The 115,343-nt window shown below is 47.5% G+C and carries 93 protein-coding genes (1 of these 93 running past the window's edge); 24 read left to right on the forward strand and 69 right to left on the reverse strand.

Features of this window, described 5'->3' with window-relative positions; all coding sequences use genetic code 11:
- The 3 genes from P2W84_RS10495 to P2W84_RS10505 form a co-directional block, all read right to left on the reverse strand.
- On the reverse strand, window positions 1-730 hold a 730-nt coding region (locus P2W84_RS10495; RefSeq protein ID WP_276090089.1), incomplete at its 3' end, for a cytochrome c biogenesis protein CcdA.
- 14 nt (window positions 731-744) lie between these two features.
- The gene (locus tag P2W84_RS10500) at window positions 745-1,191 is read right to left on the reverse strand and encodes a protein-disulfide reductase DsbD domain-containing protein (protein ID WP_276090090.1); all 447 of its coding nucleotides are present in this window, start codon (window positions 1,189-1,191) and stop codon (window positions 745-747) included.
- A 35-nt stretch (window positions 1,192-1,226) separates the two neighbouring features.
- Entirely contained in the window at window positions 1,227-2,273 is a 1,047-nt protein-coding gene (locus tag P2W84_RS10505) for a PLP-dependent cysteine synthase family protein (protein ID WP_276090091.1), read from the reverse strand.
- Window positions 2,274-2,438: 165 nt separating this feature from the next.
- Here P2W84_RS10505 and P2W84_RS10510 point away from each other — a divergent pair, with 165 nt between their 5' ends.
- Entirely contained in the window at window positions 2,439-2,897 is a 459-nt protein-coding gene (locus tag P2W84_RS10510; RefSeq protein WP_276090092.1) for an Lrp/AsnC family transcriptional regulator, read from the forward strand.
- A 52-nt stretch (window positions 2,898-2,949) separates the two neighbouring features.
- Here the strand turns inward: P2W84_RS10510 and P2W84_RS10515 are convergent, their stop codons facing one another.
- The 4 genes from P2W84_RS10515 to P2W84_RS10530 form a co-directional block, all read right to left on the reverse strand.
- Window positions 2,950-4,359: an efflux transporter outer membrane subunit gene (locus P2W84_RS10515; protein WP_276090093.1), complete on the reverse strand. Its 1,410-nt coding sequence runs from the start codon at window positions 4,357-4,359 to the stop codon at window positions 2,950-2,952.
- The gene (locus tag P2W84_RS10520; protein WP_276090094.1) at window positions 4,346-7,537 is read right to left on the reverse strand and encodes an efflux RND transporter permease subunit; all 3,192 of its coding nucleotides are present in this window, start codon (window positions 7,535-7,537) and stop codon (window positions 4,346-4,348) included. Before P2W84_RS10520 ends, P2W84_RS10515 begins: the two co-directional genes overlap by 14 nt.
- Window positions 7,538-7,555: 18 nt before the next feature.
- Window positions 7,556-8,755: an efflux RND transporter periplasmic adaptor subunit gene (locus P2W84_RS10525; RefSeq protein WP_276090095.1), complete on the reverse strand. Its 1,200-nt coding sequence runs from the start codon at window positions 8,753-8,755 to the stop codon at window positions 7,556-7,558.
- Window positions 8,756-8,868: 113 nt separating this feature from the next.
- Window positions 8,869-9,468, reverse strand: a complete 600-nt coding sequence (locus P2W84_RS10530; RefSeq protein WP_276090096.1) for a TetR/AcrR family transcriptional regulator — start codon at window positions 9,466-9,468, stop codon at window positions 8,869-8,871.
- Between the two features lie 163 nt (window positions 9,469-9,631).
- Here P2W84_RS10530 and P2W84_RS10535 point away from each other — a divergent pair, with 163 nt between their 5' ends.
- The 3 genes from P2W84_RS10535 (at window position 9,632) to P2W84_RS10545 (ending at window position 12,490) form a co-directional block, all read left to right on the forward strand.
- The gene (locus P2W84_RS10535) at window positions 9,632-10,660 is read left to right on the forward strand and encodes a LacI family DNA-binding transcriptional regulator (RefSeq protein ID WP_276090097.1); all 1,029 of its coding nucleotides are present in this window, start codon (window positions 9,632-9,634) and stop codon (window positions 10,658-10,660) included.
- 121 nt (window positions 10,661-10,781) lie between these two features.
- Complete coding sequence (locus P2W84_RS10540; RefSeq protein ID WP_276090098.1) at window positions 10,782-11,777, forward strand: sugar kinase; 996 nt, start codon at window positions 10,782-10,784, stop codon at window positions 11,775-11,777.
- 47 nt (window positions 11,778-11,824) lie between these two features.
- Window positions 11,825-12,490 carry a bifunctional 4-hydroxy-2-oxoglutarate aldolase/2-dehydro-3-deoxy-phosphogluconate aldolase gene (locus P2W84_RS10545; protein ID WP_276090099.1) on the forward strand — a complete coding sequence of 222 codons (666 nt, stop codon included), beginning with the start codon at window positions 11,825-11,827 and terminating at the stop codon, window positions 12,488-12,490.
- Here the strand turns inward: P2W84_RS10545 and P2W84_RS10550 are convergent.
- The 22 genes from P2W84_RS10550 to P2W84_RS10655 all read right to left on the reverse strand — a co-directional run bounded on the left by P2W84_RS10550 (window position 12,460) and on the right by P2W84_RS10655 (window position 46,817).
- Window positions 12,460-12,798, reverse strand: a complete 339-nt coding sequence (locus tag P2W84_RS10550) for a helix-turn-helix transcriptional regulator (RefSeq protein WP_276090100.1) — start codon at window positions 12,796-12,798, stop codon at window positions 12,460-12,462. The two genes, P2W84_RS10545 and P2W84_RS10550, sit on opposite strands and share 31 nt — an antisense overlap.
- 134 nt (window positions 12,799-12,932) lie before the next feature.
- Window positions 12,933-14,648 carry a GMC family oxidoreductase gene (locus tag P2W84_RS10555; RefSeq protein WP_276090101.1) on the reverse strand — a complete coding sequence of 572 codons (1,716 nt, stop codon included), beginning with the start codon at window positions 14,646-14,648 and terminating at the stop codon, window positions 12,933-12,935.
- Window positions 14,649-14,656: 8 nt separating this feature from the next.
- Entirely contained in the window at window positions 14,657-15,154 is a 498-nt protein-coding gene (locus P2W84_RS10560) for a gluconate 2-dehydrogenase subunit 3 family protein (RefSeq protein ID WP_276090102.1), read from the reverse strand.
- A 41-nt stretch (window positions 15,155-15,195) separates the two neighbouring features.
- Window positions 15,196-17,193 (reverse strand): alpha-galactosidase, encoded by a 1,998-nt coding sequence (locus P2W84_RS10565; RefSeq protein ID WP_276090103.1) that lies wholly within the window; start codon window positions 17,191-17,193, stop codon window positions 15,196-15,198.
- 271 nt (window positions 17,194-17,464) lie between these two features.
- Window positions 17,465-19,090 carry an NADP-dependent glyceraldehyde-3-phosphate dehydrogenase gene (locus P2W84_RS10570; RefSeq protein ID WP_276090104.1) on the reverse strand — a complete coding sequence of 542 codons (1,626 nt, stop codon included), beginning with the start codon at window positions 19,088-19,090 and terminating at the stop codon, window positions 17,465-17,467.
- A gap of 43 nt (window positions 19,091-19,133) precedes the next feature.
- Window positions 19,134-20,507 carry an MFS transporter gene (locus P2W84_RS10575; RefSeq protein ID WP_276090105.1) on the reverse strand — a complete coding sequence of 458 codons (1,374 nt, stop codon included), beginning with the start codon at window positions 20,505-20,507 and terminating at the stop codon, window positions 19,134-19,136.
- 24 nt (window positions 20,508-20,531) lie between these two features.
- On the reverse strand, window positions 20,532-22,016 hold the full coding sequence (locus P2W84_RS10580) for a tagaturonate reductase (RefSeq protein WP_276090106.1): 1,485 nt from the start codon (window positions 22,014-22,016) through the stop codon (window positions 20,532-20,534).
- Between the two features lie 243 nt (window positions 22,017-22,259).
- Entirely contained in the window at window positions 22,260-23,132 is an 873-nt protein-coding gene (gene cysM / locus P2W84_RS10585; protein WP_276090107.1) for a cysteine synthase CysM, read from the reverse strand.
- Between the two features lie 36 nt (window positions 23,133-23,168).
- Window positions 23,169-23,978: a serine acetyltransferase gene (locus P2W84_RS10590; protein WP_276090108.1), complete on the reverse strand. Its 810-nt coding sequence runs from the start codon at window positions 23,976-23,978 to the stop codon at window positions 23,169-23,171.
- Between the two features lie 101 nt (window positions 23,979-24,079).
- Window positions 24,080-24,499, reverse strand: a complete 420-nt coding sequence (locus P2W84_RS10595) for a DUF3037 domain-containing protein (RefSeq protein ID WP_276090109.1) — start codon at window positions 24,497-24,499, stop codon at window positions 24,080-24,082.
- Window positions 24,447-25,247, reverse strand: a complete 801-nt coding sequence (locus P2W84_RS10600; RefSeq protein WP_276090110.1) for a HipA family kinase — start codon at window positions 25,245-25,247, stop codon at window positions 24,447-24,449. The genes P2W84_RS10595 and P2W84_RS10600 overlap by 53 nt, the downstream gene beginning before the upstream one ends.
- Window positions 25,248-25,402: 155 nt before the next feature.
- Window positions 25,403-27,256: a family 20 glycosylhydrolase gene (locus P2W84_RS10605; protein ID WP_276090111.1), complete on the reverse strand. Its 1,854-nt coding sequence runs from the start codon at window positions 27,254-27,256 to the stop codon at window positions 25,403-25,405.
- A gap of 93 nt (window positions 27,257-27,349) precedes the next feature.
- Window positions 27,350-27,868: an isopentenyl-diphosphate Delta-isomerase gene (gene idi, locus P2W84_RS10610; protein WP_276090112.1), complete on the reverse strand. Its 519-nt coding sequence runs from the start codon at window positions 27,866-27,868 to the stop codon at window positions 27,350-27,352.
- Between the two features lie 150 nt (window positions 27,869-28,018).
- On the reverse strand, window positions 28,019-30,394 hold the full coding sequence (locus tag P2W84_RS10615) for a glycoside hydrolase family 95 protein (RefSeq protein ID WP_276090113.1): 2,376 nt from the start codon (window positions 30,392-30,394) through the stop codon (window positions 28,019-28,021).
- Between the two features lie 173 nt (window positions 30,395-30,567).
- Complete coding sequence (locus P2W84_RS10620) at window positions 30,568-33,255, reverse strand: PQQ-dependent sugar dehydrogenase (protein ID WP_276090114.1); 2,688 nt, start codon at window positions 33,253-33,255, stop codon at window positions 30,568-30,570.
- Between the two features lie 3 nt (window positions 33,256-33,258).
- Entirely contained in the window at window positions 33,259-34,158 is a 900-nt protein-coding gene (locus P2W84_RS10625) for a sugar phosphate isomerase/epimerase (RefSeq protein ID WP_276090115.1), read from the reverse strand.
- Between the two features lie 92 nt (window positions 34,159-34,250).
- On the reverse strand, window positions 34,251-36,008 hold the full coding sequence (locus P2W84_RS10630) for a hypothetical protein (RefSeq protein ID WP_276090116.1): 1,758 nt from the start codon (window positions 36,006-36,008) through the stop codon (window positions 34,251-34,253).
- Window positions 36,005-37,786, reverse strand: coding sequence for a hypothetical protein (locus tag P2W84_RS10635; protein ID WP_276090117.1), 1,782 nt, complete (start codon window positions 37,784-37,786; stop codon window positions 36,005-36,007). Before P2W84_RS10635 ends, P2W84_RS10630 begins: the two co-directional genes overlap by 4 nt.
- Window positions 37,783-39,540 carry an alpha-L-rhamnosidase C-terminal domain-containing protein gene (locus P2W84_RS10640; RefSeq protein ID WP_276090118.1) on the reverse strand — a complete coding sequence of 586 codons (1,758 nt, stop codon included), beginning with the start codon at window positions 39,538-39,540 and terminating at the stop codon, window positions 37,783-37,785. Before P2W84_RS10640 ends, P2W84_RS10635 begins: the two co-directional genes overlap by 4 nt.
- 25 nt (window positions 39,541-39,565) lie before the next feature.
- Complete coding sequence (locus P2W84_RS10645) at window positions 39,566-42,802, reverse strand: glycosyl hydrolase (RefSeq protein ID WP_276090119.1); 3,237 nt, start codon at window positions 42,800-42,802, stop codon at window positions 39,566-39,568.
- Between the two features lie 85 nt (window positions 42,803-42,887).
- Window positions 42,888-45,401: a beta-L-arabinofuranosidase domain-containing protein gene (locus P2W84_RS10650; RefSeq protein WP_276090120.1), complete on the reverse strand. Its 2,514-nt coding sequence runs from the start codon at window positions 45,399-45,401 to the stop codon at window positions 42,888-42,890.
- A 39-nt stretch (window positions 45,402-45,440) separates the two neighbouring features.
- On the reverse strand, window positions 45,441-46,817 hold the full coding sequence (locus tag P2W84_RS10655) for a Gfo/Idh/MocA family oxidoreductase (RefSeq protein ID WP_276090121.1): 1,377 nt from the start codon (window positions 46,815-46,817) through the stop codon (window positions 45,441-45,443).
- Window positions 46,818-47,021: 204 nt separating this feature from the next.
- On the opposite strand from P2W84_RS10655, the gene P2W84_RS10660 reads away from it, so the two are divergent.
- Both P2W84_RS10660 and P2W84_RS10665 read left to right on the forward strand, forming a co-directional pair.
- Window positions 47,022-47,654: a hypothetical protein gene (locus tag P2W84_RS10660; RefSeq protein ID WP_276090122.1), complete on the forward strand. Its 633-nt coding sequence runs from the start codon at window positions 47,022-47,024 to the stop codon at window positions 47,652-47,654.
- 11 nt (window positions 47,655-47,665) lie between these two features.
- On the forward strand, window positions 47,666-48,466 hold the full coding sequence (locus P2W84_RS10665) for a DUF3307 domain-containing protein (protein WP_276090123.1): 801 nt from the start codon (window positions 47,666-47,668) through the stop codon (window positions 48,464-48,466).
- 17 nt (window positions 48,467-48,483) lie between these two features.
- On the opposite strand, the gene P2W84_RS10670 is transcribed toward P2W84_RS10665, so the two are convergent.
- From P2W84_RS10670 to P2W84_RS10680, 3 genes are read right to left on the reverse strand one after another with little or no spacing between them, the layout of a single operon-like run.
- Window positions 48,484-49,842 (reverse strand): PhoPQ-activated protein PqaA family protein, encoded by a 1,359-nt coding sequence (locus P2W84_RS10670; RefSeq protein ID WP_276090124.1) that lies wholly within the window; start codon window positions 49,840-49,842, stop codon window positions 48,484-48,486.
- 8 nt (window positions 49,843-49,850) lie between these two features.
- Window positions 49,851-50,777, reverse strand: a complete 927-nt coding sequence (locus tag P2W84_RS10675) for an alpha/beta hydrolase (RefSeq protein WP_276090125.1) — start codon at window positions 50,775-50,777, stop codon at window positions 49,851-49,853.
- Window positions 50,778-50,819: 42 nt separating this feature from the next.
- Entirely contained in the window at window positions 50,820-51,953 is a 1,134-nt protein-coding gene (locus P2W84_RS10680; RefSeq protein WP_276090126.1) for an AI-2E family transporter, read from the reverse strand.
- Between the two features lie 90 nt (window positions 51,954-52,043).
- Here P2W84_RS10680 and mnmE point away from each other — a divergent pair, with 90 nt between their 5' ends.
- Window positions 52,044-53,414 carry a tRNA uridine-5-carboxymethylaminomethyl(34) synthesis GTPase MnmE gene (gene mnmE / locus P2W84_RS10685; RefSeq protein ID WP_276090691.1) on the forward strand — a complete coding sequence of 457 codons (1,371 nt, stop codon included), beginning with the start codon at window positions 52,044-52,046 and terminating at the stop codon, window positions 53,412-53,414.
- 15 nt (window positions 53,415-53,429) lie between these two features.
- Here mnmE and P2W84_RS10690 read toward each other — a convergent pair whose 3' ends face one another.
- Genes P2W84_RS10690 through argS form a run of 3 tightly spaced genes read right to left on the reverse strand, consistent with a single transcriptional unit; the run spans window position 53,430 to window position 56,509 of the window.
- Window positions 53,430-53,819, reverse strand: coding sequence for an OsmC family protein (locus P2W84_RS10690; protein ID WP_276090127.1), 390 nt, complete (start codon window positions 53,817-53,819; stop codon window positions 53,430-53,432).
- Entirely contained in the window at window positions 53,806-54,705 is a 900-nt protein-coding gene (locus P2W84_RS10695; protein ID WP_276090128.1) for a pirin family protein, read from the reverse strand. The genes P2W84_RS10690 and P2W84_RS10695 overlap by 14 nt, the downstream gene beginning before the upstream one ends.
- A 37-nt stretch (window positions 54,706-54,742) precedes the next feature.
- Window positions 54,743-56,509 (reverse strand): arginine--tRNA ligase, encoded by a 1,767-nt coding sequence (argS, locus tag P2W84_RS10700; RefSeq protein WP_276090129.1) that lies wholly within the window; start codon window positions 56,507-56,509, stop codon window positions 54,743-54,745.
- A gap of 60 nt (window positions 56,510-56,569) precedes the next feature.
- On the opposite strand from argS, the gene P2W84_RS10705 reads away from it, so the two are divergent.
- From P2W84_RS10705 to P2W84_RS10715, 3 genes are all read left to right on the forward strand, one after another.
- On the forward strand, window positions 56,570-58,012 hold the full coding sequence (locus P2W84_RS10705) for an arginine deiminase family protein (protein ID WP_276090130.1): 1,443 nt from the start codon (window positions 56,570-56,572) through the stop codon (window positions 58,010-58,012).
- 22 nt (window positions 58,013-58,034) lie between these two features.
- The gene (locus P2W84_RS10710) at window positions 58,035-58,946 is read left to right on the forward strand and encodes an arginine deiminase-related protein (RefSeq protein ID WP_276090131.1); all 912 of its coding nucleotides are present in this window, start codon (window positions 58,035-58,037) and stop codon (window positions 58,944-58,946) included.
- Between the two features lie 94 nt (window positions 58,947-59,040).
- Entirely contained in the window at window positions 59,041-60,432 is a 1,392-nt protein-coding gene (locus P2W84_RS10715) for an arginine decarboxylase (protein ID WP_276090132.1), read from the forward strand.
- Between the two features lie 162 nt (window positions 60,433-60,594).
- Here P2W84_RS10715 and P2W84_RS10720 read toward each other — a convergent pair whose 3' ends face one another.
- Window positions 60,595-61,029 carry an Hsp20/alpha crystallin family protein gene (locus P2W84_RS10720; RefSeq protein ID WP_276090133.1) on the reverse strand — a complete coding sequence of 145 codons (435 nt, stop codon included), beginning with the start codon at window positions 61,027-61,029 and terminating at the stop codon, window positions 60,595-60,597.
- Window positions 61,030-61,104: 75 nt separating this feature from the next.
- Between P2W84_RS10720 and P2W84_RS10725 the strand changes: the two genes are divergently transcribed.
- Window positions 61,105-61,596 (forward strand): thioesterase family protein, encoded by a 492-nt coding sequence (locus P2W84_RS10725; protein ID WP_346348959.1) that lies wholly within the window; start codon window positions 61,105-61,107, stop codon window positions 61,594-61,596.
- Window positions 61,597-61,644: 48 nt separating this feature from the next.
- Here the strand turns inward: P2W84_RS10725 and P2W84_RS10730 are convergent, their stop codons facing one another.
- The gene (locus P2W84_RS10730; protein WP_276090134.1) at window positions 61,645-63,042 is read right to left on the reverse strand and encodes an FAD-linked oxidase C-terminal domain-containing protein; all 1,398 of its coding nucleotides are present in this window, start codon (window positions 63,040-63,042) and stop codon (window positions 61,645-61,647) included.
- Window positions 63,043-63,114: 72 nt separating this feature from the next.
- Window positions 63,115-63,492 carry a dihydroneopterin aldolase gene (locus tag P2W84_RS10735; RefSeq protein WP_276090135.1) on the reverse strand — a complete coding sequence of 126 codons (378 nt, stop codon included), beginning with the start codon at window positions 63,490-63,492 and terminating at the stop codon, window positions 63,115-63,117.
- A gap of 76 nt (window positions 63,493-63,568) precedes the next feature.
- Here P2W84_RS10735 and P2W84_RS10740 point away from each other — a divergent pair, with 76 nt between their 5' ends.
- Both P2W84_RS10740 and P2W84_RS10745 read left to right on the forward strand, forming a co-directional pair.
- A complete protein-coding gene (locus P2W84_RS10740) occupies window positions 63,569-64,759 on the forward strand; it encodes an acyl-CoA dehydrogenase family protein (protein ID WP_276090136.1) in 1,191 nt (396 codons plus the stop codon).
- An 11-nt stretch (window positions 64,760-64,770) separates the two neighbouring features.
- Window positions 64,771-65,151 carry an SRPBCC domain-containing protein gene (locus tag P2W84_RS10745; RefSeq protein WP_276090137.1) on the forward strand — a complete coding sequence of 127 codons (381 nt, stop codon included), beginning with the start codon at window positions 64,771-64,773 and terminating at the stop codon, window positions 65,149-65,151.
- 11 nt (window positions 65,152-65,162) lie between these two features.
- Here the strand turns inward: P2W84_RS10745 and lysA are convergent, their stop codons facing one another.
- Complete coding sequence (gene lysA, locus P2W84_RS10750) at window positions 65,163-66,329, reverse strand: diaminopimelate decarboxylase (protein ID WP_276090138.1); 1,167 nt, start codon at window positions 66,327-66,329, stop codon at window positions 65,163-65,165.
- On the opposite strand from lysA, the gene P2W84_RS10755 reads away from it, so the two are divergent.
- Complete coding sequence (locus tag P2W84_RS10755) at window positions 66,328-66,504, forward strand: hypothetical protein (protein ID WP_276090139.1); 177 nt, start codon at window positions 66,328-66,330, stop codon at window positions 66,502-66,504. The two genes, lysA and P2W84_RS10755, sit on opposite strands and share 2 nt — an antisense overlap.
- A 5-nt stretch (window positions 66,505-66,509) precedes the next feature.
- Here P2W84_RS10755 and P2W84_RS10760 read toward each other — a convergent pair whose 3' ends face one another.
- Window positions 66,510-67,823 carry an aspartate kinase gene (locus P2W84_RS10760; RefSeq protein ID WP_276090140.1) on the reverse strand — a complete coding sequence of 438 codons (1,314 nt, stop codon included), beginning with the start codon at window positions 67,821-67,823 and terminating at the stop codon, window positions 66,510-66,512.
- A 148-nt stretch (window positions 67,824-67,971) separates the two neighbouring features.
- Between P2W84_RS10760 and P2W84_RS10765 the strand changes: the two genes are divergently transcribed.
- Entirely contained in the window at window positions 67,972-69,705 is a 1,734-nt protein-coding gene (locus tag P2W84_RS10765) for a phospho-sugar mutase (RefSeq protein ID WP_276090141.1), read from the forward strand.
- Between the two features lie 11 nt (window positions 69,706-69,716).
- On the opposite strand, the gene P2W84_RS10770 is transcribed toward P2W84_RS10765, so the two are convergent.
- From P2W84_RS10770 to P2W84_RS10795, 6 genes are all read right to left on the reverse strand, one after another.
- Window positions 69,717-70,736: a LacI family DNA-binding transcriptional regulator gene (locus P2W84_RS10770; protein WP_276090142.1), complete on the reverse strand. Its 1,020-nt coding sequence runs from the start codon at window positions 70,734-70,736 to the stop codon at window positions 69,717-69,719.
- Complete coding sequence (locus tag P2W84_RS10775; protein WP_276090143.1) at window positions 70,733-71,980, reverse strand: glutamate-5-semialdehyde dehydrogenase; 1,248 nt, start codon at window positions 71,978-71,980, stop codon at window positions 70,733-70,735. Before P2W84_RS10775 ends, P2W84_RS10770 begins: the two co-directional genes overlap by 4 nt.
- Before the next feature lie 2 nt (window positions 71,981-71,982).
- Window positions 71,983-73,017: a glutamate 5-kinase gene (gene proB / locus P2W84_RS10780; RefSeq protein ID WP_276090144.1), complete on the reverse strand. Its 1,035-nt coding sequence runs from the start codon at window positions 73,015-73,017 to the stop codon at window positions 71,983-71,985.
- A 131-nt stretch (window positions 73,018-73,148) separates the two neighbouring features.
- On the reverse strand, window positions 73,149-73,559 hold the full coding sequence (locus P2W84_RS10785; protein ID WP_276090145.1) for an OsmC family protein: 411 nt from the start codon (window positions 73,557-73,559) through the stop codon (window positions 73,149-73,151).
- Between the two features lie 12 nt (window positions 73,560-73,571).
- Window positions 73,572-76,001: an AsmA family protein gene (locus P2W84_RS10790; RefSeq protein WP_276090146.1), complete on the reverse strand. Its 2,430-nt coding sequence runs from the start codon at window positions 75,999-76,001 to the stop codon at window positions 73,572-73,574.
- A 50-nt stretch (window positions 76,002-76,051) separates the two neighbouring features.
- Window positions 76,052-77,572 carry a malate:quinone oxidoreductase gene (locus P2W84_RS10795; protein WP_276090147.1) on the reverse strand — a complete coding sequence of 507 codons (1,521 nt, stop codon included), beginning with the start codon at window positions 77,570-77,572 and terminating at the stop codon, window positions 76,052-76,054.
- 152 nt (window positions 77,573-77,724) lie between these two features.
- On the opposite strand from P2W84_RS10795, the gene P2W84_RS10800 reads away from it, so the two are divergent.
- Window positions 77,725-79,098 (forward strand): NAD-dependent succinate-semialdehyde dehydrogenase, encoded by a 1,374-nt coding sequence (locus tag P2W84_RS10800; RefSeq protein WP_276090148.1) that lies wholly within the window; start codon window positions 77,725-77,727, stop codon window positions 79,096-79,098.
- A 9-nt stretch (window positions 79,099-79,107) separates the two neighbouring features.
- Here the strand turns inward: P2W84_RS10800 and P2W84_RS10805 are convergent, their stop codons facing one another.
- Both P2W84_RS10805 and P2W84_RS10810 read right to left on the reverse strand, forming a co-directional pair.
- Window positions 79,108-79,503: a hypothetical protein gene (locus P2W84_RS10805; RefSeq protein WP_276090149.1), complete on the reverse strand. Its 396-nt coding sequence runs from the start codon at window positions 79,501-79,503 to the stop codon at window positions 79,108-79,110.
- Window positions 79,504-79,647: 144 nt separating this feature from the next.
- Complete coding sequence (locus tag P2W84_RS10810; RefSeq protein WP_276090150.1) at window positions 79,648-81,234, reverse strand: M1 family metallopeptidase; 1,587 nt, start codon at window positions 81,232-81,234, stop codon at window positions 79,648-79,650.
- A gap of 39 nt (window positions 81,235-81,273) precedes the next feature.
- Between P2W84_RS10810 and P2W84_RS10815 the strand changes: the two genes are divergently transcribed.
- Entirely contained in the window at window positions 81,274-81,678 is a 405-nt protein-coding gene (locus tag P2W84_RS10815) for a hypothetical protein (RefSeq protein ID WP_276090151.1), read from the forward strand.
- Window positions 81,679-81,862: 184 nt separating this feature from the next.
- Here P2W84_RS10815 and P2W84_RS10820 read toward each other — a convergent pair whose 3' ends face one another.
- Window positions 81,863-82,948, reverse strand: a complete 1,086-nt coding sequence (locus P2W84_RS10820; protein ID WP_276090152.1) for a hypothetical protein — start codon at window positions 82,946-82,948, stop codon at window positions 81,863-81,865.
- Window positions 82,949-82,994: 46 nt separating this feature from the next.
- Entirely contained in the window at window positions 82,995-86,228 is a 3,234-nt protein-coding gene (locus tag P2W84_RS10825) for a VCBS repeat-containing protein (protein WP_276090153.1), read from the reverse strand.
- Window positions 86,229-86,606: 378 nt separating this feature from the next.
- On the opposite strand from P2W84_RS10825, the gene P2W84_RS10830 reads away from it, so the two are divergent.
- Window positions 86,607-87,734 (forward strand): Gfo/Idh/MocA family oxidoreductase, encoded by a 1,128-nt coding sequence (locus P2W84_RS10830; protein ID WP_276090154.1) that lies wholly within the window; start codon window positions 86,607-86,609, stop codon window positions 87,732-87,734.
- 14 nt (window positions 87,735-87,748) lie between these two features.
- Here the strand turns inward: P2W84_RS10830 and P2W84_RS10835 are convergent, their stop codons facing one another.
- A complete protein-coding gene (locus P2W84_RS10835) occupies window positions 87,749-88,651 on the reverse strand; it encodes an SMP-30/gluconolactonase/LRE family protein (RefSeq protein ID WP_276090155.1) in 903 nt (300 codons plus the stop codon).
- Between the two features lie 77 nt (window positions 88,652-88,728).
- On the opposite strand from P2W84_RS10835, the gene P2W84_RS10840 reads away from it, so the two are divergent.
- The gene (locus P2W84_RS10840; protein WP_276090156.1) at window positions 88,729-88,989 is read left to right on the forward strand and encodes a hypothetical protein; all 261 of its coding nucleotides are present in this window, start codon (window positions 88,729-88,731) and stop codon (window positions 88,987-88,989) included.
- Here P2W84_RS10840 and P2W84_RS10845 read toward each other — a convergent pair whose 3' ends face one another.
- The 8 genes from P2W84_RS10845 to P2W84_RS10880 all read right to left on the reverse strand — a co-directional run bounded on the left by P2W84_RS10845 (window position 88,990) and on the right by P2W84_RS10880 (window position 100,232).
- Window positions 88,990-91,551 (reverse strand): DUF5686 and carboxypeptidase-like regulatory domain-containing protein, encoded by a 2,562-nt coding sequence (locus P2W84_RS10845; RefSeq protein WP_276090157.1) that lies wholly within the window; start codon window positions 91,549-91,551, stop codon window positions 88,990-88,992. It lies immediately after the preceding gene.
- A 118-nt stretch (window positions 91,552-91,669) separates the two neighbouring features.
- Window positions 91,670-92,932, reverse strand: a complete 1,263-nt coding sequence (locus P2W84_RS10850; RefSeq protein ID WP_276090158.1) for an ATP-binding protein — start codon at window positions 92,930-92,932, stop codon at window positions 91,670-91,672.
- Entirely contained in the window at window positions 92,929-94,305 is a 1,377-nt protein-coding gene (locus tag P2W84_RS10855; protein WP_276090159.1) for a sigma-54 dependent transcriptional regulator, read from the reverse strand. The genes P2W84_RS10850 and P2W84_RS10855 overlap by 4 nt, the downstream gene beginning before the upstream one ends.
- An 18-nt stretch (window positions 94,306-94,323) precedes the next feature.
- On the reverse strand, window positions 94,324-95,511 hold the full coding sequence (locus P2W84_RS10860; protein ID WP_276090160.1) for an ABC transporter permease: 1,188 nt from the start codon (window positions 95,509-95,511) through the stop codon (window positions 94,324-94,326).
- Window positions 95,512-95,530: 19 nt separating this feature from the next.
- Entirely contained in the window at window positions 95,531-96,805 is a 1,275-nt protein-coding gene (locus tag P2W84_RS10865) for an ABC transporter permease (protein WP_276090161.1), read from the reverse strand.
- 20 nt (window positions 96,806-96,825) lie between these two features.
- Window positions 96,826-97,491: an ABC transporter ATP-binding protein gene (locus P2W84_RS10870; RefSeq protein WP_276090162.1), complete on the reverse strand. Its 666-nt coding sequence runs from the start codon at window positions 97,489-97,491 to the stop codon at window positions 96,826-96,828.
- Between the two features lie 9 nt (window positions 97,492-97,500).
- The gene (locus P2W84_RS10875) at window positions 97,501-98,982 is read right to left on the reverse strand and encodes a TolC family protein (RefSeq protein WP_276090163.1); all 1,482 of its coding nucleotides are present in this window, start codon (window positions 98,980-98,982) and stop codon (window positions 97,501-97,503) included.
- 2 nt (window positions 98,983-98,984) lie between these two features.
- On the reverse strand, window positions 98,985-100,232 hold the full coding sequence (locus P2W84_RS10880; protein WP_276090164.1) for an HlyD family efflux transporter periplasmic adaptor subunit: 1,248 nt from the start codon (window positions 100,230-100,232) through the stop codon (window positions 98,985-98,987).
- A 227-nt stretch (window positions 100,233-100,459) separates the two neighbouring features.
- On the opposite strand from P2W84_RS10880, the gene P2W84_RS10885 reads away from it, so the two are divergent.
- Together P2W84_RS10885 and P2W84_RS10890 are read left to right on the forward strand one after the other, a co-directional pair.
- Window positions 100,460-101,191: a DNA-formamidopyrimidine glycosylase family protein gene (locus tag P2W84_RS10885; protein ID WP_276090165.1), complete on the forward strand. Its 732-nt coding sequence runs from the start codon at window positions 100,460-100,462 to the stop codon at window positions 101,189-101,191.
- Between the two features lie 68 nt (window positions 101,192-101,259).
- Window positions 101,260-102,090: a S1-like domain-containing RNA-binding protein gene (locus P2W84_RS10890; RefSeq protein WP_276090166.1), complete on the forward strand. Its 831-nt coding sequence runs from the start codon at window positions 101,260-101,262 to the stop codon at window positions 102,088-102,090.
- Here the strand turns inward: P2W84_RS10890 and P2W84_RS10895 are convergent.
- On the reverse strand, window positions 102,080-102,772 hold the full coding sequence (locus P2W84_RS10895; RefSeq protein ID WP_276090167.1) for a pseudouridine synthase: 693 nt from the start codon (window positions 102,770-102,772) through the stop codon (window positions 102,080-102,082). The genes P2W84_RS10890 and P2W84_RS10895 overlap by 11 nt on opposite strands.
- Before the next feature lie 96 nt (window positions 102,773-102,868).
- Here P2W84_RS10895 and P2W84_RS10900 point away from each other — a divergent pair, with 96 nt between their 5' ends.
- Window positions 102,869-103,717 (forward strand): DMT family transporter, encoded by an 849-nt coding sequence (locus P2W84_RS10900; RefSeq protein WP_276090168.1) that lies wholly within the window; start codon window positions 102,869-102,871, stop codon window positions 103,715-103,717.
- A gap of 2 nt (window positions 103,718-103,719) precedes the next feature.
- On the opposite strand, the gene P2W84_RS10905 is transcribed toward P2W84_RS10900, so the two are convergent.
- The 7 genes from P2W84_RS10905 to P2W84_RS10935 form a co-directional block, all read right to left on the reverse strand.
- Window positions 103,720-103,911 (reverse strand): hypothetical protein, encoded by a 192-nt coding sequence (locus P2W84_RS10905; RefSeq protein ID WP_276090169.1) that lies wholly within the window; start codon window positions 103,909-103,911, stop codon window positions 103,720-103,722.
- 135 nt (window positions 103,912-104,046) lie between these two features.
- Window positions 104,047-105,930 (reverse strand): M1 family metallopeptidase, encoded by a 1,884-nt coding sequence (locus P2W84_RS10910; RefSeq protein WP_276090170.1) that lies wholly within the window; start codon window positions 105,928-105,930, stop codon window positions 104,047-104,049.
- A 53-nt stretch (window positions 105,931-105,983) separates the two neighbouring features.
- A complete protein-coding gene (locus tag P2W84_RS10915; protein WP_276090171.1) occupies window positions 105,984-107,339 on the reverse strand; it encodes a hypothetical protein in 1,356 nt (451 codons plus the stop codon).
- Window positions 107,340-108,707, reverse strand: coding sequence for a PhoH family protein (locus tag P2W84_RS10920; protein ID WP_276090172.1), 1,368 nt, complete (start codon window positions 108,705-108,707; stop codon window positions 107,340-107,342). It abuts the gene before it with no gap.
- Between the two features lie 28 nt (window positions 108,708-108,735).
- Entirely contained in the window at window positions 108,736-109,374 is a 639-nt protein-coding gene (locus tag P2W84_RS10925; RefSeq protein WP_276090173.1) for an outer membrane beta-barrel protein, read from the reverse strand.
- A 650-nt stretch (window positions 109,375-110,024) separates the two neighbouring features.
- Complete coding sequence (gene rpiB / locus P2W84_RS10930) at window positions 110,025-110,474, reverse strand: ribose 5-phosphate isomerase B (protein WP_276090174.1); 450 nt, start codon at window positions 110,472-110,474, stop codon at window positions 110,025-110,027.
- Window positions 110,475-110,477: 3 nt separating this feature from the next.
- Window positions 110,478-112,796, reverse strand: a complete 2,319-nt coding sequence (locus P2W84_RS10935; RefSeq protein ID WP_276090175.1) for a c-type cytochrome — start codon at window positions 112,794-112,796, stop codon at window positions 110,478-110,480.
- A 150-nt stretch (window positions 112,797-112,946) separates the two neighbouring features.
- Here P2W84_RS10935 and P2W84_RS10940 point away from each other — a divergent pair, with 150 nt between their 5' ends.
- Window positions 112,947-113,429, forward strand: coding sequence for a redoxin domain-containing protein (locus P2W84_RS10940; RefSeq protein ID WP_276090176.1), 483 nt, complete (start codon window positions 112,947-112,949; stop codon window positions 113,427-113,429).
- 19 nt (window positions 113,430-113,448) lie between these two features.
- Here P2W84_RS10940 and P2W84_RS10945 read toward each other — a convergent pair whose 3' ends face one another.
- A complete protein-coding gene (locus P2W84_RS10945) occupies window positions 113,449-114,615 on the reverse strand; it encodes an MFS transporter (protein ID WP_276090177.1) in 1,167 nt (388 codons plus the stop codon).
- 184 nt (window positions 114,616-114,799) lie between these two features.
- Between P2W84_RS10945 and P2W84_RS10950 the strand changes: the two genes are divergently transcribed.
- On the forward strand, window positions 114,800-115,186 hold the full coding sequence (locus P2W84_RS10950; protein ID WP_276090178.1) for a YtxH domain-containing protein: 387 nt from the start codon (window positions 114,800-114,802) through the stop codon (window positions 115,184-115,186).
- On the opposite strand, the gene P2W84_RS10955 is transcribed toward P2W84_RS10950, so the two are convergent.
- Window positions 115,183-115,343, reverse strand: the end of a protein-coding gene (locus tag P2W84_RS10955) for an MFS transporter (protein WP_276090179.1). It continues 1,003 nt past the right edge of the window; the window shows 161 of its 1,164 coding nt (coding positions 1,004-1,164); its start codon lies beyond the right edge, outside the window; its stop codon occupies window positions 115,183-115,185. The genes P2W84_RS10950 and P2W84_RS10955 overlap by 4 nt on opposite strands.

The raw sequence follows: 115,343 nt of genomic DNA on the forward strand, positions 1-115,343 counted from the left end.
TCGGACCGGTGCAGGAAAAAGAGACCAGGGCCAGAGAGGCGGCCATAAAGAAAATGCCGCCAAGCCCTTTGCTGTTATCGGCCTTGCTGTCGATCTTATTCACGAACGAACTGGGAAGGGTCAGCTCAAAAGCTCCGAAGAACGAAACCGCAAAGACCACCAGAAGGATAAAGAAAAGGATGTTGAACAGCCCGCTTGCACTCAGGGCATTCAGCCCCGCTGACCCGAACAGAACGGTGATCAGCAGTCCCAATGCAACATAGATCACAATGATGGACAACCCGTAGATCAGCGCCTGACCGATACCTTTCCCCCGGCTGCCGGCCCGTTTGGTAAAGTAACTGATCGTCAGGGGAACCATCGGAAAGATACAGGGCATCAGAAAGGCCAGAAAGCCCCCGAACAACCCGGCAATGAAAGTCTCCCAGAGTGTTTTGTCGCGCTCAGACCCAGCCGAAAATACCGCCGCTGCCGGTCCTTTCGATGCTCTCCCCGCAGATGAGACGCTGTCATTTGCTGAAGAAGCTGTGGCAACACTATCCCTCCCAGAAGAGACACTCCCCGAACCAGCACTGTCAGCAACGGACGAACTGTCCCCGCTAATATCTGTGAAGACCAGGTCTTCCGATATCGTATCCACGTGCTGCGCAACTGCAGCCCCTTCTACAGCAAATACAATAAATATCCCTGCAACAAGTATCTTCATACTTGCATTAAGCCACTTTACCATTCTGAATTGGGTTATTATTTAACAGGAATTGAGAATTCCACAGTTTCAGGAGGAAGGCACTGCTGGTCATCACAAACCATGAATTCAACTGTTCCCTTCACTACAGGATTAGCACCTGTATATTTGATCTTTTGCTGAAACAGCACAGATTTCTCAAAATAACTCACATTCATATCGAAGGTCTTTTCAAACTTCGTCACCGGCTTAGGTTCGGCCGTTGTTCCGTTCAGTGTGAAAGATTTGGAAGGTGCAAACGTAAATGTGGTCTTTACAGGACCTCCCTCAGCCATATTCTGAGAATAGATATGCCATCCGTTGTCAATGGTAGCTTTTATAAAAACTGTCGCTTCATTTTTGCCGGTCTTCTTAGACGCATAAGCCCATTTTACCGGTTTAAGGATCTGGCTGCTTGCCGCAAAACTTATCAGTACCCCAGCAGCTAATAACATTAGTTTTTTCATGTTCAAGTATATCAGTATGTAAATATATAATTCAATTATAATCGTTCAATGGATTTATAGCCTGTAAAACAGGTATCTGTAGAAATATACCCTTCTATGACAGTTTCTTCTTTCACCAGGTCAGTGCTCAGGTATTTTTTATTACTGTCGCATAGTAATGTAACCACTGTAGCTTCGACTCCCATCTCTTCTTTTAGTTTAATCGCACCGATCACATTTGCACCGGAAGATATGCCAACCGCCAAACCAAGCTCCTTTGCCAGCTTCTGAGCCATGATAATGGCATCACCATCATGCGCCTGAACAATGTCATCCAATTCGTCCAACCTGACAATTGCCGGAATAAACTCGTCAGATATCCCCTGTATACGATGGCTTCCAACCTTATGTCCAGTGCTCAGGGTCGGGCTCTCAGCCGGTTCAAGCGGGTGTATACGTACCGAAGCATTGACCGCCCTCAACCCCTTTCCAACACCCATTACCGTACCCCCGGTGCCCACGCCGGCGACAAAGGCATCTGGAACCAATCCGATTTTATTCAATTGTGCGCAAATTTCCATACCTGTGGTTTTTCTATGGGCGTCTTCGTTATATTGGTTTTCAAATTGCCTCGGAAGAAAAACCCCGCCCTCCCGGGCCATTTCCTCGCAACGCTCGATACTACCCTTAAAGCCGCCTTCAGCTTTGCTCACCAACACAACTTCAGCTCCCATGCTCTTGATGATGTCCATTCTTTCTTTACTCAGCCAATCCGGCATAACGATCTTTACCTCATGTCCCAATGCTTTACCAATGGCTGCAAAAGCAATACCCGTATTGCCGCTCGTGGCTTCAACGATCGTATCACCGGGTTTAATCTCACAGTTCCTGTATGCTTCCAGCAGGATATTTAAGGCCATCCTGTCCTTTACGCTTCCCGTAAGATTATAATGTTCGCACTTTACAAAGATCCTTCCCGGCTTTCCTTTATATGTATATTGCAACTCAAGCATCGGCGTATTTCCAACCAAACGCGACAGATGCCCGAATTTATTCTTCAGGCCTTCATTCAGACAAAAACCTTCCCCTACAACAGTTTGCATAACAGATCAATTAAAATTCAGGACAAATCTCAATATGATACACAATACACACAATAGATCATTATAAATTCCGTAAATTATTCGGAATAATACGTAAATAGTATATTTTTTATTAGCTTAGGCTGAAATAAAATCTGCTAACTATTATTTTTTCAAAGACACACTATGGGACTTGATGCTACCGATATAGAAATTTTAAGGCTCTTACAACAAGATGCCACCTATACGAATAAACAGCTGTCTTTCAAACTGAACAAATCCGTAGCTACCATACATGAACGTATACGAAGGCTGAAGGAACAGGGCTACATCAAAAAGATAGTCGCTATACTTGACCGGAAAAAAGTAGACCGTAGCCTCATTGCCTTTTCCCATGTCTTCCTAAAAGAGCATACCGCAGAAACGTTGGGCGCATTTGAACAACAGGTTGCTAAATTCACAGAAGTTATGGAATGCTTTCAGATGACCGGTGCCTATGATTTCATTCTTCGCATTGCAACCTGCGACATGGATGCCTATCATTTATTCCTTCGTAACAAACTCGCTACACTTCCTAATGTAAGTACTGTTCAAAGTTTCTTTGTCCTTTCAGAAACAAAAAGTGACACTGCATATCCGCTATAAAAAAAAACAGGGCCTTCAGAGGAAAGGCCCTGTACACAACGGATCAGAAATATCAGACCCCTCCGCCAAGCGAGCGGTAAAGCTCCACTATAGCATTCAGCCTGGCGGTTTTTACCGATGCCAGTTCCAATTCGCTTTGGAGGGCATTATTCTGGGCTGTAATCACTTCCAGATAGGTCGCCATTCCATTCCTAAACAATAGATTGGCATTACTTACCGCCTCCTGAAGTGTATGCACCCGTTTAGAGACAATATCATATTGCGATTCCAGTTTTTCTATTTTCACCAGTTCATCCGATACCTCGGCCACTGCATCCAACACCGATTGCCGGAAAAGTAATACCGTTTTTTCACGTTCTATACCTGCCAGCTTATATTGAGTCCGTAATGCGCCACGTTGAAGAACAGGCTGGACCAGACCTCCCGAAACTACGCCAAACAGAGAAGCCGGAACATTAAACCAATTACTTGCCTTGAAAGCGTTCAGTCCTCCCGTGGCGGAAATATTCAATGAGGGGTATAGGTTTGCTTTAGCAACTCCTACCCTTGCATTGGCCACATCCAATGCAAGTTCTGCACTTCTTATATCAGGCCTCCGGCTCAGTAGTTGAGCGGGAAGACCCGGGCTTGCAGCCACCGGAATATCAGTACGAGCCAGATTCATAGACCGTTCAACCGGCCCGGGTAATTGCCCGGTCAACAAACGCAGTGCATTTTCCCGGATCTGAATGGCCTGTTCCAGCTGCGGTACCAATTGTGCTGCAAGCAACTGCTGGGCGGCAGCTTGTTGCACGGCAAGCGAGGTTACCTGACCTGCAGCGAACTGCAGCCTGACCATATTCAACGTACTATCATTCAAAACATAACTTTTCCTGGCCACCTCAAGCTGCGCATCCAGCATCAGCAACTGGTAATAACCTTGTGCGACATCGGCAACCAGCCTGGTCTGTACAGCCCTTTTCACTTCTGTTGTCCTCAGATATTCTGCCAATGCAGCCTGTTTCTGGCTACGTATCTTGCCCCAAATATCCGCTTCCCAACTCAGATTCAGACCAGCATTGAAATCCTCAATATGGTTTGTTCCTAAAAACTGACTGGCACTTAATCCATTCAAGCTATTGTCCGAAGGACGATTGGAGTTGGCCGTCACCTGCAGGTTAACCGCCGGAACATTTCCCAGCCGAGCCTGTTTCAGCAGCAATGACGATGCCTCAATGTTCTTAACGGCAAGTAATAAATCAAAATTCCTGCTTAACGCCGAATCGATCAGCAACAGCAGCTCTGGATCTTTGAAAAGTTCTTTCACCGGAATGGCTGCGATGCTCGCCGTATCGCTGCTGTCCGATCCCCTGTACGCGGAAGGAATCACGCCAGCAGGCTTTTCAATATCTTTAGATACACTGCAGCCTGCCGCAACTATGGTCAGCAGTATACCTGCAGCTAAATAATTATACAATTTCATGAGCGAATTCTTTAATAGAGTTTTTATTTGTAGACAGTTGTGCAGGCTTACGACGTATCTTTTCCTGTAAGAACTGGAAAACGATAAATAATACCGGTATCACCAGCAAACCCAGCACCACGCCGGACACCATACCCCCGGCTGCACCAATGCTGATCGAGTGGTTACCCTGGGCGGAAGGTCCGGACGCAATGCTCATTGGAAACAGCCCCACCACAAAAGCCAGCGAGGTCATGATGATCGGGCGCAGCCTTAACTTGGCCGCTTCCAGTGCCGCCGCCACTAAGGGCTGCCCGGCCCTTCGCCGCTGCACAGCAAATTCAACAATCAAAATCGCGTTCTTAGCCAGCAGGCCAATGAGCATGATCAGTGCAACCTGCACATAAATATTATTCTCAATTCCGGTAAGACCAATCGCGGCAAACACACCGAATATACCGGCAGGAATTGACAAGATGACCGCTAAAGGCAAAATATAGCTTTCATATTGCGCCGCAAGCAGGAAATAAACAAATACCAGGCACAATATAAAGATCACTGTAGACTGCCCCCCGGACGAAATCTCTTCCCGTGTTTGTCCGCTGAACTCATACGCATAACCTGACGGTAGCTGCTGTGCAGCCACCTCACGAATCGCCTGGATCGCGTCCCCGGAGCTGAAACCTGGTTTAGGAATGGCATTTACCTGTATGGAATTAAAGAGATTATAACGTGATACGGTTTCCGAACCATAAATCCTTTTCAACTTGACCAGGGTATTCACCGGCACCATTTCTCCCGATTTATTCTTCACAAAGATCCGGTCAATGGCCGATGGCTCGGCCCGGTCGGCCACATCAGCCTGCACGATCACACGGTAATATTTACCGAAGCGGTTAAAATCGGCGGCCTGAGCGCTTCCGAAATAAGCCTGCATGGTTTGTAGAATATCCTTAACACTTACCCCCAGTTGGTCGGCTTTTTCATCATTTACTTCAAGTTCCAGCTGAGGATAGTCGGCCTTAAAACTGGTAAATGCTACTGCAATCTCCGGCCTTTTCATCAATTCACCGATAAAATTATTGGCAATGCCGCTGAACTTATCCAGTTTGCTACCGGTTTTATCCTGCAGTACAAGATCCAGTGCCTCCACGTTACTGAAACCAGGAACGGTAGGAAAACTGAACACGAAGAAACTGCCACCTGTAATCGCGCCAAGTTTCGCACGCACCAGGTCCATGATCGCATTGATATCCTTTACCTTCCCGCGTTCTTCGGTAGGTTTAAGCAATACGAAACATACCGCCGAAGAAGGGCTGGTCGAATTGGTCAGCAGGTTAAATCCGGATAACGCCGTTACAAACCTCGAAGCTTCCAATTGATTCAAAGCAGTTTCTGCCTGGGTCATAACTTTGGAAGTACCCTCCAGCGATGTACCTGAAGGTGTATTCACTGCAATAGCGATAAAACCCTGATCTTCGGTAGGAATGAAACCTGCGGGTGTCGTCTTCACCATCCAGATGGTGGCTAATGTGACCACAGCAAGGCCACCCAGGCTAAGCCATTTATGGCGGATCAGGAATTTCAGCCCTCCAACATACCGGTTGGTCAATGCATTAAAGCTGTTGTTGAAACCGGTAAAGAATCTGCCCGAGAACCCTTTCTTCTCTGAATGAACCATATGCGCTTCGTTTCCGCTATGATCTTTCAGGAATAGTGCAGCCAGGGCTGGGCTCAGTGTCAGTGCATTCACCGCCGAGATCACGATCGCAATTGCCATTGTAAACGCGAACTGCCTGTAAAAGACACCAGTAGATCCTTCCATGAAACCTACAGGCAGAAACACGGCCGACATGACCAATGTAATCGAAATGATCGCACCGGTGATCTCGTGCATCGCCTCCGTAGTCGCGACCTTAGGCGAAAGATGTCTGCGCTCTATCTTCGCATGCACTGCTTCTACCACCACGATTGCATCATCAACTACGATACCGATCGCCAGCACCAATGCAAACAGGGTCAGCAGATTGATAGAAAAACCAAACAGCTGCATAAAAAAGAAAGTGCCTAGAATTGCCACCGGAACCGCTATTGCCGGGATCAGTGTCGAACGAAAATCCTGCAAAAAGAGGAACACTACAATAAATACGAGTATAAAAGCTTCGATCAGTGTATGTTTCACCTGGTCTATGGATTGGTCAAGTGCACTTTTCGTACTGTAAAAAATATTGTGTCTGATGCCTGCAGGAAAATCCTTAGCCGATTTCTCCATCAGTTTATTGATCGCGATCTGGATCTCGTTTGAATTAGAGCCTGCCAATTGAATGACACCGATCACAATACCCTTCTTACCATTGAGACGGGTAAGACTGGAATACGAGTAAGCACCAAATTCAATCCTGGCCACATCCTTTAACCTCAGTATTGTGCCATCGGCATTGGCCCGTATGGCAATATTTTCGTATTCTTCCGGCTTATTGAGCTTGCCTTTATACTTAATCACATACTCAAATACCTCCTTACTCTTCTCTCCGAATCTTCCCGGGGCTGCCTCGAGGCTCTTATCTTGTATGGCCGCCATCACTTCCGAAGGATTCACCTTATAGGCTGCCATTTGTGCGGGGTTCAGCCATACCCGCATCGAATAATCTTTAACGCCGCCAAAGATACTTGCAGCACCTACTCCGGGAATACGCTTGATTTCCGGAACGATATTGATCTGCGCATAGTTGGCCACAAAGGTCTGATCATATTTGTTTTCGTCCTCCGTGTACATCCCGATAGCCATAATGAAGCTATTCTGCTGCTTGGCCGTAATGATCCCCTGCTGCACTACTTCCGGTGGAAGCTGGCTCGTCGCCTGGGCAACCCTGTTCTGGACGTTCACAGCAGCCTGGTCAGGGTCTGTACCCAGTTTGAAGTACACGGTAATTGCCAGGGAACCGTCGTTACTGGCGGTTGAGCTCATATAACTCATATTTTCAACCCCATTGATCGACTCTTCAATAGAAGGCGCCACAGCACGCAGCACAGTCTCCGCATTCGCGCCGGGGTAAACTGCCGTCACCAGCACAGACGGGGGAGCAATATCGGGAAATTGCTGCAATGGCAGCTTAGTCAGGCCCAGCACTCCCAGGATAACCAGCAAAATCGAAATCACTGTTGCCAGTACAGGCCGTTGTATAAAAATCTTGAACATAGCTAATCTTTCTTTCAGTTATAGTTTTGCCACTTTGTCTGTGGCTTTCTCAGGTTTAATCACCTGGCCCTCCTGCAGCCTGTCCAGTCCGCTCAGCACGATCTGGTCGCCACGCTTTAATCCTTCACGGACCAGGTAGTTCTGACCGCTCTTACCCGCTATCTGGACAGGCAGTTTTTTTACTTTGTTGCTATCAGTTAAAGCATAGACAAATACCTTGTCCTGCATTTCCACAGTTGCCGATTGCGGGATCACAAGGGCGTCCTTATGTGTAAACCCCAGACGGATCTTACCCGTGTTTCCTGATCTGAGCAGGCCCTGTGCATTCGGAAAAGTTGCCCGCATCGCAATTGAACCTGTTTGTTTATCAAATTGTCCGTCTACCATATCTATCTTTCCCTGAAACCCATATTCCGACTGATCGGCAAGTACCAGCGAAACCCCAGGTATACCCGCAGATTTCTCTGCTAGCGTCCTTCCCGGATACCTGGAATTAAAGGCTATGAAATCGTCTTCACCAAGAGAAAAATAAACATGTACCTCATGCGCATCCGATAACCGGGTCAGCGGCAAGGGATCGGCAGGATTCACCAGGCTACCCTGCTTTTTCGGTAAACGTCCTACATAACCGCTTACGGGCGCTTTGATCAGTGTATAGTCCAGGTTAACGGATGCAGTCCCGACTCCTGCCTTCGCAGCTTCTACATTTGCCATGGCTACAGCATGCGCAGCCCTGGCACTCTTTAACTGGAATTCAGACACTACCCTGCCGGTCACGAGCGGCGTCAGTTTATCTACTTCCAGCTGGGCATTGAGCAATGCCGCCTGCGCTGACTGCAATGTTGCCCTGGCGTTATTCAATGCCTCCCTGAACGGGCGCTCATTGATCTTGAACAAAGGCTGCCCTTTTTGTACCAGGGCACCTTCATTCACATAAACCCGGTCCAGCGTACCAGATACCTGAGGACGTATTTCCAGGTCCACAGTGCCCTCTATAGCTGCAGGATATTCCGTATAGGTCGTTTCTGAGGTGCTCACTACAGCTGCAACCGGGAGTGAAGGTACCGGCGGTGGTGGCATCGTCGCATCCCTGCCGGAGCAGCTAAAAAGAAATATAGACAGTGCCAACAGCGTTGTTATCTTAATAACACTATTAGACTGTTTAACATCGTTAAGTAACGAAGCGTGCTGTCTTTGAAAATTGTAATGTTCTTTCATAATTCAACTATATAATTTAAAGGTATTTTACAGCTATAATTTGTTTAACATTGTTAAACGGCTAAAAAAGCACTTTTATAAGCGTCGACTATTCTTCCAATCACTGATGTGCTTTATTCATTAATGTATTTTATGATGCCTTTAATCGCGTCCTTAAGGATGCGCTGATTCATTTCTTCGTTACGCCCCTTATTCACCAGGTTGATAGAGATCAATCCATGGATGATTGACCAGAACGTATAGAACTTCCTGCAAACAAAATCTTCAGAACGATTCTTTACCGTAATCAGCTGTTCAATCACATCATAAATCTGCTCATCTGCGAGGTCTGCCTCAGGCATGCGCTTTTTCAATTCGCAACAATTCATGTCTACTCCATACATCAACTGGTAGAGTTCCTTATATTTGAAGGCGAAATCCCAGTAAGCCGTCCACATGGCCTCCAGTTGGACAGCTGGCTCAACATGTTGCCCCCGCGCTGCCCTGATCTCCCTGGCCAGAATTATATAACCCTGGCGAGTAAGTTCAAGTAAAATACCTTCTTTATTTTGGAAATATTCATAGATGATCGGCGCAGTATATTCAATTCGGTCAGCGATCTTCCTCATACTCAGCGACTGCCATCCTTCTTCCTTCACGATCTCCAGGGAGGCATCCAGGATGTTCATCCGGGTCTCTTCCTTTAATCTCGCAATTCTTTCCTTACTTCCCATGGCATACTAGCTAGGTCATAAATAATTTAACACTGTTAAGCAAAGGTAGAAAGCAATTGCATACTTGCTATCATCTTTTTGTCATTTCATAAATTCCGGGTTTAATTCAGAGATTAGCTCAAGAAATTGCAAATTAGTACAGACAATCCAAATATTCGCAGGTATGAACAACAGCGTTACCCTTAAAGACATAGCCAGAGCCCTCAACCTGTCCATATCCACCATATCCAAATCTCTGAATGACAGTTACGAGATCAGCACAGATACCAAACAAAAAGTACTGGCTTATGCCCGGGAGCACCATTATTCGCCCAACCGGCTGGCAAAAGGACTCAAAGAAGGGAAGAGCAGGTCTATCGGAGTAGTCGTATGTTCACTCGACAATCATTTTGCCGCACAGATGCTGGACGGTATTGATCAGACAAGCAGCGAGAAAGCCTACCAGATCATCATTATGCAAAGCAAGGAATCAGAAGCTCAGGAAAGGGCTTGCCTGGAACTGTTGTTCGCTAGCGGTGTAGACGGGATTCTCATTTCCCCGGCCTGTGAAACCACCGATTTCAGTTATCTGAACGCGCTACAGGAAACCGGACTACCGGTAGTTATTTTCGATCGGCTTACCGACCGTATACATTCGCATAAAGTCGGTGCAGACAACTTTAAGGGAGCTTATGATGCCACCGTCCACCTGATCGAAAAGGGTTATCGTCACATCGCACAACTCAATACCAATACCACACTGAGTATCGCTACGGACCGACTAAATGGCTACAGAAAGGCCCTGGAAGATTATCAGATCGCATTCAGGCCGGAACTTGTCCGTTCCTGTGATTACGCAGATGCCCGAAAACTGGACACAGATCTGCAAGAAGCCATAACCTATTATATGTCTCTGCCTATGAAACCTGATGCCCTGTTCACTGCGGGCGACCAGATCAGTACGCGCTGCCTCGTCCTGCTGAATAAAATGGGCTACAGGATACCCGGTGATATTGCACTGATCGGGTTTACCAATACCGACCTGGCAGATGCGCTCAACCCTTCATTGAGTACGGTACACCAACCCGCATTCGAAATGGGCCGGCTGGCTGCCAGGCAACTGATCTCACTTATTGAATGGAAAGGCTCCGACCAACCTGAATACGAAACCGTCATGCTGGACACCAGCATCTCTGTCAGGAGTTCCACCTGACCTAACCTAAGTACAAACTCAAAGCGAAAACGTTTGCGCTTTTATATCGTCAGCCTGGTCTGATAAATTGCCGCGGATAACGTATTATTGTAGTGACCAATATTTATCTATACTATCACAAATGACAGATCAAGGGCGCATCTTGGTTTTTGGAGAACTGCTGCTACGTTTTAGTTCTGCAGAAGCACAATTCATTGGCGGGGACCACGCCGTTTCCCTCTATCCCGGAGGCTCGGAAGCAAATGTATCCGCAACCCTTGCACACTGGCAGGAGCCGGTCAGTTACATGACAGCCGTTCCTGACAATAAACTGGCAAAAAGTGTGCTAGATATCCTGAATCGAATTGGAGCCGACACCTCAGAAACCTTAGTGTTGGGCAGCAGGATCGGCCTCTATTTCCTGCTTTCGGCAAACGGGCTGAGCAACGGTGAAGTTGTTTACGACCGTAAGTTCTCTTCCTTCAGTACACTGCAACCGGGAACGATTGACTGGGAAAACATTTTGAAAAACTACAGCTGGTTTCATTTCACGGCCCTTACGCCGGCACTGAACGAGCAAACAGCAACCGTGTGCCTGGAGGCCCTGCAAGTTGCAAGAAAACTTGGCCTGCAGATTTCTGTAGACCTTAACTATCGCAACAGGTTATGGGATTATGGTAAAGAACCCGTTGACGTCATACCACAGCTGGCCCGTTACTGCGATGTGATCATGGGCAATATCTGGGCTGCCGCAAAAATGCTTGGTACAAGTGTAGACCATAGCCTCAACCGCAACACCAGTATCACAGATTATCAAATTGCGGCACAAGCTTCCGCCAGCGAAATCTTCAAAAATTACCCCCAATGCAGACATATCGCCAATACTTTCCGTTTTATGGACAATCAACGGCACAATCTGTTCTACGGCACCTATCACACTCCGGGACAAGACTACAACTCACCTACCTATGAAACTCATGAAGTTGCAGACCGAATTGGCAGCGGTGATGCCTTCATGGCCGGGTTCATCTACGGGCTACGTCACTTCAGCAATGGGCAGGACATTATCAACAGGGCCACTTCGGCAGGTTACCGGAAACTCTTTGTAAAAGGCGATTTCGGAGATGGAACCTATTAAAAAACAAATTCTTAAAACCACTTAATAAATACGCAAGACGGATCCAGATGAATAAATCAGAAAACATACTGCAAAAAATCCAGGCCTACCCTATTATACCGGTTTATTATAACGAAGATCTTCGAATTTGCACTGAAATACTGAAGGCATGCTATGCCGGAGGGCTCCGTGTATTTGAATTTACCAATCGGGGAACCGCTGCCCTGCATAATTTCAAAGCCTTACTTACACTCCGGGATACCCATTTTCCCGATATGAGTCTAGGAATTGGCACCATTAAAACGACAGATCAGGCGAAGACCTACATAGACGCAGGTGCAGATTTTCTCGTTAGCCCTGTATTTTCATCTGAGCTGGCAGCGCTGACCGCAAAACAACAGATACTCTGGATACCTGGTTGCATGACACCTACAGAAATTGCAAATGCGGAAGCGGCAGGAGCAACGCTTATTAAACTTTTTCCGGGTGATACACTCAAACCCTCTTTTCTGAAGGCGATTAAACCCCTTTTCCCCGACCTGAAATTCATGCCCACGGGCGGCGTAAGCCCCGACGAAGAAAGCATCCGAACCTGGTTTAAGGCAGGCGTAACAGCAGTTGGCCTGGGTTCCAAACTGTTTCAAAGAGAAGATGCTTCCAGCCAGGCCGTTCAAAATTACTCCTGGCTGGAAGAAAGATGTCGTCAGTTACTGCTCTTTCTGCGGTCTTCCTGATCGTAAAGATCTATTAACTTGCTTTGCAGACGGATCACACTGGCCTCAAGTTCACCTACTTTCTTCTTCAGTTGCTCGATCAGTTGTGTCTGTTCGTTTACGCCTTCTTCACCTACGTCCAGCAACTCCCTCAATGTCAATCCATGTACTTCGGCGATCTGACTGATCCTGCTGAAATTAGGATCGGTAATGCTCGTTTCCAATTTCGAATACGCTGGTATGGATATCTGCAATAAATCCGCCATCGCCTTCTGATTCACGCCTTTTTTCTGGCGTAAAATCCTGAATTTTTCCCCTAAACTTTTCATAATCAATTAATTTAAAATTTTCCCCAATTTTAAGTGAAATAAAATTAAGAATTATTAACTAAAAGATTATGCATTTACCACATAATTTTTACCCTGTCTGTCGAAAAAATTATTCGGATGTTAAAAAACAATACCTAAATGTTACCTGACCTCATGGCTTCAACGGCATAGTCAGCTGCTCTTGCCGTAAGAGCCATATAAGTCAGAGAAGGATTTTGTGTGGAAGTGGAGGTCATGCAGGCCCCGTCAGTTACAAAGACGTTCCTGCAGTGGTGCAGTTGGTTCCATTTATTTAGCAAAGAAGTCTTCGGGTCGTTCCCCATACGAACACCGCCCATTTCATGAATATCCAGTCCGGGGGACTGCGAAGCGGCATTAACATGAATATTCTTAAAACCAGCAGTTACAAACATTTCTGACAACTGTTCAATATAGTCCCTCTTCATCTTCACATCGTTATCGTCATAATCGACAGAAATCTTTAGCAGGGGCATACCCCACTGATCCTTTTTTTCCCGGTCAAGTGCTACAAAGTTACTTTCCTTAGGTATTGTCTCACCCATCATATGCGATCCGACTTTCCACGGGCCCAGCCGCCGGGTCACCAATGCGGACTTCAGCGCCTCACCGATCCCTGAAGTATCCGTTTCAGAAGAGCGATAGGCTGAAAATCCGGCAGCATAACCACGCAGAAAGTTTGTTTCCTGCTTATGGAGATTACGGAATCTCGGAATATATCCACCCCCAACCGGGTTCCTGCCATCGGTCGTAAACTGCTTCAGTCCGTCAAACTCAGCGCTGATCCGGGCACTGTAATTGTGAAAGGCAACATATTTGCCCAGCAACCCGCTGTCATTTCCCAGTCCGTTCGGAAAACGGGAAGATACTGAGTTCAAGAGTATCAGGTTGGTGTTGATCGCAGCTGCATTTACAAAAACCACACGCGCAAAGTATTCGGTTACCGTCTTTGTGTTGGTATCCACCACCCTGACACCGGTAGCCTTATTCAGTTTATCATCATAAATCACAGATTCTACTACAGAAAACGGCCGTAATGTAAGTTTTCCCGTACGTTCGGCCCAGGGCAGCGTTGAAGCATTGCTGCTAAAATAACCACCAAACGGGCATCCGCGTTGACAAAGGCGCCTATTCTGGCATTGAGCTCTGCCCTGGTCATAATGAACCTTACCGGCCTTGGAAATATGGGCACCCCGTGCACTGATCACATGCCGGTTACCATACTTGCCAAGTAAGGACTTTTTAAAGTGATCTTCAACAGCGTTAAGCGGGTATGCCGGCAAGAATTCTCCATCGGGGAGTTCCGCAAGGCCATCCCGGTTACCTGAGATCCCCGCAAACCGCTCTACATAACTATACCAGGGCGCTATGTCCTTATAACGTATCGGCCAGTCTATTGCGAATCCGTCCCTGACAGGACCATCAAAGTCAAAATCGCTCCAGCGCTGGGTCTGTCTTGCCCATAACAGTGATTTTCCTCCAACCTGATACCCCCGGATCCAATCAAAGGGCTTCACCTGCACATAAGGGTGTTCTCCATCCTTTACAAAAAAATGCATGGCATCTTCCCTGAACGCATAACAGCGGCTTACGATCGGGTTTTCCCTGCGGATACTTAAAGCAGGTTCGCCTCTGTGTTCAAATTCGTAAGGATACATATTCGTCGTCGGATAATCCCGGATGTGCTTTACATCCCTGCCGCGCTCCAATACCAGGGTCCTTAAACCCTTTTCCGTAAATTCCTTTGCCGCCCAGCCCCCGGCAATCCCGGAACCGACCACGATCACATCAAAAGTATTTTCCTTTATGCCTTTTATATTCAGGTACGCCATAGCCACGATCAAGATTTAACGGGAAAATAACCATTATACCGTGCAGGGACTAGTTCCCATACAATCAGGTTGGTCATCACATATTTAGAGTTCATATATCCGTTGATGGTCTGCTGCTTCATCACCCGGTAGAAATATTTTGCGTCCTCATCTGCAACAGCTTTTCCGAAATTCACTGATACAACCAATTCTTTCAGCGAAGCAGCGTCGATGCCACTGAACACTTTCAATCCCCGCAGGAAGCGTTGTTGTGAACCTTCATCATAACAGTCATCTACCATTTTCATGACAAAAAGATGTAGATTAAGGTCCCTTGCTCCGGGAGTTTGTGTTTTTGGAATAATGATTTCCGCGACAGATGCCATCAGGCTTTCCTCCTCCCCGCTCAGTACAAGGTTACGGAGCGCAATAGACGGTCCTCCGGAGGCCTTTACCAACGAGGGCACTAATGCCATACCACCAGCTAATATCATAACCTGCCTGATGGCAGTCCTTCTGTTTATCATTGGTTTAGATTTGGTATCGTCCTAATATACTTTAATATTAATTATTTATCCAGCCTTATCCTTAATATTGCGGCATCAGCCCCCTTTAATGTATAACGAAGGGTCTTTTTCAATGCTATCGCTCTGTGCTCAAACAGTTCTTCTGCAGTATACTGCCTTCCGGTAAGTCCAAGTCTTTGCAAGGGTATCTCAAACTGTTTCCTTTCCTGTCCATAATTGAAAAGTGCTATATAAAGGTACCCATCATTTTTCCTGATGAAAAGAGGACTGGCTTTGTCATCTGTATTACCTTCCGCCGGCATGAAAGCCCTTCCCGAACGCGCTACATCCAGCAAATCTTTGTTATTCAGCCATTTGAATGCCGAATTCCGCCACTCCCCCTCAACTGAAAAATCATCTCCCAATATTAAAGTACCGGTAATTAGTGCAGAAGCCAGCCGGGCCTTGTTGGCTCCCTCAGGCTCCGAACCAAACACCACATGATCCGCATCGATAAAGTTATACACATAAGTCTGCCACCAGCCATAACTCACGCTGTTCAATGTATATTCTGTATCCTTTATCGTCTTCCAGGCATCGCAGGCTACACGTCTCATATGTGCATACCTGCCTGTAGCAAGTACAGGCGAAATGGCAGCATAGACAAGCATCTGTCCATTCAAACGATCTGTGAGGTGCTCCATACCTATGCGGTATGCCTGCATTCCCGTAGTCACGGACTTGTCGTAAAAAGCATCTGATTCAGCAGCGGCGTGTCCCAGAAAATCGATTTTGATCATCCTAAACCCGCAGGACTTCAGTTTCTCTATAATGTAGTCGATACGCTTTTGTGTACCCGGATGAGTAGGATCCAGCGCCCTTGCTCCATCGAAATCATGAAAACCACCATCTACCTTCGTCCACATTTCGGAAAAATTATACTTGCTTCCTTCCGCCTCCCTTTCATTCTTGGACTGATAACCCCAATCTGTAAAAGGTGCCCAGTAGACACCCGGTTCAAGCCCCCTTTTCTTGCAGTAATCTGCAAATTCTTTCAGCCGGGCGTAGTCTCCGCGCATACCTCCGGTAAAATTGTCCCAGAAAGAATCCAGATCAATGTAAGCGGTATTCCCATTTCTAAACTCAGACAACTCATCCGCGAAATAATCGGCCACTTTTATGGCTTTATCATAACTCACCTTCTCCTGGATCACACCCCAGCTGTTCCAGCCAAAAGGCACCGGCTTTGTCCAGTTAAATATATATGGCTTTTCCTGTATGCGATTAGCCTTACCGTAGGATTCCAGGCCCAACCGCCAATCAGCAAAGTAGCCAAAAAATATCTTAGGCGATTTAACCACATTACCAGATATCGAACCATGAGCTATTTTGTCCCTGGTTACTTTCTCGTCAGTATATCCTCCCCAAACCTTCAGTTCAGTCAACCGGTCACCCTTTCCTTCCGCAAATACACCCGTTTTCCAGATCATATGCTCAACAGAACCAGTGACAAGGCCCTCACGGCTCCCGTTTTCATAGATTGCTCCTACTTCTGCACTCGTTCCGTTAATACCCGTATTCATTGCCTTTGCGCTATAACGGATAAATGTATCGTTGTCAAATGGAACGAAAAGCATGCGGTTATCACCTTTCCTAAGTTCCGCCAAATCGGTAACCAGCGGGGCCATATAATTCGTCTTCAGGCCATTTCCTTTCAGCAAAACCTCAGTAAAGAAATAATCATGTCCGGGATATACATAAAATATCTGCTCCATAGCAGGCAGTCCAGTCTTGCTCATGCTGATCACGTATTTTTTTCCGCTGCCAAAACCATCACGAATATTGCCCACGCTCAGCTTTACATTTTGATAGTCCTTACTGCTGAGGTCTCTGCCATTGATTTTAACTGACGCATAGGCGCCAGAGATCACCTTTACCGGTGTCAGCACAGCATATGTCCGGGTTGTCTTATCAAAAATAATAGCAGAACCACTTCCGTATTGAATATGAATACGCTCCTTTCCGGTCTGTGGTGTTGACGCCTGCAATTTATCGGCCATTGTAATTATAAATACAATAGCCAGACAACTATACTTAAAACGGCAGTTTATCCTTTCGGTGCTCATTTGTTTGTTGCTTCATTGATTAAAAAATTAACGATACGGCAGGCATATCCCGTACTTACCTGATTTTTCTCCGTACTGATCTTCAAATATAAGGTATGATCGCCTTCGGGCAACCCACTGCCGGAACCACATACCAGGTTCTTTTGCCTGGCATATCCTTCGTTACCAATACCGCAAAAAGCAGGAAACCAGCAAACAGATTCCGCTAGAACAGGTATTTCGTACTTAAAAAGTTAGAACTGTTACTGTCCACAATGTCATTGATCAGGTGCTTATTGTTATCGTTCAGTTTGGCTGCTACCAGGGAGCGTATAGAAAAAGACCTCAACGCATCAAATACTGAAAGCGTTCCTTCTGCGCTATCCTTTCGTCCGGTAAACGGAAATACGTCAGGTCCGCGCTGGCACTGACAGTTAATGTTTACCCTGCTTACTTGGTTCACCAGCGGATCGATAAGCCCCGCTACCTCTTCTTCGTCATTACTGAAAATGCTTACCTGCTGCCCATGGGTCGATTCGATCAGGTACTCAATTGTTTCCTCCAGGTCGTCAAAAGGCACAACAGGGATTACCGGCCCGAATTGCTCTTCAGTATATAATTTCATACCCTTACTTACAGGATAAACAACAGCCGGGTAAACAAAGGAAGCAACGCATTCACCACCGTGCTCATTTACTACTCTTGCACCCTGCGCTAATGCATCCTCAATTACCTCCTTCAGATAAGCTGGCTTGTGCGGCTCAGGAAGTGGCGTCAAAGCAACCCCATTCTCCCATGGCATACCAAACTTAAGCTTTGCCACTTCTGCTGAAAGCAAGCTGAGGAACTCAGCTGCCACACTGCGATGTACAAAAACGATCTTCAATGCTGTACAGCGTTGTCCGTTAAAAGAAAGTGATCCCAGTACTGTTTCCTGCACAGAAAGTTTCAGGTCTGCCTTCTCCGTAATAATCGCCGCATTCTTCGCGTCCAGCCCAAGTATTGCCCTTAGTCTGTTCACCTTGGGATGTAGTTTTTTCAATTCGTTGGCTACCTTGCTCGAACCGATCAACGTCAATACATTGATATCACCTGATTTCATAAGCCCTGGAATAATTTTATTGCCCCGGCCATATATCGTGTTCACTACGCCTTTGGGAAAACAGTCCCTGAAAGCAGTCAGCAAAGGATAGTGTAATAAAGTCCCATGCTTTGGCGGTTTGAACAACAGTGTATTGCCCATTATCAGCGCGGGGATAAGTGTCGTAAAAGTTTCATTCAGCGGGTAATTGAAAGGTCCCATACACAACACCACACCCAGTGGTGAACGTCTGATCTGCGCTATAATGCCCTGCTCAACAGTAAATGTGGAAGACTTACGGTCGAGATCTTTCAGCGCATCAATTGTAGCATAGATATATTCAACGGTACGGTCAAATTCCTTTACAGAGTCTGCATAGGATTTTCCGATCTCCCACATCAGTAACTTTACTACTTCCCCTTTCTTTTCAATGATCTTATGGGTAAACTTCTCTACGCAGGTAATGCGGTCGGCAACACTCATGGTCGGCCATTCGCCGCGACCGTTATCATATGCCTTTACTGCCGCATCCAAGGCTTCCATAGCCTCCTTTTCATCACAAAGGGGGTATGTGCCGATTATCTTACGTTCCAGACCATTGGCTGTCCGGATACAAACCGGGGAAAGCACCGTATGCACCTCGCCGTTCCAGGGATGCAGCTCCCCGTTACTCAGATACTCCCGCTGGTGCACTTCTGCGCCCAGCCTGCATTCAGTAGGTATCTCCTGTGCTTCAACAAAGATCGACTGAAGACGTTCGTTAAAATTCATTTTATGTGTTTGAAATTGTAATGTATTAATTACTTTAATTATCCTAAAGGTCGGTAATTGGTTTGTATTTGGGAACTAATGTTTTCATGATGGTCCAGGCTATCAGATAGGCCACAGCGCAAATGGTAAACATGATCGTATATCCCGTTTCAATATGGTCCAGGGCCTTATACTTGTCAAACAGTGCTCCGCCAAGCTTGGTAATGAGCACACCACCAAGTCCGCCGATCATTCCGCCAATACCCACTACAGAACCTACCGCCTTTTTCGGGAACATATCCGAAACTGTAGTAAACAGGTTGGCAGACCAGGCTTGATGTGCAGACGCACCCACTCCGATCAGCAATACCGGGGCCCAGAAAGTCAGGTGACCCAGTGGCTGTGCAAACAGTACAACCAGCGGTACCACCGCGATCATCAGCATGGCTTTCATCCTGCCATCATAAACCTCGTATCCCTTTTTGATGAAATACATGGGAAACCAGCCACCGCCTATACTGCCAAACATCGTCATACTATACAATATGGCCAGCGGCACCATAATCTGCGTATCCATCATACCATACTGGTCTTTCAGGTAAGCAGGAAGCCAGAAAAGGAAGAACCACCAAACTCCGTCTGTCATAAATTTGCCTACCGCAAAGGCCCAGGTTTGCCGGTAAGCCAACAGACGTATCCAGGAAACTTTCGCTTCATGGACCACGCCTTCACTAATTATGTTTTTATGTTGAGTCTCACCATCCTGAATATAAGCCAGCTCTTCCTGCGTCAGGCGCTTTTGCTTTTCCGGGCTGTCATAATAGCGGTACCAGAAGAAAAGCCAGATAAAGCCTATGCCCCCGATAAACAAAAAGGCAGCTTCCCAGCCCCAGTTTGTAGCAATGAATGGTACCGACAAAGGTGCCAGTACTGCCCCGATATTAGTTCCCCCGTTAAAAAACCCTGTGGCAAACGAGCGTTCCTTCTTAGGAAAATACTCAGCAGTCGCCTTGATTGCAGCAGGAAAATTGCCCGCCTCGCCAAAACCAAGTACCGCACGGGCTATCATAAACCCTGCCACTGAAACTGAGCCGATACCAATGCCCAGCAACCCGAGCGCAGCAGACAGGCTCTCTCCAAGCGGAATGGCATAGGCGTGTACGATTGCACCGACGGACCAGATGATGATCGCCCAGGCGTAACCGCTTTTGGTACCGAGCTTATCAATAATCCGGCCGGCAAACAGCATCGATATGGCATAAGTAAACTGAAATACAGAAGCGATATTTGCATAATCGCTGTTGCTCCATCCGAAGATTTCTTCAAGATGCGGTTTCAGCAAACTGAGCACCTGCCTGTCCAGATAATTTACTGTAGTCGCAAAAAACAGTAAGGTGCATATCGTCCACCTGTAGCCAGGTACTTTCTTTTCGTTCATCGGATTTGGTTTAATGGTCTTTTGTTAAAAATGTTCAGCTTCCGCTGCATTATGGCCGTCTTTCTCTCCCAGATTGTCTTTGGGGTAAAGTTCCTTTAACATTTCCCTCGCGCCTTCCTTAGAAATAAATACATAGCGGTCCGCTACTGCTGCTGCAAAACCATCCAGTAAGGTAAGGTCGGTCCCCCATAATTCCTGATCTCTCAGCACTGTCCACACATATTCCGCATCTTCTAAGCCATTCCATTCAAAGAAACGGGCGGCCTTTTCATCCGTGATCAGGTATTCCTCACCACCCGCACTTCCGTAGTAGCATTGGCCTTCCTTCCTTATGATACGCATGAAGCGAAGGTATGCTCCAAAGCCCAGGGCCATAGCATACGGTATTTTATCAAAACACTTGTAATAATTTAATAGAACGGGTACAACTCTGATCCGCAATTTCATAGTATATTGAAGCGAAATGCTCAGCCAGAAATGGTCGATATAAGGATTAGCGAAACGGTCCTGCACCGTCTGTGCAAAAGCCATGGCACGTTCCCGTTCTATCTCATAAGGAATCGCGGGAATGATCTCCTCCTGCATCACCCCGGCAATGTACGCGCTCAGGGGCCCGTCGGTCATAGCCCGGTTAACAGTATTGACACCGGAAAGAAATGCCAGAGCACAAGCCAGGGAATGTGTACCGTTTAACAACCGCAATTTTAATTCCCGGTAAATCTCAATGTCCGGTTCAACGATCAGCCCTCTATCCGCGTTTTCCAATCCAAGCAGTGCAGACACACGCCTCCCGCCCTCTATTGCCCAAAGCCGGTAGGGTTCCGTTTTGATGAGCAGCGCGTCCGTATAACCCAACTCCTTTTGCAGTTGCGTCAGCGCGGCACCTTCAGGCCTTCCCGGAACGATCCGGTCTACAAGCGAGTTACAGAATATGACATGGCTCCCCAGCCAGTTGTTGAATCCCGGCTCCAATCCGTTAAAGTTAGCGAGCTGATAAACGATCTCTCCCAGTTTTCTTCCATTATCAGGGATCAGTTCCGTAGCGACAACCACGATATCTGCTTCCTGTGCACTGCCGAGCTTCAGATACCGTTCATACAATATGGCAAGCAGTTTGGCGGGAAAAGACACAGGAACATCCTGATCAATACGCTCATTCAGCAGTTGAATTCCTACTTCCGTAGTATTCGAAACGATCAGTTTCAATGCAGGGGAAGCACCGACCTGCAGTACCTGTAACCAGTCTCTGTCGGCCTGAAGTACCCTGCTGATCGCAGAGGAAATGATGTTTTCCTCTATCCTTTTCCCATCCTCAATCCCTCTAATGCATATCGTATACAAATTGTCCTGGGCGCTGAATTCATTTGTTCCGCCTTTTGAGGTGGATTTCAGCACCACTACGCGGCCATTAAACATTCCCTGGCGGTTGGCTTTGTCAATAAAATAATCGGTAAGTCCGCGCAACAGTACACCAGTACCGAACTGCAACACCTTTTCTGGCAGCTGCATATTGTCGTTCAATGGTTTTAATACTTTACCGGGTCCGATATGTGCCAATATTTGGTCAGAAAGGATCATATCTCAGTTTTCATACAGTTATGGCAAGTCTACTGAATAATCCCTGACAACAAGTCATTACAGCCATAAAAATTTACGCAATCGTTATCGCTGACACCGTATCCACTCGCATTATCACATTACGGTATACCTGAAGCAATGTATTGAATTATCCTCTGTACGTCAGGTGATATTTTAGCCAAACAGGTCACTGCTCAGATAGCGGTCTCCCCTGTCGCAGGCAATAAATACAATCAGTCCCGATTCCAGCTCTTCTGCCAGTCTGAGCGCGCAGGAAAGCGCGCCGCCCGTACTCATCCCCGCAAAGATGCCCTCAACCTTCGCCATTTTCCTCGCCATCTCTGTTGCCTCCTGCTGGGAAACATCCATTACACGGTCTACCCGTCTGGGATCGAATATTTTTGGCAGGTAGGCTTCCGGCCACCGGCGGATACCAGGTATAGATGATTCCTCAGTAGGCTGGCAGCCAATGATCTGTATCTCCGGGTCCTGTTCTTTCAGAAACATCGAATTGCCCATAATACTACCTGTAGTCCCCATAGAACTTACAAAATGCGTAATCTTCCCTGCTGTGTCCCGCCAGATCTCAGGCCCCGTAGTTTTGTAATGCGCCAGGTAATTGTCAGGGTTGGAAAACTGATTCAGCAGGAAGTATCCTGTCTGCGCACCCTTTTCCTCCGCATAGTCACGGCAAGCCTCTATTGAATCCAGTAAGATCACCTTTGCCCCATAAGCCTCCATCGTCAGCGTACGTTCCCGGGTAGAACTGGAAGGCATTACCAGCTCGATCTCCAGGTCAAAAATACTGGCAATCATCGCCAGCGCGATACCCGTGTTGCCACTCGTTGCTTCGATCAGCCTGGTGCCCTTTTTCACCTCGCCGCGTTCCATTGCACTACGGATCATATTCAGCGCAGCACGGTCCTTTACACTGCCGCCTGGATTGTTGCCTTCCAATTTGGCAAACAGCCTTACTTTCGGGTTACTGTGCAATTTCTGTATTTCCACCAGGGGCGTATTACCTACAAAATCTATGATGTTTCCCATTTTACTGAATTTCTTGTTAGTGATGGTCTTTTAGGTTTAAGGAAGATCCTTCGTTTCCACTTTGATCGTCGGCTGGTGATAGACTGTAGAGCCTGGTGCGACACTCTTCGTGAGCCATACGTTGCCCCCTATAATACTATGATGTCCGATGACCGTCTCCCCGCCAAGGATCGTAGCCCCAGAATAAATGATCACATGGTCCTCTATCGTCGGGTGGCGCTTGATATTCGCCATATACTTCTCTACGCTCAGCGCACCCAGCGTAACGCCCTGGTATAATTTCACATGGTTACCGATCACCGTCGTTTCTCCGATCACCAGTCCCGTACCATGGTCAATATAAAGGTACTCGCCGATATTCGCTGCCGGATGGATATCAATCCCCGTAATCGAATGCGCATACTCTGTCAGTATCCTCGGAATGATCGGCACATTAGCCTTTAGTATCTCGTTCGCAATCCGGTAAAAGGCAATTGCCAGAAAACCGGGATAACTCCTGATGATCTCAAACTCGCTTTGCGCCGCCGGGTCGCCAGACATGATCGCACTGATGTCCGTATTCATCTTCCGGTACAGTTCCGGCAGCTGTGCGAAGATCACCTCTGCAATCCGCTCATTGTCGCTGTGTTCACAAGCCTTGGTCGCATTCAGCAGGTTTACCAGACCGGCCTTCTGTCTCGCAAACATTCTTTTGATCTCATTGATCGAATAATCAGGCGAAGTCACCCTTTCCGGGTAAAGTAGGTTCATCAGCGAAAGCGCCCATTCCGCTACCTCCTGGTTGGACGGGACCGCTTCGATCTCTTTTTGTTTATGGAATATATGCAGGTAAAACTCCTCGTTCATTGTTCGTTTATATTTACTTTCCCAGGTCCTCCGGACCATCGTACGCAGACCTAAATTTAAAGTGTAAAAGAACGCAATTTATTACCGATTTGCGAATCTCCTCAGGGCAAAAGCACCAGTTCCCTGTAAAGCTGGTGTAATTTCTCTCCAGCGTCATCACAAAAACCAGGATGCACCTTAGATCCCTGCACCACCGTACTCCTGGTTGCCGTGAGCCAACGGAACCTTGAAGCCATATCCAGTTGCCCGATCGGGCCCCCGTTCCCACCACCCTTACAAATCTTTTCAAAAGCCATCAGGTTTGCCTTTACAACCTCCAGGTCCAGCTCCGGGCATAGCGCATGCGCGCGCTGTTCATCCAACTGCGTGGTACAGCATAAAAATCTCTGTTTCGGGCAATACAGCACAACCCCAACATTGATGAACTCTTCCCGTTCTACCCTCGGCACCAGCCGGATCACCGCATACTCAAACAAGTCCATTTCTCGCCTCCTCCGCCGCTTTGACAAAAACTTCAGCATTTGCTACCCTGGTCTTCAGGAAATGTGCATAAACCTGCCTCCGGTCCTCAGCAGTCTCGCCTTCCTGCAGGTCCTGAGACAACCAGTCAACGGGCAGCAAGGCCAATATTCCATCGATTACCTCCGGCTTCAGTTTCGTCCGAAACTCCGCATCTACCACCTGCAGCTCCGAAGCCTGCGGCAAAAGCACATGGTCTTTTACCAGTAAAAAAGGCCTTTTCGCCTGCTCTTCCCAGTTCTGCATCGAATGATGAAAATACAGTGCTGCCCCATGGTCGATGAGCCAGAGTTCCCGGTGCCAGAACAGCATATTGGTATTGCGCGCCGTACGGTCCATGTTGGTCAGCAGACAATCCAGCCATACGATCTTCGAAGCCAGCAAGGAATCTATTGTGTTCACCAACGGATCATAGGTAACCGCTCCCGAAAGATAATGTAAAGCAAGATTGAGGCCCACACTGGCCTTCAGCAGGTCCTGTATTTCTTCATCGGGCTCGGTACGGCCAAAGGCTTCGTCCAGGGTGGCAAAGACCAGTTCCGGTACTTTTAAGCCGAGTAGCCTTGCCAGTTCCCCGCCGATCAGCTCGGCGATCAGGGCCTTGACGCCCTGACCCGCTCCCCGGAACTTGAGTACATAAAGGAAGTTGTCATCTGCCTCTGCGATGGCGGGCATAGATCCGCCTTCCCGCAAGGGCGTTACATAACGGACCACATTCACTGTCCGCAAAGATTGCCGGGCATTATCCATTCCGGTAAAGATACGAATCTGGTGCAGATTTGCACATTTCGCAGATACTTCGTCACCAGTTCAAACCTGGTCTTAACCCAGGCCAAAAGCCCGTTCACTGATCCTTGTCTGATGCCTGGCAGGTTCGGTCCTGTTGACGATCTTTCAATCTTTGCCTACCTGTTTAGCAATAAGGGCAATGAATACTGGCTCCGGTTCACTACGGTAATGGCCGAGAAGTTTTCTGGTTTGTCAACACTCACCGGACCGGTATACAATGCCGAATATACGTTCGGGCGGCTGCCATCTGTCGTGTAACGGATCTCCGAGCCTGCTACCGGGTTACTGAGGGTAATCCGATAACTACCATTTTGACGCGTCGTATCTGAAACTCCAGGTTCGGGCACACGGTAGCCATAACCCGCACGATCATACCGGTTGTAATGCCTGCGCATACGCTGTTCAAAACCGGTCCAGCTTTGCTGCGCTTTTGGTGTCCAGGTCACTTCTGCCAGTGATGCCATACGTGGCAGGGTCAGGTAATCGAAATATTTTTCAGAGCGGTTTTCATTAATGGGCGCCAGCTCCTGCAATACAGTGCCGTGGATAAATTGATCCGACCAGAGAGCGGCACTGGCCCCAAGAATCTGCGGACGGTACTTAATGTCCAGTCCGGGCAGCATCGGGTCCAGGGTATATGCTTTTTCCAGGGAGATGGGTTTCAGCCAGGTAGCCGCCTTAATTTCGCCAGGAGTAACACTTTCAGCTACATCGTAATAAGAATGACTGGTAAGGGTCATGATCGCATAGTGACCATTTTCTACTGCCTTAAGGGCCTTTTTCGGGTCATTCCAGATCATCCCTGCGACCTTTTGCTTCAGGCCATCTTCGATGATCTCATCCCAGCCAACTATGGTTTTGCCATATTTACCGACCATCTCCTGTACGCGCTGATTGAAATAGACCTGCAATTGCTTTTCTTCCTTCAGGCCCAGTTCGTTCTTTCGCTTCTGGCAACTCGGACAGGCTTTCCAGCGCTCATAATTGGCTTCGTCTCCTCCGATATGGATGTATTTTGACGGGAATAGTGCAAAGGTTTCCTTAAATACATCGGCCAGGAAGTCAAAAGTACTTTCCTTCCCGGCACAGTAGATTTCCTTACTGATAGAGTGCTGGGTCTGTACCTCATATTGCTCACCGGTGCAGCATAGGTAAGGGTAAGCAGCAATAGAAGCCAGGGCATGTGCAGGTAATTCAATCTCAGGGATAATATCAACGTTGTGCTTAGCAGCATACGCCACCATTTCCTTAATATCTTCCTGGGTATAGTAGCCACCGGTACGTTCCGCGCCAGTTCCTCGCCAGGCACCGATACTGGTCAGTTTGGGGTATTTTTTGATCTCCAGACGCCAGCCAGCATCGTCGGTGAGATGCAGGTGCAGGGTGTTCAGTTTGTACATGGCCATCATGTCGATGAAGTGCAGTACATATTCCTTGCTGAAGAAATAGCGGGCTACATCGAGCATCATACCGCGAAAGGCATATTGGGGGGTATCCTGAATGTCGGCACCTTTCACCTTCCAGTTCACGTTGCGCTGGCGGGTTTTACTGTAGATTTCCACAGGCAGCAGTTGCAGCAAGGTCTGGGTACCGTAAAATACGCCAGCGCTGGCACCGGCACTGATGCGGATACCTGCGCTGCTTACGCTCATGCGGTAGCCTTCCTTGTCCGGCGCGAAGGTCTTATCTAATGTCAGGACAATACCCGAAGTCTGTTCCGATTTGTATGGAAGTACCTGCAGGTCGAATCCGGTTGCCGGGGACAATACTTCTGCAAGCAGTTCTGCCTGAGGCCTCAGGCCAGCCTCATAATAAATTTTTGTATTGGGACTAAGGGTATAGTCGCTGCCGGTAGCGCGGATACTTTTCGGCAGGGGAATAATATCTGCGTGGGAACCGGTATTTTTCTGGGCAGATGCACCTAGGTGTAAACAGCAATACAACAGGGCCGTAGCAATGGCTGACTTCATACGTGTGTAATTTGGTTTTTGCAATGATACTCAAATTACCCTGCACACACCACCCCAGGCAAGATTAAAAACCGTGCAAACGTTTGATTTACATTACCGATAACGATGGTAATGTTCCAAAATCTTGTCAAAACAGATATTCAGCCAGGCAGAATAGTGATCAGGGTCTTGCTTTAGTTCACTACCCAGTTGCTCAAGACTGACATAGCGGTAAGCCGAGGCCTCCTCCGGGTTCAGGATCGGCATTTCGTCACTGTAACCAAAGAAGACATGGTCATATTCGTATTCTGTCAGGTTTTCCAAAGGTGCATGGTAAAGAAAACTAAATACACATTGCAATGAGCAGCTCATACCCATTTCCTGCTTGAGCCGCCGGTGAGCAGCGTCCAGTGTAGCTTCTCCGGGCTGCGGGTGGCTGCAGCACGTATTGGTCCACTTGCCACCTGAATGATATTTACTGAATGCACGCTGCTGAAGGAGCAGCTCACCTTTAGTGTTAAAGACAAAGACAGAAAAGGCCCGGTGCAGGTGGCCTTCAATGTGGGCCTGCATCTTACCCATCGTACCGGTGGGCTGGTCTTGTTCGTCTACGAGTATGACATCGTCGTTCATTTTTCTTCGTGTGTGTTAAGCCCGGTCTTCCTATCCTTTCAGCAACATGAAGACCAGGACCTTTACGGCAAAGATATAACGTCTGTATCCAGACCTGTATTATTTCTTCAATTTTGTCTTTGCAATGATATGTTAATCCTTTTGACAACATTAGCGCTGCTGCGGTATCAGCCCTGTTTTTACGGCGACGGCGAGCAACTGGCCATTGATCTTCACTTTTACTTTACCTGCCTGAGGCCCGGTAATGGTGTAACTGGTTACTTTACCTGCCTTCCAGCTGAAGCTAACGGTATAATTCCCTCTGGCCTTCAAACCTTTAACGCTGCCCTGTATTTTCCAGGAATCTGGTACGGCAGGCAGCAGGTCAATGAAACCATCGTGACTCTGCAGGAGCATTTCTGCAATACCAGCGGCAGCGCCGAAGTTGCCGTCGATCTGGAAAGGCGGGCCGGCAGACAGCATATTAGGGTACACGCCGCCACCCGCCCCGTAATTGATATCGGTACGGGAGGTAGGTTTCAGGATCTCCCGAAGCAGTTTGAAAGCGCGGTTGCCATCCTGAAGACGCGCCCAGAAAAGGAGTTTATAAGCGATAGTCCAGCTGGGGCCGTCGTCCCCCCTGACCTCAAGCGTCTTTCTCGCCGCGGCTGCCAGTTCGGGAGTAGCGGTCGGGGTAATCAGCGAAGCGGGATAAAGCCCCCAGAGATGGGAAATGTGACGGTGTTGCGGATCGGTCTCTTTATAGTCTTCCAGCCACTCCTGTATACGCCCGCTCGGGCTGATGACTCCAGGAGGCGGCACCAGTTTAAGTTTTTCCTCCAGTATCTTGCGGAACTCCGGGTCAATGCCCAGTGTTTTTGAGGCCGTGATCACGTTGTTGAACAAGTCACGTACAATCTGGTTGTCGATGGTGGGCCCCATGGAGACATTAGCCGTCCTGCCATTGGGCAGGTAAAAGGAGTTTTCGGGGGAAACAGAAGGTGAAGTAACCCACCAGCCCGTTTTCGGATCCTTGATCAGTGCATCGTTATAAAATTGGGCGGAACCCTTCAATACCGGATAAATGTTGTTCAGGTAATTTTTGTCCAGGGTAAAGGCATAGTGGTCCCAGAGGTTATTGCACAGCCAGCCGGAACCGGCATTGGCAACGCCCCAGGATGCGCTCTCTCCCGGCTCGGTAAAACCCCATACATTGGTGATCACATGAGCGATCCAGCCATTGGCATTGTAATAGGCTTTGGCAGTGCGTTCACCGGGTTTTACCAGTCCCTTCACCAGGTCGGCGAGGGGGAGGTTGAGTTCCGACAGATTGCTCACCTCTAACGGCCAGTGGTTCATCTGTACGTTGACATCCAGGTGATAGTCACCATTCCAGGGGGTATTGATCTCTTTTGCCCATAACCCCTGCAGGTTTGGGGGCAGCAGTCCTAACCTGGTGCTGCTGATGCTGAGGTAACGGCCAAACTGGTAGAACAGGGCCGGAAGTGCCGGGTCATCCTGGGCATTCTTATAGAACAGATTCAGGCGCTGATCAGTAGGTAAATGGCCTGACTTGCCCTGGCCAAGGTCGAGGCTTACGCGTTTGAACAACCTGCTGAAACGAGCGATGTGACGCTCCCTTTGCTGAATATATGGTTTATTCAATGCCGTGGAGAGTAGCTTTGCCGTTTCAGCCTTATAATCTTTCCCCCGGAAATTTGTGCCCGCGGAAACGATCAGGAGCAGTTCGTCTGCGCCTTTGACCTGCAGGCTGTTGCTGCCGGCAATTACCGTACCACCTGTTGCTTTTGCCTGTACGCGGGCGAGGTATTCCATTCCCCTGCCGTCGGTGCCATTATCCAGTTGCCCGTAAAACTGGAGTTCTTTACCTTCCATGCGGGTGGCATAGCGTTCCGCACGGCTCATACTGATTTGACAGCTGACGGCACCCGGAAGGTCAGCAGTGATGCGGATGATGACGACATCATCGTCGAAACTGGTAAAATAAGTACGGTAATAGTTCACACCGTTGTATTTGAATGTAGTCGTTGCCAAAGCATGATCCAGGGAAAGTTCACGGCGGTAAGACTGGAGACCAGTTGCAGCGGTGACTATAGGGTTGCCTGGATAAAGGTAGGTGATGTCCAGGTCACCGAGGGTCTGGAACTTACCCCATTGCGCGCCACCGGAACCAGGTCCTTTACAGATAAAATGCTGGTTGACCAGATCCTGGGCCTCATCATTTTTGCCTTCAAGGATCAGCCTGCGGATCTCGGGCAGACTTTTATGTGCTTCATAATTATTGGCATCCTGCGGTGAACCCGACCACAGGGTAATGTCGTTAAGTACAATCTTCTCTTTTTGTACGCCACCGTCCGGCGTCATGCCCAAACGACCATTACCCAGAGGAAGGGTTTCTTCCCAGATTTTTGCGGGCCGGTCATACCAGAGTTTCAGCGGCGGTTGCCGGGCAGCTGCAGAAAGACATATTGTGCAGAGAATCAGAGAGTAAATGAGCTTATAGCGGTTGATCGGTTTCAGTGTCATTACAAATGGTTTTATCTGGTATTATTTCGTCCTGGGAACAGGGATAAAAATAGAACAAAAACATGGCTGCCAAATGGACAAAGCTGAAAAAATAATGGATTAAACAGGCAGCTGATTACCAAATAAAAAAGGGTGCCCTTGAGGGACACCCTTGCTTACAGCCGAAGCTGGTGTTACTTATTTTTGACTTCGAGTGAGGTCACTTTGCTTCCGGTCTGACTGAACACGACATAGACATCATGTTTACCGGCAGCTGGTGTCAGCGCTGCAGAAGCAGTTTGTCCGGCAACTCCCGGAGCGGCGGACTGGCCAATGACCTTCCCCTCAGGACGATCCAGCCTAATCTCAAAACTGCCGGTGCCGGTCTTATCTGTGCCTTTCAGATCGATACCCTTCAGACCAGTGAGGTCGATGTTCTTCAGTTGAAGATAAGCGCCCTTGTCTTTTATCGTTGCAACGGTTTTATCACCGTTAAAGTCAACACCTCTGGAACCGTCGGTATGACTGACCAGTACCGTCGGATTGCGAAGTACGACAACACTTTCTCCGGTCTGGGCAGGGGCGGAAAGTGCACCACGGTCTTTATAAGCGGCGCGGAAGATGAACGAACCTTTATTGGTCTGTCCAGGTTGCTCATTGGTGGTATAGTTACCAGTAACCGGGAGATTTTTAGGCGCAGCTTTTTTCTCACTCAGGCTCAGTACATATTTCACGATCGAACTTACCTCTGCGTTCGACATTGAAGTATGTGCCGGCATCATGGCATCACCCCACACGCCTGCGCCACCATTGATCACTTTCTTGGTCAGCCTGTCCAGAGCACCGTTGTCCCCTTTGTATTTCAGCGCCACTTCTGTGAATGATGGTCCAAGTGAACGGGTGTCTACGGTATGGCAGGCATTACAGTCGCTCTTTTTGATCAGTGCCTTGGCACCTGCAAACTCTGCACCGGCATCCTGACGGTTCTGGTTCTGGGCCACTACGGTAAGGTCATATCCCTCTGAAAGGTAATTGATAGACACCGATACCTGTGCCGGGGAAATACGTTTGCTGGCCAGACTGCCGTCTTCTTTATCCGATACACTCACAGCATAGCTGACGGTATTGCCAGGAAAGAAGAAAGTACTGTTGCCTTTGGTAAAGTTGAAATTCACTACAGGAACTGCATTCCCCGCAGTGATGTCTACCGATTTGCTGTTTTTTGCACCTGAGGGATCGGTAACGGTCAACGTTGCCTTATACGTACCCGCTGTAGCGAGGATGATCTCCGGATTGGCAGTGGTCCTGGTCTGCACAAGCTTGCCGTTTTTAGTGATCTTCCAGTTGTAAGTCAGCACGTCGCCGTCCGCATCACGGGTACCTTTAGATGAAAGCTGTATTTTCAGAGGTAGTGCACCCGCTGTCTTGCTTGCCGATGCCTGTACTTCCGGCTTCCGGTTACCACCATTGTATTCTATCTTAATGAGCTCTGCTTCGGGAAGGTCCTTGAAATAGCCATTGCCATATTCCAGTATGTAGAGGCTGCCATCGGGGCCAAACTTCATATCGATCGGACCGCGAAGCACCAGGTTGGGCAGGAAACGTTCCATAGAAACATATTTACCGTCTTCATCAAAAGTGACGGCAAGCAGCCAGCCCCTCACCCAGTCAGTAATGATCCATTTACCTTCGTAATAAGCAGGAAAAAGGCTCTTTGCACCTGCCTTAAAGTCGGCAGCATGAAAGATCGGTCCACCTACTGCACTGCGGCCACCACTGCCCATTTCAGGAAACTCCTCGCTCAGGGCATAAGGATACCAGATAAAGGGGTCGGTAGTTGGCGGAAGTACATTCAGGCCGGTATTATTTGGCGAATTGTTCACCGGCTTCTGAGGATTCCACCATTCGCCGGATTCCTTAGTCGCGAAGTTATAATAGCGGTAGGCTTCCTTACCATTGAAATAAGGCCAGCCGTAGTTACCTGCCTTCTTGGCGATGTTGAACTCGTCATAAGACCTTGGGCCGCGGAGCTCGGAGGAATTGGAGCCATCAGGACCCACTTCGCCCCAGAACAGCCAGTTGTTCTTGCTGTCTATACTGAGTCTCCAGGGGTTCCTGTTGCCCATGGTATAAATTTCGGGACGGGTCTTGGGTGTTCCGGGAGGAAAGAGGTTACCCTTAGGAATGGTATAGCTGCCATCGGGCTCAGGATGGATACGCAGGATCTTCCCCCTTAGGTCATTGGTATTGGAAGAAGATTTCTGGGCATCGCGCGGACCCTCTCCAGGACGTTCGTCAATTGGGGTAAATCCATCGGAAGATCTGGAAAAAGTATTGTCTCCGGTGCTCAGAAAAAGATTGCCGTCTTTGTCAAACAGCATGCCTCCGCCTACGTGGCAGCATTCCTCACGTTGTACAACGACGTCCAGTACTTTCTTTTCGGTGGCCAGATCCAGTTTTCCGCCATTCCAGACGAACCTGGACAGGCGGTTTACGGATTCAGCCTTAGGTGAATAATAAATGTATATCCAGTGGTTTTTCGCATAATTCGGGTCCAGGATCACGCCTTGCAGACCGTCCTCGCCTTCCGAATGCTCACCACTCTTGCTCACATATTCCCGGCTTACATCGAATTCGGCAATCACCTGCATCTTGTTGGTCACCGGATCATATAATTTCAGTTTACCCTTACGTTCGGCATAAAGCACTTTTCCGCCATCCAGGATCTGAAACTGCATTGGCTCTTCCAGTTTCTGTTGCAGGACGACTTTAGTAAACCTGTTTTCGTCGGGTTTGGCTGTATTCTGGCCCTTGGCCATATATGCCGAAACCAACAACAGCGAAAAGACTGTTATTGGTTTCAGGAATGAAAATCTGGTCATGTATTATTTTGTTGCTGCGACGAGTTTACGGAAGTTGATCACGCTTGCAGCTACGTCTGCGCTGTTTGCCTCCCAGTTGTATTCATATTCTGCTGAGATCGCTCCTTTGAAGTTTTGTCGCTTCAGTTCTGCGATAACTCCGGGAATATCGGATACGCCTTCTCCCCAGTGTACGTCGTGTCCGTTCTTACCTTTTTCATGCAGGTCCTTCATGTGGGAGTGCAGTACGTGGCCATCCAGTTTCTTCAGGCACTCAACAGGATCTAACCCTGAACGTACCCAGTGACCGATATCTGCACAAGCACCGATGCGCTTGCTCTGGCCTTTGATGGCATTGAGCACGATATCAGGGTTCCAATAGTGTGATGGGTTCGGGTGGTTATGAATGGCTACATTGATCTGGTATTTATCTGCCAGGCGGGACAGTAAGGGAATATCCTTTTCATTGGGTTCAGATGTGATCGTATGGATGCCCATGTCCTTGCAGAATTCGAACAGCTTGATCCAGTCGGCCTCATTGCCGGCACCGGTAACCCCGAAGGCAACAACCTTTACATTATTGGCTTTCAGTAGCTCAAGAACGGCCTTACGCTTGGCCGGGTCCATATCCGGGCCCATCGTGCCTTCTATCCCCCCGCCGATCTTCTGACCGGGAAAGGCTTCGACGTAACGCAGGTTACAGCTGTCAATCTTCTTAACAGCCTGGGCAAAAGTAAACAGCCTGAAGGTATACGCTTGCGAGCCCAGTTCCCAACCCAGCTTGGCTTCCGGGTTTTTAGGAGCAGAACTGTCGCCCGATTTCATGCTTTTACAGGCGCCCAAAGCGGCTACCAGAGTCAATCCGAAGAAAATTTTCCTGTTGAGGTTCTTCGCTTTACGAATAGTTTGTACTTTAAAATTCATTGGTGTGTGAAATTTGGTTATTAGGTGGTCTGATGACCCTGGGGGCCTAATATAGAATTTTTAAAGCGACATGCAGCTATGTAATAATAAAATTAAGGAAGTGTATTGTAATTGAAGTTGGCACGTCCGGCGGGTGCCGCATCGCCGCTTAGCCAGAAATCCATGATATCGTTTTCGTGCTGCAGATTATCTGCAACCTTGAAACCAATACTGAAATCCTGATGGAGGAGGCCAAGCAGCGCCTTGGGTATGCGGATTTCCAGTTGGTTGCCCTTTACTGCGTAATCGACCTCGCCGGCCAGCTTCCAGTTCCAGGCATAGTCGGTTTTTTCTATAAATGCCTTTTTGCCAGGACTGTGTCTGTTGACGACGAAATCATAGCCCTCCCAGCCTGTATTCCTGTTCATATCCACATCAATGAACAGTTGCATCCAGTTGGGGCCTGTACGGGGGCTGATGGCTACCGCGGTCTCGATATAAAAGTAAATGTAGTCATTATCCCTGGCCACCCTGGCACCAGTAATGTCGTTGCGGCCGGTCTTGTTGGTATAATGCAGGTTGCCCCAGCCACGACTGTCTCGGTGCAGGGTATTGCCTTTGTAAGCGCTGAATTCAGGACTGACTTTGTTCCAGTCTGAGAAATTGCCGTCTATGCGGATGGTACGGGGTGCGGATACTTCCTGAGGCTTTGCCATGCCTTTAAACCTGCGGATATTTGCGATCATCTGGTAATAATAATTGTCGCCGTGCCCTCCTTTCATGATCTCGATGTCCCTGCTTCCCTCCTGGTCAAATTCATCCGGAAAGGCATTGGACTGTTTCATCCAGGTTTCGTACCTCCCGGCTATCCATTCGTTCCAGCCGGTAATGAAGATAAATTCAGGATCGATCTCGAGGGCCCTGTCCCACTGCTCCTGGAAATTATAACCATAGTTAACGGCCCCAGGTTCGCTGATGTGACCTTTCTGATAAGTATAGCTGCGACCAAAGGCACCAGGCGCGTTCATCGCAGTGAGGCCCCGCTCCTTAGACCAGTTCTGAGCCACCCCAACTACGGCCTGTTCATAGCCCTTCTTAGTCTTAACGAAACCATGCTGCGGAAAGATCTCCAGCCAGCCCCAGTGGTCTTCCTGCTGCGGCCCCTTGTCATAAACGGGCTGTCCCGGCCGAAAGGTGAAGAAATTGCTGATGTCTTTGTTGTCGCGTGCAGCGCCCGGGTAAGCCATAATGAGCGGTTTTCCTTTCCAGTAAAACCAAAGGTCTTTATACAGTGCCTTGCTATACAAGTCCTTATAAAGTTCGGCGATACTCTCCGCCGCACCCGGTGTAGGCCCGAAAGGGAGCATAAAAGCGATCTTCGGAGTATTTACCCCGTCTTTCCTGGCTCTGGAAAAGACTTCACATAGCTTCAGGTAAGATTCCTTCCAGGTCATATTCCCATTGGTACAATCGAAGATGATGACATCAACTGCCGCATCGGCGAGCATTTCGGCATGTTTGCGCAATACCCATTCATCGGTATTGATGTAATAACCAAACAGGGGTTCTGCCCAAAACCAGGGACTATTCGTCCGGGGCCAGATAGGATCCTGGTAGTTTTCTTTAGCTTTAGGATTTCGGGACAGGTATTCTGTGGTATTAAAAGGGGCATGACCTTCGCTCTGGCGGGTATGCCAGGTCCAGTAAAAAAGCCCGATAAACTTATCTTTACGCTGCGGACCGGTTTCTTTATAGGCGGGGAGTACTCTGCCCAGGGCGTCGGTAGCTGCGAAGTCTGCGCCAGCTGACTGGCCTTTTGCGGCTATGCCTGAAATAACTACTATTATAATACACAAATACCTGTTTTTCATTTATTTGATTTACTATATAAAAATCTATACTTAAATCTAGAATTAGGTGCTGAATCGCCCTTATCCATGAAATCCATGGCCTGGCCCCGAAGGGGTACGTTATCTGCCCATTTGAAATCCAGGGTAAATTCAGGAGCGGTGAGTCCAAGCAGTTTGCGGGGAATACGCAATTCGAGTTCATTGCCTCTGGCTGAGTAACCGGCGCTGCCTATAGTCTTCCAGTTCCAGCCGCCGGTACTTGCCTGAACAATAGTACTGCCGGGGCTTTTGGGTTTTGCATTGACCAGGAAGTGGAAGCTTTCCCAGTTGGGCCGGTCTTCTGTACCGATGCTAAGGTAGAGCCGCATCCAGTCGGGACTGTTCCAGGAGCTTAAGTGAGCCGCTGTCTTTACATAAAAGGAAATGTACTGCTGATCGACAGCTATTTTGGCCTGAACGATGTCGTTTCTGCCGCTGACATTGACATATTCCATGTATCTCCCCCATCCGGGATGTTTCCGGTGAAAGGTATCGCCTTGTTCATCGGTGTAAATGGCCTTGACCGACTGCCAGTCGTCAAATGTGCCGTCGATGTTGATGGTATTGCTTTGGGTATAAACCAATGGCGATGTACTGCCCTTGAACCTGCGGATACCTGCGGTCATCTGGTAGTAGTAGTTGTCGCCAAAGCTGCCGTTGACCGGTTCGGCATCGCGGCTGTATTCTTCATTATAAAGGTCTACAAAATAGGTTTCGCCTTTTTTGATCTTTTTCCCAAGGAAATGACTGGAAGCGCCATCATCAAAACGCATGGCCACCCATTCGTTCCAGCCGGTGATGAAAATAAATTCCGGGTCAACGGCCAGGGCCTGCACCCATTGCTCATTAAAGTAAAATCCTTTTTCAGAACGTGGGTTTACCGGCTCCCTTCCGTCGTGAAAGCTCCGTCCTATATTGCTCATCGGATGTTCGGCGATGCTGACGCTGATCTGCTCCGGTTTATCCGGAGACTCGTGCCACCCATATGACTGCGGGGTATGGTCTACCCAGGTCCATTTGTCCATTCCATTCCCAAACCATTCCTGTCCCTTACTCCAGGCCCATGATTGCCGGAGTGTAAAGAACTGTTTTACTTCCTCATTTTGACCTTCGGCCGGTGCGAGCAATAATGGCTTTCCTTTCCAGTAAAACCAAAGGTCTTTAAAGCGTCCCTTCGCATAAATGTGCTCATACAGCTGGTTCACGGTCGATACTGCGTGAGCATTGGTAATGAAAGCAAGTGATGGTGTTGAAATGCCATTTGCACGGAGTTTCTGGTAGGTCTGGGCAATTTTGGTTACCTGGGGCAGATATGTAGCGGCATTGGTAACATCGAGGATCACGACGTCGACCCCCGCATCTGAAAGCATTTGCGCATGTTTGCGGATCACCCATTCATCGTCCGACAGATAGTAGCCAAAATAAGGTTCTCCCCAGTAATGGAAGGCATGTACCGGGCCATACCGAGGACTGTCTGGATTGGCTTTCAGGAGCTTGGAGATGTCATAAGGACTCAGGGTGTCCGAAGGCTTTTTTGGCATGATACCACCGTCAGGGGCATTGCCGCTATGCTGATCATAGCCATGTGCACCATGCCAGATAAAATAGAAGACACCTACATAGCGGTCTTTACGCGGTGCACGATACTGCCCTACAAAGCGCCCGAGCGCGTCAGTGGCCACCCACTGGTCATTTTGCGCTGCGGTATTACCAGCAATACCAAAACACAAGAGGAGGAAAATTGCAAGCTGTAGCTTCATAGGTTGGCCCTGATGATCTTTATTGCTTTCGGAGCCATGATGTCAGACTGCACCTTTCCGTTTGCAAGTCTGGTATGTTTCACCTTAATGATGCCATAAGGTGTTGGAAAACTGCCTTCTGCAAATTTAAGGTCGCCGAGGTGAGGCTCAATCCTCACTGTCTTACAACCAGGTTCCATTACTTTGAAGCCCAGTACATGCTCGCTCAGCCAGGATGTTGGTCCAGATGCCCAGCCATGTGAGAGACTATGGCGAAACCCGACATAACAGTAGGCGCCATAGGCACCGTGAATATCTATCTTGCCTTCAGGCACGAGTTCATCAATACGGCCTGCATTTTTTATCCATTCCATATTGAAGTCCTCCCAGAAAGTAGTTGCACCCAGGTCGAGCATCGCACCCCAGTAAGTTTTGATAATGTCTATGGCACCCTGGTAATTACCTGCTTTGGCCATCGCTTCCAGCATATAATAGCCGTAAAAGGTCGAGAAGTTTTTAGCCCCGCCTTCTGCGATCACTTCATTGGCTTTCTCCGCAGGCATCATCCCCGACAGGGAAAGCAGGGCTGCGGCTTGTTTGGAACCGTTAATATCGGGTATATACTTGCGCATCCTTACGGCTACCGCTTTGTATTTGGTAGCCGAAGCATTGTCCTTCAGGATACCGCATATCTCGGAACCGGCATCGAGGGCGATGACCATCAGCGCTTGAAGTCCTGCATGGATAGCCGGTTTGTTTTCGCTGGAAGGCCAGTCAAGAAACCTGCCGTCGAGGGTCTCGCTGTTCTTATCGTCCACCTTGGTACTCAGAACGTCCAGCAATTGTATGAGATAATCTTTTTGCTTTCGCAGGTAGCTGAGATCGCCATTGAATTTATAAAGGTCCCGGTGAATGATGATCCACCACATAGAATAGGCGCTGATGCCATTCATCCATTGGGTGGGCGGCGTGATATCACGAACGAGGTCAAGGCTTTTAGGCACGACATCGTTATAGCCAAATACATTACTGATGGTGGTCACCTCCGGATGCATGTCGCCGACCCATACTAGACGGTCGCGCTTAATGCCGTCCCAGAGGTATTGCTGCATGTTCAGATGTACGGTATAGGCACCGGTTTCCCAGATTTTATTCAGGCGCTCGTCGCTGCTCTTAAAGGAACCCAGGTAAGGGATATTACGAAAGATAAACGCCGCACGGACTTCTTTCAGCAACAGCTCAGCATCTGCCTCTGACAGGTCGATGCGCACAAAACGGAAGCCGGTATTGCCGATGTCCAGCACACCTAACCAGGGGACTTCTACGGTAAGATCGCGGATAGCATGGTCATTAGTGGCATTGGTCTTGCCTCCAAGATCGGCCATAGCCTCTGCTGCCGATTCACCGAAGCGGACGCGGATCTTAACAGGCCCGTTCTTTTTCATCATGCCGGTGACGATCTGCAGACCGCCGTGGAGTTCCCTGCCAAAATCGAGCAGGATGGCGCCTTTATGCCGTGCGTCGCTGGTAAGTGTAACCATATCGCGGTTGACAAGCTCTCCCTGGCCATTGCCTGGCTTGAGTAGGTTCCTGGCGTCTTTTACGTATTTTCCCGTTTTGTCGCTTTGCCACAGAACCCTGGTTGGGCTGAGGTAGACTCGGGTGCGTGTATCGGTTTCCATTCCTGCAGGTTTTTCTTTAAACACCAGTGGCAACTGTTGCGCCCTGCTGCCGAAGCCAAAAAGAAAAAGAAGAAGAGTTATGTTGATTTTCATGTTGTATGACAGATTTTTTTTTTATTTAATATTGAACGGAGCTAAGCGTTACAGGGCCGCGCAGCCCTGAAGGTTGCAGTTTGCTGTCGGGCCGGTAAGGGTTGTCACCAGACCAGGTCCTGCGTTCCGAAACGGGAAGTTTACTGTCGCCGATGAGCCGGTTGACCCAGGTGTTCGCCACCGAGATCTCTACCTGATTGTCACCTTCCTGAAGAAGATCAGTAACCTCCACCCTCCAAGGATAGGTCCATGCCCCACCGGCATCTTTTCCGTTGAGCTTTACTTTGGCCATAACACTGACCTCGCCGAGATTAAGGAAAACCCGTTCACCTGGTTTTGGTTTAGCCGCTTTAAAGCTATTGTGGTAAACTGCTGTTCCGGAATAGTACTTAATGCGTTCATCTGCGTTGACCGACCAGTCGGTAAGCTGGTTAAACGTAACCGGTGCCGCAGGTCCGCGCATCTTGCTATGATCGAAGGTTACCTGCCATGGTCCCTTGATGCTTGAAATTGTTTTTTCCCCGGGATAATTGACATGGCCTGCCCCTATGGATGAGGCGGGCTTCCTGAATACGATAAAAGCACTTTCCAGTGGCCCCAGTTTTAAGGGTACACGGGTGCCGGCACCGTTTGAAGTATATTCGGGCAGCAATCTGGTTTTACCGGTAATGGCGTCCCAAAGCTCGGGTTGCCTGGCGATGACCTTAAAGGTGGCATCAAACTGCTGTATGGTTTCGCTCTGGTTGCTGATAAAATAGATTTCTTCATCTGCTGTTTGGCGGTGAATGTAAAGTACAGGTACATCGTCTTTAACCTCAAAATCGGGCCTGATCTTTAAGGCATCTAATGCGGCCTGCATATCAAGTCCGGACATAACCGTACCTTTCCCGTAACTATCGGTCTTTATGGAACCACCGTCCACTTTGCCCCAGATTTCCACAGCAAGTTTACGCACTTCATCGTCGGCTGCCGGGAAGCCGCTAAGACTCGGCGAGCGTTTCGGTGCAGGCCCCAGAATGTGGGCACCGGCCTGTACCAACGCTTTGATCTTACGCAGGAGTTCGGGCCGCATAGTCTCTAGTCTGGGCAGTACGAGCAAACTGTAGCTCATGCCATCGGGCAGTACCATTTTACCGTTCTCTACCTTTAAGCGGTTTTCGATCACTTCGGCATTAATGTAATCAAAGGAATACCCCTTAGGTAGGGCCGGATCGGTGACACCTGTCATCTTGGGAGCGTCTTCTCCGATAAAATAAGCAACATCTGCGGCATAAAGTCCCTGTTGTAACAGATAGTTTGATCTTTTCAGGTAGGCGGTGAAAAGATCAAGATATGGAAACCAGGTATTGTGCCGGTTAAATTCGTTGCCAAAATTGGCATTGATGCCTGGGACAATGTCGTCGCTGGGCTGCTGGATATACACATGCAGCAGCGTATTGTTGATGCCTTCGGTGAAGAAGCGGTCACCGCGCTGCTTCATGACATAGGGATACCGGGCATAGGTCTTACCGCCCGCGGTAAAGGATTCTGCGGACACTTTTTTCTTTCCATAAATATGCGCTGCTGAAGATGCAGCCCGGTTTTCGATATTGCCCAGTTCGCCTTCGCTCCAGAACTCGCCTCCGATCTCGTCAGACTGTCCGCCGTATTGCAGGAATTCTCCGGGGAAACCCCAGTGACCATAATTTTCCAGCCAGGTATGTAAGCCATGTTTATGACTGATGTCGCGCAGTCCCCCGACATAATCATAGGCTACACGGTCTGCGATGAAACGGCGCAGATCCCAAAGAAACCGGTCGGATTGGTCCGGGCTTCCTACTACCTTCCCTTTCATTACGGGCAGGTAAGGTAGCGGGTCATAACCAAAGGCAGCCTTGAATTTACCGATCATGCCGTCTGTCCAGTTCTGACCGCCGGTTTCGTAACTGTCCTCGACTGTTACCTTCCAGGTCTTGCGGTCTGCAGCAGGTATGCGTCTGATGATCTCGCCAAGGAAGGCATCGAAATGGCTGGCCACATGTGCTCTGCTCATTTTATCAACTTCCAGTCCGGTGCCCTCTGGCGAGGCAGGGCCATTTTTAACTCCTGTAGGCAGCATTCCGCTACGCATAATGACCCATTCTCCGGCCGGTACAGTCCATTTCAGGGTGCCGTTTCTGTCCATTTTGGCACTGAGGTCAATCACCGTGGCAGCATCGATCGCAAGAGATTGGTCACTGAGCTCTGCCTGTTCCGGCCATTGGTACTCATGCCAGTAAGGCAGGGGTGACTGGAACATTTTGGCCAGTGTCTTTTCGGTATAGCTTTCCATTACCGGGCCGGTGTTTAACTGTAGCTCCGCAATGCCGAATTCAGATGACGTATCAGTGATCAGGAGTCGGAAATGGTCTGAAGTAATTGCAGGAAAGGATATGGCCACGGGGCCATAAGGATCAAAACCAACGTTGAGGTTGTCATTACTCCTGTCGATCACAAAACGTTTGATGGTCTGGTAACTGCCGCCGGTTTTAGCCTGGAGTTCAGCATGGGCAGTCAGACGTTTGTGCAATGGATAAACGATCATGCCCCGGATTTCAGTGGAGACAGGCAGCACCAGGTCAATAACCGCGTTCTTTGCACCCTCAAAAGCAGTGCTGGTATTGTTGTCCTGATCGGCCATGTTACCGGGGTTCTTCAACGCGATATCCGTATTGATCTTAATATTCTTGACCGGGCCTGAATGAACTGGTGTCCTATAAGCAATGACCCGAACGTCCTGAAAATCGCCTGCTGGCTTTTCCAGACGGACATTCAGTTGCTGCGGACCCTTTACATTGAGTTCGGTACCAGTGAAGTAACGCATAGCCTGACCTGGTTTGATCCAGGGACCTCCCGACTGGCTCCAGCCGGGGCTGTTAAATATACCGATCTCGATATTGAGTTGGGTAGCGGTCTTGAGCGCAGTGTGGAGGATGTCCCACCATTCTTCGGATAGAATCTTCACTTTGCCATAAGGAGTGGTCTCATAACCGATATTGCCGATGAAAGCACGGTTAATACCGACACTTTTCATTGCATGGAGGTCTTTGACGACGCCTTCCTTAGAAATATTATCGGACATCCAATACCAATATACACTGGTTTGTATAGAATCGGGCGGATGGGTAAAAGCAGCTTCCAGCACTGAGGCATGTTCAGCAGATGGACTTTGGGTAACAGTCTTTGCAGGATGACAGGCGGCAAAGAAACCGGTTACTAAAAGCAGATGGATACTCTTTCTCAAGTTAAACGGATTTTGTATGTCTATATTTGGTTCTGACCAATATAGTACAAAGCCCGAAAAACAGCATCCTGTACCTACCTGCCTGTCACAAAGCCTTTACATTCAGGTTATCAATGGTGGCCAGGCAATCGTAAGATCTAAGGCCTATGGTGCCTGAGCTGAACTCGTTATCCGTTACCGAAATGATGGGCTTGTTCATATGCTCAAAATATACACTGATCCTTTCTCCCCTGGCCTCTATCCTGATGTGATAGATCCGCTCTTTACGGAGATCACGGCTGTATTCCTTAAGCAAGGTCCATTTCCTTGCAGACGCTTTACCCAATTGGATTTTTCCGCTTTCTACATCTATGCCTACATAATAGCCGTTGTAGGCATCAGCTCCCAGGTTTTGTCCGGACACCCTGAAGATCAGTCCGGCATTACCGCCGGAAGACAGCTTAACAGTTGCTTCATAACTGAGATCGCCGAAATGGACATTGGTGGGAATAGTTTTCACACCATGGATACCATAACCCCAGGAACCTTTGTTGGAGGCCGAATGGATGGCACCATCCTTAATAAACCACTGTCCGTAATTGACCCAGTTGTTCAGGGTGCCGTTGGTGAAATCTTCACGAAATGTTTTCAATGCTGGTTTTGGCGGCCCGATCACCGGAAAATTACTTATCCTGATATTTTCTGATCCATAAGGTGTCAGGGTCACCTCTTCCACAGGCTGATCGGAAGTTACAGGACCGGACGGCACTTCTTCTGCATGCATCTCATTATCGGATATTTTCCAGAAGGGTAGTCTTTTAGCCTTTAATTTCAGGGTAACAGGTGTTGTAGCCTGTTCAAACGGGTTCTCCGGCATCGGCTTCTGCTGTACGCTGACAGATTGTGCAGGTTCCCCACGGTCAATAATCAATGCATAATTCCAGGCTGATGCTGGTCTTACTTCGTAATCAAAAAAGCCTTTGACCGGATGTTCCTTCCGTATGGAATAGTCAGCATCTATTTTCAGGCTATAAACAAGGGGGCCACGAGCTACCGTGACGGAATTGTTCAGCTGGCGGGAAAAGATGACCTTCATTGGAAAATTCAGTATGATCTGGTCACCTTTCTTCCAAGTTCTGCTGAGTACGAAAATACTGCCTTTCTTAACACCTGCTATTCTTGCACTGTTAACCTTAATTTCAGGTGCGGCACACCATTCAGGTATCCTGAGTTTTAAAGGGAATGCAGCAGGTTGCTCGGGGTTGACACCGATTCTGATCTGTTCTTCAAACGGATAATTAGTTTCTACATTGAGTTTCACGGGAACACTGCCCGCAACGACAGCGTTTACCTCTACTGGTGCATAAGCGATGACTGCCAGTCCTTTATCTGGTGTAGCAGCCCAGCTGTTCTTGACAAAATAGGGCCAGCCCATGTGCATGTTATACCGGCAGCAGCCCATACCGGAATAAGGACTGAGCAGGATACCGCCATCGTAGTCTTCATCGAAGCCGCTGTTACCATGCTTGCAGAACAACTGATTGGGTTGGGTATAATACAGGTGTGATCTGATATCCCTGCTGAATTGCGCGGGGAGGACATTAAATGCGATCTTCTCCAGCCTGTCGCCTGTAGCAGCATCTTGCGTGATCCTGGAGGCAGTCTCCAGGCTTTGCATCCACTCTACGACGGTACAGGTCTCTACCCCCTGGAAGGAACTTTTGCCGGAAAGGAACTCGGTACCGGAGGCGATGATACCCGCCAGGCCATGGTCTCTGATCAGGTGATTGATCCCCTTTGCAGTAGCCTGCTGGTACAAAGGGCTATGGTTCAGTTGCCCGTAAACTACAGGAAATTTGAGTGCCTGGCCTACGCTTACGCTGTGTTTGGTATGAAAATCGTCTCCCTGGTAATAAAAGGCATTATCGGTATAAATATTTGCCCAGGGATAGGCCTGCTGATCCAGCTTTTGTGCCAGCGCAAGGAGTAACTGGTCTCCGGTCTTATTGTAAAGCCAGAAAACCAGTTCTATATTGTCTGCCGTCCTTGACTTGCTCCATTCGTAAAGTGGCATTTTGTCGAGGTTTTCCAGTTGGTATCTGAAGTATCGGGTAAAAAAAGGAATTACTTTTTCGTCTCCGGTCGCCTCATAATAGCTTTGTATTGCATACATCATGGGCATCCTTGGCCACCAGTCCTTCATTTTTTCCGGCCCGAAGGAGCCATCGGCATGCTGGTTGTCTAGTGTCCAGCGGATCCATTTCAGTGCACGTTCCTTAAGAACGGCATCATCAAGGGTATAGGCTAAGGCGATCAGGCCCTTCACATAATAAGGCACACGCTCCCAGCCCGATCCCTTACCGCCAAGCCAGTCGGAACCCGGCCCCAGGTTATCTGCTTCAGGATAAAGCGCTTCAGCATGGCCGGTTGCGCCGTCACGTTGCAGTTCCAGTTGTTTCAGCAACCAGCCTTTGGCCCGGATGCTGCCCAGCGGCAATTGTACGTTACTGCCGGCAGTCAGTGGTGCCCGGTTATAGTCATAACTTACCGCATGCTGCTGTGCGCCGGTAAAAAGGAAAGCACCCATTAGCAAACTGGTCAGCAAAGTAATTTTCAGCATTGTATATAGAGGTGTGATCGTGGTTTCACCCCAAATATACTAGAACTCCCCTTCTATTTCCCAACCTTTTCTGTATTTACGCCTTAAATACTGGTCCGCTTTCGGATAGTTGGGAAACTTCAAACGGGCAGCGTCCCACTCCAGCAGTTGTCCCGGCACTCTGATCGCTACAGTGCCCAACAGGATGGCCTCGGTCATCGGGCCGGTCTGTGCAAAATGAGATTCCGTTTTTTCTCCACCCAGGCAGGCATCTACAAAGTGATGGTAATGGTTACGGCCTTCAAATTTCCTGATTGTCTTATCACGGAATTTTTCTTCTGGCAGCAATACGGGTTTTTCTCCGCCATGCGGGATCAGTAATGCACCCTCAGTGCCGACGAGCATCGCACATTCAGCCGGATATGCCCCCACCGTATATAGATTTCTTACTTCCTTTGGCGGATAAAACTCGCCGTCGAACCATTCCAGGGTCAGTTTGTCGGAGGCGGTATAGCTGTTACCCGGAAAAACCCAGGTGATATGGTCGCCCTGTGGCCAGTTATCCCTGAAACGCTTCGGATCGTTTTTCCAGGATTGCTGCACTTCTGCTTTTACCGACAATGGTGACTTGAGTCCAAGCCCTTTCCATACGGCATCGAAGATATGACAACCGATGTCTCCCGACCAGCCGGTACCAAAATCCTGCCATGCCCTCCAGGTTGCCGGATGATAGATCGTCGGCGCATAAGGCCGCAAAGGTGCGGATCCTGTCCAGAGCTCCCAGTTCAGGTTTGCAGGTGGTTCCGCTGGTGTTTCCGGACGCGGGCCTTGCAGACGGATGGACTCTATCCCCGGACGGTTAGAACACAGATAGATATGTTTTATTTTTCCGATCACTCCGTCCTTGAGGAGTTGTACACCCGTACGGTCGCAGGAACTGGAGGCAATCTGTGTACCCAGTTGTGTAACGACCCCTGCTTTTACAGCTGCCCTGGTCAGCGACCTGACTTCGGCGACGTCATGACAAAGTGGTTTTTGACAATAGACATGCTTGCCTGCCCTGATCGCACGGTAAGCTGCTGAAAAATGCGTATGATCGGGTACAGATACATTGACCGAATCGATGGCAGCCGCTTCCTTTTTCAGCATTTCGCGCCAGTCGGAATAGGTCCTGACACCAGGCAGGCCTTCTGCCGCTCTTTTCAGCGCATCACTGTCCACATCACAGATGGCTACGATCTCTACATTCGGGTGTGCTTTGAAATTGCTTAAGTCATAGGCTCCCATCCCTCCTACACCTATACAGGCATGCCGGAGCTTCCCTGCCTTTGTCTGTCCCTTGGCCAGGGAATGCATGAATATTGACGGAGTAATGGCAGCTACAGCGGCCGATTGCAGAAATTTTCTGCGGGAAACTTCTTTTTTCTGATTGTCCATAATCATTCAGGGTTTAATTTGGCATTTGGTTGTCAAGCCATTAGGTTTATTTCAAATATAACGAATTGCGTCTTGTATATACAAGAAGAACAGCAAATAAAATATAGAACGTTTAGTCTATAAAATTAAAGTATAGAACATTTAATCTATAATTTGAATTTATAGAGCTTTTAGCCTATATTAGTAAAAGTTAAATGCAAAACAATGAGCAATAAGGCAGTCATTACAGGAGACATTATCAATTTTACAGGCATGCCCCCTGCAGGGAGACAAAGCCTGACAGCGCAGGCAAAGAAATTGTTCGATTCTTGGCTCAAGGTCGGCTCGCATGCAGAAATCTTCAGGGGAGACAGTTTCCAGTTGCTGCTGGACGATCCCGAGCAGGCAGTACCCAGGAGCATACAGCTTATTTGCTGGTTCATGAGCTACCCTGTGGGTAAAGACGATGTTCAGTTAGGATCCAGAATATCGGTCGGCATTGGTGAAGTAGCCTATGAAGGCAAAAACGTACTAAGCTCGGACGGGGTAGCGTTCCATCTTTCAGGAAGGCATTTTGACACGATGAAAACAGGTGAATTCCTGATCGTACATACTGGAGATGAAAAAAAAGACAAAGCGATCGAAACTATACTTATCTTCATCAATAAATACATTGCCAGCTGGACCAGGGCGCAGGCAGAAGTGATCTTCCAGGCGCTGGACGGAAAGACGCAGCAGGAAATCGCGGCACATCTTTCCTTATCACAGCCTTCTGTAAACAGCAGGCTGAAATCGGCAGGCTGGAAGGAACTGGAACCCGCGGTAAGGTATATCGGCTCGCTGGTAAAGAATCAATAAATCTGTAAAAAATGGAAGTAAACTTACTGTTAAGGCTCATCGTCGCTCACCTGCTTACCGACTTTGTACTACAACCAAAAAGCTGGGTAAGAGACCGGGAAGCGCGTCAGGGGAAATCAGTTAAACTATACCTGCATGTCACACTAACCACATTGATAGCTTACCTGTTTTCGGGTTTGTACGACAATTGGGTGATCCCAGTAGTAATCTTCGTTAGTCATCTGCTCATTGATTACCTGAAATCAAAAACAAGCAAAGATAATTTCGGCTATTTCATCACAGACCAAACGGCACACCTTGCGGTGATCGTGATACTATGGGCTACACTGGAGCATAACCTCGAAAATCTCTGCAATATGGGAAGCCTTTTATTCGGGAGCCAAAAGTTCTGGGCCATTACCGCAGGATACGTATTTGTGAGCTGGCCTTTAGGTATCATCATTGGCAAAGCCACACAGAAATGGCGAGACCAGATTGCGGCTGAAAGACAAAAGACAACTAAAGACAGCAATTACGGGCCCCAAGCTGAAGACGAGGGTTGGAAAACAAATACCCGGTATGAAGAACAGGAACTCGGGCTTGCCAGCGCCGGAAAATGGATCGGTATCTGCGAACGTGTACTGATCCTCACTTTTGTGATCATGCAGCAATATACGGCGATAGGTTTCCTCATGACAGCCAAATCCATACTCAGATTCAGTGAAAAGGAGACCAATACCCAACTGAAGACGGAATATATCCTGGTAGGCACACTGGTCAGTTTTGCTTCTTCTGCAATGATCGGGGTGCTGATGAACGTTTTTCTGAAATAAGACTAAAACCAGAAATCTTACATCAGGTTGCCATTATCGGTCATAAATACCCTTGTACTTTCGGTATACTCCTTCCCGTTTGCGTCCAGGTATTTAAGATCCACATAAAAGGCCCGGTAACCAGAAACCGGATAAGGCTGTACGACACTTATTTTTGACTTGTGGCTAATCCCCAGGCTCCTGAATTCCCATTTGTCGTTCCTGAAATCCTGGTCCGGAGAATCGGCATGCCAGACAATCACATCAACAAGTTTATCCGCGGTAGCCTGAACGTTCACCTCAATCCCTTTTTTACCCTCCATAACTTTCCATGAACAGAGTGGATAAGGCTGCTTTTTCAGGGTAAAGCCAAAAAATGCGCTCAATGTAGTCATGGCCTCCGCGCCATTACCAAGACTATGACCCACATTAGGCACATAATGCAACAGGTTCTGTCCAGGTATGCTATCGTAATAGTTTTTTACATTGTCTATAGGCCAGTACTCATCGTTAGTGCCCATTACCAACATTTTAGGCATGGTCAACACCTTGCGGTAGGCATAAGGATCGATCATGGTGGCCAGGTCATTAATAGCCCCCTTGCTCATGTCCTGTACAAGCCCAAGCTTCACATAATCTTCAATCTGCACACTGTAGTCCTTCCATACCTTTATCTGGTAATTCATGCTTACGGGGATGTTCAGCATATCAATTACCATCGGCGCAATAGCCGCCACACGCTTGTCGCTGGCACCCGTAAGCCAGGTAGTCCACCCACGCTTAGATGCGCCTGAAACAACAAACCTGTTGATGTCCTGCTTCAGCTCCTTCTTGCTAAATTCCTGGACTGCATCCATCGCCCGGATTGCGGATTTAACCATCGGAAACAATAACGGCCAGCTGTAGTCTCCGTCCTTTTTGAAATTGTGCAGGGTATAAGAAATCAGCGCATCTTCGGTAAGACCGTTATAAAGCGGTTGGTTCGGGGTCTGTTTTAAAAAGGCAACCACTGCATGGTTACCTTCAGCGATAGCAGAGAGGCTGGAAGTGAGCCCATCAGCGTTCGATGTCCAGTTGGGCATGCCTTCAGAACTAATGCTTCCACCAGTAATAAACAACAACGCACCATCAGATTTTACCTCGGCAGGTACAAGGACAGTAAGTTGATGTGTCCATTTGTGCTCCCGCCATTGCTGAGAGATCAACAGGAAATCGTATGCCCTAACCGAACCTACAGGGTAGGTCTTCTTAATCGTCCAGCTATAGCTTGAATCGTTATTGCTGAGATAATGGTTCAATGCAGTAGCAGGGGTTATCTCTTCCTGTGCCAGCAAAGGCCTTCCTGATAACAAAAGAAACAGGAAAGCCGTGGCCGTAATTATTTTTTTTATGATCATATCTGGTTTTATTTAAAATTGATTCCTTTCAGCCAAAACAGGCACCTGCCAAACCATTCTTCAAAAGCAGGATATTTAAGAAAACCATGTTCTCCCTTTGAATAAATATGTAGTTCTGCTGGGACTTTATGTTGCTTTAATGCCTGATAAAAAACTTCTGCATTGGCCACAGGCACTATGGTATCGTCTGCTGCATGAATTATGAATGCGGGCGGCGTATTGTCCGTTACATGAAACTCGTTAGAGAAATTACGGACGAGTTCCTTTTCCTGCACAGAGTTTGGCGGAAGGACACCCAAAAGATTGTTCCTAGATCCCTGATGCCCGATGCTGTCTGTAAAACTGATCACTGGATACATAAGGATCAGAAAATCAGGTCTGAGACTAATATGGTCAGGGTTACTGATGACTGCTTTTTCAAAATGAGTGGCCGCGGTAGCTGCCAGATGACCTCCTGCAGAGAACCCCATCACACCTATTTTTTCCGGATTTATACCCCATTTACGAGCGTTCTGCCGCACAAGTAATATTGCCTGTTGTACATCCTGCAAAGGGCCGACAGACCGCTCTTTCATGATCCTGTCAGATGGAAGCCGGTATTTAAGTACGAACGCCGTAATTCCGGCACGATTAAAGGCACGCGCCACATCAGTTCCCTCGCGTTTGGTAAGCAAAAGGTGATAACCACCCCCCGGACAGATGATCACCGCCTGTCCGGTCGCCGCTTCCTTTTCAGGAAGAAAAACCTGTAAAGTGGGTTGTGTCACCATTCTGGCCAATGAATCCACATCTTTATCAAACCAGACTTCTTCCTTGTCTTTAACCGGCTTGGCGCCAGGTACGCCATTAGCATAAAGTCGTATCACCTGGGAAAAGGACGGGGCATATAAAAGAAGCAGCAGATAACTTAATAAAAAATGTTTTAGCTTTCGCATATGCGTAAGATAAGAACATTTCGGAGGAAAAATACAAAAGGATCAGTCCTTTTCCTTTGTCTTTTCTATTCCCGGCTTAGTATCCACCGGTACTTTCTTCCTGAAAACAGGAAATTTCATCGGGCTACCTGTAGGACGTTCATCTCCAAGAAGTACGCCCCATTGTTTGAAAGTATCCGTACGGTCAAAAATTACCTTTAGCACTGCGATCATCGGCAGAGAAAGAAACATACCTGATATGCCGGCGATACTTCCGCCAACGATTACGCCAAGAATGGCAAACAGTGCATTGATCTTTACCTTGGAGCCTACAATCCTCGGCATTAATATGTTGTTATCCAGGAACTGTACAAAGGCAATGACCAGAAGTACGGTAATGACTGGACCGAGTTCTGTAGATGAAGTCAGCGTGAGCAGGACACCAATGATATTACCTATCAACGCACCTACATAAGGGATAAGGTTGAGGATCGCAAAGATTACCCCTATAAGCAGCGCATGCTTAATACCAAAAGCCATCAGGATGCCTCCCAGCAAAATCGTCATATAGGTAACCTGGATCAGCAATCCCACAAGATAGTTCTTAATGATGGACTCCGTTTCATAGATCGCATCCTTTACCCTTGGGTGATGATCTGGCTTAAACCACATGAAGATGAACCTGAGCAGGATATCCTTATAAAAAAGCATCAGATAAATATAAATAGGCAGAAGACCTACAAAGACAAATACCGAACTCAGCGTTACTGCGGCACCACTGGCGGCCTGACCTGCCATTCCCAACAGGTCATTGCTCTTCTCATTGATGAACTTCACCTGTTCTTTGGTAGAGATATGACTGATCTTACTGAACCAGTCGCTAAGGGCATTCAGATGGATACTTACATTGTGCTTGATCTGCGGAAAATCATTGACCAGGGAGGCGACCTGAGCTGAAAAGAACCAGATAATCAGCCCCAGAAATATGGCAACCAGTAAAATCGGTATAATAATGGCTGCAGCTTCAGGAAATTTGTGCTTTCTGAGGAACCGGAATACCGGCAGCAGCATAAGACTGATAAAAAAAGCCATTAAAACCGGCATGATGATGTCATGCCCGATCACCAGAACGGCAACGACAAGAAAGAGACCGAGAAGTTCTATCGACCTCCTCACGGTAAGCGGCATATTGGTCATTTGTTCAGGTTCGATAATGAAAAGGTAAAACTCTGCTGAATTCCAAGAGTAACAGCAAAAGGTACGAAATGTTTGGCTAGTTTTGCAGGTATGATGACCAGTGAGACTATAGTGGCCTTATCTACACCTCCGGGTTCAGGTGCCATTGGCGTGATCAGGCTATCCGGAAAGGACGCCATCAGCATTACCAACAGCGTGTTCAGCGGAAAGGATCTGCTCAGCCAGCCATCGCATACCGTCCATTTCGGACTGATCAAGGATAGGGATATCATTATCGATGAGGTACTGGTAACACTCTTTGTCGCCCCTAAATCTTATACCAAGGAAAACGTAGTGGAGATTTCCTGCCACGGCTCCAGTTATATTATCCAGAAGATCATAACCTTGCTGATCCGGAGAGGTGCATCGGCTGCCAAACCAGGAGAATTTACACTTAGGGCATTCCTGAATGGAGGATTAGATCTATCTCAGGCTGAAGCAGTTGCAGACCTCATTTCATCGGATTCTGCAGCAGCGCATCAGGTAGCTATGAACCAGCTAAGGGGTGGTTTTAGCAATGAATTGAACGAGTTGCGTGAACAGCTGATCCACTTTGCATCTATGATTGAGCTTGAGCTTGATTTTGCAGAAGAGGATGTGGAATTTGCCAACCGGGGCGAGCTGGAGGGACTCGTCAGCAAGATCGGCCTGGTATTGAACAAGCTGATCCGTTCTTTTGAATTGGGGAACGTAATCAAGAGCGGCATCAATACGGTGATCGCGGGGAGGCCGAATGCAGGCAAATCTACGCTGCTCAATGCCCTGCTCAATGAGGAAAGGGCCATTGTGAGTGAAATTGCAGGGACTACCCGTGATACCATTGAGGAACTGCTTAACATAGACGGCATTAATTTCCGCCTGATCGATACTGCAGGTATCCGTGAAGCGACGGATACGATTGAAGCTGTCGGCGTGGAAAAGACGATGCAGAAGATCAGCCAGTCGGCTGTGATCGTTTATGTGTTTGACCTCATTAATTTATCTGCAGAGGAGATTAGAGAGGATATTCAGAAACTTTACCGACCTGAAGTACCATTCATTGCTGTAGCCAATAAACTCGACCTGTCCTACAATGACCGGGTTGCCGAACTGAAGTTACCGGAAGAAATCCGGTTCATTGCCATATCGGCCAGGGAACGGCAACACATTGATACGCTGAAACAGCTACTTTATACCACTGCTGTAGGAGACGAGTTCACTCCCAATGCAACTATGGTGACCAATATCAGGCATCTGGAAGCGCTGGAGCGTACACGATCGGCACTGGATAAAGTACTGGAAGGTCTGAGAAATCCCATTACCTCAGATTTCCTGGCCATGGACATCAAGCAGGCCTTGCATTATCTCGGTGAGATTACCGGCCGGGTAACCACAGATGACCTGCTTGAAAACATTTTCAGTCGCTTTTGTATCGGTAAATAACACTTAAGCAAAAAACTAAATCAACTCTGTATTAATAATAGTCGTATGTGTTAATATTTTATGAATTGGACAAGCATTGGCAACAGTCAGCAACCTGGTACGTTGTTCTCCGGTAAGATTTCCCGTTAATTGTATCTTTCGTATAAATCTGGTTTGCTCCGGTTCTTCAACAAGTTCAATTTCTGCATCTACCTTTTCAAGATCCCAGTCTTTGCGATTGGCATACATACGTAAGGTAGCACAGGTGCATGCACCAAGCGATGACGCCAGCAGTTCTTTAGGAGAAAGACCTTTATCCAGCCCTCCTTTTTCCAGAGGCTCGTCAGCAATAACGATATTGCCCGTTAGCGATTTAATTTCTATTTTGTAGAGCTCTGTATTAATGCTCGCGTTAATTGTTGCCATTGTCTAGGTTTTTATGAAGTGACGGATAAGGTACAAATTCCGTTTCACCCTCTATTTTATCAAATGTCTGATCGATCCATTTTTGCTTAGCCGCCATTATCAGTTCTTTATCCGATGCTACAAAATTCCAGTCTATAAACCGCTGCTCCGCAAATGGTTCTCCTCCGAAGAGATAGATAATGCTGTCTGCCGCCATCACAAACTCACAAAGATGGGGCTCGCGTGCTACTAATAATTGTTTAGGATGATAAATATGTCCATCACTTTCAATTGAGCCCGCTAAAATGTATAAACCAATCTCCCCGTAAAGTTCTTGTCCGATGTTTAAAACCTGCCGGCTATTGCTCTTTATTTCTATCATGAAAAGTTTACTATAGACCGGTACCGGTGATTTATGATTCAGTGCCTCCCCGGCAACCAATTTAAATTTAACATCTCCGTTTGTCCATGTCGGCAACTGAGTTTCCTCAATATGAAAAAACTCAGGTTCCATCTGTTCCAGTTCTTTTGGCAAGGCGACCCAAATTTGCAGGCCATGCAACATTTGGTCTGCGTTGTGCATGTATTCAGGAATCCTTTCGGAATGAACTATTCCTTTACCTGCAGTCATCCAGTTTACGGCACCCGGTCTTATTTCTACAGCATTGCCCAGGGTATCCCTATGCATAATGCTGCCATCAAATAAAAAGGTAAGTGTAGAAAGTCCTATGTGCGGATGTGGCAATACATCAAAACTCTGACGCTCCAGAAGCCTCACAGGTCCCATATGATCGATGAAAATAAATGGTCCGACCATTCTTTTCTCACGAAATGGCAATAAACGGCCAACCATAAAATTGCCGATGCTAACCGCCCGTTCTTCGATGATGAGTTTTATATTTGACATGCCATTATCTGAGTTAATTTCCGGGACCGTTGATCAACTACATGCGTTCCGGAACCTCGATACCCAGCAACTTCATTCCACGCTTCAATACGTCGGCAGTTAATGCGCACAGGTTCAGACGGTGCTGTTGCAGTACGCTATCCTCTTCCCTGATGATAGCTGGTATTTCGTGATAAAATTTATTGAATAACTTGGCCAGTTCATAAAGGTAATTGGCCAGTGTAGCCGGGCTGTGCGCCTGCGCCGCTTCTGAAAGTTCCTGAGGATATTTCTGCAGCAGCAGGATCATATCGCGTTCTTCCGGCAAGATCGTCGCCTCTGCAGGCACATAACCGTTAAAGCCGGATTTCGTAAGCAGAGACCTTATCCTGGCATAAGTATACTGGATAAAAGGTCCTGTATTACCCTGAAAGTCGATGGACTCCTTAGGATCGAACAACAGACGTTTCTTCGGTTCAACTTTTAACAGGAAGTATTTGAGCGCCCCCATACCAATTTGCTGGTATAGAAGTGCTTTATCTTCTTCTGCAAAATCATTGGTCTTGCCAAGCAGCTCAGTTTTTTGTTTCGCGTTTTCCACCATCTCAGCGATAAGGTCATCGGCATCGACTACCGTACCTTCACGGGACTTCATCTTTCCGCTGGGCAAATCCACCATACCATAAGAAAGATGGTAAAGGCCCTTCGACCAACTTTTGCCCAGCTTTTCAAGGATCAGGAACAACACCTTAAAATGATAGTCCTGCTCATTTCCAACCACATAAATGGATTCATCCATACCAAAGTCGTCATACTTCATCTGCGCTGTCCCCAGGTCCTGTGTAATGTATACCGAGGTACCGTCTGCACGAAGCACCAGCTTCTGATCCAGACCGTCACTGGTCAGATCTATCCATACTGATCCGTCAGGCTTTTTGAAGAATACACCTTTTTCCAGGCCTTCCTCCACAGTATCTTTTCCGAGCAGGTAGGTATTGCTTTCGTAATAATATTTATCGAAACTGACACCGAGGTTTTTGTAGGTAACTGCGAAACCATCATATACCCAGCCATTCATGGTCTTCCACAGGTTCATCACTCCTGGGTCACCTGCCTCCCATGCCTGCAGCATTTCCTGGGCCTCTCTGATCAGCGGTGCATTCTTTTTCGCTTCCTCCTCTGTCTGTCCCTCCAGTTTCATTTCCTCGATCTGTTTCTTGTATTCCCTGTCAAATACGACATAGTATTTACCGACCAGGTGGTCACCCTTGATCAAAGTGTTTTCGGGTGTTTCTCCGTTTCCCCATTTCTGCCAGGCCAACATCGATTTACAGATATGTATCCCCCTATCATTCACCAGGTTTACCTTTATCACCTCATGCCCGGTTGCAGTTAATAGTTCCGCTACCGAAAAGCCAAGAAGGTTGTTCCTGACGTGTCCTAAATGCAGGGGCTTGTTGGTATTCGGCGAGGAGTATTCCACCATCACCTTTTTACCGTTGGCCTCAAATACGCCAAACGAAGGGTGCAGAAGTTGGGTATTGAAAAGCTTCAGCCAATAAGTGTCTGCAATGACCAGGTTAAGAAAACCTTTCACAACATTGAAACCACTCACTTCTTCTACATGCTCCAGCAAATAGGCACCAAGCTCGTTTGCTGTTTGCTCCGGTGATTTTTTCGATACCTTTATAATGGGAAATATCACGATAGTGACCTGTCCTTCAAACTCTTTTCTCGTATCCTGTAAACTGATCAGGCTTCCGTCTATCTCTTCATTATAGAGATGCTTTATGCCCCTGACCGCTGCTGAAACAATAAAATTCATAGACGCAAACTTAACTAAAAAATAAATATTTGAATAGCTTTGCCTAACTGCAAACTTATTATGACCCAATTGTACAAACAACATATGGTCAGCGTAGGTACGGAAATCGGTACCTTGCGCAGGCTACTCATCCATAGTCCCGATAATGGGTTGGGCAAAGTAGTTCCTTCAAAGGCACAGGATTGGCTATTCGAAGATATTGTACACCTGGACACCATACGCCGGGAAGAATATGACTATTATGTAAAGTTGCTGATGTATTTCCTCGATCCGGAAAAAATCAAAGGCAGGTTAAAACATATAGACTCCGATACCAGTGACCGGGGCTTTTTTAAGCCTGATCATAAAAATTTTCATCATTCTGATAAAGTTATAGAAGTACAAACCTTACTGTCAGAAATACTGGAAGACGATTCCATCCGCAAAAAACTTGCCGCCGCAGTGTGCGCGATAGAAGGTTGCACTTACCGCATGCAGCAGCAGATGGTCGCAACCAACCCGGCAGAACTCGCAAAGATATTCATTTCCGGAAGTCTGGAAAATGACCACATGATCTTTGCGCCTATTCCAAACCTGATTTTTACCCGGGATATCGGTATTACAATCAACCAGCATATCTTGCTGAACAAACCGGCCAAAAAAGCACGCAGCAGGGAGACTTTGCTAATGCGTTACATTTTCTTCAATCACCCTATGTTCAGCAACTATGCCGAAAATATCCTGGAGATTCCAGATCCCGCACAACATTTTCTGCGGCCCGGTGAAGATGAAGATCGCCGTACAACACTTGAAGGCGGAGATGTGATGACTGTAAGCCCCAGACATGTATTAATCGGCTGCAGCGAACGAACTACACCTTACGGTGCCAATGAAGCAATTAAATTGCTTTTTGAAAATAACGTAGTTGATAAAGTTACCGTAGTCAAGATTCCCAATAAGCGAGATTTCATGCATATCGATACCGTATTCACTCAGGTGAAACGCAATGTGTGGACGCTGCTAAGTTCCATTTCTGGCACACAGCCCCCCAGCACTGACGAACCTATCGGCTACCTTACTGAGCCTGAACAGAAAAACCAGACGGAGATATTGCAATTTATCCGGGGTTACAAGCAGCCAAAGAGTTTCGCCAGCATCGAACAATTGCTTGATGACATCAGCAGGAGCGATTTGAACAGCGAAGAATCTACCCGTTTTATTTACAGCGGCAACGGTTCTTTTCCATACGACGCCCGGGAGCAATGGACAGATTCCTGCAACCTGCTTGCCATAAGAGAAGGTGTCGTGCTGGGTTATGACCGTAACGATAAAACCATTGAAGCTTTCCGGAGCAATGGCTTCAGTATTGTAAAGGTTAAAGAATTGCTGGAAGACCTGGAAAATGGCAAGGTACAGCCCGAACAGATCGAAGATACACTGATTCTGATGCCTTCCGCGGAGCTGTCGAGAGCAAGGGGCGGCTTCCATTGTATGAGCCTGCCTATCTTAAGGGATAACTTATGATCACCCCTAATCCTAAAAACCTATGCAGACAACCAGTCATTTGTTAATGATCCGCCCGGTTGACTTTAAATTTAACCCGCAGACTGCGGGAAACAATAAGTTCCAGCAGCGTTCTGAAAACCCGGACATCCAACAGCAAGCCTTAAAAGAGTTTGACAATTTTGCTGCTTTACTCAGGGAAAACGGAGTGGATGTGACCGTGATCAACGATACTTTAACACCTGAGACGCCTGATTCTCTCTTTCCCAACAACTGGGTTTCCTTTCATCAGGACGGCGGTGTTTACCTATACCCGATGTTTTCGGAAAACCGAAGGCAGGAAAGGAGAAATGACATCCTGAAGGCGCTCAGTGAGCGCTTCCATCTTGGTGTTGTTACCGATCTTTCGGCCTATGAACAACAGGGTCAATACCTCGAAGGGACGGGTAGCATGGTTCTTGACCGCAAGCATAAGATTGCCTATGCCTGTCTTTCGGTAAGGACCAGTATGGAAGTGCTGAAAGATTTCTGTCGTAAAAGCGGCTACAGGGCGGTTGTTTTTGGTGCAGAAGATACAGACGGGTTTCCGATCTACCATACCAATGTAATGATGTGCGTTGGCAGTGAATTTGCCGTCGTCTGCCTGGATTGCGTGAAGGACAAGGCCGAACGGGAACTGCTTGTGAAAAACATTAGCGCTACGGGAAAGGAAATCATCAGCATCACGATGGATCAAATGAATCATTTCGCCGGAAATATGCTCGAAGTAGAGAACCGCCAGGGCGAACATTTGCTTGTGCTGTCAGCGCAGGCAAAAAGTTCACTCAGCTTTGAACAGGTTTCGAAACTGAGCCATTATGCGAGACTGATCAGCAGCCCGCTTTATACCATAGAAAAGAACGGAGGCGGCAGTGCGCGGTGCATGCTCGCCGAGATCCACCTGCAGCAGCGATAATCTTTGTGACAACAAATATTTTGACCTTAAAAATATTATTATTGCAGGCCTATTTTCAATTTAAAATTACATTTTTGCAAAAAAATAACCATAGATGCAGAGTTATTCCGAATTCCTTGACCTCAGTGTAGGCTTTCCCCAGGAAGGTTTCACTGTGTTAGACGATGAATTATATTTCCAGGACCTGAACCTGATGGAAATGATCGAAACCTACGGCACGCCCCTGCGTTTCACTTACCTGCCCATGGTCACCAAAAAGATACAGCAGGCTAAGATTCTCTTCCAGACCGCCATTCTAAAGAACAATTACCGCGGTGAATACAAGTATTGTTATTGCACCAAAAGTTCGCATTTTAAGCACATCGTTGAAGAAGCACTTAAAAACGGCATCCACCTGGAAACATCTTCTGCTTTCGATATGCCGATGATTGAAGCGCTGGAGAAAAAAGGTGCACTGACTAAGGACATTACAGTTATCTGTAATGGCTTTAAAACTTACCAGTATAAGCAGTACATCATTGATATGCTGCATGACGGCTATAAGAATATCATCCCCGTACTGGACAATAAGGAAGAATTTAACCTGTTTGACGATGAGGTAGAATTGGATACGCCCTGCAACCTGGGCATTCGCATTGCTTCAGAAGAGCAGCCCGATTCTCAGTTCTATACTTCCAGACTGGGCATACGCATGGAAGATGTAATTGATTTTTATAATAATAAGATTTCGGCCAATCCGAATTTCCGGGTTAAACTATTGCATTTCTTCATCAATTCCGGTATATCCGATACGCCTTACTACTGGAACGAACTGGAAAAATATGTTACGCTGTATTGCAAGTTTAAAAAAGTAAACCCGGAGCTGGATACACTTGACATTGGTGGTGGAATGCCTTTTAAAGACTCACTGGTCTTTGATTTTGACTATGAATACATGGTCAATGAGATCGTTAAGCGGATTAAGGAAATTTGTGCCGAACACGATGTGGTAGAACCGGATATCATTACTGAATTTGGTAAATACACGGTAGCCGAAGCATCTGGTATCCTCTACAAGGTATTAGGCCGCAAGCAGCAGAATGACCGTGAAAAATGGCTGATGCTGGATGGTTCTTTCATTACTAACCTGCCGGATGTATGGGCACTGAACCAGAAATATATCTTATTACCCATCAACAACTGGGACGCTGAATATGAGCGGGTCAACCTGGGTGGTATCACCTGCGACGGCCAGGATTATTACAACCAGGAAGCACACATGAACAGTGTGTTTATGCCGAAGACCCGTAAAGTGCAATACCTGGGTTTTTTTAATACAGGGGCCTACCAGGAAGTACTTAGCGGATACGGAGGCATTCACCATTGCCTGCTGCCAAGTCCGAAACATGTCATCATACGCCGTAACCGCGACGAGACCTTCAACTTTGAAGTATTCGGAGAAGAGCAGAACAGCAAACAGGTACTAAAGATCCTTGGCTATACCTGAAGCCAGGAATAGCATCTGCCATTTCAGCAAACACTTCTTATCTGTTATTTGCCAGCCCGGAAAGCGGCCTGACCACTTTTTAACACCATAGTAGAATGGCCTTAAAGCAAAAAGGGGATGCATATCCCTGCACCCCTTTTCCAACCTAAAAAACCAAACTTACTATGAAACTTTTATTTCCTTTATCTGCGATTTTGCATCGTCTTTAGCGATGACAATATTCAATATACCGTTGACATATTCAGCAGTAATACTCTCTGGATTAACACTTTCCGGCAATACAAATGACCTTTTAAATGAGGTATACTCAAACTCCTTTCGGGTATAATCCTTAGTTGCTTCCCCTTCGGATGCAGCCTTACGCTCTGCTCCTACGGACAGGGTATCCTTTTTAAGGCTGATCTGGAAATCTTCCTTGGTCAGACCTGGTGCAGCGATCTCAATTTGATATTCTTTTTTAGTTTCCAGAATATTCACTCCCGGTACCTTATGGACGGTCAGGTTTTTATTGATGGCCTCGTTAAACAATGAATCCAAAACATTGTTAAAATAAGGTGCAGTGTTCCTGGGTCTGTTATTAAATTTTACTAGTGTCATTGTATAGTCTCCTTATATTTTTATTTTAATTTCGATACTAGCCTCTATTCAAACCTTATACCACCAGTATTTTCTATGATATTCAAGACAATTTGGCGCAAAAACCCAAGACAACAAGACAAAAAGTCAGAACTTATCCAGCAAACCGACAGTTTTAAATATAAAACCAATATAGAACCGCGTTTCTCGGACTTCGACATGATGGGTCATGTTAACAACGCAGTTTACTTTACCTATATGGAAATTGCCAGGGCAAAATACTGGAAACAAGCTATTAACTGGGACTGGAAAAATACAGGAGTGGTTATTGCCAAAGCATCTCTGGACTATATTTTACCCATACAGCTGGAAGACAAGATCAGCGTGTATGTGCGTACGTCAAGGATTGGAAAGAGCAGTTTTGACCTTGAATACCTACTGGTAAAACATATTAACAATCATGAGGTGGTCTGCAGCAGGGGAAGCACTGTTTGTGTAGCTTATGACTATTCTACAAAGAAGGCTTCCCCGATACCAGAGCAGGAACGCAACAAAATGCAAATCTTCGAGCAGCTTTCTGAGCGCTGAAGCTAAAAGCTAAAGCATGTAGACCCGGGGTTTAATTAAAAGCTAAGCCTAAAAGATCTTTCCCGGGTTGAGGATCCCGTTAGGATCAAAAACTCTTTTGATGGACCGCATAAGGTTAAGATGTACTTCACTATATTTAATTGGCATAAATTCCTTTTGCACAAGACCGATGCCGTGCTCGCCTGAGATCGTACCACCCAGAGCAGCGGTGAGCACAAAGACTTCACGGATGCCGTCCTTCAGCTTGTTTTTCCAATCTTCATCACTCATGCCTGCTTTGATGATATTAATGTGCAGGTTGCCATCGCCTGCATGACCATAGCATACGCTTTCGAAGCCATATTTTGAACCGATCTCTTTAATACCATTGATCAGTTTTGGCAAGGCAGCCCTCGGTACCACCGTATCTTCTTCCTTGTAAACTGAATTCGACTTTACGGACTCTGCCATTGTTCGGCGCATGCGCCAGAGATCTTCTTTCTGCTGGGCTGTATCCGCGAACAAGACATCGCTGCAGTCAAACTCCTCCAGTACAGTATTTACCTTCTCGCAGTCTTTAAATATCATGTCCATATCGTCGCCATCGAATTCAATGAGCAGAAATGCATTTGCATCATCTTTCAGGTCAAAACGGATATCGTCATACCTGATCACCCACTCCACCCCTTTGCGTTCCATGAACTCCAGAGCAGACGGCGTTACCCCGGCCCTGAAAATCGCAGACACTGCTGCGCAGGCCTGCTCATTCTCACCAAAGGAGGCCAGCATCAATACGCTGTGCTGTGATTTAGGGATCAGTTTAGTGACGATCTTGGTTACGATACCCAAAGTTCCCTCTGAACCGATCATCATTTGCGTCAGATTATAACCTGACGCATATTTAAGTGTATTTGCACCTGTCCAGATCACTTCTCCGGTTGGTAATACCACCTCCAGGTTAAGAATATATTCCCTGATCGTACCATATTTAACTACCCGCGGCCCTCCGGAACCGTGGGCCACATTCCCCCCTATAAAGCAGGACCCCTTACTGGAAGGGTCGACCGGGTACAACAGGCCATGTTCAGCAACCGCATTAATAAATTCTTCTGTGATCACCCCCGGTTCCACTGTAGCCTGCAGGTTGTCTGTGTCTATCTCAATGATGGATTTGAAGCGCTCCATAGAAAGCAAAACACCGCCATGCACAGGTAACGCACCGCCACTTAGTCCGGTACCACCTCCTCTGGGAGTCAACGGCACCAGATATTTGTTACAGAATTTAAGCAATGTGGCAATTGTCGCGGTATCTGCAGGCTTTACCACTACTTCAGGATAATAATGCAGATCTTCCGTTTCATCATGCGCATAGTTGCCAAGCGACTCTTTATCAGTCAATACATTTTCAGCACCGGCGATTTCAATGAGTTGTTCAAGTAGTTCAGGGCTAATTTTACAATAATTCATATTGGTCCTATTTGGTTATTTGCAGGTTACAGATCTGCACCTTTTTGAGGGAAATGAAATTTAGGTGAATGATTAAGAAGCAGCTTGGTAAGCCAGTTGCACAAATGAATGCCCAATCTCTCCTGGCATCGGAGGATTAAGTTTCTTTATCCCCGCAACGGCAGTATGCAGAAAGGGATATTTAGCAATCAGGCGGTTAAGAATGTTTCTGACCACGGTTTCCAGCATTTTTTGCGTACGCTGCATTTCTTCCAGGATGATTGTATTGATCAGCTCATAATTTACTGTACGGTCAATATTTTCAGTATCATCATGGGATGTAAAGGTAACCGTTACATCTACCAGGAAATAAATCCCTGTGAGTTGCTCTTCAGGATAATAACCATGATAGGCAAAGCACTTAACGTCTTTTAATGCAACGGTCTGGATATATTGTTCGTTCGGTTTCATTGATATTCGGTAAATTGCTGATCTTAACTAACTTTGACAACAGCCGCAGTAGTTCCGGCCAAATATAGCGGAAACAATGAATAAATCTGTGAAAAAAGACCTTTACGAAGCTCCGGACTATTACCTTCTGGACGAATTGCTGACCGAAGAGCACAAACTGGTCAGGTCGGCTGCAAGAGAATGGGTAAAGAAAGAAATTTCTCCCATCATAGAAGAACACGCGCAACGTGCTGAATTTCCCAAACAGCTGATCAAAGGATTAGCCGGTATCGGCGCCTTCGGCCCTACCATACCTGTCGAGTATGGCGGTGCCGGACTCGACTATATCGCCTACGGCATTCTGATGCAGGAGATCGAACGGGGCGACTCAGGCATACGTTCCACGGCATCTGTACAAGGTTCCCTGGTCATGTACCCGATATTTACTTATGGCACAGAAGCGCAACGCCGCCGTTACCTTCCCAAACTCGCAGCTGGAGAACTGATGGGCTGCTTCGGACTTACCGAACCCGATCACGGCTCTGACCCCGCAGGAATGACCTGCAACATCAGGGACAATGGCAGCCATTATGTGCTGAACGGCTCCAAAATGTGGATATCGAACGCACCCTTTGCAGACATCGCTGTTATCTGGGCAAAAGATGAAAGCGGAAAAATAAGAGGATTGGTACTGGAGCGTGGCATGAAGGGCTTCTCCACCCCGGAAACCCACAACAAATGGAGCCTTCGGGCTTCAGCTACCGGAGAACTTGTTTTTGATCATGTAGAGGTCCCCAGGGAAAATGTATTTCCGGAGATCAGAGGCCTTAAAGGCCCGCTCAGCTGCCTCAACCAGGCCCGTTATGGCATTGCCTGGGGTGCGCTCGGTGCCGCTATGGATTGTTATGACACCGCCTTGAGGTATGCCAGAGAGCGCATCCAGTTCGACAAGCCGATCGCCGGTTTCCAGTTACAGCAAAAGAAACTGGCAGAAATGATCACAGAGATCACCAAAGCACAATTGATGGTATGGAGGCTGGGCATGCTTAAAAACGAAAACCGCGCTACCGCTGAACAAATCTCTATGGCCAAAAGGAACAGTGTGGAAACTGCACTTAATGTAGCCCGCAATGCCCGGCAGGTACTGGGTGGTATGGGTATTACTGGTGATTTCCCTATTATGCGACATATGATGAACCTGGAATCGGTGGTTACCTATGAAGGCACACACGACATCCACCTGCTGATCACCGGAATGGACATTACCGGTATCAATGCATTCAAATAAATGTAAACAACATGAAAACGTTTAAAAAATATACTTATATCCCTGCCCCGCCCGAAGAAGTCTACTGGGCGCTGACCAAGGAACAAAGCATCAAATTATGGACAGGCGCTGAGGCAGAATTTACAGAGGAGCCCGATACCGAGTTCTCGTTCTGGGACGGTGACATCAGTGGACGCAACCTGGAATTCGACTATGGTAAAAAAATCGTACAGGAATGGTATTTCGGCAACCGGGAAGAACGCTCTGTCGTTACGATTAAATTACATACCGACAAGAAGGGCACTTCACTGGAATTTGTACAGACCAATATCCCCGACGAAGACTACGCAGACTTTACCGAAGGCATACAGGAGTATTATCTGGGGGGACTGATCGATTTTTTTGAAGAGTAGTAAACATATACTTACTGAACTTCATCACTATAAACAGACCTGATCTCGTCACGCAGGTTGTATTTCGATGCCATAACTTCACCATAAGCACCCGTGCTTCGCAAAGCGATCAGGTCTCCCCTTTTAGACTCCGGCAGTTCAACTTCCTTTCCGAAACAATCCGTACTTTCACATATCGGGCCTACCACATCATATTTAACCGACGTGCCACCCGCATCAACCCTGCTCAGGTTTTCGATCTGGTGGTAAGCCTGGTAGAGCGCAGGCCTCATCAGTTCTGTCATTCCCGCATCCAGCACCACGAAGTTCTTCTTCTTTCCGTTCTTCACATACAGCACACGGCTTACCATGGCAGCACACTGGCCCACCAGCGCACGGCCCAGTTCAAAATGTACCTCCTGGTTCGGTCTTACCGAAAGAAAATCATGGAATATTTTGAAATAAGCCTCAAAATCCGGTATCTGTCCCTCCGGATTGTGGTAATCTATACCCAGGCCACCGCCCACATTGAGCACCTTAACTACAAAACCACGTTCCTCGAACCAGGTTGCAAATTCATTGACCCTTACGCAAAGGTTTTTGTAAACATCAAGGTTCGTGATCTGGGAGCCGATATGAAAATGGATACCTACAAATTCCAGCGCAGGGCAACGCTTTAGCATATCCGCACATACAGGCAGGTCCCAGGAATTGATCCCGAACTTATTCTCATCAAGCCCTGTTGTGATATTATGGTGCGTATGTGCATCCACATTAGGATTGATCCTGATCGCGACCCTTGCCTTTCTGCCTCTTGCGGCTGCCAGCTCATTGATCACTTCCAGTTCCTGGATGGATTCCACATTGAAGCAAAAAATATCCAGATCAAGCGCAGCATTGATCTCCTTGTCCGATTTGCCCACACCGGCGAAAACAACCTGCCCGTTAGCAAAACCCGAATCAACAGCTCTCGCCACCTCACCACCACTTACACAATCGGCCCCTAAACCAGCCTCGCGTATACGCTCCAGCACCCTTGTATTGAAATTGGCCTTCATTGCATAATGCACATGAAAATTATATACCTTAGCGGCGCCGGCACAGCGTTCCAGCGTCTGCTGCAGCAAATCAAGATCATAGTAATAGAAAGGTGTTTCCAGCTTAGCGAAACGGGTAATATTTTGAGTAGAAAAAAACATGTTTAAGTTTCTTATTGTATTCTTTTTACTGATTATCGGCCTGATCCATTTCGGCAATTACTTTGATTATCAGAAAGGCAGGCTCACCAACAGCGAGTATAACAGAAGATCCAGGCTCCTCTTCGTACTCATCTTTATTTTCATCGGGATCCTGATCTGGGTCAGGAAACGCTGAACACTTTAGTCAAACAGACGGTTATGCAAACTCTTCAGCGCCTCATTCTTATCGTCTGAGCCGATCAGCAGCGAAATGTTATAATCACTGCCACCATAAGAGATCATGCGTAGCGGGATGTGCTTGATCGCGTCCAAAACCCTCGCTGCAAAACCATGCTTTGAAGCACTGAAATCGCCGACTACGCAAACGATAGATTGGTTGGCATCTACCTCCACACTGCCAAATGCATGAAGTTCCTCTATGATCTTGTCCAGGTTCCCAGTCTCATCAATAGTCAGGGACACTGCTACTTCAGAAGTCGTGATCATGTCTATCGGTGTACGGTAACGCTCAAAGATTTCAAAAACCCTGCGCAGGAAACCATACGCCAGCAGCATACGGCTCGACTGTATTTTTATGGCCGTTATACCATCCTTTGCAGCGATAGATTTTATTTTCCCTTTCTCACTTTCCACAGAGATCAGCGTACCTGCAGCCTGTGGCTCCATCGTGTTCAGCAAGCGTACCGGTATCTTATACCTCTGTGCAGGAAATACCGACTGCGGGTGAAGTATTTTAGCCCCGAAATAAGCCAGCTCGGCTGCCTCATCAAATGAAAGCTGTGCAATCGGCTTGGTTCCCTTCACGATCCTGGGATCATTATTGTGCATTCCGTCGATATCAGTCCATATCTGTACTTCTTCGGCCAGTATCGCAGCACCCAGCAACGAAGCTGTGTAATCACTGCCGCCCCTTCTCAGGTTATCTACCTCTCCGAAACTGTTCCTGCAGATATAACCCTGGGTAATAAAAAGCTTATTACCGGCGTGCTGCTCCAGTAACGGTTTCAGATGAGCCGAAGTAAAAGGGATATCCGGTTCGTTGTCCTCATCGGTCTTCATAAAATCCAGTGCCGGCAACAATACCGAAGGAATACCGATCGATTTCAGGTAAATATGATAAAGCGTAGTGGAGAGCAGCTCTCCCTGTGCCAGCACCACTTTTTCTTCCACCGGTGTGAAAAGATCATTGGATAACGACACCAGGAAATTAAAATGGTAATCCACCACTTCCTGCCCCTGTGTCCTGAACTCACCCTCGGCCAGCAATTCCGACACAAAAGCATTGTATTTTTCATGTAATGCACTGATCAGGGTCAGTGCAGTCTGTTTATCTTCCTTTAAAAGTTTGGCTGAGATCTCGACTAAACTATTGGTAGTACCGGACACCGCCGACAACACTACGATCTGCTCTTCCGCCGGGTTAATGATATCCAGCAGTTTCTTCATCCGCTCAGGGCTTCCTACGGAAGTTCCTCCAAACTTTAATATCTTCATTTTTTTGTAAATCAGTTGCTCCACCGCGCGGCGACGGTCAATATACCTACCGCCTTGTGGATCGTTTAATTTTTACAGGTTAATAAATTTCAGTAAAATAGGCCTTATGCTTATATTAGGCCGTGAAATTAAATAAAAATATTCTCGTATGCAACTAGACGCGACAACCCAGAACACCATCGACAAATGGCTGAACGGCAGTTATGATCAGGACACCAAAGAACAGATCAGGCAATTGCTGGAAAAAGAGGCCTTCACCGAACTCACTGACTCATTTTACAGGGACCTAGAGTTTGGTACCGGGGGATTGCGCGGCATTATGGGCCCAGGTTCAAACAGGATCAACAAATATACCATAGGCACTGCTACCCAGGGCCTCAGCAATTACCTGCTGGCTAAGTATCCGGGCGAAAAGATTAAGGTCGCCATTGCGCACGACAGCCGGAACAACTCCGATTACTTTGCCGGAGTAACCGCAGACGTATTCTCCGCCAACGGTATCCACGTTTATTTCTTCGAAGCGCTCAGACCTACTCCCGAGCTTTCTTTTGCCGTACGTGAACTCGGCTGCAAAAGCGGCGTTATGCTCACCGCATCCCATAACCCCAAAGAATACAACGGCTATAAAGCATACGGTGCCGATGGCGGGCAGTTCACCTCTCCCGACGATAAACTGGTCATGGACGAAGTGGCGAAAATCAAAAGCATAGAAGAAGTAAAATTTGGCCGCATAGACGCCAATATAGAATTCATCGGCAAAGACATCGACGAACTTTACCTCAACAAGATCGCCGAGCTTTCCGTATCCCCTGAGGCCATTGCCCGCCAGAAGGACCTGAAGATCGTCTACTCACCGATCCATGGCACCGGCATTACCCTGGTACCTGGCGCACTTGAAAAATTCGGCTTCGGCAATGTAATCCTTGTTGAAGAACAAAGTACACCCGACGGCAACTTCCCCACTGTAGTCTATCCCAATCCTGAAGAAAAGGAAGCGCTTACACTGGCGCTTAAAAAAGCTGAGGAAATCGATGCAGACCTTGTGCTGGCAACAGACCCCGATGCAGACCGTGTAGGCATCGCCGTAAAAAACAGTGATGGCGAATTTGTACTGCTGAATGGCAACCAGACCGGAAGCCTGCTTATTAACTACCTGCTCAGCGCATGGGAAGAAAACGGCAAGCTCAACGGTGAACAATATATCGTAAAAACCATCGTGACTTCTAACCTCATCGACGCCATCGCTGCGGACAAAAAAGTCACCTGCTACAATACGCTGACCGGCTTCAAATGGATTGGTGCACTCATGACACAGCTACAAGGCAAACAAACCTTTATTGGTGGTGGCGAGGAAAGCTATGGTTACCTGATCGGTGAGCTGGTACGCGATAAAGACGCAGTCGTTTCCTGTGCATTCATTGCGGAAATGACCGCATTCTATAAAGACAAAGGCAGCAGTCTGTTTGATGCCCTGCAGGACATGTATGTGAAATACGGCTTTTACAAAGAAGAACTGGTATCCATCACTAAGAAAGGCAAAACAGGCGCAGAAGAGATCAAGGCCCTGATGGAGAAATTCAGGAACAATCCTCCTGCTACGCTCGGCGGCTCAAAGATCGCTACCCTGAAAGATTATGAACTGCGCACAGAGACCGATTTGGCTACAGGTGAGAAAAAACCACTGGAATTGCCTAAATCAGATGTATTACAGTTCATTACAGAAGACGGTAGTATCATTTCAGCAAGGCCGTCCGGTACCGAACCAAAGATCAAGTTTTATTGCAGCGTAAATACACCGCTAAAAGATAAAACCAGCTTTAAGTCGACCGACAGCGCCCTCAGTGCCAAGGTTAAAACCATTATAAGTGATTTAGGGGTTTAACCCTAAATCACTTATCTCTCTATAAAATGAGGTTGCAGGGTGACTTTACTTACTTCTCTATCGCCTTTTCGTCCCTTATCTCCTATGGTCAGCTCCCGTAATACAATATCGATGATCTGCTCTGCAATCTCTTCTATCGGCTGGTCCACTACACTGATCGGTGGCGTATGTAACCTGAAAACATCGTGATCATCATATGAGACAATGGTAAAATCCTTCCCCATTTCCCTTCCGGTCTCCCTTAATACCCCCAGTCCCTTAATCGCCAGATAATTTGTCGAGAATAGTACTGCGTCAATATCCGGGTTCTTTTCAAAGAGATCGACAAGGTAGTCACATGTATCCTTATCCGTACTGTTAAAAGGCACCTCGACATAAATCTTCTTGTCAACCGTTAACCCTTTATCCTTCAGCGCTTTTTCATAACCAAGAAAACGGTTGTTCATCTGGTCCACATGTACGTCCACCGTTACGAAAGCAATCTTCCGTTTACCCTTGTCCAGCAGGTGTTTAGTTGCTATATATGTACCGTTAAAGTTATCCACTACAACTGAATTCACTTCCATCTCGGGAAGATTCCTGTCAAAAATCACAACTGGTATATGCTCAGACATCAACTGCCTGATGTCCTCTTCAATTCCGGGCACCGGCGCAATGATATAGGCATCTACCTGACGGGACTTGAACATCTCGATCAGCTCCTTCGCTTTCAGCGGATCATTTTCCGTACTCGAATAACTGATCTTATAACCTTTCTTATAGGCTTTATCCTCTATGCGTCTGGCAATACTACTGAAAAATGGGTTGGAAATATCCTCGACAATCAGACCAATTGTCTTGGTATCACCGGTCCGCAAACTGCGCGCCACCTGGTTAGGTACAAAATCCAGTTCCTTAATAATACCCTGAACCCTTTCAATTACACTCTTGCTGATACGCATCTTTTCAGCCTTACCATTCAGGATAAATGACACCGTAGTAATCGATACATTTGCCCTGGTGGCGATATCCTTTATTGAAAATGGCTTCATCTTATCTGTCCCTCTCCCCTGATGACCCACTTTTCCGTTACCAGCTTCTCCAGTGCAAAGGGTCCGCGCGCATGGAGCTTCTGGGTAGAAATGCCGATCTCCGCACCAAGACCAAATACCTGTCCGTCCGTAAACCTTGTAGAAGCATTCTGGTATACAGCCGCAGCATCCACCTGATTGAGAAAAATCTCTGCCTTTTCACTATCCTCTGTAAGGATCGCCTCCGAATGTTTGGAAGAGAACTCAGCAATATGATCCAACGCCTCATCCAGGCCATCCACTACTTTTACCGAACACTTAAAATCCAGGAATTCCCGTCCGTAATCTTCAGGCTTCGCCCTTTGCAATAAAGGATATTTCAAGTCTTCAAGTATCGTATACCCTTCTTCATCTGCAAATATTTCCACGTTGTAGGGATGCAGCAATGGGGCCAGCCGCTCCAGAAACGGCTTCGCCACAGCACGGTCAACTAAAACCGTATCCAATGAATTGCATACAGAGGGACGGGACACCTTCGCATTGGTAACTACTATTGCCGCATTGTCCAGTTTTGCTGTCCGCTCTATATAAGTATGACATACGCCTGCGCCCGTCTCAATTACCGGAACCAGCGCATGCTGCCTGACAAATGTGATCAGCTGTTCCGATCCCCTCGGAATGATTACATCAATATATTTCGCCGCAGTCAGGATATCCAGGATATACTTCCGGTCGGGAGGGAGCTGCTGCACAATATTGCGGTCCAGCCCCGACTGCTGTAAGACCTCCTGTATGAGTCCCACCACAAAAGCATTCGTATCCTGAGCATCCTGCCCACCCCTCAGCAAACAAACGTTTCCTGAACGGAGACAAAGCGAGGCCACATCTACCGTCACATTTGGCCGGGACTCGTAGATCACCCCCACGACGCCCAGGGGCACTGTCTTTTTCTCGATAAATAAGCCGTTCGGCATCATTCTGGAAGAAAGCAAGGCATGTGTCGGATCAGGTAAGGCCGCGACCTCTTCAAGTCCCTGTGCCAGGCCCGCAATCCGCTCCGCATTGAGCAGCAGGCGGTCATATTTAGGATCGGTCGTTTCCATCCTCGCCAGATCCTTCCTGTTTTCCGTGATGATCTGCTCTGTATTGGCAACGATCACGTCTGCCAGGCGGCGCAGTACCGCTGCTTTATCCTCGTCGCTCAGAACGGCAACCGACTTTTTCGCCCGCTGTGCCCTTAGCATTATATGTTGAATATCTTCCATAATTATAATATCACAATATCGCTTGCATTTGCAATCTCCAGATTATGCTGTCTTCCATTTTGTGTGATCGATGCTGAAGCAGTTTTGGCCATCGCTACTGCGATGATATTTCCATCAGTATCCGTAATCTCAAAAATCTCACCGTCTGCAAAATCCGTGATCACCGACTTCACGCCAACAGCAAGCAGGCTCCTCCGTTTTCTGACAGCCTCTTTAGCGCCCTCATCCACCATCAGGCGACCTGTTACCAGACTGCCGCTGGCCAGCCACTTGTTGCGCGCAGAAACTGAACAGGCCTTTGGCGAACATTCCGTTCCCGTTTCCCCCTTAGCCGCCTTCAATATGCCATCCTCGGTCCTTACCCCAAAGATCATCACCTTAATGCCCATAGTAGAAGCCAGGTTGGCAAATGTCAGCTTAGAAGTCATTCCGCCAAGACCAACCTCCGAAGTCTTCTTGCTGGCCAGTGAAAATACATCCTTATTGATCGATGCGATCTTCGGAACTATCCGGCCATCTGCATCCAGCACCCCTGGCACAGAAGTACCCAGAAGTATCTGTGAAGCACCAAAACCTACACCCAGTAAAGTCGCCAGCTCATCATTATCAGAAAACTTCAGCTCCAGGTTACTCACCACGTCATTTTCATTGGCGATGGGGATCACCCCATTTTTCCAAAGCTCCTCATAAGTCTCCTTCAACTGAAGAAACTGCGTTCTGTTGGAAAAATGCTGCCGCTCGCAAAGGCTTTGCGCAATCGATACCCCATATTGTTCAAAATGCCTGGCATAAACACCAAGCAGCAAAGGATTCCCGATAGCTGCAGCCGCTTTCCGCTCACTGATCTTCCCCTTATAGTTTCCGATATATTTCTTTCCCGCTGCAACAGCACCCGAAGAAACCAGGATCAGGTGATGGTCCTTCGCCAGCAAGGCCACCTGTCTGGTAATGTCTGCGATAATCCTTTCATCAATTTCACCTTTAGCCGTGGTAATTGAGGCTGAACCCAGCTTCAAAACAAGTATTGACTTGCCCATTTATCCTGTATTGTAGATTTAATTTATTAAAGATCCCGAAAATAGATAAAATACGGCGTTCAGTGTATATAACAGCCAAAAAAAATCCCCCTGCCGGTTGCCGCAGGAGGATTCAAAAATGATTCAGGTATCTATGCCAGTGTAGCCTCCAGCTGAATGTCTACGTTGTAAGCCTTGCTTACCGGGCAGTTCGCCTTTGCACCGGCAGCAATCTCCTGGAACTTTTCCTCATCGATACCCGGAATATCTGCTTTCAGAGACAAATGCGAGCTGGTGATCACACCGTTATCGATCGTCACTGTACCCTTTGTCTCCAGGGAAGTCGGGTTAAAACCAGCTTCAGTCAGGTCCAGGCTCAGTTTCATTGTAAAGCATCCCGCGTGGGCAGCAGCCATCAGTTCCTCAGGATTGGTGCCGATACCTTCCGCAAACCTGCTGTTAAAAGAATACTGCGTACTGTCCAGTACCTTGCTGTCCGTAGTCAGATGACCTGAACCTTCCTTAATTGTGCCATTCCAAACGGCTGTCGCATTGCGTTTCATAATTTTATAGGGTTATTTAGTTTTGCTTTTCTTCCTGCCAAGCTTGATCTTGATCTTGTCATCTTCACCGTCCGTCGCCAGTAAATGTAGCACAATTCCCTTCATCCTCCGTTCCTTCAATTGTCGCTTGTCCGTAATATCTTCGTCCTTCTTAGGGTTTCTCAAAGGTACGTCGAGTGCTATTTCTGTGCCTTTGCCCAGGGAATAAACCCCGGCCACATCCATGTTCAGCAAGCTGCTGTTAATCTGCATCGGGTTAATGGTGATCTTCTCGCCCCTGATGTCAAACCTGCCGTTCAGCTGTTCAAAGGTAATGTTGTCGAGGTCGCGCAGCGGAAAGGCAAACTTTCCAACGTTCTTCACCGGGTCAAAACTCAGCAAAGCCCCCTTTTTCAGGTCAAACACTACAGATCCGTTCAGTGAACCGGGCAATATCGCACCACGCTCACTGATCTTGCCTGACAGACTGGTTTTAGCGAACAGGTAACCTTTCAGGTTCTTAGAGGTCAGTGATTTCAGGCCAAAATTATCAAACACATAAAATAAGTGCTTCACATCAACATTGCTCAATACCGCATTCATTGTAAAACGGTTGATCTCACGCTGCTGGGTCAGCCCGCCGCTCATTTTCAGTAAACCGCCTGCATGCTTCACCGATACATCCTTAATATAAATTCCGGTTTCCGATAACAGCAGGTCTGCATTCGCATCTGTAGCCAGAAACTTGTTGTAATACACTTTGTCTACCTTTACATTCATATTCACCTGACTCTTCTCAAATGCTTCGTTCAGGTTGTCTGAGAAATTAGACTTGGGCGTCCGCTTTTTTGCTTTTGGTTTCCTGGTGCCCAGAAAGCCCAGAAATTCCTCCAGGTGAACCTGCGGGCTCCTGATCTTCCAGTTCAGCATAATCTTTTCCGGTGAATTGTAATACAGGTTCAGAAAATTCCTGATGCTCCCGTCCATCATTACCACACTCTTGCCGCTTTGCAGCCTGATGTTCCGGATAAAAAGATCATGATCAGTAAAATCAAGCGCAATGGCCGTATTCTTAAAGCTCACTTTCCTCGGCACATATGTCACATCTGCATTCTTAATGTCTACCAGCCCCTTCACAAAAGGCTTGGTCAGCATAAAATCCACGATATCTGCACGAAAGGACAATTTCACATCTCCGGTACCGGCGCCAAACTTCAGCATGTTGTCACCGATCACATTATTTAGCTTTGCAATATCAAATCTGGACCGGAATACCCCCGTGGCCACCGGTTTGTCCAGGTTGACCACCATACCTGTATCTACTGAAAAAGGCATCTCCTGGTAAGCGCCTTTTAAGCCATAAAGCTTAATCGCTGAATTGGCGTCATCAGGTTCTTGTCCTTCTACAAAACCATTTGTGAAATAGCCTGTAAAGCTGCAGTCGTCCACCACACCTCCAGGTGTCGTCAACCGGTTACCCTTCACGAGCGCCTTCACGTCAATCGCCGGATCACCACCTGCATTCAGGTCCCCGTCCAAAGTACAATATACATGTATCGGCTTGTCCAGGTTAAACATATTCAGCTTTGTTTCAATATTCGGGGCCAGTAAAGCCGAAGCCGAACGCCAGAGAATGTCTTTCACCTCGATATTGATCTTAAACCCCGATTCCTTTCCGGAGAATTCAAATTCAGCCCCGATACGGAACACATCCTTACCTATCTTCAGTTCATTAGGTGATACTGTGATGATCTTCTTCTTATCCGAATAACTGATCTTAAAAGGACCTTCCAGCCATTTCTCCTTCACAAAACTACCCCTCTTTGTATTGAATGCCAGGCTTTTTACAAAAGTCCTCAGCTTCAGATCAGCCTCCCAGTCAGACCAGCTATAATCCATACTGCCCTTCAGGTGGTCCACTGCAAACTGAAAGAGCTTATGCCCTTTCTGGTTGTCCAGCACAAAACTCACATTTTCCAGCTCGAATTTGCCAAATTCAAGGTCAGAGCCGCTCCCCTTTTCCGTTTTAGGTTTACGGTCCTTCTTTTTAAAAACCGAAGTATTGGAATACCCGTTACTGTCCGTATATAGGTAGACATTTGCATTGCTGATCCCGATCTTCTTCATTTCTATTGTCCCTGTAAACAGCGCCAGCATATTCAAAGATACCTCCAGGTCGTCCGCGCTCAGCAGCGCGTGCTGATGTCGTTCCCATTCCCGGTCCTTCAGCACTACATTCTTCAACTGCACAGAAACACCCGGAAAGCCCTTCAGAAACGTAGGGTCCATGCTGCCGATATCCAGCCTGCCATCCAAATCCTTATTCAGGGCAAGTGTAATCTGTTCCAGCAATTGTTTTTTATGGGCATTGATATAAAAAGCCGCAACGACATATACCAGCAGCAAAAGGGCGGCAACACCCCCAAAGATTTTAAGCGTTATCTTAGACCAGCGCGGCATCATGTTCAGGTTTCAGGCTAAAACACGCAACATGCTGGTATTGTTTTAGCCGCTTATTCCGCCTGTAATTTCAGCACCTGTGTAGTTTGGTTTCTCAACTGTTCAAGCAGTTCCGCGTTTTCGTTCAGCTTCTGACCGTAAGAAGGGATCATCTTCCTCAGTTTCTGCTGCCATTCCGGGCTACCCACCTGTTCCTTAAAGCAGCGCTCTATCAGCGTCAGCATGATAGACACCGCAGTAGAAGCTCCGGGAGAGGCTCCAAGTAAAGCAGCAATAGAGCCATCAGCTGCCGTAACTACCTCGGTACCAAACTCCAGCACCCCTCCGTGTTTTTCATCCTTCTTGATCACCTGCACACGCTGGCCTGCTACCTCCAGCTGCCAGTCTTCCATTTTCGCCGAAGGCAGGTATTCCTTCAACGCTTCAAGGCGGTCTTCCGGCGATTGCCTCACCTGATCGATCAGATACTTAGTCAATTGTAGGTTATCCAGACCGGCAGAAATCATTGGCCTGATATTATTGATTTTAATCGATAAAGGCAGATCCAGTAACGATCCATGTTTAAGGAAACGTGTGGAGAAACCCGCGTAAGGACCAAACAGCAAGGCTTTTTTACCATCAATCATCCGGGTATCCAGATGCGGCACCGACATTGGCGGTGCACCGACAGAGGCTTTCCCATATACCTTCGCGTCGTGCTGCGCGATCACCTCCGGATTTGTACACTTCAGCCATTGCCCGCTTACCGGAAAACCACCAAAACCATTTCCCTCCGGAATGCCCGATTTCTCCAGTAAAGGAAGCGATCCCCCGCCAGCACCGATAAATACAAACTTTGCCTTTATTACACGCTTTTCTCCGGAAGTCAGATTCTTCACCTTAATCTCCCATTTGCCGTTCTCCTTATTGAGTTTACGCACTTCATGGCCAAAATGCATATTCACTTTGTCCTTTTTTTGCAGGTGTGCAAACATCATCCTGGTCAGCGAACCAAAATTCACGTCCGTACCCAATGCCATACGCGTACCGGCCACCTTCTGACCCGGCTCCCGTTCATTCATCACAAGCGGCATCCATTCCTTGAGCGTAGCCGGATCTTCGGCATAGTCCATTCCCTTAAAGAGACTGCTCTTCTGCAGGTTATCATACCTCGTCTTAAGAAACCTTACATTATCCTCACCCCAGACAAAACTAATATGCGGGATACTCTTAATGAAAGATTCCGGCGCGCCCACCAGGTTGTGGTTAACCAGAAAACTCCAGAACTGCTTAGACACCTCAAAAGACTCGGCAATGTTCACCGCTTTCTTGGTATCTACCGTACCATCTGGTTTTTCCGGTGTATAGTTCAACTCACAAAAAGCCGAATGGCCTGTACCCGCGTTATTCCATGCATCCGAACTCTCTGCTGCCGCTACATCCAGGCGCTCAAATATCTCAATACTCAGGTCCGGTTGCAATTCCTTCAGCATCACCCCAAGCGTAGCGCTCATGATACCTGCTCCTATCAAAATTACATCCACATTTTCCCCGGTACTGTTATATTTTTTGGCCATTTTCGAAATTTTCTGCAAAAGTACAAATCAATCCTTAATTTTTACTTCGTAACCACAAAGATCATTTTAATAAATTGCGTTCAATTAACAAATAACACGCGTTTATTAAAATCTGATTAGAAATGATTTTGTTATATTGAACAAAAACCTACACGCTTCAATTTGCCGATATGAGTTTGCAATCCATCAATCCTGTCAACGGAAAAGTTATCCGGAAATATAAATCGCACAGCGCTGTCCAGGTAGAAAAAGCCATACACCAAACACACAGCGTCTGGCTGAAATGGAAAGATACCGGTCTTACACAGCGATCAAAACTGCTGCACAACCTGGCCGAACTACTTAATATGCGCAAGAAAAAGCTGGCCGGGATCATGTCCGAAGAAATGGGTAAACCTCTGATGTCCGGTATTGAAGAAATTGAAAAATGCGCCTCGGTATGCCATTATTATGCTGCAAATGCACGCGACTTCCTGAAAGAGCAGTCCGTCAATACCGGAGGGGGCAAGAGTTATATCAGTTTCCAGCCACTCGGTGTTGTATTGGCCGTCATGCCCTGGAACTTTCCCTTCTGGCAATTATTCCGTTTTCTCGCCCCCGCCTTTATGGCCGGAAACTGTGCACTGCTTAAACATTCTTCCAATGTCAGTGGCTGCGCCCTGGCAATACTGGAACTTGTCGAAGCCGCAGGTTTTCCAAAGGGCGCATTCAACGTCCTGCTTATTGGCAGCGACCAGGTTGCCGGAGTCATCAGACATCCCCTGGTAAGCGCCGTTACGCTGACCGGCAGTACTGAAGCAGGCATTGCGGTAGCCCGTGAGGCGGGTGCGCAGCTCAAAAAAACTGTGCTTGAACTGGGTGGCAGCGACCCGTACCTCATCCTGGAAGATGCCGATCTCGAAAGCGCGGCCAGAGTCTGCGCACAAAGCCGCCTCATTAACAATGGCCAGAGCTGCATCGCCGGCAAGCGTTTCATTACTGTCAAAAAAATTGAAAAAGAATTTATCCGGTTGTTTCGCGCTGAAATGGCTGCCTATATTACCGGAGATCCTTCGGACCCTGCCACCCAGCTTGGCCCTATGTCTCGCACCGACCTCCGTGATGAATTGCACCAGCAGGTGCTCCGGAATATACAGGCGGGTGCCAAATGTATTCTGGGTGGTAAAATCCCTGATTTTAAAGGCAGGCACGCTTTCTATACCCCAACTATACTTACGGGTATTCGCAAAGGCATGCCTGCCTATGAAGAGGAACTCTTCGGTCCCGTAGCCCTGGTCATCAGCGCTAAAAACACAGAAGATGCCATCCGTATTGCCAATGACACCAGCTTTGGCCTTGGTGCAGCCGTATTTACGACAGACCTTGCAAAAGGCGAAGAAATCGCCCGATGCAGGCTCAATGCAGGTTCCTGTTTTGTAAACGCCCTGGTCAGATCAGATCCGAGACTGCCCTTCGGTGGCATTAAGCAATCTGGCTACGGCCGCGAACTCGGTCTTTACGGCATCCACGAGTTCGTCAATATCAAGACTGTTTATATTGCCTAAATAAAAGGCTTAAGCCTGATGGTCTTGCGGAGCGGACCCAAATTGTGCCCGGTGTCTGCCAAAGTCACAAAAGTGAACTTCGCGCTTTGGCTTCAATATGAGGTACAAGCCCAATCCCATCAGTACCATTGCTGTAGTATACGGAGCAAGGTTAAAGAGCACAATGTCTTTTAACGTAAAGATACCACCGATCAGTACCATGACCACCCAGCCACCGGCCCTGAAATTCTTACGGTATCCGATCAGTAATCCCAGTCCCAGCAATATGGTGTGCCAGCTTAACACCCAGGCAGGAAGAAAGAATAAACCCAGATTCTTGGCGAGGAACAATGCACCTAGCCCCAGAAGAAATATGCCTGCCGCACGCTTGCGGTTTCGTCGTTTTTGATCATTGAAAGTTTCCATAGTCCTTTAATTTTTATCAAAACTATGCCGCCTGTGAAAGTTTAAGAACAGCTTCCTGCCCGAAGGCGCCTGCCAGCCGGTAAAGCTGTGAGAATTGCCGGTGAAACCTGTTTCCCCGCATTCACCGGCAGTTTCGCCATATGATCATTGCTGCTGAAAACCACCTTCCTTTTTCAGCAACTGGAAATAACGGTCCAGGTTGACGCCCAGCGACTCTTCAAAAGACCGCTTCATATCATTAGGGGAAGGATGCCTGCCCGACCATTGCTGAAAATAGTGCTGAAAAGCCTTATCCATACGTTCCCGGCCCACCTCATGTTCCAGCATGAAGAGCCATAGCGCTGTCTTCACATAAGAAGTCATGCTGTAATCATCGGAACTTGCGAACTTATCTGCTGGGATGTCAATCGGGGAATTCAACGGTATCTGCATCATCGCGCCATACAACCTTGACTGAAACTCCTTTTCAGGAAGTGCCTTCACATCCTCAGGGATATTGTCGCCAAATACCGAATTGTAACGATACTTGTCTGCTTCGTACCTGAACTCAAAATAAGTATTCAGACCCTCGTCCTGCCAGGTATGAAGCCGCTCATTGCTGCCCAGCATACTCATGAACCAGTTGTGTCCTACCTCATGCGCGATCACTGCATCCAGCGATTCCTTTTTAGCGTCGGGGCTGGTGATCAGTGTAATCGTCGGATACTCCATTCCGCCACTCGAATTATTTTCAGGCCCTTCTACCACCTGCACAACAGGATATTCATACTCGCCGATCCATTGACTGTATTTCTTCACCGCGTCTTTGGTATAATCGATGCTGTTGTTCCAGATCGTCCCGGGCTTGTCGTGGTAGTAATTAAAGGCATCTATTACTTTTCCTGAAGCGAGTTTTATCGTATCATACTGGATCACGAAGCCCTTGTCAGCAAACCAGGCAAAATCGCCTACATTATCCATTACATAAGTCAGCGTCTTTATCGCTCTGTTGTTCAATGGTTTATATTTTACTGCTATGCTGGTACGATTGGCGACATTCTTTGCACCGATCGTTTTGTAGGCTTGCAACTCGTCCGGATTCTGTAGCACCCCTGTGGCACCTACCACATACTGACTGGGCACCGTAATGTTCACCTTAAATGAACCATATTCGCTATAGAATTCACCCATATCCAGGTAAGGAAACTCATGCCAGCCGTCTTTGTCGTAAACAGCTGGTTTTGGATACCACTGGCAGGCCATATACTCACCATCTGCATAGCCCGAACGGGAAAAATAAGAAGGCAATCTTACCTTAAATCCAGTAGTTATCGTAGCAGAATCACCTGGCTTCAGAGGTTCGGAGAGCTTTACTTTGATGATATCAATATACCGGGGATTGGAATGTGGCTCTGTAAGGGCTTTTTTTCCGTTTACCTTAAAATCCAGGCCTTCGATACTGCCATAAGTAATTTTCTCCAGTTTCTTTCTCCTCGATGTATCACTCTTTATCTGTTGGAATAAGGCTGTTGATTCTTGTTTATATGCATTTGGCCAGATATGAAACCAGATAAAACGAAGCGTATCCGGCGAGTTATTTTTATATACAATTAACTCATTTCCAGAAATAATATGATTCTTATCATCAAGTGATACATCAATCGCATAACGCACGTGCTGTTGCCAGTAAGGCTTCTGTCCGAAAGCAGAAACACTGATGCCGATCAATATTAAAAACAGGTATTTTCTCATACTCAAATATAGTCTGCTTTTTTAATTAACGTTTTTATTATGCTAATTTCATCTCTGAATCTAAACTTTATTTATGCCAGAGATGTTCTCCGAAAACATCAATATTATAAAGTTATGGAAAACTACAATCAAGATCAGCTACAGCAAGGCCAGTTACAGGAAGATGAAATTCCGACATTAGAACAGTTCCAGGTTGGCCGCAATCCATCAGATGATGAAGATTTTGAAGACGACGGACTGGAATCAGCAGAAACAGAGGACGAAGGTTATACCAGTGGAGAAACCGAATTCGCCGATGGGCAAAACAGTCTTCTTGACGATGAGTTGGGCCCGGAAGATGATGAAGACACCGATGATGACGATTATATCGACGATGAGGAGACAGATCTCGACGATGAAGATGCTGATTTTGAAAATCCCGCTCCTGAAGATGATCCTGCCTGATGTCTAACCAATAAGCGGGTACTTTATAGGGTACCCGCTTTGAAGCAAGATAGACAATAAATCTTCTTCACTTCTTTTTACCATTTGAAGTCTGCTGGGTTTCTGACTTCAGCCAGGATACAAATAAGCGCCGTACCTGCATAGTATGCTGGTTACGGCGCTTGTTATAAAACCGGCTGGGAAACTACAACTTTACAGAGATGCCCAGGTTTATAGAATAGTCAGCAAAGGCAGCATCACCGTTTACAAAATTAGTCGGAGTCGATCTGGCCCTGTCAGTAACACTTTGGGTACGTTTACGGTAAACCGCTACTGGTACAGAAGTATATATACCTATCTTACCAATCTGATAGGTCAGGCTAGGTTCAACAGAGATGACGTATCCTGGTCTTCGAAAATCACCACTGCCACCAATAACATCGTGGATCGGAATACCTTCAATCCGGCCTCCGGCTGAGAATACAAAGCCTTTGGCTAGGCCATAATTAGCGCCCAATCTTGCCATAAACTGATCAGGAACTGAACTAATAGACTCATTTGCAAGCGTAGTGCTCACTACTTCACGATAAGTACGCACGCCATTATTCTGACGAGGATTAGCCAGATAGAAAGCATTTGCATAAAGACCAAATTTGTTGGCCACAGCAGCGAAACCATTTAATTCTAATGTCAATCCCGTACCGCCATCACCCAATTGTATCGATTGATCTACTGTACGTAATTCCCTTGTATTATCTGGCCCCTGCTGCGTCCAGTAATCCATATAATCATAATCCCCGGTAGCAAACTTGATTCCCAGACCAACCTGAAGATTAGCTTTGGGATTTGTTGCTGGATTAAAAAGCCAGCGGTAAGCAGCTACCCGAATGTCTCCCAATCCGAATGAGCGCATACTACCACGTTCCTTGGCATTTCCGCCGTGCTCATACTTAGATGACCTCGTATTTGATATCACTGGTACGTCCACCATCATTGACCATCTGCTGTTAAACACGCGGATTAAAGAAAGATCTGTAGCAAATTGATGGTTGATTACTTCATTACCGAGTTCAAGTCGCTCCTTCTGATAAACATCACCTTTGTAATGTTTATTCGATTTAAAATAACGTTCATTCAAGTTAAGTATCCAGCTTCCCTGTTCCGACATTTCGCCATCAGGATGCTCGGTCATAACACATATGCCTCCTGTACTGCGTATTGCTACACAGCCCTGTGAATAAGCCCCGTAAGAAATTGCGGAAAGTGCTAAAAAAGTAAAGATTTTTTTCATTGTTTTTGAATGATTTAGTTTTGGTTTATTTGGTTGATTTAATATTCTATTTAGCTGAAACTGGTTGTTTCTGTCCGAATCCGAAGGCTCTGAGCTTTTGCTGGTTGATACCAATAAGCAACGTATTACCGAGCGCAATGGCACTTCTGACATCTCCCTTCAGGTTAAGCCCGCTCCTGAGTTGGGAAACATAACTGAAATTACCTTTACCGTCCCCTTTAAGCAGTACACCATGGTTGGCATCATATTTACCAAAACGGATGCGGGACTGGTTTATATTGCCGCAAAGCAGTAAGTCTTTCTTACCGTCGCCGTCAAAGTCTCCGGGGGTAATGGTATAAACGGGCGAGAACTGCGCCTGGATGGGAAGGGTATGCATCTTAAACTTACCCTCAGGTGATCTTACAAAATAACTGGTTGCCAAATGATTCGCCTTAAGTATTTCCGCACCCTTGAGCTCCTCAGGAGTAAATACGTCTGTTATAGTGGCGTCCGCGTAACTCTTATAATCCGGGAAACGCGGGCGCATGATGCTCATCTGGTCAAGCATTTCGTCCCGGCTCAGGTATGGATAGCTCTTACCCTGTATATAGAAACACAGTATGGGGTCTATGGCACCATTATCGTCAAAATCTTTGTAATATAGCTCGGCGGGTTCCGCATCGCTCACCCTGCACTGACTGTTGAGCCCCAGATTGCCGGCTACAAGATCCGGCCGTCCATCACCATTCAGATCTTCAAGATGCATACTGTACCACCAGCCCCGGTATTCTTTATCAAAATACTGACTGGTTTTGTTACGGAGCCTTCCACCTTCGTTAATATAGGCCGACAAAGGCATCCAGTCACCGGCAATGAGCAGATCGGCTTTTTTGTCGCCGTTAAGATCTGTGACTGCAGCGGACGTAACCATACCGGCGAACTCCAGTTCAGGTGCGATCTTTTTGATCTGGTCACTGAAATGACCTTTGCCGTCACCGATAAGCAGGAAACTCTTCGGAGCACCTGGATATTTTGAGGGCACTACTCTTCCACCTACAAAAAGATCGGGATGCCCGTCCCCATTGAAATCGGCACTGCGTACGCAGCTTTTGCTGACATGCATTTCAGGTAAAGCACCAGAAGTCTTAACCAACTTTCCTTTGCCGTCATTGAGGTAGAGCCTGTCCTGAAACAAAGGGTCCCCGTCCCGGAAATTACCAAAACCGCCACTCACTACATAAAGGTCCTGGTGTCCATCACCATTGGCATCGAAAAACAAGGCATCTGTATCTTCACTCGCAGCATCTGCAAGAAAAGGAGTTTCCTCCCTGAGAAATTTACCGCCCTTTTGCTGAATAAAGAGTGCCCCAGCCTGATTGACATCACCTCCGACAAAAACATCTTCCAGTCCGTCCCCGTTGACATCACCTTTGGCCATGCACGGCCCTGTAAAAGATAAGGCATTGACCAGCAAAGGCTGACGTTTATAGTCGTTGATCTCGTTCTTTACCTGTGCAGCAGCCACGGGCGAAGGTATTTCCCTGAACAACGGCTCAGGTACCGGAGGTTTCCGGTAAGTTCCGCTGGCATCAGCTTCAGCCAAAAAGAGCTGGCGATTGGTTTCTACATTGGTAAGCAGTTGCTGCTTTCCTCCTGGCCAGACCACTCGTATGGAATCGGCCTTTTTCACCTTGGCCAATCCAAAATGCAGGTTCGGGGAAACGCTGGAGATGAAGCCTCTGGAAGGCATCTGTTCCAGGCATTGCTGCTTCCCGTCTGAATAAACCGTAACAATGGCCCCGTAACCACCGGTATTTTTGCCGGCTCCCTTGAGTTTAACATTCAGATAACGGTTCGCAGTATCGCTTTTGTTCTGATAAATAAACGCTGCCCTGTTGATATTGTTGACGACAAGGTCAAGATCACCGTCATTGTCCAGATCCGCATAAGCCGCTCCGTTACTATTGGATGGAATGTCAATTCCCCAGTCAAATCCTTTATTGCTGAAAGTAAGGTCACCGTTATTTTTATAGATGTAGTTCTTCACATTTGAAGAGGGTACACTCTTGAGCATATGGACAAGATCTTCAGGTCTGACCTGCCCGTTCAGACTCTGCATGTATTCCTCATTGTATTTGAGCACATCCATATTGGTAAAGTCGCGCATGTAGCCATTGGTAATGAACAGGTCCTTCCACCCGTCATTATCAAAGTCTGCGAACAAAGGTGCCCAGCTCCAGTCAGAATTGGAGATACCGGCCAGTTGTCCGATTTCACTGAAAGAACCATTACCATTATTGATATGCAGCATATTCCGCATATATTGGTAAAAGAAACCGTTACGGAGATTGACGTTAAACGATTCCCAGTTATCGAGCCCGGATAACAGTTTCTGGCGTTTATTGTCTTCAGGAAGCATATCCAGCGTAAAAATGTCCGGCAGGCCGTCATTATTAACGTCGGTCACGCTGCTCCCCATCGAAAATAACGAAATATGGTCGAGTTGTTCCTGCTTACGGTCGGTAAAGGTTCCGTTCCGGTTATTGATATAAAGATGGTCCGGAATGGCGTAGTCGTTGGAAAGGTAAATATCCGGCCAGCCGTCACCATTGATGTCAGATACCGCAGCGCTAAGGCCATAAGACAACGTAGAAAGGTTCAGTCCGGCAGTCTTGGTTACTTCAGTAAAGTGCCCGTTGTCATTGCGTAGCAGTTTGGATTGAGATAATGGATCGGCTTGCTTTTTCAGTTCCTGTATGGTAATGTCGTCCAGATTGCTGAGCACATTGATATTTTCATTGACGATCAAAAGATCCAGGTCACCGTCCAGATCATAATCAAAAAATACAGATTGAGTACTGTAGGCAGTATCCGCGACACCATATGTATCCGCCTCATCTTTAAAAGTAGGCAGCCCCTGATCATTCAGTCCCTGATTGATAAAAAGCTGATTTTTAGATTCCGGTCCCAGGTTCCTGCCGGCATAACACACATAAATATCCAGGTAACCGTCCCCGTTCACATCCACCATGTTGACCCCGTTCTTCCAGCCTGGATTTCTTCCTTCTACACCTGCGATATCGGTGATCTCCGTAAACTTCATATCACCTCTGTTGAGGTAAAGTTTATTACCAACCATATTTCCTGAGAAATATATATCTTCAAGACCGTCGTTGTTGATGTCACCAACAGCCACGCCGCCGCCATTATAAAAGCCCTGGTAGAAGCTGACTACCTCTTTACCGAGATCCTCATGTACGGAATTATTGAAGAGAATACCGGTCTCTGTGGAATCCAAAAGTTTAAAAAGTGGGTTTTCAGCTTGATGGTCTTTGCTGTTTTTGCCTGTTTGGCTACATGAAGCGAATACAAAAAGACATACAATGGGCAAGTAGAATTTTGTCATTCAGGTACTATTTGATTTATTTGGTTAAAATGGCAGCTGTGCAACCTGTGTCACAAAAATATTATTTCGTAATATTTTGATGACAGCAAAATAAATGTATTGCATTCCCCACAAAAATCCTAATTATTTTTTCAGAAAACGGGGAAACCGACTACACTATGTTTAAGACAACCAACTAACCAAAAAGTCCTATAAACTAAGTAGTAAATTTATCAAACCAGAAAATATGTAAATTGTTATCAGAAACCAGTGCACCTAAAGCAATAAAAAATGAATACTCAAAAATCCCGTCGTAACTTCTTACAGCTTTTTGCTGCCTCTGCTGTAACACTCCCCTTTTTACCGGTATCGGGACTGGCAAGTAACCTCTCCGGATTGCAGGAACCTTATGATGGTCCTGTACTCAGGGTAGCGATCATGGGACTTGGTGGTTACGGTACAAGGGTAGCAGAAGCCATGCGCGATTGTCGTAAAGCAAAACTTGCAGGTGTGGTCAGCGGCACACCTGCAAAAATCAAGGACTGGCAGCATAAATACAGTATTCCGGAGAAGAACTGTTATAACTATCAGACCTTCGAACAGCTGAAGGACAATCCGGATATAGATGCGGTATATATTACGACTCCTAATGCATTGCACCATGATCAGGTGATCAGGGTAGCCAGGACAGGTAAACATGTGATCTGCGAAAAACCAATGGCATTGAATGCAAAAGAGGGTCAGGAAATGATAGACGCATGTAAAAAGGCCGGTGTAAAACTGCTGGTAGGTTATCGGATGCATTTTGAACCGAAAACACTTGAGGTGATCAGGATGCGCAAGGCCGGCGAATTTGGAAAAGTAATGTTCTTTCAGGGACAATGCGGTTTCAATATCGGTGATCCTAAGCAATGGCGGCTGAACAAACAACTCGCCGGAGGCGGGTCACTGATGGACATTGGCATTTATGCCATCAACGGAGCACGATATATGATCGGTGAAGATCCGGTATGGGTAACGGCTCAGGAAACCAAGACTCAGCCAGACCGGTTCACAGAAGGTGTTGATGAAACGATACAGTTCCAGCTCGGCTTCCCGGGAGGTGCTGTTGCCTCATGCCTTTCTACTTATACCATGAATAACCTCGACAGATTCTTCCTGACGGGCGAAAAAGGCTTTGCTGAAATGCAGCCCTCGACAGGCTACGGACCGATCAAGGGCCGGACACACAAAGGTGAACTGACTCAGCCCCATACCGTACACCAGACCGTGCAAATGGAAGAAATGGCAGACATCCTGCTATCGGATAAAAGCCCCGTGGTACCGGTTGACGGAGAAGAAGGCCTCAAAGACCTGAAGATCATTGATGCCATCTACCTGGCAGCGAAGACCGGAAAGAAGGTCACGCTCAGATTATAATATCGGCGATATCCTTATTCTACCCCGCGCACCGTCGTCGGAATAGTGTATATTGACTTAGACGAAGTAATAAAGAGATCAGACCTGTTCTTTCCTCCAAAACATACGTTTCCGGTCCATCCTTTCAGATCAATATGTGCGATCTGCTGGCCCTGGGGATTGAAAACTGTCATTCCATTGCCGGTAATGTAGATATTTCCTTTGTTATCCAGGGTCATGCCGTCAGAACCCTTTTCGAACATAAGTTTCTTATCGCTAAGTGTTCCGGGCCCTGTAATCGTATACCGGTAGGTTTTTTGCGCTCCCAGGTCGGAAACATAGAGATATTTGCCATCAGGAGTGCCTACAATACCATTAGGCTGCTTAAGGTCATCAAGGACCAGTTGTATTTTCTTATTCTTGCCTGCAGGAATATAATAAACATTCTGCTTCTCTATATCTGGTTTCTTTCTTTCCCAGTAATCTCGCTGATAATACGGATCTGTGAAATAAATACCGCCTTTGGCATCCAGCCAGAGATCGTTAGGTCCGTTCAGTTTCTTACCTTCAAGTGCTTTGATAAGTACAGTGACCTTTTTGTTCTTATCAATAGACCAGAGCTCATTCTCTTCATCCGCACAAGCCAGCAGGTTACCCTTTTTGTCAAAATACAGGCCATTGGAACGCCCGGTCTTATCCATGAACAAGGAAAGTTCACCATCGGCACTGTACATCCAAATCTTATCGTTAGGCTGATCGGTAAAATAAATATCACCCCGCTTATTGACGGCCGGACCTTCTGTGAAGGAAAACTGACTGGAAATGAGCTTTAAATCCTGGAGGTTAAACAGTGTATCCTGTGCGCGCAAGCCGACAGATGAAGTGGACAACGCGCTAAATAGCAATAGTTTTCCGATTTTTGAAAATAATGGCTTCATGAGTGTATAAAAGTATTTGGTTTCTACAGGTTAAACAATTAGCTGTATTTCCTGTTTAAGATACAAAACTATCTGATATGAACAACCAAAACAAAGGATTGGAGGACTGGAATAAGAGACTGGACGAAAATCTTGAACCTGAAAAACATGGTAATACCGCAGCCGATGAGAACGCAGAGGCATTTTCCCGGTCGAGGGGCAGCGGCGACCAGTCAGACGATCCTGATAAGTTAACAGGCTTGCCGGACACCAGAGACCTGGGAGAATATGAAGACAACATGGCGCAGAACCACCCTAAGGCCTCAAATCCCGAGGAAAACCTCTCCAGAGAGGAATAACTAAAAATCAAACTTGATCCTGGCCCTTATGCCCCATTCCGATACATTGGGCAGGTTCAGATAAGTGAACCGCCTTACGGCATCAACACGCAGTACCTTAAAGATATTGCTGACCCCTACACTGCCCTCTATATAAGGCTCCCTGTCCAGGGAATTGGTTACAGCTATACCATCTGCATTTCTGACAAACTGTAAAGTAGATGTATTAAAGGTTGGGTTATTCTCATCCCGCAACCCTCCGTACAGTGCTTTTACAGAAAATACTTCGCGGAGCTTAAGTTCCCGCAGCAACGGGATTTTATTGAAAAAGAAACCATTGAAACTGTGATCAATGCGGATACTCGCATAGTGGTCACTGACGAATTCCATAAAATTCATGAGGTTATAAGAATTCAGCTGGTAAGCATAGGTTTGGTTAGCCCGGTGAATGTCCAGCAAGGGAAACGGTGCCCGTCCAAAAATATAACCGCCTTCCAGCGTAACATCAGCATATCCCAGCTGTGAGAGATAAAAGCGCTTATCTATGCTGCCCAAAAGATTATGGTAACTGTAGTCTCCTCCAAGCACACCTTTTAAACCGGCAGTATAACGCAGGTTAAAGATTGGGTAAGGACCAACCAGCGGTGTACGGTAAAGCTTGGTCTGGTAAAACTTCTCATTGGGTGCATAACGGAGCTGAAGCGTAGCTTCTGTGGTATTGAGGTGGTCTAACCGGCTGAAGAGATCTGCAGGAGAATTATTGAAGTAAAGATTTCCTGCTGGCGACTGTTTCCATTTACGGAGTCCCAGGCTGTAAGAAAAATGGTTTTCAAATTCATGCACGTAATCGAGCCGGTAAAAATCATTGTACAGCATCATATTGGCCTCACCCCGTTTGAAGGACAACAGGAAATTGTCTTCCTGTACAAACTGGAGTTCCTGTCCGGGTATCTTGGTGTCACGCTGGAAACTTGCCCTTACATAGTTCTGTGGAAACGCATAAATAGATTTGTTATTGAGCGACCAGGTACCGCTCAGGAAATACTTCCATTTCTGGTCGGTAAAACCATAGGCTGCATAAGTCTCAAAATAATATCTTTTACTTAACGCCGTCGTTGTCCGTCCACCCAGGCGCAACCTGAACCCTTCTACATTGTTGAAACTGTAAAAGGTATTGACAGGCCCCATCTCAAAAGGGCCGAAGTCTTTGTAACCGGCAAAGAAAAGCGTCACAACATCCATTGTCCGCTTGAATGAAGGAATCGTCTGCAGGCTGTCGATATGTACGTAAACATTTTGCTGAGCAGCAGTGAGCGCCTGGGGACGGTTACTTGCCCAGAACTCCTCTGAACGTCCCGTAGCACCGGGTACTGCAGATAACCTTGAATCACGGAAGACTGAATCGGGTGCCGGCTGGTTGATCCTGTAGTTCTGGTAGGCCACTGTCCTTTCCCCGGTGAAACCAGTACCGCCTTTCTTACTGAGGCCGAAATCCACAATCAGGTTGCTCTTGCTGAGGTGATACCTGCTGTCAGGGTTACGCTCAAAATCCAGCTTCGCCTCCAGTGCACGCACAAAATTAAGGTTAATGTCTTTGTTCACACCCAGATAAGCATTCTGCACCGCGTAGTTACTATCCAGTGTCACATACAGTTTCCCTTCAAATAAAAGGTCAGTTTTGTTACGTGGAGTAAAGGAAAGTTCCACGAGCTGAGGCTGGTGGTCCTTAACCGTATCCGTGATGAAGAATTTATAAAAAGCAGGTGCAGCATCAGCGATCGGGCTCAACAACTGGTTGCTGACCACAGAAATGTTATTGTCATAAATATCAATATCCTGGTACATCCGGTCGAAATAGGCACTAACGCCCTGGTTGTCGATAAAGCGTTCATCAAAATTGACTTTTTTATCTGCTATAAGTATCTTTTTTGTCTTTTCCGGATGTTTATTATAATAGTAGTCAGATATTTTTTCCTGCTGGAATACCGGCAGCGTCGTTTTTCCCCCGATTTTATCAGAATCCTGCTCCTGAAATAAAAACTGGTAATTCCTGAACATTTTTTTATTACGGAACTGATCGGAAAGATTGCTCATAGAGAACAACATCCGCTCATACTTCTGATAAGTGACCTGATCGTAATGTTCGGCCCTGTTCTTTGATTTATTGGCGATTACCTTACGGATAAGTGCGACAGCGGGATTTTCCCGATTACGGTAAGGCGCTTTTCTCGTACCTCTGATGACGACTTCGTTCATCTGCATAGCCTCATCCTGTAACTGAATATTGATAACCTGTGAAACTCCTGGCTTAATGGGCTTGACCTGGGTCTTATAACCCACATAGGTGAACCTGATCTGGTTATCATTACTATTGATATCAATAGTATACTTACCATCTATATCGGTCTTGCCTCCTTTACCACCCGGTAGCAATACATAAGACACATACGGAACGGACTCTTTACTGGCTGCATCGGTTACCGTTCCACTGATCCTGGTCTGCTGAGCAAATGATGGCAGGCCGGACAGCATAAACAGGAATGGTGTAAATGCTATAAAAAAAATGAAAGATTGACGTTTCATCTGATATTAACCTAAAAAACCAGTCAAAGGTAATACTCAACTTTTGAATTTTACAGTACAAAAGTCAATTAAAGACCTGGTGTAAATGTTATGACATCAAAATGAAAAACGGATATCGTTAAAAGTTGATAATGAACTCGGTGAGTCCTGATTGTTTGGTCTTTAGAGAGAAATCAAAGCCATGGTTGAGCAGTATCTCGCGCACAAGGGTAAGTCCTATCCCCTGTCCGTCTCTTTTGGTACTGAAGAACGGACTGAAAAGCTGTTCGCTGATCGCATCAGGAATACCCTTTCCGTTATCGGTGACGGACAGACTGTGCTGTTCTGGTTTGAGCAGAATACGGATCTCCCCCGCCTCTCCGACAGCTTCCAGTGCATTTTTGACAATATTGATCATCACCTGTTCCATTTGCTGAGAATCGGCGGAGACATGATAAGGCCTTTCCGGTAATTTTAAGAGAAGCCGCGTTTGCTGTGAATCAGCCTTGACCTGCATAAACGAAGCGACAGACCTGATCAAAGCAACCATATCGGTATTTTGCTTCCTCACCGGCGACAGTTTCACCAGGTCCGCAAAATTGCGCATGAACTGGTTCAGGTTGTGGTTTCGGTCTGCTGCAACCTGCAATGCGTTTCTGAGCGCCTCCCTGCCGGGAACATTCCAGATCTCCTTATTGCCCAGCGCCAGGCTGATGATCGAATTGACCGGCCCGACCGTATTGTTCACTTCATGGGCCATCATGCGGATCACCTTGCCATAGGCATTCTTTTCTGCCTGCACCAATTCGTTAGTCAGTTCTTCGATCATAATAAAAAACCTGGGAAATCCCCGGTCAATAAAATTCGATTTCTGAACTTTATAGGTATGGAAACCACCAATACGCATGATACGGGAGGTTCCCGGCCTCAGTCCGGTCACATCGGCAACAAAGCCTGCCGTTTCAGTGCCCAGTATTTCCCTTGCCTTAGGGTTGACCTGACGGAGTTGCTGGTCGTAATCAAGTATGACAATACCCGTAGGCGATGTCTGTATCAGCTTCTCCAGGAAAAAATGCTGAGCCTCTTGTTTGGTCCTTTCCTCACGAAGCGCATCCATCATCTGATTATAAACTTCAATGAGTGCATCAGTTTCTTGTTTTCCGGTTGGCAGGAACCGGGTATTGAAATCACGGTCCCTTATCGCATTGATCCCTTTGCGCAGCTGATTGATCGGTTCGATCAGCTGTCGGTAGAGACTTAAAGATACCAGTACAGAAACGATCACAAAGACTTCCGTAAGGATAAAGTAAACTACGTTCTTCTCCAGGATGAAATAACTCAGTACCAGGAGCACTATGTGGATGACTGTAACAAACAAGACATATTTCGTCCTGAGCCTCATTCCGGTTCATTATCGTTAAAGGGAATCCTGTATTTTTCCAGCCGGCGGTAAAGCGCGTTTCTGGTGATGCCCAGAGAAGCCGCAGCTTTACTGATCTTATGGTTATGATACGCCATCGCCTGTTTGACCATTCCGATCTCCATTTCCTCCAGCGTGATGCTACCTACTCCGGGAAGCTGGTTTGAAGACTTTTTAGAAGCTGGTATTTCCAGATGGACCTTGAAGTCATCGGGAATCAGTTCATTATTGCTACTGAGCAGTACGGTACGCTCGACCAGGTTTTTAAGCTGCCGGATATTGCCCGGGAGTTCAAGCTGCTGCAGCCACTTCATCGCTGCGGATGAAACGGACAAACCTGGTCGCGCATAGATCTCACGGAGGTTGCTCACAAAGAAATCAACCAGGATAGGTATGTCGCTCTTGCGTTCCCGTAATGGTGGCAATTGAATGGTGATCAGGTTAATGCGGTACAGCAAATCCTCCCGAAAGGTGCCTTTGCCAACCATCTCGAACAAGTTTTTGTTGGTAGCACAGACCACCCTGACATCTATCGTACGGCTCTTGCTGCTGCCCAGCACCTCATAGGTACGGTCCTGAAGCACACGCAGCAGCTTAACCTGGCTACCCGGCTCCAGTTCACCGATCTCGTCAAGAAAGATCGTACCCTTACCCGCCATTTCAAAACGGCCAGGCCGGTCAAAGCGTGCATCGGTAAAAGCCCCCCGTACATGACCGAACATTTCGCTTTCAAACAGAGCGGAAGAAACGCCTCCGAGATTCACCTTTACAAAGGGTCTGCCCGCTCTGTGGCTGTTTTCATGTATAGCTTCAGCGATCAGTTCCTTCCCGGTGCCGCTTTCACCCAGGATCAGCACTGATGCGTCCGTAGCGGCAATCCTGCCGATCGTTTCCAGGATGTTCAGCATGGCAGGGTCTTCGGTAATGATCTGTCTGAACCTGTATTTGCTGTCAAGTTCAGCCCTGGTACCTGTATCATGCTTTGTATCCTGCAGTTTAAGCAGTGTATTGACCGACTGCAGCAGATGTTCATTGGTCCAGGGCTTATTGATGAAATCGTTCGCACCCAGCTTCATGCCCTGTACGGCCAGCGAGATACTGGCCCACCCGGTGATCAGGATCACCGGCACTGACGGGCTCAGTTCACGAATATCCCTGAGCAGCCGCATGCCTTCTTCACCGGAAGTGTCCATAGAGAAATTCAGGTCGAGGAGGATGAGCCTCGGCACCTGCTGTTTTACGATTTCCAGGGCATCCCCGGCAGTATCCGCCGTAAGTACCCTATGCCCGGCATCTTCCAGCAACAGGGATAAAGAGGTCCTTACGGCGATATCGTCATCTGCAATCAGTATCATATCCAAATATAAGGCAGATTATTCTTCATGCAAGGCGATTGCCGGATGAATGGCTGCCGCCTGACGTCCCGGATAAAATGCACAGAAGATAACCAGCAGGTAAATAAAAAGTATCGAAAGCAGCAACGCGATCAGATAAACCCCTGCGGGAACGTTAAACACACTAAGAAGCGGGAACTGTATGGCAAAAAAAGTACCGACGACCAGTGACAATGAGGCCAGCAGCAGCGACTCACTGACCAGCTGTCCGGATATTGAACCTGAAGAGGCCCCGATTGCCATCCGCAGGCCGATCTCCGCACGGCGCTGGCTGATGTTGTACCAAAGCACACCAAACAGGCCAAGCGCCACATTGAAGATCAGAAATCCGGCCACCGTCATAAAAATGATCACCGGAATTATGGTTTCACCGTTTTTTGAATCCCGCATTTCATCCATATGCCTGATTTCCAGATCGGTGTTTTGCATCATACTTGACAGCAACTTACTCATTTTACTTTCGAATGCCGCATCCGCATCTGGCCCTACTTTAATCAGCAGATTGCCGAGCCAGCTGAACGAAGCGGTATCAATCTTTCTGTAAAATGCGGGGCCTGTCGGACGATAATCCCCGTCCGCTTTCACATCCTCCACTACGCCTATGATCTTCCAACGCTCCTTTTCATCGTCCGCCTGCACCGTTTTACCGGCCGCAGCATCATCACCGAACATTGCTCTTTTAAGCGAGGTATTGATTACCATTGGCTTAACTGCATTCAATCTGTCCTGGTCCGAATTGAACCATCTGCCTTCTACTAATTTCATCCCAAGAACCTTCTGATAATCATCTTCTACCATATAGGTATTGATGGGGTTCAGGTTGTTACCTTTATACGAAAAGCCAGTGGTTGATACGCTTCCCGAATATGGGAAGTTCGCACTTGAATAAGTGACCTCTCTTACCTGCGGCATTGCCTTCAATGCCCGCCTGATATTTTCATAAAATAGACTGAGCGAATCCCTGTTCTCGGTTTTCAGCGGATTCCGGTAACTGACCGACCAGACTCGCTCATATTCAATGCCCGACGGCTTACTGTAATTGAGATAGTAATTGACCAGCATCGACATCACCGCAAAAATGACCGCGAACGAAACCAGTATTTCCGAAAGAAACAGCACATTTTGTTTCCTTTTATTCCAGATGAGTTTAAATAAATGCTTAAGCATAATGACGTTTTTAATAGTATTACTTGGCCTTTAAGGCATATACAACATTCATCCTCGACATACGCCAGGCTGGATACACTCCTGACAGAAATCCAAAGACCAGGCAAAGCAGCAAACCGAAGACCAGCACCTTCAGGTTCAGAGCAAGATTCAGGTCCGGAAGAATATCTGCTTGGTTAAACATGTAGATAGCAATCGAAGATAGTACAAGACCGATCAGGCCACCCAAAAGGGTAAGTATGATGTTTTCGATCAGGAACTGGTAAACCAGCGTACGCGAAGAAGCACCAAATGCCTTGCGAACACCGATCTCTGAAGAGCGTTCCATGATCCGGGTGATGTTGATATTGACCAGGTTAATGGTTGGAAGCAACAAAAACAGAAACACCAGCAGAGCAGCGAAAGTAAACATCCGCACAATACCTGTCTCCTCATTATTGCCAAAGATATTCCTGGCCAGTCCCTCGACTATCGATTCCGCATGGATGTACAGCTTATCATACTCTGTTTGTGGCTTAAAGACCTTTTTCAGCAATTGCGCATATTCCGCCCGCATGGCAGGAACATCAGCTTCCGACCTGGCCAGCAACACGGCACCATATTTTCCGATAAACCTGTCCTGCACCGAAAGATCTCGAACTCCTGTCGTACCTGCCATACCGTTAAAGTTTTTGGAGACACTGTAAGGGAGATAGATTTCACCGTAGAAATTCCGGTTACTTCTGGGGATACCCTTCACAACACCTGATACCCGGTAATTTACATTATCCAGTTCGATATACTTCCCGGTCACTCCTTCGGCCCTCCCAAAATATTTCGTGGCTGTGCGGTCGGTAATCACAGCGACTCTTGCGGCCTGCTGAACCTGCTGCTCATTGTAAGGCTTACCTTCCAGAAAATCGAACTCGGCAATTTCCCAGAAAGGGGCATTGGTGTATTTATATTCAATCACCAGCTTTTTATTGTTCACATAAGCATTGGCCGATGACGAAAAAGTGAATATCCCCACCTTTTCAGGCGTTTTCATTTTCGCCACGTAGTCATTCAGAAACCGGAAAGATACCGAACTGCCATTATACCAACCTTCCTTCGTATTCAGCAGGGATGCCTTGGAAATATACAGGGAACGGTCACGTCTGTAATCGGGATAGGCTGGACTAAGTACCTTATCAATAAGCGCAGTGGTCACCATCAGGATAGTAAGCGTAAAGCTGATGCCGAACAGGCTGATGAAGGTAAAGAACTTCCGGCGTTTCAGCACAGCCAGGGCTATTTTAAAGTAATTCTTTAACATATCTGTATTATTAAAGCTTTCTACTGAACCTGTGAACCATCAAACAAACGCACCAGCCGGTGTGTCTTGCCGGCCATATGTTCATCGTGCGTGACCATCACAATGGTGGTGCCCTCCTTTTCATTCAGGCTCATCAGGATATCCATGATCTCATTCCCCATGGCACTGTCGAGATTACCCGTAGGTTCATCGGCAAGGATGATCTGCGGCCTGCCCACGATCGCCCTGGCAATGGCCACACGCTGGCGCTGGCCACCGCTGAGCTGGCTTGGGAAATGCTTCATCCGGTTGCTCAACCCCACCTTAGCCAGTGCCTCTTCAGAAAGACGCCTGCGCTCAGTAGAGGAAGCATTGCGGTAGAGTAACGGAAGTTCCACATTGTCCAGCACCTGCAGGTCGTTGATCAGATGATAGCTCTGGAAAATAAAACCCAGCTTCTCGTTGCGGAAATGGGCCAGCTGCCTGTCTTTAAACCGGCTGGTATCCTGTCCGTCAATACTGACGCTACCTGAAGAAGGTTCATCGAGAAGTCCCATGATGTTAAGCAGGGTGCTTTTACCGCAACCCGAAGGACCCATGATAGAAAGGAATTCCCCTTTAGCAACGTTGAGGTTAATGCCGTTAACGGCCAGGGTCTCTACAGTGTCTGTGCGATACACCTTCTCAATATTTTGTAATTGTATCATAATGTATATTTAGTGATTTTCTTCATATTTTATCTTTTCGTTTCTTTCAAAATCGTAGAGTGAAAGGTAACGCAACTGGTAATAAGCGCCCCAGAAATCGCGCAGCGCAGCGATATAATCTCTTTTGGCCCGGTCGTTTTCCTGGAAGGCAATACTGAGTTCAGTAATGCTCAGGTTACCCAGTACATAGCGTTCCCTGGCAATGTTGTATTTTTCAGAGGCGATGCTGTCGGCCCTGGCCGAGAGCCCGGTCTGTTCCTTCATCATATTGAACAAGGTCACCTGGGTCACAATCTGCTGGGTAAAGATCTGCTTGTCCTGCTCTACCTCATATCTGGTCAATTGCTCGTTAGCCTGGGCTGTCTTGATCCTGGATTTAGAACGGCCCCAGTCCAGTACAGGTATCGAAAGCTGGAGTGCAACAGACTGCTGGCTCTTCGGTGCATGGTAAACATCCGGGATGCGGCTGCCTGCATTGGAAAACCCCAGGTTGGCATTCAAAGTGGCCACCAGGCCGTTTGCTCCTTTAGCCTTCGCCACATCCCTGCTGGCTTCCGCCATCCTGCGCTGAAAGGCAACAGCATCGGACCGGTTTTCAAAGGCCTCAGACAAGACCCGTTCCGCTGGCACCGTAAAATCGCCAGCCAGCCCGGGCATTTGCAACTTTATCCTTTGGCTGCCGTCAATGCCTGCATAGCTTTTCAGGTTCAGCGTTGCAATTTCCACGTCACGCATGGCCGTGCCCACGGCCTTCCGGGCATTCAGATTTTCCAGCTGCAACTGAAGGATCTCGTTCCTGGCGATCTTGCCCAGGTCGAATTTGGTTTTGGCGATGCCGAGTATATTGGTCGTATTGGTGTAATTGTTCTCGGCGATCTGGAGGTTCACCTGGGCCAGCAGCAGGTCGAAGAAATAACCGGTAACGGTAATCGCGATCTTTTCCTGCGCCTCAATATAAGCCTGCCGGCTCTCGTTGTATTTGAGCGGTTCAATCCTGCGGTCCCATTTTAACGAATTGAACTGAAGAAGGGGCTGGCTGTAACCGATCCCGTAAGGCGTACCGTTATACAATACAGAATGCCGGTCAAAATCACTGAAACGCTGTAATTCCGTGGTGCCGTAAATCGTACCGCCCGTAGCGGCTATACCCTGCTTGAAATCAAGCCGCAGCGAAGAATTATCATTCCTGACCGGCTGGAAAAGCACAGTGCCGTTGGGCTGCAATACCTGGGCATAAGTCTTGTTGTAACCCGGCAGGGTACCGCTCAATGCCAGCTGGGGCTGGTAATTCGATTTAAAGGTACGCCACTCCCAGTATTTGGTTTCCCTGACCGTATAGGCCTGCTTTGCCGCTATGGAGTTTTCTTTAGCCTGCGTTACGACTTCCCTGAGGTTTAACTGAAGCGTATCTGCCTGTCTGGCCTGAAGAATGGCATATGGCCAGACTAACAAGACGACAAACACTAAAGTACTGAATTTTGGCGCTTTCATAATCAGTCTTTAATATTTACCGCCTCAGCATACTCATATTTCTCCATATTGGAGACCACTACCCGCTCTCCTGGCTGTATCCCGCTGATGACCTCCACATAGTCAAAATTGCTAAGCCCGATTTCCACTTCCCTTCGGACAGCCTTGTTGCCCTTCAGCACAAAAACAAACTGCTGCTTCGCCCCTTTAAAAGCAGGGCCATTGGCAACACGCAATACCTTGCGCTTCCTTTCCGTTATCAGGTAAACATCCACCTTCATATTCGGACGCAGGAGCTTATTGTCCTTCTGCTCTAATTGGATGTCGAAAGATGCGATGGAATTATTGACTGCCGGCGAAATATTACTGACGGTCCCCCTCAGTTGCAGATCATTGAGCCGGATAATTGCGGGCATCTGGTTGTTCAGCAGCTCTACCTGGTTATCGGCAATGCTGCCGGAAATCTTATAACTGCTCAGATCGGCAATACGGGCCAGCGTCTCGCCCTCTTTCACACTCGCGCCGATATTGCGGTTCACCCATGTAATCACTCCGCTGCGCACCGGAACAATATCGGCCTGCGCCAGTTTGCGCTGAAGCGCAGTATAATCACTTTTCTGTACAGCCAGGGCAAGCTCCGCTTCCCTGATCTCGATCTTCATGGTCTGCTGCTTGCTCCTGATCTCATTTTCGAGCTGCTGCTTTTCCAGGCCTGCTACTTTGAGGTTCAGCTCAGCCTGCTCGATGTCCTCCCTCGTACCACCCCCGGCCCTGTAGAGTCGCTCCGCGCTCGCTACCGCATCTTTGTAATTGCCGATCCGCAGTTCCTTGATGCTGTTGTTAGACTTGATGTCGTAAAAGCTTTTTTCCAGGTCCAGCTTTAGTTTCCGGATCTCGTTCTCCCTGGATTCTATTTGGAAACCGAGTTTATCCAGTTCATTCTGCGCTGCTGATTTATCCAGCGTAATGATCGACTGCCCGGGCTTTACCGTCGTACCGGCATTGCGTTTCACTTCTCTGAGCATGGCGCTGATCGGACTGGCCAGCAGTTCTTCAAATTCTGGCAATACCTCACCTGCTGCATTAATGGTGTTTTCTATATCCCCGGTTTCAGCTACCGCCACGATTAATGCCGACTTACTCACCGATGGTGCGATCATGCCCCGCATCAGGAATGCTGACAGCAGGAGTACCACCGCAATAACGGTAATGAGTGCAATACGTTTTCTTTTCTTCCGGGAAATGACACGGTCTTCTAGCGGTCTGTCCATGTTTGTAGGATTATGTGTGGTATATTGGTCTTGGCAAGGGTAATTACAAGCGCAGTGCCACTCAAAATACACTGAAAATCAACACATTAAATAAAAACACCAAATACAGGAATGTCCGAAACCAAACTTTCTGTTCGATTCCGGGCATTTTCAGGCAGTCACTTGTTCCGGTAATGCAGTCCGGCAGAACAATAGATGGGCAGATTTGTTGTCATCACAAAAAAGCCATGCCGGAAGGTCCATCCATTGTTCTGCTGAAAGAAGCCACACAACACCTTAAACACAAAACCATACTGGAAGCCAGTGGTTATGGCAAACTGGATATGGATAAACTGTCGGGAAGGAAAATCACGGACATCAGGAGCTGGGGAAAGCATTTTCTGATCTGCTGCAGCGATTTTACCCTGAAGATCCATTTCGGCCTCTTTGGCAGCTACACCATCAATGAGAAAAAAAGGATCAACCCCAAGCTTGCACTGCATTTCAGTAATGAAGACCTTAATTTCTATGTCTGCACCGCAAAACTGATTGAGCAGCCACTTGATGAAATCTATGACTGGGAATCGGATGTGATGAGCGAACACTGGAAACCTGACAAAGCGTTAAAAAAAATAGAAGCAAAACCCACCGCGATGATCTGTGACCTTTTGCTGGACCAGAACATCTTCGCAGGGGTGGGTAATATCATTAAAAATGAAGTGCTTTACCGCTGCAAAGTCCATCCCGAAAGTATCATTTCTTACATTCCGAAAGCCAGGCTTAAAAGTATTATCAGTGAAGCCAGAAAATACAGCTTTGACTTCCTGAAATGGAAACGGAACAAAGAACTTTCCAGACACTTTGAAGTTTACGAACAGAAGACGGGCAAGACAAACGGGGGAACAGTGACCAGGAAAGATACCGGCAAGACCAGACGCCACAGCTATTTCATCGAAAAGATTCAGAAACGCTATTCCTGAGTTTAGCCCAGTTGTTTACCTTTGTCCCTGTACGGGACCACAGACTTTACTCCCGTGCCAGCGGCACGATGATAGCAACAGGACAATACAATGATCTCCGGATCGTGAGGAAAACAGACGTAGGATATATCCTTACAGACGGTGAAGATGAGGCTGTGCTGGACACGGCAGGCTTACCATCGGATGTAAACACAGGAGATAACATTCATGTATTTGTTTATATAGATAAGAACGGAACATTAAAAGCGACGACTCAGCACCCCAAAGCCTGCGTAGGAGATTTCGCCTTTTTAACTGTTGTAGCCGATAATGAGACCGGTGCGTTTCTTGATATCGGACTTGAAAAAGATATTTTTGTACCGGCCAGGGAGCAAAAACGCCCTATGTTCAAAGGAGACAGCCATGTTGTATATGTTTATCTGGACGAAAAGACCGGCCGGATGACCGCATCTTCCAAACTGCTGAATTTCGTTGAAGAGGACGATATCGATCTGGAAGAGGGCGATGAAGTCAGCCTGCTGATTGCCGACCGTTCCGACATGGGCTATAACGCCATCATAGACAACCGGTATATCGGATTGCTTTACAACAACGAATTATTTGATTCGCTGAACCCCGGCGAACAGAGAAAGGGATGGATCAAAAGGATCCGGGTAGGCGGAAAGATAGACCTGAGCCTGCAGCCGATGGGCTATGGACACATCCTCGACAATAAGGAGTTCATCTATCAAGCGCTTAAAAATTCTGGCGGCACAATCGCACTCGGAGATAAAAGTAAGCCCGAAGACATTTATGAGCGGTTCAAGCTCAGCAAGAGCGCATTCAAGAAAGTCATCGGCAGCCTGTATAAAGAACGGCTCATCACAGTGGGTGACCATGAGATCAGGATCAATCCTTAAGGTCATCCCAGCCCATAATCCCGTATACCCTCCTGAACGCTTCCTGCACCCCTGCCTCCAGCCTCAGCACCTCACCCGTTACCGGGTGTGTAAACCCGAGACCTGAAGCATGGAGCAGCATAGTATCCATTTCCCAACGCTCCTTAAACAAACGGTTCTGTTTATTGCAGCCATGCGGCCGGTCGCCGATGATCGGATGAAAGATATGAGCGAAGTGTCTCCTGAGCTGGTGCATGCGGCCGGTAGCCGGTGTCGCTTCCACGAGAGAATACCTGGAAGTTACATACTTTCCAAGCGGAACATTCAGTTCTGCCCTTCTCAAGGTGACATAGCTGGTAAAGGCCTCCTGCAAAGTGCCGTTTTCCTTCGCCAGCGCATAATCAATCTCACCCTGGTCAGGCGTGTGCCCCCGCAATACAGCCAGGTATCTTTTCTTGACTTCCCCGTTCATGAACTGCTGCTGCATGGCCGTCTCGGTGCCTTTATCAAATGCAAACAGCAATAACCCACCTGTCTTCCTGTCCAGCCGGTGCACCGGGCTGACATGCCTGCCAACCTGATCACGGAGCATCTGTAATGCAAACTCCTTTGCATCACCGGCAATGGAAGATCGGTGGACCAGGAGTCCGTGCGGTTTATTGATGGCGACCAGGTGATCATCCTGGTAAATAATTTCAAGCATGTTCCGCTTAAATGATTTAACGTTATACTGACCGCGAAGATACTCCGAAAACTGTACTTTTGCTGTCTTTTAATATTTAAAAACGGCCCTTATTTAATGAAAACTAAGTTGAACATTCCTCCTTTTCTCGCCGTACTGCTGGCTATCCTCAGCGTTCAGGCCGGTGCGGCCATTGCAAAGGGATTGTTTCCTGCATTGGGTCCGGCAGCGACAGCTTCCATCAGAATCGGTCTTTCAGCACTCATCCTGCTCGCAGTCAACCGGCCTTCGGTTACCAAATTCAGTTCAGAACAGTGTAAGGCTGTAATCCCGTACGGACTCGTGCTTGGTGCGATGAACGGTGTATTCTACCTGGCACTCGCAAGGGTGCCGCTTGGCCTGGCCGTAACACTGGAATTTATCGGGCCTCTTTTGCTGGCAGTCAGCGGGTCGAGGCGTGTGGTTGAGTTCCTCTGGATCCTGCTCGCAGGAGCAGGTATCGCCCTTATCGCTCCATGGCATGAACAAAATATAGATGTTTTCGGAGCAGCCATGGCGCTGCTTGCAGGAGCTTTCTGGGCAGCTTATATCGTATTGGGAAAAAGAGTATCGAAAGTACTTGACGGTGGCAATGCCGTAACTGTAGGTATGCTTTTCGCTACACTGACCGTGCTGCCCTTCGGAATTGCAGGCGGTGGTTTTATAAATTTCAGCTCAGGCATGATCATCCCGGGTATCGCACTTGCATTATTGTGCAGTGCCATTCCTTTCACACTGGAAATCGACGCACTTAAGCACATACCAGCCAGAACTTTCAGCATCCTGATGAGCCTTGAACCTGCGGTGGCAGCCATATGCGGCATGATCTTTCTGCATGAACACCTCCGACTCAACGAATGGACTGCGGTCCTGCTCGTTGTAACCGCAAGTGCAGGTGCTACGCTGACCAAAAGTAAGACAGATTAGCGCTAACTGGCCATCGAAACCTCTTGCCCCGCGGTATCTTCCCCGGATACAATCATGACGATCAGTGATCTCCGCCTTTCATCCCGGAAATTAAGCACCAGGTTTTTATCCGTATTATTCATGATCATGCTCGTGAGTCTTGGAAATAACTTTGAAAGTGCCTCTATCTGCTGGATGTCAGTGCGATTTACCATTAAAAACTGTGAGTCGTTTAGCTTGCTGGTTTCCATAGTCTGTCAATCTGGTGTTTACTCGATTTAACGTTAGACGCAGGCTGGACCGGTTTTGCTACAGCAGTTCAGAAAAAAAAATATACTGTCGGCCGGAAACTAAAGCAGAAATGCGTCAATGGCCTTGTAGGTCATTGGATGATAATTGGGTCTTGCTGCCTTATAAATGTCCCTTGCCTTCTTCAGGCCTGCCGGAGTGTTCATCATCGCTTTGTATAAAGGTATAATGTGCCACATCCTGCCGTTTCCGATCAGGTAATCCCGGATATTCGGATCAGCCTGCGAATAACCTTTCCGGATGGCAAGCAGGTACCAGGCCAGCTGGATATCTGTATTGTGAGAACGTGTAAAACCGAACACCGTGTCCAGACCGGCCATTTGAGTACTGGTCAGCGTCCCGGGCAGCTGACTGATAAAGAAGCGTTTTTCATTGCTGCTTTTCACTTCTTCTTTCAATGCAGCCGGGTCCCTCAGCCTGTTCGCCGCATATTCAGCAGCCATGCGCTGGATGACGGCAAATTTCCCCTTTCCGTCATTCCACAAACCGTCGGGATAAACGATGTTCCCCGGAATACCCGTACCATACACCCATTCACGCACATTGATCTTTCCGGCCAGATCCGTATCTCCGCTGATAAGGTTCGTATTAAGATAACTGACAAAATCCTCAGTGGATACCGATTGGAACGCATGGCTGTCAAAATAATCCCTCAGAAAGCGGTCAAACCGGTCACGTCCCGTAAAATGCTCAATGGTCTTCAGAAAAAAGTAGCCTTTTTCATAGGCAATATCATTGGTACCATCGTCAGCACTGCGTCCGGTATAATCCGCCTTGAGCCGGGTGTCCTTATGACCTGGTCCCATCTCCTTTACGGCAGCCAGCAATGCCTGCTTACCGAACTCCTCCTGCATTTCAGCCTCCTCCCGTCCATACAGCAACTCGTCGATACGGCGTTCAAAGTAATTGGTAAAACCCTCGTTCAGCCAGAAATCATTCCAGGTGGCGTTGGTAACGAGGTTTCCGCTCCAGCTATGGGCAAGTTCGTGACAAATGATGCTGACCAATGAACGGTCGCCCGCAATAATGGTAGGAGTAATAAAACTGAGATTGGGATTTTCCATTCCGCCAAAAGGGAAACTTGGCGGAAGGATCAGCAGATCATACCTGCCCCAGCGGTATGGACCGTACAGGCCCTCTGCAGCGTGAACCATTTTGCCCAGGTCGGCAAATTCATGGGCAGCCTTACCCAGCAACTGAGGCTCCGCATAAATACCCGTACGCTGGTCAACCGGTCTGAAGGTGATATCACCCACTGCAAGGGCCAGAAGGTATGCAGGTATTGCGTGTTTCTGTCTGAACTGATAAATACCCTGCGGGTTCTTCGCCTTTGGGTTTTCCGCACTCATCAGCGCGAGCAGTTGTGAAGGTACCGTAACCTGGGCATCGTAGGTAAACCTGATTCCGGGACTGTCCTGACAGGGTATCCAGCTCCGTGCCGCGATACTTTCAGATTGTGTAAACAGATAAGGGTTCTTTTTTCCCGAAGTCTGCTGAGGTTCGAGCCATTGTAAGGCTGCTGCATCCTTTCCCGTTGTATAGTAAATATTTACCTGGTCGGTTTCTGGTCTGATATTAACTTTCAGGGCGCGTCCCAGGAACTTTACAGAATCGCCAAGCTCAAAAGTGGTTTCTTTTTCCTCCCGGCCAAGCGTAATGCGTGCAATATAGAGTCCGCTATTGTCGAAAACGATCTGATTTCCCCCCGATATATTCCTGATTTTCCAGGAAGCACGTCCAGAGATTTCCTTCCGTTTAAAATCAACATTAATGGCCAATGTAAGGTGCTTGGCAACGGCCTCTTCCGGTCGTGCAAAAGAATGGGGATCACGTACCGGCGCACTGATGATCGTTTTAACCGGTTCCTTTTTGCCATTACAGGAAAACATCAGCAATATCACTGATAAGAATAAAAAGCTTTTCATTATTTATACTATACCTAAACTTGCAAATTAACAAAACTGTATTTAATCATCATTTACCTGAAGGTGATCACCCTGACGCCTTCTTTTGTCCGCAACGGAAAAAGAATATGTTCCGGACTTGCACTGAAGTATCCCGGCAGCGCGACAGTACCCTCACCGGCCTCCTTAGTGAAATCACTTGCTGGACTTTGGGTTCCGTCATTATCTATCATGGTCAGTGTCAGCTGCTGCCCGTTCAGCGACCTGCCTTTCTCAGCGCCGCCCAAGCCAGGGACAGTGTTATAAACCAGGCAGAGCTGTTGTTGCAGGATACCAGCTGCCACCCCGGCAAGCAGCTTGTCTTCAGGTGCCGCCCTGGCAATGAAACGGTCGAATTTAGCGCTGCCGGTATAGCTGAAACCAGTCACCGCGATACCCGATGCAGACATCCCTGTCAGAAAATAGGTATTGTCATTGAACAACAGCTGATGTGCATTAAGCCCGGCAACTGGCCGTGCGAAAGTATTTACAGTCACATCCGGGGAAACCGAAGCATCATAGTACCAGCTGCCGGAACGAAGGCCTTCAGGTGCCGGCTGGCGTTCTTCCGTAACATAACCGGCGATGATCAGGTGCCCGGATGCATTGATCTTCGCCTGGTAAGACTGACAATAGCCGGTCTTTACCAATGGAGTCAGCGGAACCTCTGAACATAATCCGGATTGCACTGAAGCCTTCAAAACAACAGGATAGTTATGCCTGTCTTCCGGTCCCCTGGCGATCAGATAAAGTTCTCCCGAATCCGACGGAAGGAACTGACTAAGCTGAAGTGGTCCCTGCCCCTTACCTGCAGAAAATTCACCTTTATGCGTAATGGTCAGGTTTTCATTCATAAAAAAGTACCGGAACATCCGGGCTTTTCCCTCCTCATAAGGCAGCTGTGCAATGAGTGCGATATGTTTTCTGTCAGGAGAAGAGGCAATGTGCCATATCCCCGGATCGTCCGGAGATTTAAAGTCAAAATAGCCGACCAGCATCCCCTCGGAGGTCAGTCCTCCCTTATTGTCTACGGCCTGCATAGCCATAACGTTACGGCCGGTAACCATATTGTGGCTCTGGACAAAGGCGGTAAGGTTCCTTCCCGCAAGGGCCAGTCCGGCAAGCGTGAAATGATTGTCTCCTACCTGGGTAGCTACCCTCAGGTCGCTGGTCAGCGCGATCTCCTCTTCGGCTGTAAGTATCAATCCGAAAATCTGCTCCGTATTCTCCATCCGCCTGAAGAGCAGGAAATCGTTCCACTCATTGAAATAGGAAACAAAACCCTTTTCAGGATCTGGCCGGAAAGGCCGTTCATCGCTGAGATAGGTTTTGATCTGGGCGCCTGCGTTAAACGCAACCGACATCCATAGGATAAAAAGTATTTTCTTCATTTAAAGTAAATCATTGGCAAGATTGGCCAGCGCACTCCTTTCACCCTTATCCAGCGTGATATGAGCATAGAGCGGATGGTCTTTTGCATTCTGGATCAGGTAAGACAGGCCGTTGCTTTCTGCGTCCAGATAAGGTGTATCGATCTGATAGATATCCCCTGTAAAGATGATCTTGGTGTCTTCCCCTGCGCGAGAGATGATGGTCTTGATCTCATGTGGCGTCAGGTTCTGGGCCTCGTCCACAATAAAAAAGATCTTGGTCAGTGTTCTTCCCCTGATGTAGGCCAATGGAGCGATCACGATCTTTTCAGTGCTCACAAACTCATCGATCCGGGCCTGCATCTTCGGGTCCTCGGCATATTGCTCTTTAATGAACCTGAGGTTGTCCCATATCGGTGCCATATAAGGATCGATCTTCGATTTGACATCACCCGGCAGAAAACCGATATCCTTGTTGCTCAATGCAACGATCGGCCGCGTTACGTAAATCTGCCGGTAATCCTTCCGCTGTTCCAGTGCGCTTGCCAGCGCCAGCAATGTCTTTCCCGTCCCGGCTTTTCCCTGTATCGTAACTAGTTTTACATCCGGATTTAACAAGGCATGAACTGCAAATTCCTGTTCATGATTTCGCGGTGCAATACCAAAAACCTCCTGTCTGCGCACCCGTTGCAGGCTTAAGGACTGCGCATAGTACCAGGCGGTAATACTTTTTCTGCCAGACTTCAGGACACAAAACTGATTGGAACCGGGATGAGAGATGGCCAGGTTCACAGCAGGAACACTCCCTTCTGTCTTAAGCTGGTCCAGCAGTTGAGCAGGTAACCCGGAGACCGTGCTTTTCCCGGTATAAAGCTCATCCAGATTCTTTACCTTCCCAGTCTCATAATCCTCCGCATGGAGGCTTAGCGATTTGGCCTTCAGTCTCAGGCAGATATCCTTGGACACCAGAACTACCTTCTTTTCTGGAAATTCTTCTTTAAGACTCAGTGCGGCGTTAAGGATACGGTGATCAAATTTTCCTGCACCGAAGATCGCTTCAGCATCTGCCTCAAACGGATGCCTGTCCAGGATGACCTTAAAATTACCACGTCTGGCGACAGTGCCGCCAATGCCATTTAAGGAAACCCATTCATTGAGCAAATGGTCACCCGACATCTTGTCCATAAGCCTGATGAAGCTTCTTGCCTCAGCATTCCTGGTCTCATTACCGTTCTTCATATTATCGAGCTCCTCCAGTACCTGTATCGGTACTGCCACATCGTGTTCCTGGAAATTGCGGAATGCATTGTGGTCATAAAGGATCACCGAGGTATCCAGGACAAATATCTTTTGTTGCTGACGGGCCGGTTGTCTGACGTGCTTAGCCATTATACACGTGGGTGTTTTTAGTTAATTCTCAGAACATCAGGTAGACCTTGAAGCCGAGGTTGTTGATAACCCCATCGGTTTCCAGGTTAAAGCTGGTCTGCCTGCTTTTATAAATACTTCCCGGTGTAGCCCCGTCGGTCTGGTCTACCTGTTTATAACCCGCATTGAGCGATAGCAGGTTGGCCTCAAGTGCCCAGCGCCTGCTGATAAACCAGGCAAGACCACCATGAGCACCTATGCTGTAATTCTCATTGCGCACTTCGTTCAGGTTGTTCGGATCGTCATAGGTCAGTTTAGCCAGGGAATAACCAAGGTTTCCGCCCGCATAGGCATAGAGCTTACCGACAAGCGGGTAATAACGCTGATAATGCAGATTTGCACCATATCCATTAGTCGTGTTGTTGAGCGTCGTGCTGGTACTCGTACTTTCATTACGGCTGTAAATCAGATCCAACCCTAATTTCTGGTTGTCCCTGAAAAAATAACCATAGCCAATTGAATACAATTGATTTTTTACCTGCTGGGTAACCGCACCGGTAGGCGTCTGTGAATCATTCTTCGCATTGTTGAACGCAACACCCAGTCCAACCGCACTGGTTCCCTGTGTCTGGCCAAACGTATAGCTGGCGGCAAGTACCGAAATTAAAGTGAGTAATGTTTTTTTCATTGATGTGTTTATCGGTCTATAAAGACGTCAATGTAGCAGATTTTTAGCGAAAACAAAAACGGAGCCCCTCTTCTTGCGATTTGGCAGCTCCGTTTTTTCTCCTGCACACCACCGTAGCGGTTTACAGTGCAGTCAATAGCGTCTGTATCTTTATGATCACCTCTGGTTCGTCCCGTAGGACCTTCCTGAAGCTTTTGATCATGCCTTTTTTGATCCGGCTGTGCCGGTCTTTTGAAAAACCTGAACCCTTTGCCCTTAAGCTGGTGTTCTTCCGGTTATTTCAGGCTTTCAAAGTACTTGCTGATTGACAATACTAATATACGGACATCTTGCCTTCTTGCAAGGAAAATCGTAAATAACTTATAAACAAGTTATTAACCTTGAAATTCACTTTACCAACAAGTTATGAACATTTTTCGCCCGTCTGTAGCGTATAGCCTGTATCTCCCGTTTTATTTACAGAGCGTTAATTTAGATGGTGGGGCCGGGTCGTAGACGACCTGGTTCCATTTTTAAGCAGGTAATCTCAAAACATTAAAAAATGACTTCAAAAATATTCAATAAGCTCCCCTCCGTCAATTCTCTTGTGGTTTGCGTAATCGCATTGCTGATCCTCATGGGAATACAATTGATACAAGGCTGATTCAGCATCAGCCACGGTTATCTTCCAGTGCCGAAATTTTCGCCAAGCGCCTGAGATGGCGATCTTCACCGGTAAACTTCGCTTTCAGAAAGGCTGTCACAATTTCCTTAGCCAGTTCGATACCCAGCACACGTTCGCCGATACAGAGGATATTCACATCATCATGTTCAACAGCCTGGTGTGCCGAATAGGTGTCATGGCATACTCCTGCCCTGATACCCTTAAACTTATTGGCCGCAATACTGACGCCAACGGAGCTGCCACAGATCAGTATACCCCTCTGCCCCGCCCCGCTCAGCAGTGCCCTGGCCACATTGGCAGCCTGGTCTGGGTAATCAGATGGCTGTTCATCAAAAGCGCCTGTATCCAAAACTTCATAGTCCTGCTGCAACAGCATTTCTATAATAATGCCTTTGTATTTAAACCCTGCATGGTCTGAGCCGATCACTACTTTCATATACTATCTAATCTGTTTTGTATTTTCCAGTTCTTTCACCGTAAATGCACCTTGCCTGCCTTTCAGCTTTTCCCTTACGGCGGTTACCTCTTTCTGCGTTATTTGCCCGGCGTCATTCTGCCAGGACTGCCTGACAAAACTGAGCAGCTGGGCAATATCCGTATCACTGATCTCATCCGAGTGGGCAATACCTGGCATATCTCCCGATACCTCCGGCGTCTGGTACACATGGCCATTGACATTGACAGGCCCCGTCAGACCAAACAACACAATGGAGACGAGTTTGGTTTTGTCACCGGTAACCCACTGGGATTTGTTCAGCGGCGGTGCCAGAGAGGTGACTCCATTACCATCTGCGCCATGGCAGGTCTGACATACCGTACGGAACAACGCAGCGCCCCTGGGATACTGCAGGGCCAGCGCTTCCGGATTGCGGTTCTTTTGTGTATTCCTGAAAGTGGCGATGACTTTCTTCAGTTGCTTATAAATACGTTTTGAAGTATCAGGCACTGAAACAGAGACCAAATCCATAAAGGACTCCTCCCTGTAGGCAAGGTTGCTGATTATGGCGTCGGCTATAAAGCCGTTATCGGGATACCTGCGTGCCAGTGTAAGCAGCAAGGCATTGACAGACTTTTCGTCAAATGGCCTGAGGTCATAGGCAACATAGGCCAGGTAAGGCGCAGTCGACTCATCATTGTCTTCAGCCATTTTTTCAAGCGCATCTCTGTAAGCGGCCGCCGAGGACACGTTAAGCACCGAGGGAATGACCGATAATGCCTGCGCCCTGATGTGGGGATCGGCATGTTTCAGCAGGGCAAGGACTTCGTTGGTCTCCAGAGCCCTGAGACCTTCCAGTACCCAAAGGGCATGAATAACCTGCAATGGATTGGCCAACGGCAGCGACGCACCAGCCAGAATACGCTTCAGCTGAGGTACTGCCAATTTCATTTTTCCGTCGATAAGGGCCTGTTGCGCCATATCCCTGACATATCCGTTTGGATTTCCCAGCAGGACGACCAGCCTGTCTGCATCATCAGGGATCAGCACAGGCTGTACTTTCTTCCCCTTTGGTACGACCTTATAGATCCTTCCGCAGTTGAGTGGCAGCGTCAGGTTCCTTGCCTTGATCTGGCCCGCAAGATAAGGGGTCACGTAAGTCTTATGCTGGATAATGCCACGGTACATATCCACAATATACAATGCACCGTCCGGCCCGTTGCAAAGGCTCACCGGTCTGAACCTTTCATCTGTGCTCGCCAGGAATTCCTTTTTCTTATAGGCTTGCTCACCTTTAACAACATACCCAGACTCCTTAAGTATATTACGCTTGATGAGGTTCCCTGAAGGCTCAGCTACAAAGGCATTGAAATCATAGGAAGGCCCGAATAAAGCCCCGCGGTAGATCAACGGCGAACATGCTGCCGTAAAATTCGCCAGGCGAAGGCTGTCATCCAGCGTTCCCTGCATATACCCCCTGTTTACACCAGGCGTGGGCCGGATCGGATAAGTATGGTTGTCCGCAACAGTACGTTCATAATAACCCGCCACTCCGCGCTGGTTTTTATTGGTTGCCCCAAAGCCAGGACTAAAATAATCGCCCTGGACATTGGAAGAATTATCATTGTAATACAGGCGCCCATAGTTATCCTGGCTGATGCCCCACTGTCCTCTGAAATGTGTATTGTCAATCAGCCATTCACTGCCTTGTTTGCGGTAGCGTTTGGCCGATTTCGCATTATAGATCCAGTTGTCCAATGCCCTTAATAAACCATTTGGCTGGTGCTCCACATTTCCCTCTGTGGCATATTTGGGATCCACGAGGGTTCTTTTTACAGGCTTATCGCCCTTAAGCTCATAAAACCAGAGATTGGGTGGCTCCGCAACCAGAATTCCGTTTTCAATCAGGCAGATGGCTCTGGGGAGGACAAGCGAATCGATCACTGTTTTTCGGGTATCGGCAACACCGTCACCGTTCTTATCCTCAAGGACCACGATCCTGCCATTTGGCTGATCTTCACCGGTGCCCAGCGTATCGGGCATATATCCGTTCATCTCAATGACCCACATCCTGCCCCTGCGGTCGAAGCTCATGGCAACAGGTGTCGTGACCAGTGGCTCGGAGGCGATCAATTGTACATCGAACCCCTCCTCTACCTGCATTTTCGCGATGCTCTGGTCTGCAGGGACCACGGGCGAGCTGTTGAAGTTTGTAGTTTGCATACGCGACGGAGCCGTCTGGCTTCCTGCCTTTTTATAGCTCTGACACTGATACAGGATAAATACAGCTGAGAAGAGTGCTGCATAGTAATAACGTTTCATACCTGGTATTCCGATCTGGTTGTTTGTGCTGAAACAAAGCTAGAAACTAAATCCAATAATCGTACCTGCTTTTCATATCAGTCTTGTTACTACAACCTTGTAGTAAATTTTTTTTTTGATATTTGCCTGATCTGACATCACACACTAGACATGAAACATCTTTTCCTTACCCTTTTACTGGTCGTTGCCTATACATTCAGCAAAGCTCAGGGACTCGAGCCCGGCACTTCGTTACCTAAAGCCGTATTCTATAAGACAGACGGTACCGCATTTTCTACCGAGCAGATACCGTCCGGGAAAAAGGCCCTGCTGATGTTCTTTGATGCCACTTGCGAGCACTGCCAGCGTGTAGGCGCCCATTTTTCCAAAAGGACAAAGGAACTGACGGGTGCCAATATTTACCTGGTTACCCAGGATGAGCCTCAGTCCATTGATTATTACGTCAATAAATTTGCAAAGCCGCTGACAGCCCTTAAAAATGTTACCATACTCCGTGATAAGGACAAGATCTTTGTACCGCTATTCCACCCAAGACAATATCCTGCCCTGTATCTGTTCGGTACAGACAAGAAACTTGTATTCTTTTCCAGTAATGAAAAGGACGCCGGAAAGTTTGTAACGCTGATGAAATAAAGTACCCGGGACGGATCGTCTAGGAAAGCACAAGCCTGCCCGCCCTTTTACCCCTTGCGATCAGCATCCAGGCAAAAGAAGCCCCCACCAGTGCCATTACCGCACCTACGGCAACCGGCCAGGTATAGTCATATCCGGACAGTAAGGGCAATCCCCCGAGAAAGGCACCCAGCGCGTTTCCGATATTGAAACTGGCCTGGCTTACAGAAGCGGCCAGCATTTCAGATCCTTTAGCGGTATTGATCATCAGCATCTGTATTGGCGATGCCGCAGCAAAGGCAACAGCACCGGTGACAAACGTCATCACCAGCGACATGACCTGGCTACCGGAAACATAGTGTACGATCAGCAACACGACCGACATGGTCAGCAGCAGCGACAAGGTTGCCCTGGCAGGTGAAAAACGATCGGCCAGCCTGCCCCCGATAAAATTCCCAACCATCATACCTGCACCGGCCACCACCAGGACATAGGTAATATCCTCAGCCCGGAAACCCGAAACTTCGGTCAGCAACGGCGCAATATAACTATACCAGGCAAACAGACCACCTGTTCCTATTGCAATCATCAGGATCAGTATCCAGGACTCGGTCATTTTGAAGAAACTAAGTTGTTTGCCACTGTCACTTTCTTTAGCGGCCGGCAATGCAGGCATCCAGGCCTTCAGGCTGAGCAGGGTCACCAGACCGACCAGTACAATGATCACAAAAGTATATCTCCAGGAGAAATGATGACCAATATAAGTACCCAGCGGTACGCCAAGAATATTGGCTATGGTCAGTCCCGCAAACATCATCGATACGGATTGAGCCTCTTTGCCTTTGTCGGCAATACGGCTGGCCACCACGGAACCCACTCCAAAAAAGGCGCCATGCGGCAACCCCGCCAGCAGACGCGCAATAAACATCATGGTATAGTTAGGTGAAAAAGCAGACAATGCATTGAACCCGGTAAATAGCAGCATCAGCGCAATCAATATCTTCTTGGGTGGATAACTTCCTGCAATCAGCACCAGTAGTGGTGCCCCGATCACTACACCCAATGCATAAGCAGAGATCAGGTGGCCTGCCTGAGGTATAGAAATTCCCAGGTCTTTGGCAATATCGGGCAATAACCCCATCATTACAAATTCCGTAATACCAATACCCAGTCCCCCAAGTGTCAGCGTGAGCAAACTTTTTTTCATACGCTTAGTTAGTGTATTTTTTACACTAAACAAAAATAGGCAATTTATATGCCAGTAAACAATAAGAAACAGCAAAAATGATGTTCAGTAAACATATTGGTACGGTATATGTTACTAACTTCTGGTACAGGTGCTTATGCATTCATAATGCTACCTGACTTATGAAAAACAAAAAAATAAACAGATGAATTACAGAAAACTAATCAGAAAAGGCATAGCCGAACTTCCCGGTCATTCCGGAGACAAGACTGCAGCAGTAGTCGGCCTGCTGGCAGGCCTGGCTGTAGGCGCAGTATTGGGTGTATTGTTTGCCCCGGACAGTGGCAAAAGAACCAGGGAAAAGATTACTGACAAGGCGCTGGACTTTGCCGATAACGTTAAGGACGGTTATCATTCGATGAAGGATACGTTGAGCAACGGACGTGAAAGCCTGAAAGAGCTTAAAGGTCAGGTTGTGGACAAGGTAAAGCATAAAGCACAGGCTGTATCTGAGGAATTCAGGGAATTCAGAGATGCGGAGCTGAGCAAAGGCAGTCAGGGTGGCGAAGATCCAGGCTATACCGGCGCCTAGGCCCGGGTTTTCGGGTCAGCGGAAAGACTGGCCTGGTGACTGAAGAACATCCTGGTGATCGGGATCAGCAACAGACCACATACCGCGAAAATTACAAAAGATACTCTCAGGCTGAAGGCATGGGCCAGGTATCCGATCATTGGCGGCCCCAGCAGCA

This window comes from Pedobacter sp. JY14-1, from assembly GCF_029269825.1.
Taxonomy (GTDB): Bacteria; Bacteroidota; Bacteroidia; order Sphingobacteriales; family Sphingobacteriaceae; genus Pedobacter.

Coding starts and splice junctions, on each gene's coding strand:
- P2W84_RS10500 (WP_276090090.1), bottom strand. CDS start 1,191: ATGAAAAAACTAATGTTATTAGCTGCTGGGGTACTGATAAGTTTTGCG.
- P2W84_RS10505 (WP_276090091.1), bottom strand. CDS start 2,273: ATGCAAACTGTTGTAGGGGAAGGTTTTTGTCTGAATGAAGGCCTGAAG.
- P2W84_RS10510 (WP_276090092.1), top strand. CDS start 2,439: ATGGGACTTGATGCTACCGATATAGAAATTTTAAGGCTCTTACAACAA.
- P2W84_RS10515 (WP_276090093.1), bottom strand. CDS start 4,359: ATGAAATTGTATAATTATTTAGCTGCAGGTATACTGCTGACCATAGTT.
- P2W84_RS10520 (WP_276090094.1), bottom strand. CDS start 7,537: ATGTTCAAGATTTTTATACAACGGCCTGTACTGGCAACAGTGATTTCG.
- P2W84_RS10525 (WP_276090095.1), bottom strand. CDS start 8,755: ATGAAAGAACATTACAATTTTCAAAGACAGCACGCTTCGTTACTTAAC.
- P2W84_RS10530 (WP_276090096.1), bottom strand. CDS start 9,468: ATGGGAAGTAAGGAAAGAATTGCGAGATTAAAGGAAGAGACCCGGATG.
- P2W84_RS10535 (WP_276090097.1), top strand. CDS start 9,632: ATGAACAACAGCGTTACCCTTAAAGACATAGCCAGAGCCCTCAACCTG.
- P2W84_RS10540 (WP_276090098.1), top strand. CDS start 10,782: ATGACAGATCAAGGGCGCATCTTGGTTTTTGGAGAACTGCTGCTACGT.
- P2W84_RS10545 (WP_276090099.1), top strand. CDS start 11,825: ATGAATAAATCAGAAAACATACTGCAAAAAATCCAGGCCTACCCTATT.
- P2W84_RS10550 (WP_276090100.1), bottom strand. CDS start 12,798: ATGAAAAGTTTAGGGGAAAAATTCAGGATTTTACGCCAGAAAAAAGGC.
- P2W84_RS10555 (WP_276090101.1), bottom strand. CDS start 14,648: ATGGCGTACCTGAATATAAAAGGCATAAAGGAAAATACTTTTGATGTG.
- P2W84_RS10560 (WP_276090102.1), bottom strand. CDS start 15,154: ATGATAAACAGAAGGACTGCCATCAGGCAGGTTATGATATTAGCTGGT.
- P2W84_RS10565 (WP_276090103.1), bottom strand. CDS start 17,193: ATGGCCGATAAATTGCAGGCGTCAACACCACAGACCGGAAAGGAGCGT.
- P2W84_RS10570 (WP_276090104.1), bottom strand. CDS start 19,090: ATGAATTTTAACGAACGTCTTCAGTCGATCTTTGTTGAAGCACAGGAG.
- P2W84_RS10575 (WP_276090105.1), bottom strand. CDS start 20,507: ATGAACGAAAAGAAAGTACCTGGCTACAGGTGGACGATATGCACCTTA.
- P2W84_RS10580 (WP_276090106.1), bottom strand. CDS start 22,016: ATGCAGCTGCCAGAAAAGGTGTTGCAGTTCGGTACTGGTGTACTGTTG.
- cysM (WP_276090107.1), bottom strand. CDS start 23,132: ATGGGAAACATCATAGATTTTGTAGGTAATACGCCCCTGGTGGAAATA.
- P2W84_RS10590 (WP_276090108.1), bottom strand. CDS start 23,978: ATGAACGAGGAGTTTTACCTGCATATATTCCATAAACAAAAAGAGATC.
- P2W84_RS10595 (WP_276090109.1), bottom strand. CDS start 24,499: ATGCTGAAGTTTTTGTCAAAGCGGCGGAGGAGGCGAGAAATGGACTTG.
- P2W84_RS10600 (WP_276090110.1), bottom strand. CDS start 25,247: ATGGATAATGCCCGGCAATCTTTGCGGACAGTGAATGTGGTCCGTTAT.
- P2W84_RS10605 (WP_276090111.1), bottom strand. CDS start 27,256: ATGAAGTCAGCCATTGCTACGGCCCTGTTGTATTGCTGTTTACACCTA.
- idi (WP_276090112.1), bottom strand. CDS start 27,868: ATGAACGACGATGTCATACTCGTAGACGAACAAGACCAGCCCACCGGT.
- P2W84_RS10615 (WP_276090113.1), bottom strand. CDS start 30,394: ATGACACTGAAACCGATCAACCGCTATAAGCTCATTTACTCTCTGATT.
- P2W84_RS10620 (WP_276090114.1), bottom strand. CDS start 33,255: ATGACCAGATTTTCATTCCTGAAACCAATAACAGTCTTTTCGCTGTTG.
- P2W84_RS10625 (WP_276090115.1), bottom strand. CDS start 34,158: ATGAATTTTAAAGTACAAACTATTCGTAAAGCGAAGAACCTCAACAGG.
- P2W84_RS10630 (WP_276090116.1), bottom strand. CDS start 36,008: ATGAAAAACAGGTATTTGTGTATTATAATAGTAGTTATTTCAGGCATA.
- P2W84_RS10635 (WP_276090117.1), bottom strand. CDS start 37,786: ATGAAGCTACAGCTTGCAATTTTCCTCCTCTTGTGTTTTGGTATTGCT.
- P2W84_RS10640 (WP_276090118.1), bottom strand. CDS start 39,540: ATGAAAATCAACATAACTCTTCTTCTTTTTCTTTTTGGCTTCGGCAGC.
- P2W84_RS10650 (WP_276090120.1), bottom strand. CDS start 45,401: ATGCTGAAAATTACTTTGCTGACCAGTTTGCTAATGGGTGCTTTCCTT.
- P2W84_RS10655 (WP_276090121.1), bottom strand. CDS start 46,817: ATGGACAATCAGAAAAAAGAAGTTTCCCGCAGAAAATTTCTGCAATCG.
- P2W84_RS10660 (WP_276090122.1), top strand. CDS start 47,022: ATGAGCAATAAGGCAGTCATTACAGGAGACATTATCAATTTTACAGGC.
- P2W84_RS10665 (WP_276090123.1), top strand. CDS start 47,666: ATGGAAGTAAACTTACTGTTAAGGCTCATCGTCGCTCACCTGCTTACC.
- P2W84_RS10670 (WP_276090124.1), bottom strand. CDS start 49,842: ATGATCATAAAAAAAATAATTACGGCCACGGCTTTCCTGTTTCTTTTG.
- P2W84_RS10675 (WP_276090125.1), bottom strand. CDS start 50,777: ATGCGAAAGCTAAAACATTTTTTATTAAGTTATCTGCTGCTTCTTTTA.
- P2W84_RS10680 (WP_276090126.1), bottom strand. CDS start 51,953: ATGACCAATATGCCGCTTACCGTGAGGAGGTCGATAGAACTTCTCGGT.
- mnmE (WP_276090691.1), top strand. CDS start 52,044: ATGATGACCAGTGAGACTATAGTGGCCTTATCTACACCTCCGGGTTCA.
- P2W84_RS10690 (WP_276090127.1), bottom strand. CDS start 53,819: ATGGCAACAATTAACGCGAGCATTAATACAGAGCTCTACAAAATAGAA.
- P2W84_RS10695 (WP_276090128.1), bottom strand. CDS start 54,705: ATGTCAAATATAAAACTCATCATCGAAGAACGGGCGGTTAGCATCGGC.
- argS (WP_276090129.1), bottom strand. CDS start 56,509: ATGAATTTTATTGTTTCAGCAGCGGTCAGGGGCATAAAGCATCTCTAT.
- P2W84_RS10705 (WP_276090130.1), top strand. CDS start 56,570: ATGACCCAATTGTACAAACAACATATGGTCAGCGTAGGTACGGAAATC.
- P2W84_RS10710 (WP_276090131.1), top strand. CDS start 58,035: ATGCAGACAACCAGTCATTTGTTAATGATCCGCCCGGTTGACTTTAAA.
- P2W84_RS10715 (WP_276090132.1), top strand. CDS start 59,041: ATGCAGAGTTATTCCGAATTCCTTGACCTCAGTGTAGGCTTTCCCCAG.
- P2W84_RS10720 (WP_276090133.1), bottom strand. CDS start 61,029: ATGACACTAGTAAAATTTAATAACAGACCCAGGAACACTGCACCTTAT.
- P2W84_RS10725 (WP_346348959.1), top strand. CDS start 61,105: ATGATATTCAAGACAATTTGGCGCAAAAACCCAAGACAACAAGACAAA.
- P2W84_RS10730 (WP_276090134.1), bottom strand. CDS start 63,042: ATGAATTATTGTAAAATTAGCCCTGAACTACTTGAACAACTCATTGAA.
- P2W84_RS10735 (WP_276090135.1), bottom strand. CDS start 63,492: ATGAAACCGAACGAACAATATATCCAGACCGTTGCATTAAAAGACGTT.
- P2W84_RS10740 (WP_276090136.1), top strand. CDS start 63,569: ATGAATAAATCTGTGAAAAAAGACCTTTACGAAGCTCCGGACTATTAC.
- P2W84_RS10745 (WP_276090137.1), top strand. CDS start 64,771: ATGAAAACGTTTAAAAAATATACTTATATCCCTGCCCCGCCCGAAGAA.
- P2W84_RS10755 (WP_276090139.1), top strand. CDS start 66,328: ATGTTTAAGTTTCTTATTGTATTCTTTTTACTGATTATCGGCCTGATC.
- lysA (WP_276090138.1), bottom strand. CDS start 66,329: ATGTTTTTTTCTACTCAAAATATTACCCGTTTCGCTAAGCTGGAAACA.
- P2W84_RS10760 (WP_276090140.1), bottom strand. CDS start 67,823: ATGAAGATATTAAAGTTTGGAGGAACTTCCGTAGGAAGCCCTGAGCGG.
- P2W84_RS10765 (WP_276090141.1), top strand. CDS start 67,972: ATGCAACTAGACGCGACAACCCAGAACACCATCGACAAATGGCTGAAC.
- P2W84_RS10770 (WP_276090142.1), bottom strand. CDS start 70,736: ATGAAGCCATTTTCAATAAAGGATATCGCCACCAGGGCAAATGTATCG.
- P2W84_RS10775 (WP_276090143.1), bottom strand. CDS start 71,980: ATGGAAGATATTCAACATATAATGCTAAGGGCACAGCGGGCGAAAAAG.
- proB (WP_276090144.1), bottom strand. CDS start 73,017: ATGGGCAAGTCAATACTTGTTTTGAAGCTGGGTTCAGCCTCAATTACC.
- P2W84_RS10785 (WP_276090145.1), bottom strand. CDS start 73,559: ATGAAACGCAATGCGACAGCCGTTTGGAATGGCACAATTAAGGAAGGT.
- P2W84_RS10790 (WP_276090146.1), bottom strand. CDS start 76,001: ATGATGCCGCGCTGGTCTAAGATAACGCTTAAAATCTTTGGGGGTGTT.
- P2W84_RS10800 (WP_276090148.1), top strand. CDS start 77,725: ATGAGTTTGCAATCCATCAATCCTGTCAACGGAAAAGTTATCCGGAAA.
- P2W84_RS10805 (WP_276090149.1), bottom strand. CDS start 79,503: ATGGAAACTTTCAATGATCAAAAACGACGAAACCGCAAGCGTGCGGCA.
- P2W84_RS10810 (WP_276090150.1), bottom strand. CDS start 81,234: ATGAGAAAATACCTGTTTTTAATATTGATCGGCATCAGTGTTTCTGCT.
- P2W84_RS10815 (WP_276090151.1), top strand. CDS start 81,274: ATGCTAATTTCATCTCTGAATCTAAACTTTATTTATGCCAGAGATGTT.
- P2W84_RS10820 (WP_276090152.1), bottom strand. CDS start 82,948: ATGAAAAAAATCTTTACTTTTTTAGCACTTTCCGCAATTTCTTACGGG.
- P2W84_RS10830 (WP_276090154.1), top strand. CDS start 86,607: ATGAATACTCAAAAATCCCGTCGTAACTTCTTACAGCTTTTTGCTGCC.
- P2W84_RS10835 (WP_276090155.1), bottom strand. CDS start 88,651: ATGAAGCCATTATTTTCAAAAATCGGAAAACTATTGCTATTTAGCGCG.
- P2W84_RS10840 (WP_276090156.1), top strand. CDS start 88,729: ATGAACAACCAAAACAAAGGATTGGAGGACTGGAATAAGAGACTGGAC.
- P2W84_RS10845 (WP_276090157.1), bottom strand. CDS start 91,551: ATGAAACGTCAATCTTTCATTTTTTTTATAGCATTTACACCATTCCTG.
- P2W84_RS10850 (WP_276090158.1), bottom strand. CDS start 92,932: ATGAGGCTCAGGACGAAATATGTCTTGTTTGTTACAGTCATCCACATA.
- P2W84_RS10855 (WP_276090159.1), bottom strand. CDS start 94,305: ATGATACTGATTGCAGATGACGATATCGCCGTAAGGACCTCTTTATCC.
- P2W84_RS10860 (WP_276090160.1), bottom strand. CDS start 95,511: ATGCTTAAGCATTTATTTAAACTCATCTGGAATAAAAGGAAACAAAAT.
- P2W84_RS10865 (WP_276090161.1), bottom strand. CDS start 96,805: ATGTTAAAGAATTACTTTAAAATAGCCCTGGCTGTGCTGAAACGCCGG.
- P2W84_RS10870 (WP_276090162.1), bottom strand. CDS start 97,491: ATGATACAATTACAAAATATTGAGAAGGTGTATCGCACAGACACTGTA.
- P2W84_RS10875 (WP_276090163.1), bottom strand. CDS start 98,982: ATGAAAGCGCCAAAATTCAGTACTTTAGTGTTTGTCGTCTTGTTAGTC.
- P2W84_RS10880 (WP_276090164.1), bottom strand. CDS start 100,232: ATGGACAGACCGCTAGAAGACCGTGTCATTTCCCGGAAGAAAAGAAAA.
- P2W84_RS10885 (WP_276090165.1), top strand. CDS start 100,460: ATGCCGGAAGGTCCATCCATTGTTCTGCTGAAAGAAGCCACACAACAC.
- P2W84_RS10890 (WP_276090166.1), top strand. CDS start 101,260: ATGATAGCAACAGGACAATACAATGATCTCCGGATCGTGAGGAAAACA.
- P2W84_RS10895 (WP_276090167.1), bottom strand. CDS start 102,772: ATGCTTGAAATTATTTACCAGGATGATCACCTGGTCGCCATCAATAAA.
- P2W84_RS10900 (WP_276090168.1), top strand. CDS start 102,869: ATGAAAACTAAGTTGAACATTCCTCCTTTTCTCGCCGTACTGCTGGCT.
- P2W84_RS10905 (WP_276090169.1), bottom strand. CDS start 103,911: ATGGTAAATCGCACTGACATCCAGCAGATAGAGGCACTTTCAAAGTTA.
- P2W84_RS10910 (WP_276090170.1), bottom strand. CDS start 105,930: ATGAAAAGCTTTTTATTCTTATCAGTGATATTGCTGATGTTTTCCTGT.
- P2W84_RS10915 (WP_276090171.1), bottom strand. CDS start 107,339: ATGAAGAAAATACTTTTTATCCTATGGATGTCGGTTGCGTTTAACGCA.
- P2W84_RS10920 (WP_276090172.1), bottom strand. CDS start 108,707: ATGGCTAAGCACGTCAGACAACCGGCCCGTCAGCAACAAAAGATATTT.
- P2W84_RS10925 (WP_276090173.1), bottom strand. CDS start 109,374: ATGAAAAAAACATTACTCACTTTAATTTCGGTACTTGCCGCCAGCTAT.
- rpiB (WP_276090174.1), bottom strand. CDS start 110,474: ATGAAAGTAGTGATCGGCTCAGACCATGCAGGGTTTAAATACAAAGGC.
- P2W84_RS10935 (WP_276090175.1), bottom strand. CDS start 112,796: ATGAAACGTTATTACTATGCAGCACTCTTCTCAGCTGTATTTATCCTG.
- P2W84_RS10940 (WP_276090176.1), top strand. CDS start 112,947: ATGAAACATCTTTTCCTTACCCTTTTACTGGTCGTTGCCTATACATTC.
- P2W84_RS10945 (WP_276090177.1), bottom strand. CDS start 114,615: ATGAAAAAAAGTTTGCTCACGCTGACACTTGGGGGACTGGGTATTGGT.
- P2W84_RS10950 (WP_276090178.1), top strand. CDS start 114,800: ATGAATTACAGAAAACTAATCAGAAAAGGCATAGCCGAACTTCCCGGT.